Source organism: Frankia sp. AgB1.9 (genome assembly GCF_016786355.1).
Lineage (GTDB): Bacteria > Actinomycetota > Actinomycetes > Frankiales > Frankiaceae > Pseudofrankia.
The window spans coordinates 1-88,638 of the sequence record NZ_JADWYX010000035.1; the positions used below are offsets into that span (position 1 = coordinate 1).

Here is an 88,638-nt window from a genome sequence, read left to right on the forward strand (position 1 = left end):
ACGGCAGCCGCACCGCGCACGAGCACCTCCAGGAGCGGTATCTGCGCGAACGGGACCTGATCTGGCAGCTCGCCGCCCCCCCCCCCCCCCCCCCCCCCCCGGCCGCCGGGCGCGCGCGCGGCGCCCGGTAACGGCGGACGGCCTTGCCGGCGCTCTCGCGTCCACGTCCGGTCCACAACCAGCCGGAAATGTCCGCACACCCGACCAGCCGGCCGTCGACGGTAAACCCGTCCAGTCCGGCGGGCACGCGGGCCTTCGCTCCTATCTCCGCTTCATGTGGACGTTCCGCCGGTCGGTGCTCGCCGTCGTCGCCGTCTTCGTCGTCGCCGACATCGCGCTCGCCGTCATTCCGCTGTTCATCGGCCGGTTCGTCGCCGCGCTCGCGAGCACCCCGCACGGCCACGTGGTCGCCTTCACCACGGCGCTGATCGCCTGCAGCGTCTGTCACGACCTGTTCTGGCGGACCGCCGAGCTGATGTACATGAAGTGGCTCAACCCGCGGGGCTACGACTACCAGAACCTGTTGTTCCGCCGGGTGATCGACCAGGAGTACCCGTACTTCGCCGGCCGGGCCACGGGCAAGGTGAGCGGCTACGCGCGCACGTTGGGGCAGGAGTTCCGGGACTTCCTGGACAACGTCTGCTTCAACTACGTGGAACTGGCCGTCAAGCTGCCGTCCATCGTGCTGATCATGTTCACGGTGAACCTGCCGACCGGCCTGCTGTTCAGCGCGGCGATTCTGGTGATGCTTCTGGTCGGGCGTCGGACCGCGGCCCGTTCGGCCCGGGAGGAGAAGCGCTCGACCGACGTCAACGCCGAGATGGAAAGCTACATCATCGACGTCGTCGCGAACTTCGTGAGCGTGAAGTCGTTCCGGCGGGAGAACGACGAGCACGCGCTGGTCGTCGAACGCCGCCAGGACGTGGTCACCGCGTCCAACCGGTCGATGTTCTGGGCCATCATGTTCTGGGGCTCGATGAGCCTGGTGGTGCGTTACCTGGTCTGGCCCGGCGCGCTTCTACTGAACCTCTACCTCTATATGCACCACGAGCTGACGATCGGCCAGCTGACCACCTTCCTGTCGGCGCTGCTCATCTTCTCGGACTTCATCTGGGGCGCGATCTGGGAGACCTCCCAGCTCAACCTGCGGCTGGCCCGGGTAGAAGAGGCGTACGCCTACCTGTTCGGCGACCGGGACGTCCTGGACGACGACGCGTTCCCCGACCCGGACGCTCCGGGCCCGGACGAGATTCCGGCCCAGGGCACGGCGGACGTCCCCCGCCTGTCGGTCGCCCCAGTCCCAGCCCCAGTTCCAGCTCCGGCTCCGGCCGGTGACGGCTCGCGGCCGCTGGGCCGTCTCGAGCTGAGGAACGTCACGTTCGCCTATCCGGACAACCCGGCGATCCAGGTGCTGGACGGGGTGACGCTGACGATCGAGCCACGGGAGAAGGTCGGCGTCGTCGGGCGGTCGGGCAGCGGCAAGACGACGCTGCTCAAGCTGCTGCTCGGCTACTACCGGCTTCCGCTCGGGACGGTCGTGCTGGACGGCCGGACGATCCCGAACCGGCGGCTGGCCGCGGCGATCTCCTACGTGCCGCAGGACATCTCGCTGTTCCACCGGTCGATCCGCGACAACATCACGTACGGGGCGCCCGGGGACCTCGAGGACGCCGACGTGCACGAGGCGGCCCGCCGGGCGCACGCGCACGAGTTCATCGTCCGCGCCGCGCAGGGCTACGACACGCTGGTCGGCGAGCGGGGGATCAAGCTGTCCACCGGCCAGCGCCAGCGGATCGCGATCGCCCGCGCGCTGCTCGACCAGAAGCCGCTGCTGGTGCTGGACGAGGCGACGAGCGCCCTGGACAGCGAGAGCGAGCGGCTGGTCCAGCACGCCCTGGAAGGACTCTGGGCGGACCGGACCGTGATCGCCGTCGCGCACCGGCTGTCCACGCTGCTGCGGATGGACCGCATCGTCGTCGTCGACAACGGCCGCATCGTCGAGCAGGGCAGCCACCAGCAGCTGCTGGACGCCCGGGGCGACTACCACCGTCTCTGGCAGCAGCAGTCCGGCGAAATGCTGGTCAGCGACTGACCGAGCCGGCTCCGTTGCCCTGCCACGCACCGATAGAATGCGGTGTTCCACGGCCAGGGCAACGGGGGGCAGCGCTGACGCAGTCAGATGGTTCCGGAATACCGCCGTCGGGCCAGCCAGGTGGGCCGCCAGTACCGGGAGATGGCGCGCAGGCGCCTGACCTCAACGCGGACGGCGCGGTCTCGGCTATCGAGATAATGAGCAGCCGTATCGACAATGCCGACGGCAAGGTAGGGATCCTCGCCGCGGCGCTCGCGATCCTCGGCGGCACCGTGGCGAAGGACAAGCACACCATCTTCAGAATGTTCGGCGATCTCGCCGGGCCTGCGCACGGCGCCTTCGCGGTGCGCAACTACCTGGCCGTGGCATTCTTCTGCCTCGGCGTGATCGCGGTCGCCGCCGCCACCTACAACCTCTACAAGGCGGTGCGGCCGCGTACCGCGAATGACGGGCCGAGCCGGTTCTCCTTCCCGCACCTGGCGACGATCACCGTGCAGGACACGCTCGCGCTGTCCGCGGCGACCCAGCGGGAGGAGGCCTGGCGGCAGGCCCACACGCTCGCGGTCATCGCACTGGCGAAGTTCACCAACTTCCGGCGCGCCCTCAGCAGCGTCGGAATCGCCGCCCTCTGTTTCCTCGCCTGGACCTTCGTCCTGCCCAGCTGATTCGCGGTCGCGCGGGCATTCCCGGTGCGGGCCTGCCGTCAGTGGCCGCGGTCGAGCCAGCTCTGCCTCGCGGGAGCCTCCGCGCCGATGGTGGTCGCGCGGCCGTGGCCGGTGCGAACCGTCGTCGTGGCGGGCAGGCCCAGCAGCTGGCTCGTGATCGAGTCGATGATGGTCGGGAAGTCGGAGAACGACCGGCCCGTCGCGCCTGGGCCGCCCTGGAACAGGGTGTCGCCGGTGAACACCGTGTTCAGGTCCGGCGCGTGGAAGGACATGCTTCCCCAGGTATGGCCGGGGGTGTGCAGCGCGGTCAGGGCAACCGCGTCGGCGCCGGTGCCGACGGTGAACTCGTGGCCAGCCGCGATCTCGTGGTCGGGAGCGCGCCCCGGGTGGGTGCGGTCCCAGAGCTCGCGGTCGGCCGGGTGCAGCCAGATCTTCGCGCCGGTCGCGGCGGCGACCGCCAGGGCCGCGTCGACGTGGTCGTCGTGGGCGTGGGTGCACAGGATCGCCGCGAGGTGGCGGTCGCCGACCGCGGCCAGGATCGCCGTCGGGTCATGCGGGGCGTCGAGGACGACGCACTCCTCGTCGTCGCCGATCAGGTAGACGTTGTTGTCCACGTTCCACCGGCCGCCGTCGAGCGAGAAGACCCCCGAGGTGATCAGGTGGTCGATCCGGACCCGCCCACCCGGCTGTGCGCCGTCCGCCGCGCGCGCCCAGGCCACGGTGCGCGCCGAGTCGCCCGCCTCCGGCGCCGCCTCGGCCCCGGTCGAGGCGGAACCGTCGACGTCAGCGCTCCCGGCGGCCGACCCGCCGGCGCCATGTTCCCCCGGGGCGCACATCAGAGCATCACCACCGAACGCAGGACGTCGCCGCGCTTCATCGCGTCGAAGGCGGCCTCGACGTCGGTGAGGGCGATCTTCTCGGAGACGAACGTCTCCAGCGGCAGCCGGCCCTGCAGGTAGAGGTCGATGAGCATCGGGAAGTCGCGCTCGGGCAGGCAGTCGCCGTACCACGAGGACTTCAGCCGGCCGCCCCGGCCGAAGACGTCGAGCAGCGGCAGCTCCAGCGTCATGTCCGGCGTCGGGACGCCGACGAGGACGACCGTGCCGGCGAGGTCGCGGGCGTAGAACGCCTGCTTCCAGGTCTCCGGCCGTCCGACCGCGTCGATGACGACATCGGCGCCGAAGCCGCCGGTCAGCTCCTGGATGGCGGCCACCGGGTCGCCGCTGCGCGAGTTGACCGTGTGGGTCGCGCCCAGCGTCGTCGCGAGGGCCAGCTTCCGGTCGTCGACATCCACCGCGATGATCTTCGCGGCCCCGGCGAGGCGCGCGCCGGCGATCGCGGCACCGCCGACGCCGCCGCAGCCGATCACGGCCACGCTGTCGCCCCGGCCGACCTCACCCGTGTTCATCGCCGCGCCGAGGCCGGCCATGACCCCACAGCCGAGCAGGCCGGCGACCTCCGGCGGCGCGGCCGGGTCGACCTTGGTGCACTGCCCGGCCGCGACCAGCGTCGTCTCCAGGAACGCGCCGATCCCCAGCGCCGGCGACAGCGCGGTGCCGTCCTCCAGGGTCATCTTCTGGGTGGCGTTCGCGGTGTCGAAGCAGTACCAGGGCCGGCCTCGCCGGCAGGCGCGGCACTGCCCGCAGACGGCGCGCCAGTTCAGCACGACGTAGTCACCGGGCACGACGTTCGTGACGCCCGGGCCGACCTCGCTGACGACCCCGGCGGCCTCGTGGCCGAGCAGGAACGGGTAGTCGTCGGAGATCCCGCCCTCGCGGTAGTGGAAGTCGGTGTGGCAGACGCCGCAGGCCTTGACGTCGACGGTCACCTCACCGGGGCCGGGATCCGGCACGACGACGGTGCGCAGCTCGACCGGCGCGCCCTTCCGCATCGACACGACGCCCTTGACCTGACGGCTCACCGCTCGTCCTCCGCTCGCCTCGACCGCGTGATGGCGTTCACCCGGCCCTTGGTCATCGTCACGTGCTGGCCACGACGAAGCAACGTCCGCGTCTCCTGCCGCGTGAAGTCGGCCGTGTCCCGAGGGCCCCGGTACCGGGCGTGGACGGTGCTGGGCGCGGACGGGGTCCGGCGCGGCGGGTCCGCGCGCGGCCCGGCGCCGGCGGCCCGGCCGGCCGGCCCGGATAACGCAAGATCGGCCTGAAACAATAGAGCAGTATTCCCATCAAGTACGTTGACAAACAGCTGACTTAACTGCTTCAGTGGGCACGTCAAAGCGCCGGCCGATCCGTCGGGCGCATTCCTCCAGCCGCGCCGGGGCGCCGCGCGGTATTCCATCTCTCACGAGGAGTCCCGTGGTCACGCCTGCCCTCCGGGCCGGCCGAGGTCGGTTCACGCCGGCCGTTTTCCGGCCTCGGCACCCAGCAAGGCCGGCGGCGGCCGGGCCGCGCCGCACTGTCGTCCTGGCCGCCCTCGGCACCCTGCTCGCCGTCACCGCGCTGGCCGCCTGCGGCTCCGGTTCCGGCTCCGGCGGCTCGGCTGGTGCGCCCGCGGCGGCCGCGACCAGCTACCCGACGGCCATCCCGGCCGGGACCAAGCTGCGCGTCGGCGACCAGAACCAGCTGAAGCCGTCGCTCGACCTGTCCGGCGAGAGCTCCGCCACGCCGTACACGCTCAGCTGGTCCACGTTCGCGTCCGGCCCGCTGCTGCTGGAGGCGTTCCGCGCCGGCGCCGTCGACGTCGGCTACGTCGCGGACACCCCGCCGGTGCTCGCGGCGGCCTCCGGCCAGGACCTCGCGGTGATCGCCACCTGGCACAACCCGCCGGGCCAGCTGGTCCTCGCCACGAAGCCGGGCAGCGACATCCACTCGGTGGCGGACCTGAAAGGCAAGAAGGTCGCGATCACCACCGGGACCATCCTGCAGGCCTACCTGCTGCGGTCGCTGGACGCGGCGCACCTGGCCCAGAAGGACGTCAGCCCGGTCAACCTGGCGATCACCGACATCTCCAGCGCCCTCGCCCGCGGCGACGTCGACGCCGGGGTCGTGCCCGAGCCGCTCGCCAGCACGTACCTGAGCGCCAACCCAACCGCCCACAAGGTCACCGGCGCCGACCCGTCGCCGATCACCCAGTACCTGATCACGACCCACAAGGTGCTGGCCGACCCGGCGAAGGCGGCCGCGCTCGGCGACTTCGTAGCGCGCTGGGTGAAGGCCGCCGGCTGGCGGGACGGCCACACGGCCGAGTTCATCCAGAAGTACTACGTCGACCAGCAGAAGGTGCCCGCGGCCACCGCGAAGGTCCTCGTCGGCACCGGTGTCCCGTCGGCGTTCGTCCCGATCGACGCGACGAGCGTCGGCGCCGCCCAGAAACTCGCCGACCTTTTCTTCTCCAGCGGGGTTCTCCCCAAGAAGGTCGACATCTCCAAGGTTTTCGACGCCCGTTACAACGCCGCGGTCAAGGAGGCCCAGCAATGACGCTCACCCAGGAATCCGCCACGACGGTCAACCTCGACGTGCGGCCGTTGTCGGGGTACATCGGCGCCGAGATCCACGGCGTGGACCTCACCCGGCCGCTGGCGCCGGAGGTCGTCGCCGAGATCCGGGCGACTCTGCTGAAGTGGAAGGTCGTCTTCTTCCGCGACCAGCACGTCACCCCGGCCCAGCAGATCGCGTTCGGCGCGCAGTTCGGCGAGGTCACCCCCGGCCACCCGACGCTGCCGACGCTCGAGGGCCACCCGGAGATCTTCCCGCTGGACAGCAAGAGCTATGACGCCGCCGAAGGGATCAGCGTCAAGAGCCTCTGGCACACGGACGTGACGTTCGTGCACAACCCGCCGATGGGATCCATCCTGCGCGGCGTCGTCATCCCGCCGTACGGGGGCGACACTCAGTGGACGAACCTGGTCACCGCCTACGAGACGCTGTCCGAGCCGTTGCGCGCGTTCATCGACGGCCTGCACGCTGTGCACGTCAATCAGCTGCATCTGGAGCGCGGTGACGGCGCGAAGCTGCTCGCGATGTTCTCGAAGAAGTCCTTCGAAAGCATTCACCCGGTGGTGCGGGTGCACCCTGAGACCGGTGAGCGGGCGCTGTTCGTCAATCCGAACTTCACCCAGCGGATCGTCGAGCTGAGCAACACCGAGAGCGCGCAGATCCTGAACCTGCTGTACCAGCACCTGGCCACGCCGGCCTTCACGGTCCGGTTCCGCTGGGAGCCGGACAGCATCGCGTTCTGGGACAACCGGGCCACCGCCCACCTCGTCCCGACCGACTACGGCCACCTCGGCTCCGAGCGGGTCATGCACCGGATCACCCTGGCCGGCGACATCCCGGTCGGCGTGCACGGCGAGCAGTCCGAGACCCGCGAGGGCGGGTCGTTCGCGTGACGTCGCTCGCCCTCGACGGCTCCGGCCGCGCGGTGCCGGCCTCGCCGGCCGGCACCGCGGCGGGGGGTCCGGCGTCAGAGGGTCCGGCGGCGGGGCGGGTCGAGATCGCGCTGGCGGACCCGCTGCGACCGGCCCGCCGGCCGGTGCCGAAGGGGCTGCGCCGGCTGCTCGGGCCGGTGCTGCTGGTCGCGTTCTGGCAGATCGGGTCCTCGACCGGGCTGATCCAGCCGGACATCCTCGCCGGGCCGTGGACCGTCCTGCACACCGGCTACTCGCTGGCCGCCGACGGGACGCTGGGGCACAACCTGGCGATCTCGCTGCGGCGGGTCGCACTCGGCCTGCTGCTCGGGGTCGCCGTCGCGGTGGTGCTGGCGGTCGTGGCCGGGCTGTTCCAGCTCGGCGAGGACCTCGTCGACGCGCCGGTGCAGATCCTGCGGGCCGTGCCGATCCTCGGCCTGGTGCCGCTGGCGATCCTCTGGTTCGGCATCGGCGAGCACGTGAAGGTCTTCCTCGTCGCGCTCGGCACCGCGTTCCCCGTCTACATCAACACGTTCGCGGCGATCCGTGGCGTCGACGGGCGGTTCGTGGAGCTGGCCCGCACCGTGCGGCTCGGCCGGCTCGCGCTGATCCGGCGGGTCGTGCTGCCGGGCGCCCTGCCCGGGTTCCTGGTCGGCCTGCGGTTCGCGCTGACCATCTCGTGGCTGATCCTCGTGGTCAGCGAGCAGATCAACGCCTCCAGCGGCATCGGCTACCTGATGGACCAGGCCCGCACGTTCGGCCAGACCGACGTGATCGTCGTCGGCCTCGCCGTCTACGGCGTGCTCGGCCTGCTCTCCGACGCGCTCGTCCGCCTGCTCGAACGCCGCGCGCTGGCCTGGCGCCGAGGCCTGGAGGCAACATGACCACGCAGACGACGTCCCGCTCCCCCGCCCTCGCCGTCGCCCGGGTGCCCGCGACCGCGCCGGCCGCCGTGCCCGGCACGGTGGCCGGTGACCTCGAGGGGCCCGCGGTGCGGGTCCGCGACGTCCGCCGGGAGTTCGGCGGGCGGGTCGTGCTCGACGGGATCGACCTGGACATCGCGGCCGGCGAGTTCGTCGCGCTGCTCGGCCGGTCCGGCTCCGGCAAGAGCACCCTGCTGCGGATCCTCGCCGGCCTCGACGCCGCGGCGACCGGCCGCGCGACCGTGCCCGAGCGCAGCGCGGTCGTCTTCCAGGACCCGCGGCTGCTGCCGTGGGCGCGGGTGGTCGACAACGTGACTCTCGGCCTGAAGGGCCGCGAGGCCCGCGGCCAGGCCCGGGACGCGCTCGCCGAGGTCGGCCTCGCCGGCCGGGAGCGCGACTGGCCGGCGACGCTGTCCGGCGGCGAGGCGCAGCGCGCCGCGCTCGCCCGCGCGCTGGTCCGCTCCCCCGGCCTGCTGCTGCTCGACGAGCCGTTCGGCGCGCTGGACGCCCTGACCCGCATCCGGATGCACCGGCTGCTGCGTGACCTGTGCCGGCGGCACCGCCCGGCGGTGCTGCTCGTGACCCACGACGTCGACGAGGCGATCCTGCTCGCCGACCGGGTCGCCGTCCTCACCGACGGGCAGCTCTCCCACGACGAGCGGGTCAGGCTCTCACACGACGAGCAGGGGCGGCTCTCCGGGGCCCGCCACCGCTCCGACCCGCAGTTCGCCGCGCTGCGGGCCCGGCTGCTCGCCGAGCTCGGCGTCTCCGACGACGAGGCCGAGAGCCGCCCGGGTGCCGCACCCGACGCCACGACGGAGATCGGCGACGCCTAGGCTGCGGGACGGGTTAGCGACAGGCGCGCCCGCCGGCGATCCGGAGCGGACCGTGACCGACACGTCGAGGGCGACGCCGCACGCCGAGGGCCGCCCGAGCGCCGGGCGCCCACCGGCCGCCGCCGCCCCGGACGACCCGGCCGCCGGGCAGCGGTCGCGGGAGGCCCGGGAGCGGCTGCTGCTGACCGCGGAACAGCTCTACGCCGAGCAGGGCCTCGCGGCGGTGTCGCTGCGCCAGATCTGCCGGGCCGCCGGCAACGGCAACAACAACGCGGTGCAGTACCACTTCGGCGACGAGCGCGGGCTGTTCGAGGCGATCATCGCGCACCGGGTCCCACGCCTCGACCGGCGCCGAGCCGAGCTGCTCGCCGCCGCCCGCGCGGCCGGCCTCGACCAGTCCGTGCGCGGGCTGGTGGACGTGCTGTTCCGGCCGCTCGCCGAGGAGGCACGCCGACTGGACAGCAGCTACGTCGGGTTCCTCGGCCGGTTCGTCTCCGCGCCGCCCGACCGTCATCCGTGGTTCGGCGGCGGGGAGCCGGCCGGGCCGGTGGGCCACGAGGTGTCCCTGGCGATCCTGGACCGTCTCCACGAGGCCCCGGCGGCGCTGCGCGGCCTGCGGCTGCGGCACGTCGTCGAGCTGTGCCTCGCCGCCCTCGCCGGGTTCGACCAGTCTCCGGCGGCCCGCGGGGGCGGGGGCGGTTTCGGCGGGGGCGAGGCTGTCTCCTACGACCTTTTCGTCACCGACCTTTTCGACATGGCGGCGGCGGCCCTGACCGCCGTGCCGTCCGCCGCCGAGCCCGCGGGCCATCGGGCCTCCGAAAACAGTTGACTTAACAGTTGTCGGCGCCATGCTGGGATGACCAGGGAGGCGCAGCCGTGACAACTGTGAACCAGAATTCCGACGCGACCCAGGCCCGGCCGGGGCCGACGGGCACGTTGGATATCCGGCCGATGTCCGGGCATATCGGGGCCGAGATCTTCGGGGTGGACCTTTCCGAGCCGCTCGCACCGGCGGTCACCGCCGAGATCCGGGCCGCGCTGCTCGCCTGGAAGGTCATCTTCTTCCGCGACCAGCGGCTGACGCCGGACCAGCACATCGCATTCGGGAGGCTGTTCGGCACGGTCGGCCCAGGGCATCCGACGCTCCCCACCCTGGAGGGCCACCCGGAGATCCTGCCGCTGGACACCCGCGCGTACGCCGGCCTGGACTCCTCGGGCGACCGGCACGGCGGCGGCATCCGGATCAAGAGCCTCTGGCACACCGACGTGACGTTCCTGCGCAACCCGCCGATGGGCTCGATCCTGCGCGGCGTCCTCGTCCCGCCGTACGGCGGCGACACGAACTTCCTGAACCTCGTCACCGCCTACGAGACGCTCTCGGCGCCGCTGCGCGACCTCGTCGACGGGCTGCACGCCGTCCACGTCAACCAGCTCCACCTCGACCGGGGTGACAGCAGCAAGCTGTCCGCCCTGTTCGCCAGCTCGCCGCTCGAGGCGGTCCACCCCGTGGTCCGCGTCCACCCGGAGACCGGCGAGCGGGCGCTGTTCGTGAATCCCACCTTCACGACCCGGATCGTCGAGCTGACCAACACCGAGAGCGCCCAGGTGCTGAACCTGCTCTACCAGCACATGACGAACCTGGAGTTCACCTGCCGGTTCCGCTGGCAGCCCGGCGACCTGGCCTTCTGGGACAACCGGGCGACCGCCCACCTGGTGCCCACCGACCATGGGACCGCCGGGTTCGACCGGGTGATGCACCGCATCACGATCACCGGCGACGTCCCCGTCGGCGTCGACGGCGCCGAGTCGACCGTGCGGGACGCCAGCTCGCTGACCTGAGGTTCGGCTCCCTGATCTGACGCTCAGCCTTCTGGGCGGCCGATGCGCACGTCGACGCCCGGGGAGTAGTGGACCAGCGGCTCGCCGGCCGGGGCCGGGAGGCCGGCGGCGGTCAGCAGCGTGTCGTCGAGGTCGAGCAGCTCGGCGCTGTGCAGCGGCCACGGGAGGTGCCAGGCCCGGGCGGTGCGCGGGGCACCCGACCGGACCGGGCTGAACAGGCGGAACCGCGCGGTGAGGAAGTGGTCGCGCTCGTCGAGCTCCGCCGGGGCGATCGGCTCCCCCGGCCGGACCACCACCCGGCTCGTCGCGTCCGCGCGGCTGGCGGCGCCGCCAGGCCCAGGCCAGCGGCGGCGGCAGGTGTAGGTCGTCGTGCCCGCCACGGCGTCCCCGTCGGGACGGTCCTCGTCGAGACGCATCGCGGACCAGAAGTACGGCAGCCGGTACGTCGTCCTCGCGGTGGCGACCGCGCCGAACCGGGCCGCGTCCAGCGAGAAGAACCAGATCCCCGGCCGGCCCTGCTCGTCGCGCACGTAGGTCCGGACGTTGGTCTCCGGGAAGTACGACGCCCACGGCACCCCGAGGCCGCGCCGCCCGGTCGTCACCCGCATGAAGAAGGGCACCAGGCTCACCCAGGCCGCCCCGGCGGTGGTCTCGGCCTCCAGGCCGGCCGGCAGCAGCGCCTGGACGGCGTCCGGGTCGTAGGCCCAGTGCAGGAACGTCAGCCGCTCCCAGCGCTGGCGCATCACCGGCCGCTCGACCGTGAACGGGCACTCGCCAGGGCCGGCCCCCGCGGGCACGCTCTCGACCGTCATGCGGCCATCCTCCGCCGTGGCGGTCGGCCGGCCCGCGCCGGGACCGGGACCGCCTGCACCGACCGGGCGGTTGGTCGGTGCAGGACCACAGGGAGGGTCGCCCGGGCCTCCGGATATGCCGACAAGAACCGAGTGCTGCCGTTACGGTCGGTAAGGACACGCCGGGGCTGACGACCGGCGCGCCACCGCCGCGCGCACCCGGGGGGAACGTGACCGTCGCAGTCGTCCCCGAGGCGCGGGCCTGGTGGGCCATCGCGGCGGCGAGTGCCCGGTCCCACGTCGCCTACCGGGTGACCGTCGCCGCCTCGGTGCTGTCGAACGTCACGCTGACGGTGCTGCGCGGCTACATCGCGCAGGCCGTGTGGACGGCCCGGCCGGGGCTCGCCGGCTACGACGTGGCGCGGGCCGTGACCTTCGTCGTCCTCGGGCAGGCCCTGACCTCGACGTTCGCCGTCTTCGGCGGCATGATCGACGTGCCGTGGCGGGTCGAGAACGGCGCGATCGCCGTCGACCTGGCCCGCCCGTTCGGGTTCCTGCGCTGGTGGCTGGCCCGGGAGATCGGCCGGGCCGGCGTCTTCCTGGTCAGCCGGGCGGTGCCGGCGGGGCTCGTCGGGCTCGCGGTGTTCGGCGCCCGGCCGCCGGCGTCGACGGCCGCGGCCCTGGGGTTCACCGCGAGCCTGCCGCTAGCGCTGCTCGTCGCGTTCGCCATCCGCTACCTGGTGGCGCTGACAGCGTTCTGGATCACCGACGTGCGCGGCGCGCTCGTGGTCTCGTCGCTGGCGCTGATGTTCTTCTCGGGCGCGGTGCTGCCGTTGACCATCTTCCCTGGCACCTTCGGGGCCGTCGCCCGGTCGTTGCCGTTCGGCGCGGTCGTCCAGGTCCCGATGGACATCTACCTGCGCCCGACCGGCGGTCCCGGGATCGGCCAGGAGCTGGGGTTCCAGGCGGTGTGGGCCGTGGCCCTGCTGCTGGGGGCACGGCTGGCCACCGGCCGGGCGCTGCGCCGCCTCGTCGTGCAGGGCGGCTGAACGATGCCTCCCGCGAACTCCGACCCGCCGACGTCCGGTCTGGCTCCGCGCGGTGGCGCTGCCCGGGACGCGCGGACCGGCTGGCTGGTCGGGCGGGGTCGCCTCCTGCTGGATGAGGCCAGGGCCTACCTGCTGCTGGTCCGGGTCGCGTTCCGGGAGGCGGGGCAGTACCGGACGTCGCTCGCGCTGCGCTCGCTGACCGAGGCGGCCGCGACTGTCCTCGACCTGGCCACGATCGGGATCATCTTCGCCCAGCTGCCGAGGCTCGCTGGCTTCTCGCTCGCCGAGGTCGCGTTCCTGTACGGCACGTCGGCGCTGGCGTTCGCGCTGGCGGAGGCGTTCGTCGGCCCGCTCGACCGGCTGGGCTGGCACATCAGCGACGGCCGGTTCGACGTCGTGCTGATCCGGCCGGTCAGCGTGCTCGTCCAGACCGCGACCATGGCCTTCGCCCCGGCGCGGGTGGCCCGGGTCGTGCAGCCGCTCGTCATCGTCGTCGTCAGCTGCCTCGCCCTGCCGGTCCACTGGACCGCGGACCGCGTGCTGCTGGTGCCGGGGATGGTCGCCTGCGGGGCGGTCATCGCGACCGGCGCGTTCGTCGCCACGGCCGCGGTGCTGTTCGTCGCCCCGGACGCGACCGTCGCCGTGTCGGCCAGCACGCAGGGCTCGGCGCTGGCGGCCCGCTACCCGCTGACGATCTACGGCCATCACCTGGCGCTGCTGCTGACCGTCGTGCTGCCGATCGGCTTCGTCAGCTGGCTGCCGGCGCTGCACGTGCTGGGCCGACCCGACCCACTCGGCCTGCCCACCGCGCTGCGCTTCGCCTCCCCGCTGGTCGCCGTCGTGACCACCGCGGTGGCGGCGCTCGCCTGGCGGGCCGGGGTCCGCCGCTACCGCAGCACGGGGAGCTGAGCCATCGCATGACAGCCGACGAAGGCGGTGACCGGCTGGTCGTCATCGAGGTCGAGGGAGCGACGAAGACCTTCGTCCAGCGCCGTCGGGTCGTGGGGCGGGGGCTGCGCCGCCAACGGCTCGACGTCCACGCGGTCCGCGACGTGTCGTTCACCGTGCGAGCCGGCGAGATGGTCGGCTATCTCGGGCCGAACGGCGCCGGGAAGAGCACCACGATCAAGATGCTGATCGGCATCCTGACGCCGACGGCGGGCCGGCTGCGGGTCGCCGGCCTTGACCCCGCTCGCCAGCGGCTCGCGCTGGCCCGGCGGATCGGCGTCGTGTTCGGGCACCGGTCCACCCTGTGGTGGGACCTGCCGCTGCGGGACAGCTTCGAGCTGGTTCGCCACCTCTACGGGGTCCCGGTCGACCGGTACCGGGCCAACCTGGACCGGTTCGTCGACCTGCTGGACCTCGGCCCGTTCCTGGCGACCCCGGTCCGGCAGCTGTCCCTCGGGCAGCGGATGCGCGGCGACCTGACGGCGGCCTTCCTGCCCGACCCCACGATCGTCTACCTCGACGAGCCGACGATTGGCCTCGACGTCGTCTCGAAGGCGGCGGTGCGTTCGTTCCTGGCCGAGACGAACCGCGAGCACGGGACGACCATCATGCTCACTACCCACGACACCGCGGACATCGAGCAGCTGTGCCGCCGGGTGCTCGTGATCGACCACGGCCGGCTCGGCTTCGACGGCGACCTCGCGACGCTGCGCGACCGCCTCGGCGGCGACCGCACGCTGATCGTCGACCTGCCCGGCCCGGTGCCTGCGGTCTTCGTCACCACCCCGGGCGCGCGGGTGGTCCGCGTCGACGGCCCCCGTCAGTGGCTGTCGTTCCCGGCCACAGCGAGCGCCGCCCCGCTCATCGCCGAGCTCGCCGCCCGCTACCCGGTCGTCGACCTCTCGATCCGCGAGCCCGCCATCGAGGACGTCATCACCCGCCTCTACACCAGCGGCCCCATCCCAACGGCCCGCCAGCCCACGACCCCGACCGACCACTCCAGCGCCTCGGCGGCCGGGGAACCGTGACAGCGCGCCCTTTACGGGAACGATGCCGCGGCTCTCGCCGGACCGCGAAGGTCATCCCGGCAAGTGATCGCAGTTTTGGCCCTCAAGTGGTCGTGAATCGGGCCTTCCCGCAGCCATTTGAGGGCGCAAACGGCGATCATGTCTGGGGATCGGAGCGGGACCGCGCCGCCGACGATCGCGGCCTCGCCGGCCCGCGTCGCCGTCAGTTAGCACTCGGGCCCGTCCGGACCGGCTGGTGCCGGGCCCGCGACGCCACCCCCGCGCCGCACCCCAGACCATGATCGCGAGTTTGGCCCCGAGGTGGTTGCGACCGGCACCGATTCACGACCACCAGAGGGCCAAGACGGCGATCAAGTCGGCGCCGCGACGGGCCGAGGTCGTCGGATGCGGCATCAGCCGCGCCCGGTCGCGCGCTCCGCTGGAAACGGCGCGGTGGCCCGGTCGCCACCCGCTAGCCACTCGCGTGTCAACCGTGCGTCGCCGACCGGGGCGACAATGTGCCTTCTTCGACATCGCAGTGGTAATTCACTGCTACACGCCGGTGGAAATGACGCCGGTATCGCCAGGGTGGCGCGCGGATTTGTCGTCCGTCTGACATTCAGCGCGCGACCAGTCGCCACGGCACGGAGCCGACACCTAAAGTGCGATACCGGCTCACTGCGCATTGGCCGGCTTCCTGGAGGTTCGCTGTGAGATGGGTCGTGCCAAGAGCGGCCAGGCCGTGAACGACGCCTCCAAGCCGGCGAGGCCCGAGCCGACGGGCCCCAAGCCGACAGAGCCCGAGCCGGCGATGACCACGGGCGCAGGTCGCGTCGTCGTCATCACGGGCAGCGTCGGCGCGGGCCACGACGGTGCCGCCCGGGAATGGGCCCGGCTGCTGCGCGCCCGCGGCTACGAGGTCGAGGTCCACGACTTCCTGGACATCCTGGGCCGACTGCTCGGGACCGGGATGCGCAACGCCTACGAGACGATGCTGTTCCGCGCGCCCTGGCTGTACACCGTGCTCTTCTGGGTCGCGGCGGTCCCGCGCGGGGTCTCGCTGCTCAGCCGGACGGTGCTCGCGCCGTTCCGGCCCCGGCTGCTCGCCCTGCTGCCCGCCGACACCGTCGCGGTGCTGGCGACCTACCCCTTGGCCGGCCAGGTGATCGGCAGGCTGCGCCGCAAACGGCTGCTGCCCGTGCCCGCGTTCACCTTCCTGACCGACTTCTCGGTGCACCGGCTGCTGGTCGCGCCCGGCATCGACGCGCACTACGTGCTGCACGACGTCAGTGCCGCCCAGGCCCGGGCGCTCGGCGCCGCCGGGATCGTGGTGACCGGCCCGGTGGTCTCACCGAGGTTCGGCCCGGTCACCGCGGCGGGCCGCGCCGAGGCCCGGGAACGGTTCGGGCTGCCCGCGGGCGGGCGGCTCGCCCTGCTGGTCGCGGGCTCGTGGGGTGTCGGCGACGTGGAGCGCACGGCCGCCGAGATCGTCGCGACCGGCGCCGCCACACCGGTGATCGTCTGCGGGCGCAACGAGACCCTGCGTGCCAGGCTGGCGCAGGCGGGGCTCGGTCATCCGCTCGGCTGGGTGTCCGACATGCCGGGGCTGATGCGAGCCGTGGACGTGCTGGTGGAGAACGCCGGCGGGCTCACCTCGCTGGAGGCGATGGCCAGTGGGCTGCCGGTCGCCAGCTACCGGTCGATCCCCGGTCATGGCCGGGCCAACGCCGCCGCGCTGCACGCCGCCGGCGTCTCGTACTGGATCCGCCGCCCGGACGAGCTGGGACCGGCTCTCGCCGAGCTCGTCGACGGACCGCGGGGGCGCCGGCAACGGGCCGCCGGGCTCGCGCTGTTCCAGACCGACCCGTCCGAGGTGCTCGGGCGCGCGATCGAGGACGCCGCCGCGGACCGGCCGGCCTCGCTGGCCCGGGCCCGGGCGTCCCGGGCGCTCGCGGCCGAGGGACGGCGCCGCTGGCCCAGGCGAGCGGCGTTCGCCGCCGCCACGGCCGGCTTCCTCGGCTTCAACGCGACGTTCGGGACGTCGATCGCGGTCGCGCACGGCCTCGACTCGGCCCGCCCCGCGCGGCCGGAGGCGATCTACCTCGTCGTCCACCCGAACGAGCACACCGACGTCACTCCGGCGACACTGGCCTTGCTGCGCGACGCGCACGCCGCCGTCGCAATCGACGCCGACCTGATCCACCGCGACCCGGCCCTGGCCAGGCTGCTCGCCACCTCCGGTCTGCAGGTGGTGAACGCCGGCGGGGGGACGCCGTACCGGACCGGGCTCGTCGGCGGGCGCACGGCGATCGGGCACACCGCGTTCGCGATCCACCGGCTGGGCGGGCCCCGGCCGGTGTCGTTCCTGAGCAGCGGTGACCTGGACGCCGTCGACCTGGCGACCGTGTCGTACCTGGACGAGACCATCGTCGTGCCCAACGCGCGCGTCCGGGGCGGGGCACCGATACCGCCGCTGGGCCGAGGGGGAACCGTGCTCATCGAATGCCCGGCCGCGCCGGACTGCGGGCTGACCGTCACGCTGGCCCAGCGAGACGGCCTGATCGTCGGCCAGACGCTGCGGGCCGGCACGCTGAGCAGGCACACGTGACCGGCCGCAGGCCCGGCACCGGCACCGGCACCGTGATCGTCACCCGGAGCCGGGGCCGCCGGGCCGCGACGGCGGGCGGGATCGCCGCTGCGGCGGCGGTGGCCGCGGTCGCGGCGGGCTACGCGAGCCCGGCCGTGACGTCCTGGCCGCTGCTGCGGGCCCGGCTGCTGCCCGGACTTGCCGGCATCGGCCAGGCCGACCATGTGGCGCTGACGTTCGACGACGGGCCGGACCCGGCGTCGACCCCGGCCTTCATCACGGCCCTTGCCCAGTCGGGGACCAAGGCGACGTTCTTCCTGCTCGGCTCGATGCTCATGCACGCCCCGGAGGTCGGCCGCGAGCTGGTCGACGCCGGCCACGAGGTCGCGGTGCACGGCTGGGAGCACCGGTACACGACGTTCCGGACCCCGGCCGCGCTCTACGACGACATCGCGCGCGCCCGCGACCTGATCGCCGACGTGACCGGGCGGCAGCCGGTGTACTTCCGCCCGCCCTACGGCGTGCTGAGCGCGGGCTCGCTGTCGGCCGCGCGGCGCCTGGGGCTTCGGCCCGTGCTGTGGACCGCCTGGGGCCGGGACTGGGAGGCGCGGGCGACGCCGGAGTCGGTGCTGGCGACGATCCGCAAGGACCTGGTCGGCGGCGGCACCGTCCTGCTGCACGACTCGGACTGCACGTCGGCACCGCTGTCGTGGCACGCGGCGCTGGGCACCGTGCCGCTGCTGCTGGCGGAGTGCGCGGGCCGCGGGCTGCGGGTCGGGCCACTCGCCGAGCACTTCACGCCCGCCGGGGCCGGCGCGGGCCGCGGGTGAACTGGCCGGCGATCCTGCTGGCGCTGCTGGCGGCGGCCACCTTCGGCGCCACCTCGGCCCTGCAGCATCACGCCGCCAGCCAGGAGGAGCGGTACGGGGCGCTGGACCCCCGGCTGGTGGCCCGGCTGGCCCGCCGGCCGCTGTGGCTGGCCGGGGTGATCTGCGACGGCGGTGCCGTGGTGCTGCAGACGGCGGCGCTGGCCCTGGGCCCGCTGTCGCTGGTCGAGCCGCTGCTGACGGGTGGGCTGTTCCTCGCGGTCCCGTTCGAGGCGGCGCTGGACCGGCGCCGGCCCCACCCGCGGGATCTCGCGGCGGCGGCGGTCGCGACGGTCGGGCTGGTTGGGTTCCTGCTGGCGGCGGACCCGCGCGGTGGCGCCTTCACGCCGTCCGCGCGGACCTGGCTGCCGCCGGCGGCGGTCCTCGGCGTGCTCGTCGCCGCCGCGCTGGCCGCCGGCCGGGGCGCGCCGCCGACCCGGCGGGCGACCTGCCTCGGCCTGGCCAACGGCCTGATCTTCGGCCTGACCGCCGGGCTGCTCAAGGCCTGCACCGACCTGCTGGCGGGCGACCCGTGGCGGCTGCTGACCAGCTGGCCGCTCTACGCGCTGGCCGTGCTCGGCGCCGTCGGGTTCGTCCTGAGCCAGGCGTCGTTCCAGGACACGCTGACCGCCCCGCTGATCGCGATGACGCTCACGGAGCCGATAGTCGGCCTGGCGCTGGGCGTCGCGGTGTTCCATGAGCACCTCGCCGCCACCGGCCCGCGGGCCGTCGGGCTGGCGCTGGCCGGCGTGCTCATGGCTGTCGGGACGTGGCTCGCCGTCACCTCGCCCGACCGCGCCACCGAGCCTGGGCGGACCGTCCCCGGAGGGTCCGCCCAGGCCGCGGAGGTCTAGGTCAGGCGAAGATCCAGGTCAGGCCGCGGCGCGCTCCAGGATGTGGACGCCGCAGGCGTTGCCGAGGCCGATCACGTGGGCGAGACCGACCTTGGCGTTCGGCAGCTGGCGGTCGCCGGCCTCGCCACGCAGGTGGGTCGCGATCTCCCAGACGTTTGCGATCCCGGTGGCCGCGATCGGGTGGCCCTTCGACTCCAGCCCGCCGGAGACGTTGACCGGCGTCTTACCGTCGCGCCAGGTGGCGCCGGAGTTGAAGAAGTCGGCCGCGCCGCCCTCCTCGCACAGCCGCAGGTTGTCGTAGTGCACCAGCTCGGCGGTGGCGAAGCAGTCGTGCAGCTCGACGAGGTCCAGGTCCGCCGGGCCGATGCCGGCCTTCTCGTACGCCTGGTTCGCGGCCTGCCGGGTCAGCGTGTTGACGTTCGGCAGGACCTGGCAGGCCTCCTCGTACGGGTCGGTCGTCAGGATCGACGCGGAGATCTTCACCGCGCGCCGCTGCTGCTCCAGCGAGAGGGTCTTCAGCTTCGCGCCGGAGACGAGGACGGCGGCCGCCGCGCCGTCGCAGTTCGCCGAGCACATCGGCCGGGTGTTCGGGTAGGCGATCATGACGTCGTTCATGATCTGGTCGAGGGTGAACCGCTTCTGGTAGGAGGCCAGCGGGTTCAGCGTCGAGTGCGCGTGGTTCTTCTCGGAGATCTTCGCGAACAGCTCGAAGTCGACGCCGCCGTACTTGTGCCCGTACTCCAGGCCGATCTGGGCGAACACACCCGGCATCGTCTCGGTGCCGATCCGGCCGTCGAGCGGGCCGACGGCGCCGAACCGGCCCGAGGGCTGCCACGTGTTCGCGTCGCCGCCCCGGCTGCCGCCGGCGAGCAGGCCCGCCCCGGCCAGCTTCTCGACGCCGACCGCGATGCCGTAGTCGACCTCGCCTGCCTTGATAGCCATGTTGACGACCCGGATCGCGGTGGCGCCGGTCGCGCAGGCGTTGGAGACGTTGTAGACCGGGATCCCGGTCTGGCCGATCTGCTTCTGCAGGCTCTGGCCGGCGACCCGGCCCAGCAGCGAGCCGAACGCCATCACGCCCATCTCGCGCATGGTGACGCCCGCGTCGGCGAGCGCCCCCATCGTCGCCTCGGCCGCGAGGTCGATGACGTCCTTGTCGGGGTGCTTGCCGAACTTGGTCATGCTGATGCCGAGGATCCAGACGTCGTCGCTGGCCATCTCCGCCGCTCCGCTTCTCATGTCGAGGTGAAAGTCTTTGAGGGGGCGCAGCCCGGCCCCGGGCTGCCGCCGCGTCGTGGCCGCCGGACGGCCCGGGCTCAGCGCTGGGGCTCGAAGCCGAAGTTGACGGCCTCGGTGCCGGCCTCGTCGGTGCCGACGGACTGCAGCGCGAAGCGGACCTTCATGCCGACGTGCACCGCGTCGGGCGTCGGCTCGACGTTGATCAGGTTCGCGCGGACGCTGGTGCCACCGCAGTCGACGGTCGCGGAGACGAACGGGACCGGGATGCCGGGCGCGGCCAGCGACACGATCGTGAAGGCGCGGACCTCGCCCTCGGTGGCGACGTCGACCTTGCGGAACTCGGTGCCGAAACAGGCCGCGCAGGCGTTGCGGCGGTCGAAGAACCGGGCCCCACAGGCGGCGCACTCGTTCGCGACGAGGTGCGGGCTGTCGCCGAGAACCAGGTACTCGACGAACGGAATCGACTGCGACACTTCGCGCGCTCCTAGACGATGAGGGCCCCGGCGGTCCGGCTCCGGGCTCGGGGCCGGTCGGGACCCGGGGAGAACAGCAGGGTCAGCGGGACGGTGGATGCCGGCTCGACGGGGGTGGCCTCGCCGAAAGCCACCCGGTCGTCGGCCCAGCCGGGCCTCGGCGGAAACCTGCTTCTAGTCCCGCCCCTGACACGGTCCGCCCGGTTCCGGCGCCCCCTTGATCGCTGTTTCGACCCTGCGGAGGTCGTAATCAGGTCTGATTCGTAGCCACCAGAGGGCGAAAACAGCGATCAAGGCGACGGAGAGATTGACGGTTGCGGCTTCTAGTCCGGCGTATCACCTCGCTCAGCCCGAAGGCAACCGTTCGTGGCGCCGCCGGAGCGGGCCCGGGGTAGCCGCCGCCGGCCAGGCCTCCTGCTGGCGGCGACCCCGGCCGCCGGACCGACGCCTGGCTCAGCGACGACCAGGCGGCACGATCAACCCACATAAGTTCATATCTCGAACTCAGATCGCGACACAAGCGAGCCGGCCTGTGAGATCCGCCGCCGGCTCCCGGGCCGGGCCGACGGCGCGCGGCCGTACCGGCTCAGCGGTCGGCGCGGCAGGCGGCGATCAGCGTCGCGCGGGCGGCGGCGGACTCGGGGATGGGCGCCAGCGGGTAGCAGTGCGGCAGGCCGGGCGCCTCGTGGTAGTCGATCACCAGACCGGCCTCGGCGGCGCCGGCGACGAGGCGTCGGCTGTCGGGCAGCAGGACGTCGTGGGTCCCGCACAGCACGGTGAGCGGCGCGAGGCCGGCGAGCGAGCCGTTCAGCGGGCTGACGAGCGGATCGGCCGGATCGAGCGCGCCGGCGTAGCAGCGCCCCGCCTCGGCCAGGCCGTCGATCCGCAGCATGTGGTCCTGCCGGGCGATCGCCGGCTGATCGGGGTGCGTCATCGTGACGTCGAGCCACGGGGAGATCAACGCGATCCGGTCGGGCTGGGGGCGACCGCGGGCGCGGGCCGCCTGCGCTGCGGCGAGCGCCAGCCCGCCGCCGGCCGAGTCACCCATCACCACCAGCCGACCGCCGGCCGCGCGGGCCTCACCCAGGAGCTCGTCGAGAAGGTCGGCAACGCCGGAGACGACGTCCGCCGGGAGCCCCCGCCCCGCGAGCGGGTACAGCGGCACGACCACCCGGGCCGGAACGTCCCGGGTCAGCCGCGCGACCAGCAGCCAGTGCCACGACACCGGCTCGGCGATGTAGCCGCCACCGTGCAGGTACAGCACGGTGACCGGGCCTGAGGCCGCCTGGCCGCCGGTCGGCGCCGCGGGTGGGGTCAGTTCGTGGACCGGCCAGCCGGCGTGGTCCGTGACCGTGTGCCGGGCGAACCGGTCCAGCCACCGCGGCACCCGGACCACCGCCGGGCTCGCCGCCTGGGCCGCGACCCGCGCGCGGACGTCCCGGGCCGTCCACGAGCGCCCCCGCAGGATCGGGAGGGCGACCGTGTCGAGAAGCCGTGCCCGCAGGCTCGGCATGCGATCAGAACGCGATGAAGAGGATCTCGTCGCGGCCGTAGTCGAGATCGGGGTGCTTCTCGCGCAGGTGCGCCTGGGTCTTCTCGACGAGCTCGTCCTCGTCCTTGCCGACGACTCGGGTCCCGCACGGGCAGTCGAGGGTCGTCTTCATGCCGCCTCCTGTGCCAGCTGTGGCCATCCGCGGCCCGGGAGCCTCGGGGTGGGCCGTGTCCTCTCGGCCAGACGCGGGCGTTATTCCCACCGGCCAGATCGTTACTGGCAGGTACCCGCTGGCCGCCGAAGCCGACCGGGGACCCCGCCGCCCGGTGGGCCGCGCCTGTCACGGTCATCCTAGTGCGGGGCGATGTCGCCAGGCAGCAATCGTTTGCGGTAGAAAACGCGCTCAAGACCGTCTTCGGCCCCGCGCTCGGTCTCGACGTAGCCGCGCGCGGTGTAGATCGCCTGGTTTTCGGTCATCGATGCGTGGGTGAACAGCCAGACCGAGGTGGCGCCGAGGGCCACGGCCCGTTGTTCGGCCAGGTCCAGCAACAGCCGGCCGAGGCCGCGGCCCTGCTCGGACGGGTCCACGGCGATGTTCTCCAGCAGCAGCTCGCCGTCGCCCGGGACCAACACGACGAAGGCCAGCACCGTGCCGTCCGGGCCGGGGATCACCCAGGCCTCGTCGTGACCGACGGCGTGGGCGTAGTCGGCGTCCATCGGCGCTGGCCGCTTGCCCGCCATCCTGGCCAGGTACGGCCGGTAGGCCCGATCCGCGAGCCGGGCCAGGCCGGGGACGTCGTCGGCCCGCGCCCGGCGCGCCTCCTGCTCGGTCACCCCGCCAGTGTCACCCGATACGGGCCAGCGGGCTCAGGCCGAGGTGGTCGCGCAGGGTCGTGCCGGTGTACTCGGTGCGGAAGACACCACGTTCCTGCAGCAGGGGGACGACCGTGTCGGCGAACTCGTCGAGGCCGCCGGGGACGAGGTGCGGGACCAGGATGAAGCCGTCCGAGGCCTCGTCCTGGACGAACGTGTTGATGGTCTCGGCGACGGTCGCCGGGGAGCCCACGAACGACTGCCGGCCGCTGACCGCGATGACGAACTCGCGAATGGAGAGGTTCTCGGCCTCGGCCCGCTCCCGCCATTCCTTCGCGGTCTTCAGCCGGTCGCCGAACATCCGGGTCTGCGCGCGGCCCCTGACGACGGTGTTCTCGCCCTCGACCGGGTCGACGTCGGGCAGCGGGCCGTCGGGGTCGTAGCCGGACAGGTCGCGGTTCCAGACCTGTTCGAGGAACCGCAGCGCGGTCTGGCCGCTGGTCTGCTGGCGGCGCACGACGTGGGCCCGCTCCTGCGCGTCCGCGTCGGTGTCGCCGAGGACGTAGGTGGCGGCCGGGAGCACCTTGAGCGAGTCCCGCGAGCGGCCGTACTTCGCCAGCCGGCCCTTGACGTCGGCGTGGAAGGCGCGGCCGGCGTCGTAGGTGGCGTGCCTGCTGAAGATGGCGTCGGCGGTGGCGGCGGCGAACTCCCGGCCGGCCTCGGAGTCGCCGGCCTGGAAGATGACCGGTCGGCCCTGCGGGCTGCGCGGCACGTTGAACCGGCCGGAGATGTCGAAATGGTCGTCGCGATGCGCGAACGTACCAGCGGCCGGGTCCTTCAGGAAGGCACCGGCAGCCTTGTCGGCGACGATCTCGTCACCGTTCCATGAGTCGAACAGCTCCCAGGTGGTGCGCATGAACTGCTCGGCCCGGGAGTAGCGGTCGGCCTCGGCGAGGAAGCCGCCGCGGCGGAAGTTCTCCCCGGTGAACGCGTCCCAGGAGGTGACGACGTTCCAGGCCGCGCGGCCCGCCGACAGGTGGTCGAGGCTCGCGAACTGGCGGGCCACCTCGTAGGGCTCGTTGAACGTCGAGTTGATCGTGCCGGCGAGGCCGAGCCGGTCGGTGACGGCGGCGAGCGCGGCCAGCACGGCGAACGTGTCCGGGCGCCCGACGACGTCGAGGTCGTAGATCCGCCCGGCGGACTCGCGCAGCCGCAGGCCCTCGGCGAGGAAGAAGAAGTCGAACTTGGCTCGTTCGGCGGTGCGGGCGAGATGGGCGAACGAGGAGAACGCGATCTGGCTGCCGGACTCCGGCTCGCTCCAGACGGTGGTGCTGTTGACGCCGGGGAAGTGCACCGCCAGGTGCACCTGCCGCCGGCCGATCGGGTCGCTCATCGGGAACCTCCGAAGTTGGGACCACCGAAGTCGGCGTCAGACGGCTTGGGCCCAGGCCTTGGCGAGCAGCTCGTAGGACCGCACCCGGTCGGCGTGGTCGTGGGTGATCGTGGTGACCAGGAGCTCGTCCGCGCCGGTCGCGGCGACCAGGGCCCGCAGGCCCTGCACGACGGTCTCCGGGCCGCCGACGAACTGGCTGTCGACCCGGTCGGCGACCAGTGCGCGCTCGGCGTCGGTCAACACCTTGGCCGCCGCCTCGGCCGCCGAGGGATAGGGCATCGCGCCCTCGCCCGCGCGGATCGACAGCACCCAGGCGCCGTAGCCGCGGGCCAGCTCGGCGGCGTGCGCGTCGTCGTCGCCGACGACGACGTCCGCGGAGACCAGGACGTAGGGCCGGTCCAGCTCGGCGGACGGGCGGAAGGCGGCGCGGTAGGCGGCCACCGTGTCCAGGACGCCCCAGGGGGCGACGTGGTAGTTCGCGCCGAGCGGCAGGCCCAGCTCGCCCGCGGTCCTCGCGCTGTCGCCAGGGGACGAGGCCAGCACCCAGATCCGCGCGTCCGCGCCCTCGGTGGCCGGGGAACGCAGCGGCTGGCCGTCGGAGCCACGGGCGTCACCGCGGAACAGCGCCTGGATCGCGCCGATCCAGGCCGGGTAGTCCTCGCCCTCGTCCTCGCGGTGCCCGACGAGCTTCGCCTGCTCCAGGATCCGGGGCAGGCGTTCCGGGGTGAACATCCCCTTCGGCTGGTTCGGGATGAGCAGCCCGTCGACGATCCGGCCCTTCCCGTCGGGCGCCGGCACGCCCGGCGGCTCGGCGGCGGGGTCGGACGGGGCCGGGCCGGCGGTCGGTGAGCCCGCGGCCCAACGGCTCGCCAGCTCGGCGAGGCGGTTGAGGTTCGAGCGCCCGATGCCCAGGTCGATCCGGCCGGGATGCAGGTGGGCCAGCAGGCCGAACTGCTCGGCGACGCCGACCGGGGTGTGGTGCCCGGTGAGCACCGCGCCGGAGCCGACCCGGATCCGCTCGGTGGCGGTGGCGACCGCGCCGATCAGGACCGACGGCACGGCCGACGTCACGCCGGGCGTCAGATGGTGCTCGGCCAGCCAGAAGCGGGTGTAGCCGAGTCGCTCGGCCTCGCGGGCCAGATCCAGGCAGTTGCGCAGGGCCTCGGCCGGAGTCGAGCCGGAGACCAGCGGAGCCAGATCGAGGACGGACAGCGGGACAGCGGCGTCGGGAATGTCGGAGGCGTCGGAAGTGACAGAGGCGTCGGAAGTGGGCACGGTGGCGCCACCTTTCGCGGTGGTCACGGGCAGCGGCCGGTGTAGCACTGGCGAACCAGGCCGACGCTCACCGACAGCGGCTGGCCGCCAGATGCCCGAAGTCGAGGTAACGCCGACGCGTCAGCCACGAGTACGACCGCATGTCACCGACTCTGCGCAGGCGGCCTTCTCCAGTCAAGCAGTGAACAAAGGGCTTGGCTCACAAGTCCGCTCATTCGTCCCGCGGGCCGGGCGGCGCGACCCGCCGGGTCATCGGCCGAAAGCGCGCCAAGACCTCCGCCGACGGCGCGGCGGCTCCTGGCCGTCGGCCGAGAATGATGGCTGGTCCCAGCCCTGCCCCGGGGTCGGCCGGATGTCGCGCAGGCGACCGCGCGGGCCCGGAACCAGGGCGTCCGGCCGGCCGTTGGGCGAAGTGCGAGCTGCCCGACCCCCTGTCCCGGGCCGGTCCCCCCGGGTCCTCCCTCCCGGCGAAAGACCCTCGGCCCGCCGCCGCGACTCCCCCACCGTGGCGGCGGGCCGGGCTTTCGGGGCCGAACGCTCGCCGGGCTCGTCAGGTGGCGCGGTACCCGTCGTCGGCGGCGCCGACCCGGTCGCGCGGGAGCCGCGGGCTCAGCGTGCCTGGTCCGGCCGGGCCGCGCGGGTGATCGTCGCCACCGTGTACGGCTTGCCGGCCGGCCCGTGGGACGTGACCCGGTAGACGGACAGCGCGCGGCCGCGATGGACCACGCTCGCCGTGAAGATCACCGGGGCGGTCAGCACCGCCGGTCGCAGCAGGTTCATCCGCACCGACGTCGTGTAGTCCGACGCTGGCACCGACGTCAGCGCACCGGCGAGCCCGGCGGCCGCCAGATCCGAGCAGGTCAGCAGCAGGCCGCCGTGCATCGTGCCGCTCGCGTTGCCGAAGGCCTCGACCGGCGGCACCACCAGCCTGGCCACCGACGCCTGGAGCACGGCGACGGCGGCCCCCGCCGGGCCGTTGGGCCGGGCGGCCAGCGGCGGCGCCTCGGCGCTCGGCCGCGGCGCCGGGATCGGGGAGACGGCGTGCTGGCGAGCGATCTCGCCGTCGGTCGTCAGATCGGGGTCGAAGGTGAGCGCCCCCGCCAGGTCGGCGACGCCGAGGACCTCCAGCAGGTCGCGGTGGTCGGCTGGCGTCACCCGTGGCGGCGGGTCCTGCTCGAGGGCGGCTGCAGCGGCGTGCATGCCCTCGGCCGGGACGAACCGGCTACGCCCGGTGCCGATCGCGACCAGCTGCCCGTCGCCGGCCCGGATCTCGGCCCGGGACACCCCGTCGGCGGGGCCGACGCCGGCCACCTTAGAGGTGGCCAGCAACTCAGGACCCGACCACGGCGGCGGGACGACGATGTCGAGCGCCAGCTCGGTGGTGACCGAGTGGGTGCCAGGCGGGCGGTGGTTGTGCACCTCGACACCGACCGCGTCGTCGAGGATCACTCCGAGCGAGCCGCCGGTCGGCACGCCGTCCGGCCCGTTCATCCACGGGCCGACGAGCATCGACACCCGCAGGCCGTCCCCCCGGATCGTGGGGCCCACCCGCATCCTGGTCTCCGGGAACTCCCTGGCCGCCGCGCGCGCCACGCCGTGCCTCCCCGCCCACCCCGGCCCGCGCCGATCGCCCGGGACTCCCAGTCGATCATGCACCGAGTTCCGGCGAACCGGCCGGCCTTGTGCCCAACGACTCACCTGACCAGCCCGAACCTCCCCACGGCTGGCCTGGGCCGACGGGTGGCCGCGACGGCTCGCCCGGGTCGGGCGGCCGGTGCGGCTCAGCCGTGGTGCGCGGCGCAGTAGCGGTCCCGGGACGCGGCCAGCCCGACGTTCAGCAGCGGCGGGTAGCCGAAGCTCGCCTGGACGGAGCGGGCCAGGACCACCGACCCGGTCTCGATGCTCGCCGCGACGGCGGACCGGGCTGCCGGGGTCCGCGCGTCGACGAGGCGCTGCGCATTGAGCCAGGCGTTCTCCCGCCAACCGACGATGATGGCCATGAACGCGTCATAGGTGATGCCGAACGGGCTCTTCAGGTCGTTGACCGTGGGGTCGAACCTGGCCGCCTCCTCGTCGAGCAGCGAGGTGACGATCATGTTCAGGAAGACGTTGACCTTCTCGTGGTCGTCATGCCGGCTGCTGCCGTCCGGGGCGACAAGGCCGAGCGCGGCGAGGATGTACGGCAGGTCCCGGTTGATGTGGGCGTTCATCCCCAGCAGGATGTCGCCCAGGCCCGACATGGTCCTGTCCCGCGCGGCGCCGAACGCAATCTGCCAGGCCTGTGGCACGGCCGCCGTGTCGCCGGCATTCCAGTTGTCATACGCGCTGAAGAAGTACGCGGCGAAGAACGCGTCCTCGACGTTGACGAAACGCGGGTCCTGGAAGAAGCCCGGCTCGGCGGCGACCGTCTGGTACTCCTGGGTGGTCCGCAGGTAGGCCAGCGCGAACGGCGCCAGGTGGTCGCAGGCGGCGGCCCGCGCGTCGAAGATCGCGCTCATCCGGCCGATGGTGACCGGGACGCAGTCGTCGCTGCCCGCCAGGCAGTCATCGACCTGCTCGGGCGTGTACCAGGGTGCCAGGGACGGCTGGTAGGCCGCCAGGCCGGTGAGCGGCACCGGGCCGTCCGCCAGGGCTGGCGAGGCGGCGAACGTCACCGTCGCCGCCACGGTGACACCGAGAACGAAAGCCACTGACGTGGCGGCGGGCCGCCGCGCCGGTGCCCGGTGCCTGCCCACACTGCGTATTTGCCTGATCGAATCCCCCATTGCGCCACCCTAGGACCGCGCCGGGCCGATTCACGCCGGCGGCGCGGGAGGACAACGCGAGGCCACATCCGCGCAGGTCCGCCGGCTTTCCCGCGGCCAGGAGACGCCGCCTTCCCATTCCCCGCGGACCGTCCCTCGAATACCGTCAGCCGGTCCGTCGGCGTGAGGCCCTGGATGCGCGCGGCGAACCCGGGTGTGGCCGTGAACGTGTCACGTCACCCGCGCCGGCACGCCGGGAATGGCGCGGCGCGGAATTGTCCGCGTTACCCATGACCAACTGGCAGGTTTTCGGCGCGGGATATCGCGGGACCGGCACGCCAGGCCAGTTGGCGCCCAGGACAAGCCTTCCCAGACGCGGCCTCAAGGTGCGAACCGGGTACGCGCGGGCACGGATCCGTCCAGCGTCGTGACGACGCACACGGCGAGCGCGTACGGTGTCGAAACGGTATCGAGCCGCGCACCGTTCTGCGCAGGCGTTCCGGGCGGGCCCGCGCGCGGTGTCGCCGGCGCTGGTCGATGCCAGAGGAGGCGGGGACGGCGTGGGCATGACGGACGCGGTGGGACCCGGTTCCGGGCGGGCGGACAGAGTTCCCGCTCACCAGGGCGACGGGACGGACGCGAACGGCCACCCTGCCGCGCGCGACGCGGCCGGGCCCGACCACCCGACCGGCCCCGGTCCGGACCAGGACGGCACCGGTCCTCTCCCCACGGCCGGGTTCGGCGCCTGGCGCGCCGCGTTCGCCGAGCGCAGCGACGGGCCGGCCGGCTCCGACGACCACCCGGCCGCCGGCGCGCCCGCCGCGTCATCCGGCCCGGCCCCGCTCGGATACACCCCGCGCACCGCCATCCCGCCCGCCTACACGCCGCCCGCCGCCATCCCGCCAGCGCCACGGCCCGCGGCCACGCCGGCGGCCGGTCTCACCCCGCCCGGCCAGGGCGCGGCGGGCAACGGCCTGGCCGGCCAGCTGGTCGGCGGCCCGCTCACCAGGCCGCCGCAGAACGGCACAGGACCGACCGGCACCGGGCGGGCTCAGAGCCCGCTGGACGAGGACACGACCCGATCGGACTTCCCGCCGCCGCGCCAGCTTCCGGCCGCGCCGGCCAGCCCCGGCGGGCCGCCCGTGGCTTCGACCTCGCTGGCGACGGCGGCGCTGAGCCCGGTGCGCCTGGCACCCCCCGCCTCGCGCCCGCCGGCCACCCAACCGGACCCGCCCGCCGACCCCACCGGGCCGCTGTCCGTCGGGCTCGCCGCGCTCGACCTGCTCGACACGCTGGCCGAGGTCGTCTTCCGCACCGACGCCGAGGGCCGCTGGACGTACCTGAACCCGGCCTGGACCCGGCTCACCGGGTTCGACATCGACGCGAGCCTCGGGAACCGGTTCATCGACTACGTCCACCCCGAGGAGCTCGAGCACACCATCGCCCTGTTCATGGCGGTGGTCGTCGGCGGCGCGGACCACTGCCACCACGAGACCCGCTACCGCACCGCCGACGGCTACCGACGGGTCCAGATCCGGGCCAAGGTGCTGCGCGACGACTCCGGCGACGTCGTGGGCAACATCGGCACGATCATCGACGTCACCGAGTCCCGGTTCGGCGCCGAGATGGCCACCGAGCAGGGCGCGCTGCTGGAGCTGATCCCGACCGGCGGCCGGATCGACGACCTCCCGGTCGGGATCGTCATCTACGACCCCGACGACACGGTGCGCCGCGCCTCCCGCGTGGTCGACCGGCTCGCCGGCGCCCGCACGCAGGTCGGCGACGCGCTGGACGCGCTCACGGCCCACGTCCGCCCCGCGGTCGTCGGCGGCCCGGCGCTGGACGGCCCGTGGGGCCTGGTCGCCACCGCCCGGCGCACCCAGACCGCCCAGATCGGCGACTTCGACGTGCTGGCCGGCGCGGCCGCGGCCGTCGTCGCCGAGACCGGGGCCGCCGGCGGGCCCGAGGAGGCACGCGCCGCGCTCGGGCCGCGCCGCTCGCTGCGGGCCACCGTCATTCCGATCGAGGAGAACGGCGAGACCCGGGTCGCCGTCATGCTCTCCGACGTCACCGACCTGCGCCGTGCCGAGCGCCAGCAGGCGGCGCTCGCCTACCTCGGCCAGCGGGCGCTGACGACCCTGGACGTGCCGGCACTGCTGCGCGAGGCCGTCGAGCTGGTCGCGACCACGCTCGGGGTCGAGCGCTGCGACCTGATCGAGTGCGTCGAGATGGCGTCGGCCCGCGGCCAGACCCACAAGCTCACGTTCGACGGCGCGGGCGGTGTCGTGGTCGCCCGCCCCGGCCCGGACGGCGGCGACGTCGAGGAGGGCAAGTCCGGCGGCGGTGTCTACGCGCACGTGCGGACCTGCTACGGCCGCCACGGAGGCGCCTGGGCCGCCGGCGCGGTCTCGGCGGCGCCCGACTCCTTCGTGTCGCAGGTGCTGTCGTCCTGCCAGCCGCTCGTCATCGACGACCTGCCGGGCCGGGCCGACCTCAGGCTGGAGGGCTGGCTGCAGGGCGACGGCGCGGTGGCGACCGTGGGCGCGCCGATCGGCGTCGGCAGCCGGGCGTTCGGCGTCCTGACCGCGCACAGCCACACCCATCGCCGGTTCACCCGCGACGAGGCGCACTTCGTCCAGTCGGTCGCCAACGTCGTCGCCGCGGCCGTCGAGCTCGCCCAGATGCAGGAGGACCGGGCCCGCCTCGCCGTCTTCGAGGACCGCGACCGGATCGCCTGCGAGCTGCACGACCTGGTCATCCAGCGGCTGTTCTCCGTCGGCCTGCGCCTGCAGTCGCTGGTACGCCAGGTCCCCGAGCAGGGCGCGGTCCGGATGACGACCGCGATCTCCGACCTCGACCAGACCATCGACGAGGTCCGCCGCACCATCTTCGACCTCCGCCCGCCGCACGCGTAGCCGTCCGGGTGGCCCGGCCCGAGCCGGGCCGTACGGCGGTCAGCCGAGTCGAACGGACGCCCGGAACCAGGTGGTCGAGCATCGGATGTCCGTTGTGGCGCTAGCGGGGCCGGCCGAGGATGATGCACGCTGTGACAATCTGGGCGAGCCGGGAGCTGCGTGAGTCATCGCGGCGATTCGGGCGGACGACGCCCGGACGCGGCCATCGACCTGCGGCTGTCGGGCTGATCGCGGCGCTCGTCGCGCTCGTCGCGCTCGCCGTCGCTGGCTGCCAGCCCACGACGCTGGTCGGATTCAACGGCTCACGGGTGGCGCTGTACGAGGACCGGGACGTGGCGTATGCGTCGGTTTCGCCCGCGCAGCGGCTGGACCTCTACCGGCCGCTACACCCGGACGGCAAGCTGCCGGTCGTCGTCCTCATCCACGGCGGCGGCTTCATCGGCGGCGACAAGTCGGACCTCGACGACACGGCGGCGTCGCTCGTCGCGCACGGATATGCGGTCGCCAACGTGAACTACCGACTCGCGCCCGAGGGAGTCTTCCCGGCGCCCGTCGTCGACGTCAAGGCGGCGATCCGCTGGCTGCGCGCCAACGCTGCCGGCTACGACCTCGACCCGGCCAGGTTCGGCGCGCTCGGCGAGTCCGCCGGCGCCTACCTCGCCGAGATGGTCGGTACCTGGGGCCACGTGGCGTCGCCCGACGACGCGGCATTGGGCAACATCAACGTCCCGAGCACGGTCAGGGCCGTCGTCGACCTCTTTGGCCCGGTCGACTTCACGGCGATCGATGGTCAGCTGCGAGCGGACGGATGTCCGGCCAGCGCCCTGACCCACGACAGCCCGAGCGGCTACGAGTCGAGGCTGCTGGGCCACCAGATCACCACGGTTCCCGGTCTCGTGTGGCTGGCCAACCCGCTGACCTATGTCGGTTCCGGTCAGGTGCCTCCGCCGTTCGACATCGAACACGGCCAGGCCGACTGCACGGTCCCGTATCAGCAGTCCGAGGAGCTCGCGAACGGGCTGCGGGCCGCCGGCGGCCAGGTCGACCTGACCGTCGTGCCGGGCGCTGGGCACGGCGCGAGCTACCCGCGGGGTGACCGATTCCCGGCCATCGTGGCCTTCCTCGACAGGTACGTACGCTGACCGACCTGGCCCAAGGCCTCCACCGGTCCGGCTGTTCCGTCTCGTAGCCCAAGATCAATACTGACCCGCGCGGGATGTCCCATCGGGGAGTCTCACCGAATCTGGTCCGCGAGCCTCGATGGCGACAACCCGCCAGCCAGGTCGCCATGACGCAACCATGCGCACCGAGACGGGACACAGGCCACGGCCCCCGCTTCCGCCGGGGCCCAAAGTGGTTGACAACGATTAGTCAGGACTGGATAGTTGTCACTGACGGATCGTGGTGCGGGCGGCGACAAGGCAGGATGGAGGTGACAAGGGTGTCGGAGGGAGAACGGGTTGGCCGCGCGGCGCAAGGTCGGCAACCTGCTGGGACTGGCGGTCCTGGCCTACCTGAGCCGCGCCCCGATGCACCCGTACGAGCTCAGCCGGACCCTGCGCGACTACGGCGACGACCGCAGCATCAAGTTCAACCACGGCTCCCTCTACATGGTCGTCCAGCAGCTGGCGAAGGCCGGCTTCGTCACGGAGCTGGAGACGACCCGCGAGGGCCAGCGCCCGGAACGGACCGTCTACGCCATCACCGACGGCGGCCGCGCCGAGCTGCACGACTGGCTACGGGAGCTGGTCAGCGAGCCGGAGCACGAGTACCCGAACTTCGTCTCCGCACTGTCGCTGATCGCCGCGCTGCACCCGGACGACGCCGTCGAAAGGCTGCGCTCGCGGCTGACCGGCCTCGCCGCGCGGCGGGCCGAGGCCCAGAAGCTGATCGACGACTCGCTCGCCGAGGGAGTTCCCGAACTCTTCCTGATCGAGGAGGAGTTCCGGGTCGCCCAGCTCGACACCGAGGCCGCCTTCGTCGAGCGCCTGATCACCCGGATCACCGACCCGGTGGCCGGCTGGGGGCCGGGCTGGGCCCAGGTGCACGCGGCCATGACCGCACAGGCGCCGCCGGGACCAGCCGAGCCACAGGCCTGAGAACCATCCTCCGACGGGGGCTCGCTCCCCGGAACTAGAGGTACCGCCGCCGGCCTCGCCGGGCGGCGTGACCGCTGCACCTTCCTTCAGGCCGACCCCTCCCGGGCCACGCGGCCCTGCCCGCCTCCGGGCGCCGCCGCCACCCCCGCCGGGAGGCGTTCCGTCGGCCTGCCCTCATCCACGCCCCCCTGCTGTGAAAGGCGGATCCCCCATGTCCATCACCAGAAGCGCCATCGTCATCGGCGGTGGGATCGCCGGGCCGGTGGCCGCGCTCGCCCTCGGCCAGGCCGGCATCGAGGCCACCGTCTACGAGGCGTACGACACGACGGCGGACGGCGTCGGCGGCACGCTGAGCATCGCGCCGAACGGCCTGGACGCCCTGGCCGCGGTCGGCCTGGCCGGCGTCGTCGAGGAGCTCGGCTCGCCGATCACCTCGATGGTGATGCGCAACGGCAAGGGCCGCCGGCTGGCCACCCTCGGCTCGCCCGCCGGCCTGCCAGCCCAGCGGCTGTTGTGGCGCCCCGACCTCTACCGGGCGCTGCGTGACGCCACCGCCAGCCGCGGTGTCCGCGTCGAGTACGGCCGGCGGCTGACCGCCGTCGACCAGGACGCGGACGGTGTCACCGCCGTGTTCGCCGACGGCACCACGGCCCGCGCCGACGTCCTCCTCGGGGCCGTCCGCCTCCGGTCCCCGGGGCGGTGCAAGCTCGACCCCGCGGCGCCCGCCCCCCCCCCCCCCCCGCCCCCCCCCCCCGCCCGGGGGGGCGGGGACGGCATCCGGTCCCGGGTCCGGTCACTGCTCGACCCGGCGGCGCCCGCGCCCCGGTACGTCGGCCTGCTCGGCTTCGGCGCGCGGCTCGGTCCCGGCCCGGTCGACGCCAGCCGGATCGGGACGACCGGGTCCGAGATGCACTTCGTCTTCGGCCGGCGTGCCTTCTTCGGCTACGTGCTGGACGAGGACGGCTCGGGCGGCTGGTTCGCCAACCTGCCGCGGGCGGCGTCGACGACGGCGGCCGAGACCCGAGCCACCGACCCCGCCGGCTGGCTGAAGCTGCTGCGCGAGACGTTCGCCGGCGACGGGCTGCGGATGGACGACCTGATCGCCCGGACCGACCCGGCGGACCTGATCTCCGTCGGCGGCATGGAGGACCTGCCGACCGTCCCGGTCTGGCACCGCGGCCGGGCCGTCCTCATCGGCGACGCCGCGCACGCCACGTCGCCCAGCTCCGGGCAGGGCGCGTCGCTCGCCCTGGAGAGCGCCGTCGAGCTCGCCCGCTGCCTGCGTGACCTGCCGCATCAGGAGGCGTTCGCGGGCTACGAGAGCCTGCGCCGCGCCCGCGTCGAGAAGATCATCAAGATGGGCGAGCGCACCAACAGCGACAAGGCCGCGGGGCCGGTGGCCCGGGTGCTGCGCGACCTGATGATGCCGGTCGCGATGAGGCTCATGAACCCCGAGTCGTTCTCGTGGCCGATGCGCCATCACATCGACTGGGACGCCCCGGTCGCCGGCGCCGCGGTGAGCGTCCAGGCTCCGGCGCGGGCCGGGTGAAACTTCCGGCGCGGCTACGACAGCGTCGCGATCTCGAGGTGGCTCACCCCGCCGGTCAGGGCGAACTCGTAGCCGGCCGAGCCCTGGCCGATGGTCTGGGTCAGGGCGCCGATCGGGCCCTGCCGCTGGCCGTCGACGACGACGTCGCTCGCGCCGCCGCGAATCCGCAGGCTGACGGACACGCCGGCGGGACGTTCGAGGCGCAGCGACTTCGCGCCGCCGGTCAGCGAGACCCGGGCGCCGTGGGCGGGCGGGCCGAGGCGCAGTCTCAGGTCGTTGGCGCCGCCGGTCAGCGAGAACGACCGCGTGGTGGCGCCGGTGAGGTCGACGGCGAGGTGCTGGGCGCCGCCGCGGACGTCGACGGCCCAGGCGACCCGTGGGTTGAGGGTGAGCGTCGAGGACCCCGAGCCGGCCCGCCAGAGCGTCCGGCCGCGCCGGCCGAACTGGACGCGCACCTCGGTCTCGTCCGGGCGCACGATGACCTCGCTGGTCGGGGCCGCGCCGGCGAAGTCGCCCTGGTAGAGGCTGTCGGTGGGGAAGTCCTTACCGCCGGCCACGACTTGGAGCTGCTTCAGGCCGCCGGCGAGATGCAGCCGGGCCTGGGTGGCCGTGCCCAGCGGCGCCCCCAGGGTCACCGGGGTGGCCCCGACCCCCGGATCGTCGCGCAGGGTGTCGGTCTGGTCGCGCAGCATCTCGGTGGTCGCGACCAGGAACCGGGCGACGGTCGCCTGCTCGGCGGGGCTGAACTTCGCCTGGATGGCGGCCGCGGCCGCGGTCATCGGCCCGAACATGACGTCGAGCGCGGCGAGGCGCTCGGCGACGGCCGTCACGACGACCCGGCGCCGGTCGCCGGGATCGGGCAGCCGGGTGACGTAGCCACGTCGCTCCAGGCCGTCGAGCACCCTGGTGATCGCGCCGGTGGTCAGCTGGGTCGCCACGGCGAGCTGCCCCGCCACCCGCGGGTTGGAGCGCACGATCGCCAGCACCGCGAGCTCGGTCGGCGTGAGCCGGGCCCGCAGCCCGGCCGCCGACTGGAACAGCTGCGCGGCGGACACCAGCTCCCGCAGCAGCACCTCCAGGTCGACGTCGGCGTCCCGCGTCTGCCGCTCCATCACCGCTACCTCCCTGCCGGGCCGGGTGCCGACGCCGTCCGGTCCCACCCGGTCGGGCCAGTGCGATCCGGGCACGCCGCGCGGACGCGACGAAACCGGGCCTTGACACCGTGACCAACGCTATCTCACTATCGCATTGCCTTACTCACTCAGACAAGTTCCATGCAGGAAAACGATCCGAAACGGACGCCACATGATCACAACCCAGGCGCTGCGCCGGGAGTTCCGCCGGTCCCGGCGCGCCGACCCGGTCGTCGCCGTCGACGGCATCGACCTGGTCGTCGACCGTGGCGAGGTCTTCGGCCTGCTCGGCCCGAACGGCGCCGGCAAGTCGACCACCATGCGCATGCTGACCACCCTGCTGCCGCCGACCTCGGGCACGGCCCTCGTCGCCGGCCATGACGTGGCGAAGGAACGAGCCGCGGTGCGCCGCCGGATCGGGTTCGTCGCGCAGGGCGGCGGCACCGACTCGGCCGAGACGGCCCGCGCGGAGCTGGTCATGCAGGGCCGGGTGTTCGGCATGTCCAAGACCGACGCGCTCACCCGGGCCGACGACCTGCTCGCCCGGTTCAGCCTCACCGACGCGGCCGACCGGCGCCTCGGCACCTGGTCGGGCGGCATGCGCCGCCGCCTCGACATCGCGGTCGGCCTGGTCAACTCCCCCGAGCTGCTGCTGCTCGACGAGCCCACGACCGGGCTGGACCCGGCGAGCCGGGCCGAGGTGTGGGCCGAGCTGCGGGCCGTCCGCGACGCCGGGACGACGATCCTGCTCACGACCCACTACCTGGAGGAGGCCGACGAGCTCTGCGACCGGGTCGCGATCATCCACCAGGGCAAGGTCGCGCGGACCGGGCCGCCGGACGAGCTGAAGAGCCAGGTCGCCGGTGACGGCATCGTCGTCACGCTGCCCCCCGGCGGCCCTGAGGCGGTCAGCCCGACCGTCCGCGAGCAGCCCTGGTGCCGCGACGTCGAGGTCGTCGACGACAGGACGCTGCGGGTGTACGTCGAGGACGGCTCCCGCGCCGTCACCGACCTGCTGCGCCTGCTCGACGGCCTGTCGACCCCGGTTCTCACCCTCACGCTGACCCGGCCGAGCCTCGACGACGTCTTCCTGACCGCCACAGGCCACCCGCTCGCCGCCGCCGCCGGCGTCTGACCAGCGCCGTCAGGTCTGACCGCTCCCGCGGGGCCGCCGACGCGGCCGGCGCGGTCCGGTCTCACCGCCGGCGCGGTCCGCGCGTCCGCCCGCCCGGGTGGTCTCCCCGGCCCGCCCACGTTCGCTTGACCTTTCGACTTCTCGACTCCTCGACTGGGAGCCCTTCCATGCGTTTCTTCTCCGACGTCCGGCTCACCTACGCCCGCGCCGTGCGCGCGGTGCTGCGGGAACCGAGCTGGATCATCATCGGGCTCGCGCAGCCGCTGTTCTACCTCTACCTGTTCGGCCCGCTGCTGAAGAACGGCGGCGTCACCCGCGGCCTGCCGGCCGGAACCAGCAGCTGGGACGTGTTCGTGCCCGGCCTGCTGGTCCAGCTCGTCCTGTTCAACTGCGCGTTCAACGGGTTCGCCCTGCTGTCCGAGATGCGGGCCGGCGTGCTGGAGCGGCTGTCGGTGACGCCGATCAGCCGGCTGGCGCTGCTGCTCGGCCGCGCCCTGCGCGACGCCACCCTCGTCGTCATCCAGGGCGCGATCCTCGTCGGCCTGGCCGTTCCGCTCGGGCTGCACCTGCACGCGGGCCTGGTCGTCGCCGCCGTCGTGCTGATGGCCCTCGGTGTCGGCCTGTCCTGCCTGGGCTACGGGCTCGCGCTGGTGCTGCGCAGCGAGGACGCGCTGGCGCCGGTCATCCAGGGCTTCTCGCTGCCGCTGCTGCTGCTGTCCGGGATCTTCCTGCCGCTGTCGTTCGCCCCGACCTGGCTGAACGACACCGCCGACGCCAACCCGCTGCGCCACACCACCGACGCGGTCCGGGCCCTGATGCTCGGGCACGGCCGGTCCTGGGTCGGCATCGTGGTCACCTGCGCGTTCGCCGTGCTCCTCGTCATCTTCGGCACCCGCCGCTTCCACAACACCGAGGACCTGCGCATCACCTGATCTGGGCGGATTTCGCGGCCAGCCCGCCGGACCGGTCCCCCGACCGGCCCGGCGCCGGCAGAATGCCACCCATGAGCGAGGCGGCACCGGTCGGCCAGTTCCACTTCGACCCCGAGACCTACCTGGCGATGGTGCTCAGCGAGGTACCCGACTACGAACGGCTCCAGGACGAGGTCGCGGCGGCGAGCGCCGGCCGCGCCGTGGCCCGCGCGCTCGACCTGGGCGCGGGCACCGGCGAGACGAGCCGGCGGGTCCTCGCCGCCCACCCGGCCGCGGTCCTGGTCGCCCTCGACGAGAGCGACGGCATGCTGGCCGCCGCCCGCGAGCACCTGCCGGCCGACCGGGTCGAGTTCGTCGTCGGCCGGCTGGAGGACCCGCTGCCCGCCGGCCCCTTCGACCTGGTCGTGTCCGCGCTCGCCGTCCACCATCTCGACGGCCCCGGCAAGCTGGACCTGTTCGCCCGGGTCGCCGGCGTGCTCGCCCCCGGCGGCCGCTTCGTCCTCGCGGACATCGTCGTCCCCGAAGACCCGGCCGACATCGTCACTCCCGTCGAGGACGAGTTCGACCAGCCCAGCCGCCTCCCCGACCAGCTCACCTGGCTCCGCCAGGCCGGCCTCTCCCCCACCGTGACCTGGCACCACCTGGACCTCGCCGTCCTCACCGCCGACCGCCCCACCTGAGACGCCGACGGCCGCCTCCGAAGTGGCCTTGATCGCTGTTCTGGCCCTCTGGTGGTCGTCCGCGGGCCTGTTTCGCAGCCACCAGAGGGCTGAAACGGGAATCAACGCGACGGGCCGACCATGGCGGTCAGGGGTGATGGCGAGGTTGGGGGGTGTTCGACGGTGGGAGCGCGGCGCCGGGGTTGAGGATGTTCAGCGGGTCCAGGGCGTTCTTGATGCGCCAGCTCAGGTCCAGGACCTCTGGGCCGAGCTGGTCGGACAGCCAGGGCAGCTTGAGGCGCCCGACTCCGTGCTCGCCGGTGATGGTGCCGTCGAGGCGCAGCGCGAGGGCCATGACCTCGCCGAACGCCAGGTCGGCGCGCCGGGCCATCTCCGCGTCGGTCGGATCGACCACGATCAGCGGGTGGGTGTTGCCGTCACCCGCGTGCGCGACGATGGCGATCGTGACGTCGCGGGCGGCCGCGATCGCCTCGACACCGGCGACGAGCTCGGGCAGCCGGGGCAGCGCGACCCCGACGTCCTCGAGCAGGAGGGTGCCGAGGGGTTCCAGCGCGGTGATCACGCTGCGCCGGGCGACGACGAAGGCCTCGCCCTCGTCCGGGTCGTCCGTCGCGAGGACCTCGGTCGCTCCCGCCTTCTCACAGGCCTCGACCATGGAGCGCAGCTCGTCCGCGCCGGACTGGTGCTGGGCGTCGGTGCGGGCGACGACCAGCGCGGCCGCCGACCGGTCCAGTCCCATCCGGAACATGTCCTCGACCGCGTTGATCGAGGTCCGATCCATGAGCTCCAGCATCGCGGGGCGCATCTCCGCGGTGATCGCGAGGATCGCGGAGGTCGCGGCCGCCATCGTGGGGAAGGTCGCGACCAGGGTGCAGGTCGGCGGCTGCGCGGGAAGCAGGCGCAACGTCGCCTCGGTGACGATCCCGAGACTTCCCTCGCTGCCGACGAACAGCTTCGTCAGCGACAGTCCCGCGACATCCTTCAGCCGGGCGCCACCGAGGCGGACCGCCGCGCCATCAGCCAGCACGACCTCAAGGCCCAGGACGTAGTCCGTCGTCACCCCGTACTTCACGCAGCACAGACCGCCGGCGTTCGTCGCCACGTTGCCACCGATCGAGCAGATCTCGAACGACGACGGGTCCGGCGGGTACCACAGCCCGTGCGTCGCCGCCGCGGCCTTGACCTCGACGTTCAGCGCCCCCGGCTGGGCTACCGCGATCCTGCTCACCGGGTCGACGTGAACGGACCGCATCCGCTCCAGCGACAGCACGATCCCGCCGTCGACAGCGGTCGCCCCACCGGACAGGCCGGTGCCGGCGCCGCGCGCGACGACCGGCACCCGGTGCCGCGCGGCCCAGCGGACCGTTGTCTGGACCTGCTCGGTGGTCTCGGCGCGCACCGCCGCGAGCGGGGTTCCCGCGTTCGGGTCGGCCGCCCGGTCGCGCCGGTACTTCTCCAGCAGTTCCGGCTCGGTCGCGACGACCCCCGCCGGCAGCGCCCCGACCAGTTCCGCCAGCATCTCGTGCACGCCGCCTCCACCGCCCGCCTCGCCACAATTTCCGCCCGCCGACCCACCGTAGGCCGAGTTCCACAGCCGATGTCGACGGATTCACCCGCCCGACCGGCAAGCGCCCGACCAGCACGAGCACGGACGCCACCGCGGCCCCCGGTCGCGCGTCGCTAGGTCGTGTCCTCGGCGGCGACGCGGGCGTGACGAGCGGGTCGGGATGCCCGGGCTGCGGCCGCCGCGATCAGACGCGCACCCGGCCTCAGCCAGCCCTGACCAGCATTTATCCGGATCCAGCGGAAAGGGACCTTGCCATCCTTCGCCGCCGCGGGTCCAGGCACACTGGTTGCGCGGCTCTCGCAAAGATCTGACACTGTAAATTCCTACGACTCGGCGCGGGACTGCGCACTGGTTGTGACGATCCACGGCCGGGCCGGACGACTCACGACGGCGAGCCGGTCTGCTCTGCCGGCACGGAAAGGGAGGGATTGCGGGTGAACGGGTCTCCGCCCGAGATCACGACCAGCCTCGTCGACTTGACAAAGGATGATCTTGAGCAGGTGAGAGCGATGCTGACCGAGCAGGGCGGAGAATTCTCCTCGAATTCACCACTCGCCTGTTCTCTGCGGCGATTCTTTCGGGACGCCCAGAACCCGGCGGGCGCGATCGCCGGATTCCAGTCGTCCGTTTAGACCTGGCCGGGAAATCGTGGGAGAGGCCAGCGCGGGCATGACGAATTCCGCCGTCGGGGTGGCCGGGATGCGTACGTATCCCACCGACCTGAGCAGTCAGCTGTCACTTTCTGCCGGGCGACCAGGACCCGAACCGTTCCGCCAGTTCGTGCTCAAGGTGGTCAGCCGGTGCAACCTGGCCTGCGACTACTGCTACGTCTACGAGATGGCCGACCAGAGCTGGCGCGAGCGGCCCGTGGTGATGGCGGCCGACATCCTCGCCCGCGTCGCCCACCGCATCGGCGAGCACGCCGAGGCCCATCGGCTCTCGGCCGTCCGGATCGTCCTGCATGGTGGCGAGCCCCTGCTCGCCGGTGCTCGTTGGCTGGACGAGGCACTGACGGCGCTGCGGGCGGCGATCCCGGCGCGGGTCGACGTCCAGTTCGCGATCCAGACCAACGCCGTGCTCCTGGACGAGACAACCCTGGCTGTCCTGCACCGGCACGCCGTCCGTGTCGGCGTCAGTCTTGACGGCCCCGTGGTGGCCCACGACCGGCACCGACGGTTCGCTGACGGGCGAGGAAGCCACGCCCGGGTCGCGGCCGCCCTTGACCTGCTCGGCGCCCCGGCACACCGCGCTTTGTTTTCCGGTCTGTTATGCGTGGTGGACCTCGCGAACGATCCGCTTGCGGTCTATGACGAGCTTCTCGGCTATTCCCCGCCCACGATCGACTTTCTTCTCCCACATGGGACGTGGAGTGCCCCGCCTCCCGGCCGGCGGCCGGACGACCCGGGCACGCCCTACGCGGACTGGCTGATCGCCATTTTCGACCGCTGGTACGAGGAACCCCGCCGGCTGGTGGATGTCCGGTTGTTCTCCGAGATCATCCAACTGCTGCTCGGCGGCGCGAGCGAGACGGAATCGGTCGGCCTGACGCCGTCGACCGTGCTGGTGGTCGAGACGGACGGGATGCTCGAGCAGGTCGACGCCCTGAAGGCCGCCTATGACGGTGCGGCCGCCACCGGGCTGTCGGTGGCGGACGGACCGCTCGACCTCGCGCTGCGGGACCCGGCCATCCTCAGCCGTCAGGCGGGTGTCGCCGCGCTCGCGGCCGAATGCCGGAGTTGTGAGGTGCGTGATACCTGCGGCGGCGGCTTCTACCCGCACCGATACCGGACCGACACCGGTTTCGACAATCCTTCGGTCTACTGCCCGGATCTGTTGGCGCTAGTACGTCACATTCGCGGTCGGGTACGGGCCGACCTGGCCCGGGTGCTGCGGCGGCCGCGATGAACGCGCCGCACCCGGCCCGGGCGCACCGGCTGGCGAGAGCCCATTTCGACGTGTTGGCCGCGGGCGGCGGCGGCATCGCCACGATCACCGAACTGCGGTCCATGCAGCTGAGCAAGCGGATTCTACTCGTGTATGCCGTCGCCGAGGTGGCCAGGACGAAGGCTCCTGGCGTGTGCGCCGCCGCGGGGCTCGACGAGGCGCAGGCCGTGCTTGCCGCCTGCTATCGGGCGAGCCCCGAGCCGGTCGCCGAGGTGCTGCGTTATCCCTCGGTGGGAGCCTGGGCCATGCAGTGCCTCCGCCAGCTGGTGGCGCCCGACGACGGTTCCCCGGACCTGCCGCGGCTCGCCGCCGACCTCGGGCATTTCGGCGCGCTCGCCGCCGCGGCGGCGGTCCGCGCCGGCGTGTCGTTCGAGACGACGGTCCGCGTCCGGGAGTCCGCGGTGATGCTGCCCACGCTCGGGCTCGTGCGGGTCGAGGCTCCCGACGGCTGGGCGCGGGCACGCGGCTCGGGCGGCACCGGCCGGGTGGAGATTCTGCACGGCGGCGCCACGGCGACCGTGACGGCGCCGACGGCCGCCGAGCGACCGCCCGAACCCGTCGGCCAAGCCGAGGCCGACGGGCGTTGGCTGCCGCTTCGGCGGTTACGGAGCACGGCGAACGACCAGCGGATCGACCTGGCGCTCGACGACATCGATCCGTTCAGGGGGTTCGCCGGCCTGCCGCCGGCAGGTCGGGTGCCAACCGGCGCGGTCGCAGCCTGGCAGGACCGCCTGAACGAGGCTTGGGCGGTGCTGGTCGGGCACGACCGGGACCAGGCCGACGCGATCGCGGCGAGCGCGCGCTGCCTGGTGCCGTTGGAGGCGGGTCCCGAGCGTTGGAAGGTCAGCGCGACCTCTGCCGACTCGTCCGGCGCCTTCGGCCTCACCACTCCCGAGGACGGGCTCAGCCTCGCAGTGACGCTCGTCCACGAGTTCCAGCACACGAAGCTGCTCGCCCTGATCGATGTCGTCGAGCTGTGCGAGCCGGGCGACGAGGTGCACTATGCCCCGTGGCGACCCGATCCGCGGCCGGTCAGCGGTCTCCTCCACGGCGCATACGCGTATCTCGGGGTGACCGACTTCTGGCGGCGGTATCGGTCAGCGGCACGCGGCGCCCCGGCCCGACTGGCTCAGTTCGAGTTCGCCAGGTGGCAGGCCGCGCTGCGCCGCACCCTCCCCGTCCTGCGTACGTCCAGACTGCTGACCGCGCTGGGAGCCGAGTTCGTGGCCGGGATGGCGGCGAGCAGTGAGGCGTGGTCCGACGAGCAGGTGCCGCCGGCGGCGCTCGCGTTGGCGCAGGACATCGGCGCCGTCCACCGGATCCGGTGGCGGTTGCGCAACCTGCGGCCCGACGTCGCCAGGGTCACCGCGGCGGCCGAGGCCTGGCTGGCGGCGCGCTCCAACCCGGACACGGGGCCGATGCCGCTGACGGTGGTGGGCGCGCCGCGCGGCGAGCCACCCGAGCCGCACGTCGAACTGGCTCACCTGCGGCTACTCGACCCGGCGCGGTTCGACGCTCTCGTGGAGAACCCGGCCGAGCTCGCGACCGCCCTCCGGGAGGCCTCCCGGGCCGACCTTCTCCTCGTGGCGATGGACTACGCGGGGGCCGCTCGCGCCTATCAGTCGGACGTCGCCCGCGCTCCGGACCGGGTCGAACCCTGGACCGGCCTCGCGGTCGCGCACCGTCGCCTGGCGGTCCCCGAGCAGCGGGTTCTCGTGTCCAGCCCGGAGGTCGTACTGGCAGTGCACCGGCGAATTCGGGAGCTGGGCGGCGCCGACGCACGGCCGGAGGCGTTGTCCGCCTGGCTCACGGCAGCCGGCCGGCGACCTACCTGACCGTTCCCGAGCGGTGGGAAAGCAGGCAGGCTGTCTCAGCCGGTGGATCGAGGCTCAGAGCGCGGCGGGCTCGAAGTCGAAGTCAAGACGAGCGCCCTCGACCGAGGCGACCACATCCGGGTGACTGTCGCCCAGGACCTTCCGGTAGCGCTCGATGGTGTCGGTGTACAGTTCGTCCGCTTCTGGCTCGCGACCGACGACCCTCAGGTCGAGCGCGAGGTTGCTGGCGCAGACGAGGGTGTGCGGATGATTCCGGCCGAGGCGCTCCCGGAACTGACCCAGCATTTCCTCGCCCATCCGCGCGCCGACGTCGGCGTCCCCGCCCTCGGACAGCGCCGCGGCGAGGTTCGTCCGGCAGGTCAGCGTGTAGTGATGGCCAGGTCCCAGACTCGCGGTGAGGCCGGCCAGCGCCTTCTCCAGAAGCTCGCGCGCCTCGACTAGGTTACCCGCCTGACGTCGGACGAGGGCAAGATTGAGAATCGTCCCGTGAGTGAACGGGTGATTCTCGCCGAGTGTCTCGCCGTAGCGGCTGACCGTCCGCTCGATGCGCTCGATCGCCTCGTTCGTCCGGCTCATGGCCCGCCATGCATTGCCGAGGTTGAGGCCCGCTGTCAACCGGTCCGGATGGTTCGGCTCGAAGATCCTCGTGTATTTGTCGTAGATCTCCTGCGCCGTTTCCAGAGCGCCTGGAAAATCTCCAGCCTTACGGCGGTTCACGGACAGGACGCGGCCGATCCGAAGTACCCACGGAAGCAGCTCACTGATCGTGCCCCGCGCGGCCAGCTCGCGACACAGTCCGTACGCACGGACCGCCGTGTCGCGGCCTTGGAGGTAGTGCCCGGCCTGGCGCTGCTCCCGGGCCACCGCCGCCAGCGAGAGAACGACCTGGACGTCGTCGTCCCGACCGTAGAAGACCCGGCGGGCTTTGTAGTTCTGGTCGCTCAGCGCGAGCGCGCTCGCGTAGTCGCTGGTCAGGCCGTAGTCGACGGCCAGGTTGTTCAGCGCGTAGAACGTGAACGGGTGCTCGGCGAACACCTCCCGGTGCAGGCGAACCGACTCCTCGTCCAGTTCGCGGGCCGCCTGGAAGTCTCCGCGCGCTCGCAGATCCGCCCCGTGCCCGTTCAGCACGGCCAGCGTCTCCTCGTGGCCCGGCCCCAGCGTCGCCCGCATACGTTCGAGCGTCGGCGCGCGCAGCTCGTAGGCCTCGTTGAACCTCCCGGTAGTCCACAGCAGGTTCGCCTTGATCCCCCGCATGACGAGCACATGGCGGTCGTCCTCGCCGGAGTCCACGGTCCAGTGCTCGATCGCGTGCTCGGCCTCCGCCAGCCCCGCCGAGAAGGCGCCGGACGCGTACAGGTACCGCACCAGGTTCGTGAACAGCTGCCGGGAACCGGAATCGTGGCAGTGCACGACACCCGACGCGACGATATGCCCGTACAGGTCGGCGTAGAGCGGCCAGCGCGCGGGGTCGTCCGGGCTCCCGGGGTCGGCCACAGCGAGGATCTGGTGGACGTCGTGCTGCATCCGATCGACCTCGGCCTCGGCCAGCTCCTCCCGGATCAGCAGCTGGATCAGCCGATGGACCTGCAGGGTGTTCGTGTTGTTGTCGATGCGCGCCAGTGCGTAGCGACCGAGCTCACGGGTCGCCCGGGCGAGCAGGATTCCGTCGGCGAGGAAGTCCCGCATTGGCTTGTCCAGGGCGAACCGGCCGTTGCTGAAAATGTCCCTGCGAATCGGCTCGGGTCCGAAGAACGCGCAGCGCCGCAGCAGTTCCAGCGCCAGCGGATTCTGTCGCTCCACCTCGGCCCGGGAGACGCTCCATGCGGTGGCCACGGTCTGCGGGTAGTCCGACGGCAGGTTCTCGGCCAGCACCTTGCTCGCGTTGCGGGCGAACAGTTCCAGGTACTCGTCCACCGCCATGCCGCTTTCGGCCTGCAGGGCGCCGGCCTGTTCCAGGGCCAGCGGGAGGTCGCCGAGCTGTTCGGCGAGACGGTCGGCGCCGCGCGTGTTCATGCTGGGCACCCGGCGGCGGAGGAAGTCGAGGCTTTCCTCGCGGGTGAAGACGTCGACCTCGACCGTCTCGACCCGACCCTGCCACCGGTGGTTACGCGAGGTGATCAGCAGGTGACCAGGGCCTTGTGGCAACAGGTCCTTGAGGTCCTCGGGCTGGTCGGCATTGTCGAAGACGATCAGCCAGTTCCGATAGGGATCGCCCCGGCGCAGCGCGTCCAGTACGGCGGCGACCGCGTCCTCGGTCCGGTCCAGCGGGACCGTCAGACCGAGCCGAGGGGCGAGCGACGCGAGGCCGGCACGGATCAGACCCGGCTGATCCGCCGAAACCCACCAGACGGCATCATATTCATGCGCATACCGGTAGGCGTACTCCATAGCCAGCTGGGTCTTACCGACGCCACCCAGTCCGTACACTGCCTGTGGCAGAACCGCGGTGGTTTTCTCCATGAGCCTTTTGCGTAGCTCGGTGAGAAGAGTGGTCCGGCCGGTGAAGTTCTTGTTCCGCTGCGGGACGTGCCCCCACACCGCCGGTACTCGTCCGGTACCGTCGGGACCCTCTATCGGATCGCTGCTCACAGCCAAGCCCTCCACCCCGCTGTTCAGGCGACGCTACAATACTATGCCCGCGGCTCATGGCGGCCGGGTCGCCGACTACCAGCACATCTAACCGTGCCGTGTTTTCCCGCCCGACGCGGCCCGCCCGAGCCCGCCGCCGCGCCGAACCGGCTGTCCCCGGGCGGGTTCCTTTTGTGGTAAAGGCGGCAGTCGGGGTACGTGACCAGCAATGACGCGGCCAGGGCGTGACGACCAGGCCGGCTGGGCGTGGCAGCGGCCGCCGCTTCTCTTCTCAGGACCAGCTGACCCGGCCGTCCGTCGAGGTGCGGAGCTGATCTTCGCGCTCCGTAGGGAAGGCGGTCTCGGGCGTTCGGCCCCGCAGAACGGGCAGACTGGCAGGGACCCGCGCGCCACGTCGGCAGGCCCGACGACATGGCCGCACTTGGCGTGCGGAGTGGATCTCCGCGTTCCGCAGAACGCGGCACGGCGCCCGACGTCGCCGACGAGGCCACCCCACCATCCTTCTCCCGCGGTTCCGCACAGGTGGCCGGTGTTGCCATTGTTCTGCTCCGGTATGCGGGATTCTCACACGGGTGTTTCGCCGCGGGCGGCGACAGGCCCGCGATCGGGAGAAAGCCGCGATTCGGGCCGCGATCGCCGCCGTCCCCGCGGCGTGGCCGCGCATCGCGGCTCGGCGTGTGTCCTCGCAGAGTGACAGATATGCCACCTCCGAAGAGCTGGAGGACGCGCCCGGACGGCGGCTTCGTGGCAAACTGAGGGACGGCCCGCCGGCCACCCACGCCGACCTGCCCAGTATCCACTCCGACAGTCCGCCGGCTATAAGGTGTCGCGAGGCGCGTGGGGCGGACCGCTAGGAGCAGGCGTGGACGACCGAGCATGGGACCGGCTCGTGACCCAGCTTCGTAACGGTGAGTGCACCCCGTTCCTCGGCGCGGATGCCTGCCATCCGGCGCTGCCCACGGACGGTGATCTGTCCGCCGCCTGGGCGAATCGGTACGGTTACCCTTTTCGAGGCTCCGCGCAGGAGCTTCCCCGCGTCATGCAGTATGCCGCCGTAGCCGAGGGCGACGCGGTTTATGTCAAGGAACGGGTAAAGCGAGACCTCGTCGCGTGCGGGCTCCCCGACTTTGCCAGCGCGGTCCAGCCGCATGCGCTGCTGGCGCGGCTGCCGCTCGACGTCTACGTGACGACGACCTACGACGACTTCATGGCGAAGGCGCTGGAGCGGGCGGGCAGGCACCCCGAGGTCCTCGTGTGCCCGTGGGACGACCCGCGGTCGCGCGCCGGCGCGTTCGGCACCGCCGTCGCGCGGCCCAAGGCCGATCGGCCCGTCGTCTTCCATCTGCACGGAAGCTTCCAGGAAGCCCGGACGATGGTGCTCACCGAAGACGATCACGTGGAGTTCATGACGAGTCTTTCGGCCCATCGGACCATGATTGACCAGCTGATTCCAACGTCGGTGATCCCGGCGTTGAAGAACCGCCCGCTCCTGTTCGTCGGCTATCGGTTCGACGACTGGACGTTCCGCGTGCTCTTCCGTGGCCTGTTGAAGACACTCGCGCCCGTCCACAGCCGCCGGCACATCAGCGTCCAGCTCGATCCCAGCCCGAGCGGCGACCCGGCCCTCGACCTGCGAGCACGGGACTATCTGGAGAAATACTTCGACCGGTCGGATATAACGGTCTTCTGGGGCAGCACATCGGAGTTCTGCATCCGGCTCCTGACACTGCTGGGCCTGACGTGACCGGGGGTGCGGGCAGGTCGCCGTACGTCGGTCTCCGGTCCTACCAGCCTACCGACGCCGGTCGGTTCTTCGGCCGAGAGGCCGAGTCGTACCACATGGCCACCCTGTGGTCGACCCATCGGCTGGTGGTGCTCTACGGAGCCTCGGGCGCGGGGAAGACGTCGCTGGTCGCGGCGGGTGTCCGGGCGCAACTGACCGCGGACGACGCCGACATACTGCCGGTCGGCCGGGTGGCCCAGGCCTCGGCCGTGCCGACGGCGGCGTTGGCCCGACATAATCCCTATACCTTCGCGCTGCTGTCCTCCTGGTCACCGAACGACCCGCCCAACCATCTTTCGGGATTGTCCGTCGCCGAGTACCTCGCGCGGCGCCCCGCGCGAAACGACCGTTACGGCGACCCACTCCCGGTCTTTGCCGCGATCGACCGTTTCGAGGAGCTCTTCCATGATCTCCCACATCGGCGGGGGTATCGGGAGCAGTTCATCGAGCAGCTGGCGGGGTCGATCAACGAGGTGCCCCGGCTGCGTCTTCTCATTTCTATCCGAGAGGACAGCCTGGCGAGATTCCTGCCCTACGAACCGGTGATCTGCCGCGATTCGAGATCGAGCTTCCACCTGCTTCCGCTGGATGAGAGCGCGGCACTGCGGGCGGTGACCGGCCCGCTGGAGGGAACCGGCCGTGCTTTCGGCCCCGGAGTAGCCACTCGACTCGTCAACGACCTGCGGACGAGTGCGTTCACGGATCGGCTAGGAGTGACGACCAACGTGCGGGCGGACCGGGTGGAGCCAGTTCAGCTGCAGGTCGTCTGCTCGGCCCTGTGGGACGCGCTGCCCCCGGAAGCAGCTGTGATCACGGACGAGCACCTGCGCAGCTACGCCGACGTGAACCGGACGCTCGCGGACTTCAGTGCCCGGGCGGTCATCGAGGTCGCTCGTGAGCACGAACGGGACGAGGCCGGGCTGCGCTACTGGTTGGAACGCACCTTCGTCACCGAGCTGGGCACCCGCAACACCGTCTACGAGGGCGTCAGCCACACCGCCGGAATGCCCAACGCCATCGCGCACGCGCTGGTGGACCGGCACATCCTGAAGGCGGAATGGCGTTCGGGCTCACGCTGGTACGAACTGCAGCACGACCGGCTGATCGAGGCGGTCCGAGCGGGCAACCGGCAGTCGCCCGAGCCGGACCGGATCGACGGGCGCCCGATCGACTACCTGCGCACGGCGGAGGCGGCGCTCGCCGACGGCGAACTGGACCTCGCACGCAAACATGCCCAGGAAGCGGTCCGCCTGGCCGAGGGCGATCCGCGAATCCAGGCGGAGGCGGAGTCCTTTCTCGGTGATCTCGCGTTCCAGGACGAGCGGTATGCCGAGGCCGAGACACGCTATCGGCGGGCGGCCGAGCTTTTCGAGCTGATTCAGGATTCCACGGCCGTCGGCATGTTGCTGGCTGCCATCGGCCAGGTTCTGAAGAGAGAGGGCCGGTACGCCGCGGCCGTGGCCGACCTGCAGGGCGCGGTCGCCCGCCTGCCGGGTAACCGCTCCTTCCGGGTGGAACTGGCGCACGCGCTATGGCAGGCCGGTCAGTTGCGTGGCGCCGAGGGCGAGTACGGCGGGGTGTTGACCTACGCCCCGGACGAGGAGAACGCCCTCACCGGGCGAGGGGAGCTGCGCACCGAACTGGGTGAGTTCGCCGGCGCACTGGACGATCTGGACAACCTCGCCCGGCTGAAGCCGGCCGCCGCCGCGCAGCCGGCCGTGCGGGCCGCGCGCGCCCGCGCGTTCGCCGAACTCGGCCGTTTGGCCGAGGCCGTGGCAGAAGCGGACACGGCTCTCAGGGAGGCGCAGGCGCAGGCCACACGTACGCAGACGGCCATTGACCCGGTAGTCCAGTGGCGGGTCGCGATAGTGGCCGCCCGGGCCGGGGACCCAGCCCGAGCGACGGCCCTCCTGGAAAGCGCGCTGGGCCAGTCTGCGCCCGCTCTGATGCGCCATCAGCGCGCCGATGCCCGCCGCCTGCTCGAAAACCTGACCTCCCACGGCCCGGAATCCTGACTCCATCCGCCGGTCAGCGACCGGCTCCGACGATCTCGGCCGGGCGGCTGTCCGGGTGATGTCGGCGTCGGGACGCGCCCCGAACGACCGGGTGGCAATGCGAGGATCGGAGCCATGACGGCCACGGGGGACACCGTTGGGGCGGAGGACTGGGATTTCTTCGTCTCCTACACCAGCGAGGACCAGGCGTGGGCCGAATGGCTGGCCTGGCAGCTGGAGGCCGCGGGCTACCGGCTGCTGATTCAGGCCTGGGACTTCGTCGCGGGCTCCAACTGGACGGCGCGAATGGACCAGGGAATCCGGTGGGCACGGCGAACAATCGCGGTACTCTCCCGCGCCTATCTCGCGTCGGTCTACGACGCCCCGGAGTGGCAGGCGGCTCAGGCGGACGATCCGGCTGGTTTCGCCCGCAAGCTGATTCCGGTGCGCGTCGAGGACTGCCCGCCCAAGGGGCTCCTGAGCACCATCGTGTCGATCGACCTGTTCGACCACAGTGAGGACGACGCCCACCGACGGCTGCTCACCGAGATCCGCGGCGCGGTGGACGGCCGCGCCAAGCCCACCGCACCTCCTCGATTCCCGGCGGTGCCACCGGCCCAGCCGTCCCCGGTCCGTCCGCCGGACTTCCCCGTCGCTGGTCACGGCAACATCCGGAACAGCCCGGTCGGCTCACGGGCGGCTACGAACGATGATCGTGCCGCCCCGCTGTCGGAACCGCCTTCGCTCGGCCTGAGGCCGCTCGGCCGTCCGCTGGAGGGTGACGCCGACCTCGTGTTCTCGGTGGCGTTCGCCCCGGGCAGGCGCGTTCTGGCCGCCGGCAGCCGTGATACGGGGGTGTGGCTGTGGGATCTGGCTGACCCCGCCGATCCGAGGATCCTCGGCCGGACTCCGACCGGCCATACCGACTGGGTGCTGTCGGTGGCATTCGCGCCAGGCGGGCGAATCCTGGCCAGCGCGAGCGCGGATACGACGGTGCGGCTGTGGGATGTGGCGGACCCGGCACAGCCGAAAGCGCTTGGCCAGACATCGGCCGGAGACTCCCACTGGCCGCGCGCGGTGGCCTTCGCCCCGGACGCGCGGATTCTCGCCAGCGCTGGTCACGACACCACCGTGCGGTTGTGGGATGTGGCCGACCCAGGCCATCCCAGCGCGCTTGGCCGAACGTCGCCGGGTCATGACGACTGGGTGCTGTCGGTGGCGTTCGCGCCCGGCGGGCGAGTGCTCGCCAGCGGCGGTCGCGACAGGACCGTGCGACTGTGGGACGTGGCCGATCCCGCCCATCCGACAGCGCTGGGTCCATCGCCTGCCGGTCATGCCGACGCCGTCCTCTCGGTGGCGTTCTCGTCCACCGGCCAGATCCTGGCCAGCACCAGCGAGGACGGGACGACACGGCTGTGGGACGTGGCCGACCCGGCCCGTCCGCGCCAGCTCAGTCAGACCCCGGCCGGCCGTGCCCTGCCGATGAAGTCGGTGGCGTTCTCCCCGGACGACCGCATTCTGGCGACCGGTAGCAACGACGGGCTCGTCCGGCTGTGGAACGTGACCGACCCGGCCCATCCGAGGCCGCTGGGGTTACCGCCCACCGGGCACACCGACGTCGTCTCGTCGGTCGCCTTCGCCCCCGATGGCAGGACTGTCGCGAGCGCCGGCCACGACAGGACCGTCCGGCTGTGGACGCTTGACTGAAGGAGAACCGAACGCCAGACGCCCGGGACGGGGCGAAAGTCGCGGATCGCGCCGCCCACTCGCGTGTCTGGTAGCCCGAGGTTGGGCGGCGGAGCTGGCTGCAGGACACTTCCTGCTCGGGGCCTGATCGGCCTGGAGAGGGCGTGGGATGAGCGGCGAGACGAGGTCCGGGCCGGGAAGTCCGGTCGGCTATCTGTGGATTCCGGCGACCGACCTGGCCGCGGCGACCGCGTTCTACCGGGACGTGTTCGGCTGGAGCGTCGACGAGCCGGGGCCGGGCGCCGGCGCGGTCGGCTTCCAGGCACCGGGCCTGATTGGCCAGCTCACCACCGATCTGCCGGTCGGACCGGGCGGGCCGTTGCTGTGGCTGATGGCCGACGGCCTCTACCGGACGCTGGGCGCGGTCGAGGCGCGCGGCGGCCGGGTGCTCGGCCGGCCACGGCTGCAGGGTGGCGTCCGCTACCTCGTCCAGGTCACCGACCCGGCCGGCAACCGGCTAGGCATCGCCGTGCCGGCCGGTCCGGCGCGGCCGCAGCCGCTGGTCGTCGCGGGTGACGTCGAGGCGTCCAGTCGGTGGTACCAGGAGCTGCTCGGGCTGCTCTCCGACCACGGCGGACCGGACTACGAGCGGCTCGTCACGGCGGACGGCGCTCTCGTCCTGCAGTTGCACCGCCGGGAGGTCGAGCATGGCCACGGCCAGCTCGCCGATCCGGACGTGCCGGTCGGCAACGGCGCCGTGCTGTGGTTCGGCGACTACGCCGACTTCGACGGCGCGGTGGAACGGGCCGGCCGGCTCGGCGCGACCGTGGTCCACCCGCCGATGCGCAACCCACCCAGCGGCCAGGGCAACGGGCCCGGCCACCGGGAGATCTGGCTGAAGGACCCCGACGGGTACACCGTCGTGATCGCCAGCCCCGACGGCGAGGACTTCGAGCCGAGCTGAGGCGCTCAGGACCAAGATCGCTGTTTGGGCCCTCTCGTGGCTGTAGCCGCGGCGGTCTTGCGACCACGCGCGGGCCAAGACGACGATCAAGCCAGCGGGCCGACCAGGCCGGAGATCGAACCGAGCCAGGCCCGGACTCGAACCGGGCCAGGGCGGGAACGCCGAAGCCCCCGGCCTCTGGGCCGGGGGCTTCGGGACGCGGGGGCGGTCAGCGCGCGGCGACCGCGCCGAGGGCCTCTTCCATGCAGGCGTGCCGGTGGTGCAGGCCAGGCTCGTTGCGGCCGAACGTGAGGTTGGGCCGCGCGCCGGACTCCATGTTGGCCTGGACCTTGGCGGCCAGCGGGTAGTCCTCGTCGCGGACGCTGGAGTGCGCGTACTCGAAGATGTCGTCCGCGCCCTTGCGCCCGGCCTCGTCCGAGACGTCCAGCGTCGTCGCGTTCTGGTGGACGGTGATCGAGTGGCCGGCCTTCTCGCCCGGGTAGACGCGGAAGATCTCGCCGTTGATGAAGGTCACCGACATCACGATGTTCGGGAAGATCGCGTAGATCACCACGAAGTTGTGCAGCGGCTCCCACTCGCTCTCCGGCTTGTCCGCGAGCTCGGTGATGTTCTGCAGCGGGAAGATCAGCCGGTGGTGCGGGCCGTAGGTGTCGAACAGCGCGCAGTTGCTGCGAGCCAGCAGCGCGAACGTGTTCTGGTGCACCGAGGCGAAGTGGTAGTTCTCGCCGAACGTGTCGAGCGCGAGCTTCCAGTTGGCCGGCGCGTCGAGCACCTTCTCGCCGACCGAGTTCCAGTCGCCGATTCCCCAGGACGCGAGCTCGGGGCCCAGGTCGCCGAGGTGGGACGCGATGTCCAGCGGCCCGCCGTCCGGGTCGAGGCCGACCCAGAGGAAGCCCGCGTGCTCGGCGGCGGGCAGCTCGGTGAGCCCGGCCCCCTTCATGGCGGTCGGGAAGCCGTCGCGGCCCGGGGCGCTGACCAGCGCACCCACCTTGTTGTAGCTCCAGGCGTGGTACGGGCAGGTGAACCGCTCGGCGACGCCACAGCCCTCGGCGACCTTGGCCTGCCGGTGCGCGCAGACGTTCTGGAAGGCGCGGACAGCGCCGTCGTCGTCGCGGGTCAGCAGCACCGCGACGTCCATCACCTGCTTGGTGGTGTAGCTGCCGGGCTCGGGCAGCTCGGAGCGGTAGCCGACGAGCTGCGGGGCACGGCGGACGTACTCGCGCTCGCGCTCGAACAGCTCCTGGCTGGTGTAGATGGTGGCCGGCACGACGCGCTCGCTGGGCATCATGTCGGTCGTCTTGTCCATCGAGATCTTGAGCGCTCGCCGCGTGATGTCGATGAGCTCGTTGCGGTCGATCGGAGGCCTCCCTGGCGCGGCGGTGCTGGCGTTCTGTCAGCAAGCGAGCGGACAAGGCCGCCGACGCCGTCGGCGGGCCTGACTGGGCCTTAGCTGGCGTGTACCCGGTGTCAGCACGCTTGACTCGGCAACGCCCTTGTGTCGGCGGCGTTCCGCGGCGGCCTCTTTGCCCCCCTACGACCTACCTTAACGTGCTGCCAGAAGCCCCGATTGACCCCATTGGGGTCCGCTCGCCGACACCTTCGGCCATGTCCGATAGGTCCGATGGCCCAGCTCGGCGCGAACCTCCAGCGGCCGCAGGCATCAAGGCCCGGGGGCCGGGCACGGGCGGGCCGGTGAACGTGAAGCGGCGACCGTCGCCGTGACATGCGCCGCACCATCGCCGGCTGCCGCGACCCAGCGCGGCCGGGCGGGCTGTCAGCGCCCGGCGGGCAACGAAAAACCGGCTGTCCGGCGCGGTACGGGGGGAGCCGCGCCGGCGCAGCCGGCATTGGGTTCTATGATGGCCGATCGCCCGCGAAATGTCGATTGGTTGGCCAGTTTTTGTCCACTTGACCTACTCGCCGGTAGCACCCCAGGCCCTGGGCCGGCGTCGTGGCCGGGTCAGTCCGGGCCGGCGACGGGGGTGAGGTAGGTCCACGGCGTGACCGCCGGGTCCAGCGGCATCGGGACGTGGACGACCGTCGGGCGGCCGGTGGCCAGCGCCCCCGCGACCACGTCGCGCAGGCCGTCGGGGCTCTCGACGCGCAGGCCGTCGGCGCCGAACGCCTGGGCCAGCGCGACGAAGTCCGGGTTGCGCAGCACGGAGCCGACCTCCCGGCCGAACAGCCGGTCCTGGTCGGCCTTGACGTTGCCGTAGGCGCTGTTGTCGAAGACGACGGTGACGACGCCCAGGCCGTGCTGGACGGCGGTGGCGAGCTCCGCCGCCCCGAACAGGAACCCGCCGTCACCGGTCACCGAGACCACCGGCCGGTCCCGGTGCGCGGCCTTCACCCCGAGCGCGGTCGGGAAGCCGAAGCCCAGCGTGCCCTGATGGCCGGCCGTGACGAAGTGGCGCGGCGCGTAGACCGGGAAGGCGAACAGCGAGGCGAAGCCGACCTGGGAGATCTCCTCCACGAAATAGCCGTCCTCGGGCAGCGCGGCCCGGATCGCGGCCAGGTAGTCGGCATGGGGGCGCAGCCGGCTCGCGACGTCGGCACGGAACCTGGCCTTGACCGCCGCGAACTGGGCCGCCCGGGAGGCCCGCGGCCCGGCCGTCGCCGGGTTCTCGGCCTGCCGCTCCCCCGGGTCAGCCCCGCGCGGGGCCTGGTCCCCCGCGTCCCGCAGGAGGCGGACGAGAGCGGCCGCCGCGTCGCGGGCGTCGGCGGTGACGGCCACCGCCGGGGCGCGCCACACGTGCTGGCGCGGGTCGATGTCGATGCTCACCAGGCGTGGGCCCGGTGTCCGCTCGGGCCAGCGGAACCAGGTCAGCTCGCCACGGGTGCCGAGCATCAGCAGCACGTCGGTGTCGGCCCATCGCGCGAATCCGGCGGCGCCGGTGAAGGCGTACGGGTCGTCGTCGCGCAGCACCCCGCGGCCGCCGCGCTGCGCCACCACCGGAGCCCCGAGCAGCTCGGCCAGCGCGCGGATCTCCGCGCCGGCGTGCCGGGCGCCGCTCCCAATCATGATCATCGGGTTGCGCGCCTCGGCCAGCAGGTCCGCGGCGGCGCGCACGGCGGGCTCGTCGACGGGCGGGGGCGGCTCCGGCGGCTGGACCCGCGGCGCCGGAACCTCGGCCACCATGCCCAGGATGTCCCAGGGCGTCTGCAGTACGACCGGGCCGGGCCGTCCCGAGGCCGCCCGGGCGAACGCCTCGGCGAGCAGGGCGGGTGCCTGCGCCGGGTGGCGGACCGTCTCGGCCCATTTCACGAACGAGCGCACGGTCGCCAGCTGGTCGGGCATCTCGTGCAGATGGCCCATGCCCTTGCCGGCATAGGCGGTCGGCACGTCCGAGGTCAGGCAGACGACCGGGGTCCCGGTGCCGGCCGCGGTCAGCAGGCCGGCGGCGGCGTTGAGGATCCCCGGGCCCGGTACGACGGTGCAGACACCGGTCCGCCCGCTGGACTGCGCGTAGCCGAGGGCCATGTACGCGCAGGCCTGCTCGTGGCGGGCGCTGACCAGCGTGATCTCGGCGGACCGCTCGCCCAGCGCGTCGAACAGCGCGTAGGTCTGCACCCCGGGCAGCCCGAACACGGTGTCGACGCTGTGGGCGAGCAGCCCGTCGACCAGCGCCTGCCCGGTCGTGCGCCGCTCACCCATGCCGTCACCGTAACCGTCAGGTCACCGGAACCGCCTGGCGCGGAGCCACCTGGGCCCGGCACTCGCCGAGCCGGGGCGAGCCACGATCAGGCCGTCACTCGACCGCCGAAGCGACGGCGTCGCCGGTGCCGGGCTCCAGGCGCAGCGCACGGGCGGGCGGGGCGGCCGGGAACGGCCGGCGCGGCTCCCGGACACCGGCGGAACCGCCGCCAGGGCGGACCCACAGGCGGACGGTCGCCCCGGCGTCGACGCGGGCGCCGGCCTCGGGAGCCTGGCTGGAGACCACCGCGCCCGGCTCCGGGGTGATCGCGACCAGCGGGGCCCCGGGCCCGTCACCGAGGCCGACCGCGACGCCCACGAACCCGGACTCCGCGAGCTTGCGGCGGGCCTCGTCGATCGGCAGGGTGACGACGTCCGGCACGGTCGACGTCCGGTACCGCCGGCCTCGGCGCTTCGTCGCGGGCCCGGACGGGTCCTCGCCGGCAGCGCCGGACGGCAGCGGCCGCGGGCCGCCGAACGCCTCGGCTGCGTCGTCCCGCAGGGACTGCTCGGCGAGCTCTCGGGCCCGCCTGGCGATCTCGGCCCTGGCCGCGTCGTTCAGCAGTGCCGTCTCGACGTCGTCGTCCGGCGGCGGTGTCCACTCCGGCAGGTCCTCGTCCAGGTCACGCCATCTCTCCCAGGCGGACTGGCGGGTGACGCCGAGCCGGGTCGCGATCTCGGCCCAGGAGCGGCGCTGGCCGCGGGCCGTCCGCACGGCCGTCAGCTCGGCCTGGTCCAGCAGCCGGCGCAGCGTCCCGACGTCGCTGAGCGCGTCCAGCGCCGCGTTCCCGAGGTCGGCGTCCGCGGCGCGACCGCGGCGGTCGCGCCAGTGCTCCAGCCGCTCCCATACCCGCCGGCCCTCGGGCCACGGCCCGTCCTTGTCCCCTGCGGCCCAGTCCCTGGCCATCCAGACCACCCCTGTCCGAGCGCTCCGCGTTCCGGTCGATCCCGCCCGAACGCATCCATCTGTCAGGATAACCTGACGCCACCCGAACTGCGACATACGCGGATACCAGGGGCGCACGCGAGTGGCTGGTGCCTTCGCGTCGACGCACGCCCGCTGCCGATGACCTGCCGGACATCTGGGCGACATCTACCCGGAAATGGCCGTGGCGCGGTCACCGTTCCGCCGCGCAGTCAACGCCGCTGGTTCACCGAGCGTTCAGGCGTGCCCGCGATGGTCTTGGTTCGTGAACGAACGCCGGTCCTGGTGGGGGGCCGCCGCAGCGGATGACCGGGCAACACGGCCGGCGGGGCTTCTGCCGACGAACGCCGCCGTGAGGCCGCCGGGCCGCGTGCCGCCCGGCGCGAAGCGGGGGCCGAGACCGGGGTGACCAGCAGCGCCGCGGCCGGTCCGGTCCAGCACGGCCCCGACGAGCGGCCGGCCGCGACCGGCGGGACCGCCGCCCCGGTGGCCAAGCCCTAGCCCGCGGCCCACCGGGCCGCGTCGACACCGCCCGACTCCCTGCCCCGTACCGCGCCATCCCCGTACCGCCTGCCTCCATGCCCGGCCGAGCAGCTCGGCCACCTTGACCAGCTCGCCACCAGCGGGCCGGCGCCACCTGACCCAAAACCCACTAAACCGGTTCCTGAGGGGGAAATCGAAGTGATCAGAAGGCTCCGTACCTCGGCGATGATCGCCGGCGTTGCCGCGCTGTCGCTCGCGGCTGTCGCCGCCTGTGGCTCGTCGGACAACAAGAGCACCACGGCCGCCAGCTCCTCCAGCCCCGCCGAGACGGGCACCTTCGCCGACAGCCCGGGGACGATTGTCTTCGCGACCGTGCCCGACCAGGCCGGCTCGGACTCGAACTGGAAGCCGCTCGAGGAGTACATCGCCAAGCAGACCGGCTACAAGGTCAAGTTCTTCCCGACCAGCGACTACACCGCGCTGATCGCCGCGGCGGTCGCCGGCAAGGTCGACGTCGCCGCGTTCTCCGGCCTGACCTACGTCAACGCCACCAACAAGGGCGCGAAGCAGCAGGTCGTCTCGGCCGTCATCGCCTCTGCCGGCCTCACCGACCCGGGCTACTACTCGGAGGCCATCGTCCCCAAGGGCTCGGACATCACCTCGGTGGCCGGCTTCAAGGGCAAGACGGTCTGCTTCGTCTCGAAGAGCTCCACCTCAGGCTTCCTGTTCCCGATGCTCGCGCTCGACAAGGCCGGCATCAACATCTCCGCCTCGGGCACGGACGCCAGCGGCAACCCGACCTTCGCCGACTTCAAGGCGTCGTTCGCCGGCGCCCACGACAAGTCGGTCCAGGCCGTCGCGTCGAAGCAGTGTGACGCCGGCTTCGCCGAGGACTCCGAGGCCGAGGCGGCCGCGAAGGACGGTTCCGTCACCGTCCTCGACAAGCAGTACGTCCCCGGTGGCCCGATCACCATCTCGACCGCCCTGCCGAAGAGCGTCCAGGCCAAGCTCACCTCGGCCCTGAGCAGCGTCACGCTCGACCAGATCTCGGCTGCTGGCATCACCGTCACCGACGGCTTCAAGAGCAGCTTCCAGGCCGCGAAGCCCGAGACGGACGCCTACTACGACACGATCCGCAACATCTGCACCAAGGTCACCGCCGCGAAGTGCGCCAAGTAGTCAAGCCAGCCTGAGCGAAGTAGGTAGCAGGAAATGAACAGCGCGGCGGCCTCCCCGGTCATCTCCGTCAGTGGCGTCACCAAGAAGTTCGGCGCCAACCGAGCACTCCACGACGTCAACCTGACGGTGGAACCCGGGGAGGTCGTCGTGCTGCTCGGGCTTTCCGGCTCGGGCAAGTCGACCCTGCTCCGGCATCTCGACGGCCTGGAGTTCCCCACCTCGGGCACTGTCGAGGTCCTGGGCAGCAATGTTCCCAAGCTACGACCCAAGGCCCTGCGCGCGCTGCGCGGGCGGGTCGGCATGATCTTCCAACAGTTCGAGCTGGTGCCGTCCCTGACGGTGCTGGAGAACGTGCTGACCGGCGCGCTCTCCCGGCTCACCGGCCCGCGCCTCGGGATCTGGGCCTACCCCAAGAGCTTCCGGCTCGCGGCGCTGAACCATCTGGACCGCGTCGGTTTGCTGGAGAAGGCGTACCAGCGGGCCGACCAGCTCTCCGGCGGCCAGCAGCAGCGCGTCGCGATCGCCCGCGCCCTGATGCAGAACCCGGAGGTCCTGCTCGCCGACGAGCCTGTCGCGAGCCTCGACCCCGAGTCCAGCGGCCAGATCATGCGGCTCATCCGCGAGATCGCCGCCGACGACGGCCTGACCGTCGTGTGCAGCCTGCACCAGGTCGACCTCGCGCTCGACTGGGGCGACCGGATCGTCGGGCTGCGCCGGGGCGAGGTCGTCCTGGACACCCCGACCGAGGGCCTCGGCAAGGCCCAGGTCATGGAGATCTACGGCCGGGTGACCACGTCGACCGCCGAGCTGAACGCGATAGAGCGTGAGCTGACCGGGGTCCCGATCGAGGTGCCCACGCGGGACGACGGCACCACCGAGGCCGCGGACACCTCCGTGCCCGTTCAGGACGGCACCGTATGACCACGATCGAGGCGCCGCGGGCGGCGGGCCCAGGGCCGGGGCCGGGGTCCGACGTCACGGAGCGGGCGCCCCGCCGTCCGGTCCCGGTCGCCAAGATCGCCGGTGGCGTCCTCATCGTCGCGATGCTCGGCTTCTCGGTCTACTCCCTGACCACGCTCGACTTCTCGTGGCACAACATCGTGTCGAGCGCCCGGAACGCCACGAAGGTGTTCCACCAGATGGACCCGCTCAGCATTCCGGGTCCGAAGGACCTGTTCTACCTGATCGGGCTCACGCTGGGCATCGTTCTGCTCGGGACGCTGATCGCCGCCCTCATCTCCGTCCCGGTGGCGTGGATCGCGGCCGCGAACACCACTCCGGCGCCCTGGCTGCGCCCGGTCGGCCGGGCGATCGGCGTCGTGACCCGCGCGATTCCCGACGTCGTCATCGCGCTCGCGTTCTCGCTGATCTTCGTCCTCGGCAGCCCGCTGCCCGGCATCGTCGCGATCGGCATCCACTCGATCGGCATGATCTCCAAGCTGTTCGCCGACGCGATCGAGCAGAGCGACGACGGCCCGCGTCTCGCCATCCGCGCGGCCGGCGGGTCGCGGGCGCAGGAGTTCTGGTCCGGCGTATTCCCGCAGGTGCTGCCGTCGTGGATCGCGACCGTCCTGCATCGTTTCGACATCAACCTTCGCGGTTCGGCCATCCTCGGCTACGCCGGGGTGGGCGGCCTCGGCTACGCGATGAGCATCGCCTTCGAGGACTTTCCGCAGGGATACGGCCGCGGCCTCGGCATCGCGCTCGTCATCTTCGTGCTCTGCGTCGTCCTGGAGATCATCTCGTCGACGATCCGCCGCAGCCTGCTCGGCATCCAGCCCGTCGGCAACAGTCTCGGTGACCGCATCGGGCGGGCCCGGGCCAGGAACCGCCCCACGCCCGAGCCAACGGCCAGCAGCCAGGTCATCGCCGCCAGCGTCGAGTCGATGATGAAGCGCCCGTGGACCCGGGACCGGGTCCGCAACACGAGCTGGCTGCTCGCGGCGCTCGCGCTCGCGCTCGGCAGCTACTTCATGGCGCACGTCAACTTCGGCGACATCACCTGGAGCTACGTCCGCCCGACGCTCAAGAGCTTCTGGCCGCCGAACTTCGGCAACCACGACTTCAGCGAGTTCGCGAACGCGCTGCTCATCACCATCGAGGTGGCGTTCAGCGCGGCCGTCCTCTCGCTCGTCTTCGCGCTGGTCTTCGGTTCCCTCGCCGCCCGTAACGTCGCCCCGAACGGGCACGTGCGCAGCGCCTTCCGGGTGCTTCTCGTGATCTTCCGCGGGGTGCCCGAGCTGGTGCTCGCGATCTTCCTGATCATGGTCACCGGCCTCGGTAACCAGGCGGGGGTCGTCGCGCTCGCGTTCGGCGGGATCGGCCTGCTCGGCAAGCTGATCGCCGACTCGTTCGAGGAGGTGCCGGCCGGACCGGAGCGCGCACTCACGGCGGCGGGCGCGACCAGGGGCCAGCGCTACCTCGCGGCGACCTGGACGCAGGGACTGCCGTCGCTGATCAGCAACTCGCTGTACCTGGTCGACACGAACATCCGGGCGGCGACGATCCTCGGCATCGTCGGCGGCAGCGGCGTCGGCTTCTACCTGACGAACGCCTCGCCCGTGCTGAAGCTGCACGGCCAGGTGACGACCCTAGTGATCATGGTGTTCGTGACCGTGCTCGTCGTCGAGGGCATCGCGACCTGGCTGCGCCGGGTCTTCCGCTGACGGGCGGCGCGGCCGGGCCCAGCGCCCGGCCGCGCCACGCCCACACCCGCGCTTCGCCGCGCGCCCGCACCACGGCGTTGGCCGTCCCGGCCGCCGTCGACCAGCTCGCCAGCCCGGCCGCGCCGAGCTGACCGACCGCGCCCGAATCCGCCCGGCGGCTCGCCCCAGCCGCCGGGCACCGGCGCGTCCGGATGCACCGGGAATTTACGTACGCGCAGGTCTGGCGACTGGAAATTAACGCCGTCGATCCGGGAATGCGACACCTCCGCTCCATGATCCTTCTAATACCTGTCATCTGACAGGTATCCTTGATCATGGGAGGTGACGTGGTGAGCACGTCGGAGGTCGTCGCACCCGGCGACATCATCGGCCAGCTTGGTTACAAGCAGGAGCTCCATCGCGGTGTGGGGACCTTCGCGTCCTTCGCCGCCGGCTTCTCCTTCGTCTCGATCCTCACCACCGTCGTCCAGCTGTTCGGGCTGGGCTTCGGCATCGGCGGGGCATCGTTCTTCTGGACCTGGCCGATGGTGTTCGTCGGCCAGCTGCTCGTCGCCCTGTGCTTCTCCGAGCTCGCGGCCCGCTGGCCGATCTCGGGCGCCATCTTCCAGTGGTCGAGCCGCCTCGGTGGCACGACGGCCGGCTGGTTCATCGGCTGGACGATGATCATCGGCCAGGTCCTGGTCGTCGCCGCGGCCGCCATCGCCCTGCAGGCGGCGCTGCCGGAGATCTGGTCGGGCTTCCAGATCGTCGGCGGCTCGCACGCCGACCCGACGCTCGTCTCGACCACCGGCGCGCAGAACGCGGTCCTGCTCGGCTGCCTGCTGCTCGTGATCACCACCATCGTCAACATCCTGGGCATCCGGGAGACCGCGCGGGCCTCCAGCATCGGCGTCATCTGCGAGATCATCGGCGTCGCCGTCCTCGTCGTCGCGCTGTTCTGCCTGCCCAAGCGCGGCCCGGAGGTCGTCCTGCACAACACCGGCTGGCCGGGCGGCGGGCACTACCTGCCGGCGTTCCTCGCCTCGTCGCTGATGGCCGCCTACGTCATGGTCGGCTTCGACTCGGCCGGGGAGCTGGCCGAGGAGACCCTCAGCCCACGCAAGACCACCCCGAAGACGATCCTGCGGGCACTGACCACCTCCGGCTTCGGCGGCGCGCTACTGATCATCTCGGCGCTGATGGCGGCGGCCAGCGTCGACGACGGCAAGCTCGCCTCCGGCGGCCTGGCCTACGTACTGACCGACCGGCTGGGCAGCGTGCTCGGCCGGCTGCTGCTGTGCTTCATCGCCGTCGCCGTGTTCGCCTGCACGTTGGCCTGCCAGACCTCCGGGGCCCGGATGATGTACTCCATGGCCAGGGAGGGCGCGCTGCCGTTCCACAAGTACCTCGGCAAGGTCTCGCCGCGCACCGGGACGCCGATCATCACCTCGATCGTGGTCGGCGTGCTGGCCGCCGCCGCGCTGCTGGTCAACATCAACCAGTCGGCCATCTTCCTGGCCCTCTCCAGCCTCTGCATCGGGATGCTGTACCTGGCCTACCTGGGCGTGACCCTGCCGCTGCTCATCGTGCGGATCAGGCACCGCAAGACCGACGGCTTCCCGGGCGGCGTCGACGAGGACGGCAAGCCGCTGTTCTCGATGGGCCGCTGGGGCATCCCGCTGAACGCGATCGCGGTGCTCTACCAGGCCGGGATGGCGGTCAACCTGATCTGGCCGCGCGCGGAGATCTACGACCTCGCCGGCAAGGGCTGGTGGCTGCGCTGGAGCGCGCTGCTGTTCATCGGCATCGTGCTGGCGATCGGCGGCGCCTACTTCGCGGCCCGCCGCCTGCACACCAAGATCGATCTCCCGCACGTGCCGCACACCGCCGCGCCTGAGGCGCTGCCAGAGGCCGCCTGAGCCCGCGCCTGACCACGCGGGGGACGCGAGGAGGAGGAAACACCCATGACGATGGCCGGCGAGACCCGCGGCGCGCCGCCGCGAGACGAGCACCTGACCGACAGCGTCCGCAACGCCCGGGCCGACGCCCGGGCGCAGGGCGGGCAGACGAGCGCGTGGATGCCGTACCTACCGGCGTCCACGAGCCCGTTCTGCCCCGCAGAAGTCGATCCGGCCACGTTGGTCTGGGCGGAGACGGTCGCGCCCGGCGGCTACACCCACAAGGTGCTCGCCGCCGGCTCGCGGCTGCGCTTCGACGACCCGACCGGGGACGCCTGCGCCCACGTGATCGTCTACAACGCGGCCGAGCCGGTCGAGCGGCTCAACGTCGCCGACACCCAGAAGATCCCCTGGCAGGCCTACCTCGGCGCGGGCCACCCGCTGCTGTCCGGGGACGGCCGGGTACTCGCCACGATCGTGGCGGACAGCTCCGGCCACCATGACGCGTTCTGCGGCACCAGCACGGACGCGTTCAACGAGCGCAAGTACGGCGACGCCCGGCCGGAGGGCCCCGCGCCCTCGGGCCGGGCGCTGTTCGTGAAGGCCGCTGCGAAGCACGGCCTGGCCCGCCGCGACCTGCCGCCGAGCGTGTCGTTCTTCCAGGGGGTGCGGGTCGCCGCCGACGGCGCGCTGGACTGGCGGGGGTCGGCCGGCGCCGGGACCCACGTCGAGCTGGTCGCCGAGCTGCCGCTGCTGGTCCTCGTCGCGAACGTCGCCCATCCGCTGGACCCGCGCGCCGACTACGTCGTCGGCCCGCTGCGGGTACACGCCTGGCGCGGCGCGCCGACCGGGCCCGGCGACCAGAGGTTCGCCGCGACGCCCGAGCTGAACCGGGCCTACCTGAACACCGTCGACTACCGGGAAGCGCGAGGGCTGTGATGACGCCGAGCTCGGACGGGCGGGTCCTGGCCCAGCCGACCGCCGCCGGAGGCTCCGTCGGGTCGACCGTCCCCGTCGGCGCGACCTACGCGCCGGGGTCGGTCCTCGACTGGTCCGAGAGCCTCGTCGCCGGCACCGTCGTGCTCGACGAGCGGGTCGCGCCCAACGCGCCCTGGTCGGGCGTCGTGCGGACCGGCCAGGTGCTGACGATCGTCGACGTGGGCGGCAACCAGTCGGCCGACTGCCTGCTCTACAGCGCCGCCGACCCCGAGGAGCGCTACAGCGTCCCGGACACGCTGGCCTGGCAGGGCAACGCCTACGTCCGGACCGGCACCGTGCTGCGCAGCAGCGAAGGCCGGGCGATGGCCACCGTCGTCGCCAACGAGATCGACCGGCAGGACACGATCGGCGGGGCGTGCTCCAAGGAGTCGAACACGCTGCGCTACGGCCATCACGTGATGTTCCACCATGGCTGCCGGGAGAACTTCCTCGCCGAGGCGTCCCGGCGCGGCCTCGGGGTGCGCGACCTGGTCTCCAACCTCAACTGGTTCATGAACGTGCCGGTCGAGGCGGACGGGGCGCTCGGCATCGTCGACGGCCTGTCGGCGCCGGGCCGGCGCGTCGCGTTCCGCGCCGAGCTGGACGTGCTGGTCGTCGTCTCGAACTGCCCGCAGATGAACAACCCGTGCAACGACTTCAACCCGACCCCGCTGCGCATGATCGTGGTGGAGCCCGCGTGAGCGCAGGAGTGAGCGAGTGGAGTGGTCGTCCGAGGAACGAGGACGGCCGCGAGCAGGGGCCCCGTTCGGCGCGGATGCGACGAATGGGGGGGCGATGAGTGAAGCGACGGAGCGAACTCGAGGCGCAGTGACCGGGGCCGACTGTCCGGCGACGGTCCTGGTCGCGAACCGTGGCGAGATCGCGCGGCGGGTGATCCGGACGGCGCGGCGGATGGGGCTGGGCACGGTGGCGGTGTTCTCCGACGCCGACCGGGCCGCGCCGCACGTCCGGGAGGCCGACCACGCCGTGCGGCTGGGCCCGGCGCCCGCCCGCGAGTCCTACCTGCGCGCCGACGCCGTGCTGGAGGCGGCGCTGCGCCACGGTGCCGGGATCATCCACCCCGGCTACGGCTTCCTGTCGGAGAACGCGGCGTTCGCCCGCTCCGTCGAGGCCGCGGGCCTGCGGTTCGCCGGGCCGACCGCCGACCAGATCGTCGCGTTCGGCGAGAAGCACACGGCGAAGGCCCTGGCGAAGGCCGCCGGGGTCCCGCTCCTCGCCGGCACGGAGCTACTCGCCAGCGCCGCCGAGGCGGTCGCCGCCGCCGAGACGATCGGGCTGCCCGTGATGGTGAAGGCCACCGGCGGCGGGGGCGGCATCGGCATGCGGGCCTGCTTCACCGCCGGCGAGGTCCGAGACGCGTTCGCCGCCGTCGAGGCGCTGGCGGCGCAGAACTTCGGCTCGGCCGGCGTGTTCCTGGAGCGGCTGGTCCGCCCGGCGCGCCACGTCGAGGTGCAGGTGTTCGGCGACGGCGCGGGCCGGGTCGCGGTGCTGGCCGACCGGGACTGCTCGCTGCAGCGGCGCAACCAGAAGGTCATCGAGGAGGCCCCGGCGCCGGCGCTGCCCGGCCACGTCCGCCACCTGCTGCATCGGTCGTCCCAGGAGCTGCTGGCCTCGGTCGGTTATCGGGGGGCGGGCACGGTCGAGTTCGTCTACGACCCGGTGCGCGAGGAGGCCTCGTTCCTGGAGGTCAACACCAGGCTGCAGGTCGAGCACCCCGTCACCGAGGCGGTTCTCGGCGTCGACCTGGTCGAGCTCATGCTCACCCTGGCCAGGGACGGCCGGGTCGAGGACGACGTGTTCACCCGGGCCTGGGAGCCCGTCGGCCACGCCGTCGAGGCCCGCGTCTACGCCGAGGATCCAGCGAAGGACGCGCTGCCGTCCTCCGGGCTCGTCACGCGGGCGTTCTTCCCCGGCCAGGACGCCGCGGCGATCCCCGGGGTCCGGGTCGACGGGTTCGTCGAGACCGGGCTGGAGGTCTCCCCGTTCTACGACCCGCTGCTGGCCAAGGTCATCGCGGCCGGCCCGACCCGGGACGAGGCCCTCGACCTGCTCGGGGTGGCGCTGGACGCGAGCCGGGTCGACGGCATCGTCACCAACCTCGGGCTGCTGCGCGCGCTGACCGACTCCCCCGAGCTGCGCGCGGCTACGCACGCGACCACGACGCTGACCGAGCTGTCCGACCCGGCGCCCCGGATCGACGTGCTGGCGGCCGGCCCGCTGACGACCGTGCAGGACCTGCCCGGCCGGCTCGGCTACTGGCATGTCGGGGTGCCACCGAGCGGCCCGTTCGACCCGGTGTCGTTCGCCGAGGCGAACCTGGCGGTCGGCAACCCGCCCGGGGCGCCCGCTTTGGAGGTGACCGCCGGCGGGCTGCGCCTGCGGTTCTCGACCGCGTCGACGGTCTGCGTTACTGGCGCGCCCGCGCCGCTCGCCGTCGACGGCATCGATGTTCCGCTGTGGGAGCCGGTCGACGTCGCGGCGGGTGGGACGCTGACGCTCGGCGCGGCCACCGGGCCGGGCCTGCGCGGCTACCTGGCCGTGCGCGGCGGGCTCGACGTGCCCGCGTACCTGGGCAGCGCGTCGACGTTCACCCTCGGCGGGTTCGGCGGCCACGCGGGCCGGGCGCTGCTCGCCGGCGACGTGCTGCGCCCGGGCGGCACCCCGCCCGCCAGCAGCGCCAGGCCCACCCCGGCCGACCGCCGGCCGGCCCTGACGGGACGCTGGGAGATCGGCGTCACCGAGGGCCCGCACGCGGCGCCGGAGTTCTTCACCCGCGCCGACATCGACACCCTCTACGCCACCGACTACGAGGTGCACCACAACTCGGCCCGCACCGGCATCCGGCTGATCGGTCCGAAGCCGGCCTGGGCCAGGGCCGACGGCGGCGAGGCCGGACTGCACCCGTCGAACATCCATGACACCGCCTACGCCGTCGGCGCGCTCGACTTCACCGGCGACACGCCGATCATCCTCGGCCCGGACGGGCCGTCGCTGGGTGGCTTCGTCTGCCCGGCGGTCGTCGCGTCCGGCGAGCTGTGGAAGCTCGGCCAGCTGCGGCCCGGCGACACCGTCCGGTTCGTCGCGGTCCGGGAGTCCGAGGCCGCGGCGCTCGATGACCACCGGGCGTCCCGCACGGTGGCGAGCACCGGCGGGGACGGCGACGACGGCGTGCTCGGCCGGCTGGAGGCCACCGACACCCGCCCCAGTGTCACCTACCGGCGCGACGGCGACGACAACGTGCTCGTCGAGTACGGCCCGATGACGCTGGACATCGCGCTGCGGATGCGGGTCCACGCGCTGCGGGAGACGCTCGCCGCGCATGCCCCGGCCGGGATCGTCGACATCACCCCCGGCATCCGGTCGCTGCAGATCCACACCGACGCGACCGTGCTGCGGGCCCGCGACCTGACGGCCCTGCTGCGCGAGCTGGAGGACGAGGTGCCGGCGACCGAGGCGCTCGTCGTCCCGTCCCGGCGGGTCCGGCTGCCGCTGTCCTGGGACGACCCGGCGACGCGGCTGGCGATCGAGCGGTACATGGCGGGCGTGCGCGCCGACGCGCCCTGGTGCCCGTGGAACATCGAGTTCATCCGGCGGATCAACGGACTGGACTCCGTCGACGACGTGTACCGGACCGTGTTCGACGCCCGCTACCTGGTCCTCGGCCTCGGCGACGTCTACCTGGGCGCCCCGGTCGCCACCCCGCTGGACCCGCGCCACCGGCTCGTCACGACGAAGTACAACCCGGCCAGGACCTGGACCGCGGAGAACTCGGTCGGCATCGGCGGCGCCTACCTGTGCATCTACGGGATGGAGGGACCGGGCGGCTACCAGTTCGTCGGCCGTACCGTCCAGGTTTGGAACCGCTTCCGCCGTCGCGGAATGTTCGCCGAGCACCCGTGGTCGCTGCGGTTCTTCGACAGAATCGAGTGGTACCCGGTAAGCGCCGACGAGCTGCTGGAGCTGCGGGCCGAGACCGACGCGGGCCGCGGCGCCTGCGAGACCGAGGACGGCACCTTCTCGATCGCCGAGTACGACGCCTTCCTGGCCGCGAACGCGGACTCGATCGCCGCCTTCCGCGCCACCCAGGCGGCCGCGTTCGAGGCCGAGAAGGAACGCTGGCGGGCGTCCGGAGAGTTTGATCGCAGGGACGAGCCCGTCGTCGCCACGGGTGTTGAAGTTGAGGTGCCGGCGGGTGCCGTCGCGGTGACGGCCCCGTTCACCGCGACCGTCTGGCAGCTGGCCGCCGCGCCGGGCGCCGTCGTCGCGGCGGACGAGCCGGTGCTGTCCCTGGAGGCGATGAAGATGGAGACGAAGGTGACCGCGCCGGTGGGCGGAACGCTGTTGGAGATCTACGTCCGCCCGGGTGAGCAGGTCGCTCCCGGCCAGGTCCTCGCGGCGGTCAGGCCGTGAGCGCAGGAGTGAGCTCGCGGAGTGGACGTCCGAGGAACGAGGACGGCCGCGAGCAGGGGTCCCCGTTCGGCGCGGATGCGACGAGCGGGGGGGCGTTGAGTGAAGCGACGGAGCGAACCCGAGGCAGAGTGAGCGAGTCGGGGGTCAAGCCGGTCGAGCGGGTGGAGGCGGCGTTCGCGCGGCTCACCGAGGTCGACCGGCCGGAGGTGTGGATCACGCTGCGGGACCGGGACGAGGTGCTCGCGGAGGCGGCGGGGATCGACCCGGAGCTGCCGCTGGCCGGGATCGTCGTCGCGGTCAAGGACAACATCGACGTCGCCGGGCTGCCGACGACCGCGGCGGCAGCTTCCTACTCCTACGAGCCGGCCGCGGACGCGACCTCGGTCGCCCGCCTGCGGGCCGCCGGCGCGCTCGTGCTCGGCAAGACGAACCTGGACCAGTTCGCCACCGGCCTCGTCGGCACCCGCTCCCCGTACGGCGCGGTGCGCAACGCCTGGGACCCGGCGCGGATCTCCGGCGGCTCGTCGTCCGGGTCCGCGGTCGCGGTGGCGCTCGGGATCGTCGACGCCGCGCTCGGCACCGACACGGCCGGCTCGGGCCGGGTGCCGGCCGCGCTCAACGGCCTCGTCGGGGTGAAGCCGACGAAGGGCCTCGTGCCGGTGACCGGCCTCGTCCCGGCCTGCTACAGCCTGGACTGCGTCTCCGTCTTCGCCCGGGACCTGGGCCTCGCCCGGACCATCGCCGAGATCATGGAGGGACCGGACCCGGCGGACCCGTGGTCACGGACCGGGCCGCCCGCGCCGCCGGCACCGGCCCGGCCGCGGGTGGCCGTGCCGACGCCCGAGCATCTCGACGGCCTCGCCCCCGGCTGGGGCGAGGCGTTCGCCGCCGCGGTAGCCCGGTTCGCGGCGACCGGCGTCGAGATCATCGAGGTCGACATCGCCCGGCTGCTGGACGCCGCCACGCTGCTCTACGGCGGCGCGTTCGTCGCCGAGCGTTATGCCGCCGTCGGCGCCCACCTGGAGGCGCACCCCGAGCTCGTCGGCACCGACCTCGACCCGACCGTCGCCACGATCATCCTGAGCGGCAAGGCCCGGACCGCCGCGGACTGGGCCGCCGACAGCGCGCGGCTCGCGGCGCTCGGCGCGGCCGGCCGGGCCGCGCTCGACGGCTGCGCGGCGCTGCTCACCCCGACGACGACCTGGCACCCGACGTTCGCCCAGGTCGCGGCCGACCCGGTCGGCGCCAACTCGCGGATGGGCCGGTTCACGAACTTCGCGAACCTGCTCGACTACGCCTCGCTGGCGGTCCCGGCCGGGTTCGTCGACGGGCTGCCCTTCGGCGTGATGCTGACCGGCCCGGCCTTCTCCGACCGGACGCTCGCCGGTCTCGCCGAACGGTTCGCGAACCCCGGCCTGGAGCTGTTCGTCGTCGGGGCGCACCTGACCGGCCAGCCACTCAACGCCCAGCTCGTCGCCGCTGGCGGCACCCTGGTCGGCCCGGCCCGCACGGCGGCGGCCTACCGGCTGCACGCCCTGGAGACCGTGCCCGCGAAGCCCGGCCTGGTACGGGTCGCCCCGGGCACCGACGGCGCGAGCATCGAGGGCGAGCTGTGGAGACTGCCCGCGGCCGGGCTGGGGACGTTCCTCGCGGCCGTGCCCGGGCCGATGGCGCTGGGCAGGGTCGGCCTGGTCGACGGTCGCGAGGTCACCGGGTTCCTGGTCGAGCCGTTCGCCGTCGCGGGTGCGCCGGACATCAGCGCGCACGGCGGCTGGCGCGCCTACCTGGGGTCGCGGCCGGACCGGCACGGCGGCTGATGGGCGCAGGGGCGGTGGATCAGGCGTCGACGGTGTCGCGCGCGGGCCGGCCGCGGCACCGACCGCAGGCGGCGAGCGGCGTCCCGGCGCGGGCGCAGATCCTCGACGCGGCGGCCGCGCTGTTCACCGAGCACGGCTTCGCGGCGACGAGCACCCGGATGATCGCCGAGAAGGTCGGCATCCGCCAGGCGTCGCTCTACTACCACTTCGCCACCAAGGACGAGCTGCTCGTCGAGCTTCTCTCCACCTCCGTGCGGCCCAGCCTGGACGTGGTCGAGCAGGTCGGCGCGCGCGGCTCCCAGGTCGGCGCCGCGGCCGCGCTGTACGCGGTCGCGGTCGCCGACGTGCGGACGCTGGTCACGGCCCCGCACAACATCGGCACGCTCTACCTGCTGCCCGAGGCGCAGGGCGACGGGTTCGCCCCGTTCCGCGCGGAACGCCAGGAGCTGCAGGACGCCTACGGCCGCCTCGGCGCGGCGGCCGCGGCGCCGTCGGTCGCGGCCGACCTGGCACCGGGCCAGCTCGGCGAGCTGCTGATCCAGCTCGTCGAGGTCGTCATCCAGATCCGCCGGACCCGCCAGCCCACCGCCGGGGACGCCACCGCGATCGCGGCGTCCTGCCTGCGGCTGTGCGGCCTGGACGCGGGCGCCGTCGCCGCCGCCGCGACCGAGGCCCGCGCCCTGCTCACGAGCCTTGGCTGAGCGCCCGACGACCGTGACCGATCGACGACTGTGACCGACCGACGACTGTGACCGCCTGACGACTGTGACCGCCTGACGACAGGAAGGTTCCGCCGGCATGTCCCCCGACCCGATCGGTCCGCCCGAGGCCACCCAGGTGCCGCGCTATGCGGGACCAGCCACGTTCGCCCGGCTCCCCCGGATCGACCAGGTCACCCGCGCGGACGTCGCCGTCCTCGGAGTGCCGTTCGACGGCGGGGTCAGCTACCGGCCCGGCGCGCGGTTCGGCCCCGGGCACGTGCGGGAGAGTTCCCGGCTGCTGCGGCAGTACAACCCGGCGCAGGACGTGTCGCCGTTCGCGACGCAGCAGGTCGTCGACGCCGGCGACGTCACCTGCAACCCGTTCGACATCCCGGAGGCCCTCGACGCGGTCGAGCGCCAGGCCCGCGAACTGCTCGACGGGGGCGCACGGCTGCTGACGATCGGCGGCGACCACACGGTCGCGCTGCCGCTGCTGCGGGCGGTCACAGCCCGGCACGGCCCGGTCGCCGTGGTGCACTTCGACGCGCACCTGGACACCTGGGACACCTACTTCGGCGCCGCCTACACCCACGGCACCCCGTTCCGGCGGGCCGCCGAGGAGGGGCTGATCGACCCGGAGGCCAGCATGCACCTGGGCATCCGCGGCCCGGTGTACGCGCGGTCGGACTTCGACGACGACACCCGGCTGGGCTTCTCCGTGGTGACCGCGCCGTTCGTCGAGCTGGAGGGCGTCGCGGCGGCGGTCGAGCGGCTGCGGGCTCGGGTCGGCGACCGGCCGGTGTACGTCTCGGTCGACGTCGACGTGCTCGACCCGGCGTTCGCCCCCGGCACCGGCACCCCGGAGGCCGGCGGGCTGACCACCCGGGAGCTGCTGGTCATGCTGCGGGCGTTCGCCGACCTGAACCTGGTCTCCGCCGACGTCGTCGAGGTCGCCCCGGCCTACGACCACGCCCAGATCACTGGCATCGCCGCCGCCCACCTCGGCTACGAGCTGATCTGCGCGATGGCGCCACGCCCGCCGGCCGATCCGGCCTGACGGGCCGGCGTCGTGGTCGTAGCCTCACGACGGTGAGCAGCCCGCGGCCGGCGGCCGAGCCGCCGTTACTCGTCCCGTCGCTGGTCTTCATCGCGCTGGTCGTGGCGGCGGTCGGAAGCCTCGGGGCGCCGCTGGTGACCAGCGTCGCGGCCGCCTACGGGGTGTCGCTGGCCAGCGCGCAGTGGACGTTGACGATCACGCTGCTGGCCGGGGCCGTCGCGACGCCCGTGCTGGGACGGCTCGCGTCCGGGCCGCGGCGACGGCCGGCGGCGTTGGGGACCCTGGGGATCGTGACGGCGGGCAGCCTGTTGACGGTGCTGCCGGTGCCCGGGGCGTTTTGCTGGCTGCTGGCCGGGCGGGCCGCGCAGGGGGTCGGGCTGGCGCTGCCCGCGGTGATGATGGGCGTCGCCCGCGACCATCTCGCGCCGCCACGGGCCGCGTCGACGATCGCGCTGGTGTCGGTGGCGTCGACGATCGGGATCGGCGTCGGCTACCCGCTGGCCGCGCTGCTGACCGAGCTGGCCGGGGTGCGGGCGGCGTACGGGCTCGGGCTGCTCGTCACCGCGCTCGCGCTGGTGGCCGGGCTGCGCAGCCTGCCACCCGCGCCGGCCGGGCGCTCGGCGCGCCTCGACGTTGCGGGGGCGCTGCTGCTGGCCGGCGGCCTGGTACCGCTGCTGCTGGTCGTCAGCGAGACCGGGCTGTGGAGCCGCCGTCCGGGGCTCGCGGCCGGTCTCGCGGGCCTGGCCGTCCTCCTGCTCGCCGGCTGGGTGATCCTGGAACGCCGGACGGCCTTCCCCCTCGTCGACCTGCGGCTGGCCGGGCGCGGCCCGGTGCTGGCCGCGAACGGGACGATGCTGGCCGGCGGCCTCGGGATGTACCTGCTGCTTACCCTGATCACCCGGTATGCGCAGACGCCCCCGGCGGCCGGGTACGGCCTGGGCCTCTCGACGTTCGTGGCCGGGCTGATCCTGGTGCCGTTCTCGGCGCTGGGGTTCGTCGCCGGGCGGCTCAGCCCGCTCCTGGGACGCCGGCTAGGCGCGGCCGGGCTGCTGGCGGTCAACGCTCTCGTCGTGCTGGGGGCGGCGCTGCTCTTCGCGCTGGCCCGCGCGCACCTCGTCGAGCTGGTCACGGCAATGGGGGTTCTGGGCTTCGGGGTCGGCGGGTTCTCGGCGGCGATGCCGGCCGTGATCCTGGCCACGACGCCACCCGGCGAGACAGCGAGCGCGATGAGCCTCAACCACGTGGTCCGCAGCGTCGGCTTCTCGCTCGGCAGCGCGCTGGGCGGCCTCGTGCTCGCCGGCGCCACCCCGGCGGGCCGCCGCTTCCCGACGGACGCCGCCTACGCCACCGCCGCGTGCCTCGCGGCGACAGCCCTGGCCGCAGCCGCCGTGACCGGCCTGGCGGTGTCCCACCGCCGCCGGCCCGCGGCGTCCGAGATCCAGCCCGAGCGAGCCTAGAGCGCCTCGCCGCTCGCCGTCTGATTCTGATGATCGCTGCTTTCGCCCTCTGATGGCTGTGATCGGGGACTGTTCACGACCACCCGAGGGTCCGGACGGCGATCATGGCCGCCGGACCCGAGCGTCCGGGCGGGCGGCGGGCCGCGCAGGACGGTCCGCACGGCCAGGCCGGCGGCCAGCGCCCAGAAGGCGGCTCCGACGCTCAGCAGCGTCACCCCGCTGCCGGCGACGACGAAGGTGACGACGGCGGGTATCCGGTCGGCCGGGTCGGCGAGGGCGCCGGTCAGTGACGAGGCGAGGGTGGCCAGCAGCGCGAGCCCTGCGAACGCGGCGGTGACGCCCGCCGGCGCCGCGGCCACGACGGTGACCAGCACGGTGGAGCCCGCCGCGAGGACGAGGCCGGTGCACCCGGCGGCCTGGGCGACCAGCCAGCGCCGCCTCGGGTCCGGGTGGGCGTCGGGACTGGCCGCCATCGCCGCCGTGATCGCCGCCAGGTTGATCGCGTGGCCGCCGGCGCTCGCCCCGACGAGGGTGCCGAGGCCGGTCACCGTCATCGCCTCCCGCCACGGCGCGGCGTACCCGTAGGACGACAGCACCGCGACGCCGGGGACGTTCTGCGACGCCATCGTGACGACGAACAGGGGGATCGCCAGCGACAGCACCGACGCCCAGGTCCAGGCCGGTGTCGTCAGCTCGGCCCGGGGCAGCAGCGGGCCGTGCAGGCCGCCGTGCAGCCCGAGCCAGATCCCGATGGCGGCCACCGTGACGACGAACGCCCCGGGAACCGCCCAGCGCGGCGCGAACCGCAGCAGCAGGAGCCAGGCGACGACGACGGGCGCGACGAGCGCGGGCTGCGTGGCCAGGCCGTGCACCGGGGCGAGGCACAGCTCCAGCAGCACCCCGGCGAGCATCGCCTGGGCGATCGGCGTCGGGATCGCGGCGATGAGGTCGCCGAGCCGTGGCCAGGCCGCGGTGAGCAGGATGAGCCCGCCGACGACGAGGAAGGCACCCACCGCGGCCGGCCAGCCGCCGTGCACGGCGCCGGTCGAGGCGAGCAGCGCGGCGCCGGGCGTCGACCAGGCGAGCACCACCGGGATCCGGTGGCGGCGCGACAGCCAGATCGTGCCGAGCGACTGGGTGACGGTGAGGGCGAGCAGGCCCGACGCCGCCTGACCGGTGCTCGCGCCGACGCCGCGCAGCCCGGTCAGCACGACCACCGAGGCGCCGAGGAACCCCACCAGCGCGGTCACGACGCCGGCGCTGACGGTGTGCCGCATGCGCTGTTCCATATACAGAACCTACGCGACCGTTCCACGGACAGAACGCTGGTTAGGGTGTCGTTCATGGACTCCGAGGTCGCGGCCGCCGTCGGCGCCCGGCTGCGGGCGACCAGGCAGGCCCGCGACCTGTCCGTCGGCGCCCTCGCGGCCCGGGCCGGCGTCGGCAAGGGATCGCTCTCGGAGATCGAGAACGGCGTGCGCAACCCGACGCTGGGGACGCTGTACGCGCTCGCGGGGGCGCTGGACGTCCCGCTCGCGACGCTGCTCGCGGACCGCCCCGGCGTCGAGGTCGCCTCGCCGGGCATCGGCGCCCGGCTGCTCGACGCGACCCACCATGCGGACGGCACCACGGTCGAGGTGTACCTGCTGCATCTAGACGTGGGCGCCCGCCACCGCTCCCCCGCCCACGGCCTGGGCGTCGTCGAGCATCTGCTGGTCACGCACGGCCACGCGCTCGCCGGGCGCCCCGGCCAGGAGAGCGCCGTCGGCCCCGGCGAGACCGCCGTCTGGGAGAGCAGCGCCGAGCACGGCTACACGGTCCTCGGCGACGCCCCCGTCGAGGCCGTCCTCACCATCCGCTCCCCGGCTCACGTCACCTGAGCGACCCGGCCCACGGCCCGCCGGTCGGCCGGCCGCCGGGGGTCGGCAGGCCGCCGGGTGATCGCCGTTTCGGCCCTCGGCTGGTCGTGATCTGGGCGGATTCACGACCCGCGCAGGGCCGAAACAGCGATCTTGGACGTCAGGTCGGGCGGCGGCCGCCGCGGGGGCGGGCGTCAGCCGGTGTAGGGGCGTTCGGCGCGCAGCTCGCGGCGGGCGATGGTGCGGCGGTGGACGGCGTCGGGGCCGTCGACGATGCGCAGCGCGCGGGCCCAGGCGTAGAAGGCGGCCAGCGGGGTGTCGTCGCTGACGCCTGCGGCGCCGAAGACCTCGATGGCCCGGTCGATCACCGCGGTGGCGACGGCCGGCGCGGCGACCTTGATGCCGGCGATCTCCGTGGCGGCGCCCCGGGCACCGTGATTGTCGATCAGCCAGGCGGTCTTCAGGACGTAGAGGCGCGCCTGGTCGATCTCGATGCGGGACCGGGCGATCAGCTCCTGGACGACGCCCTGGTCGGCGAGCGGCGACCCGAACGCGGTCCTGCTCTTGGCCCGCTCGACCATCAACGCCAGCGCCCGCTCGGACATGCCGATCGCCCGCATCGCGTGGTGGATGCGCCCCGGGCCCAGCCGGGCCTGGGAGATGGTGAAGCCGTCACCCTCGCCGGCCAACAGGTTCGCGGCGGGCACCCGGACGTCCTCGAAGACGATCTCGGAGTGGCCGTGCTGGTCCTGGTAGCCGAACACGGGCAGGTGCCGCAGGATCGTCAGGCCCGGGGTGTCACGCGGGACGAGAATCATCGACTGCTGGCGGTGCGGGGCCGCCTCCGGGTTGGTCCGGCCCATCACGATGAAGATCTCGCAGCGCTCGTCGGCGACGCCGGTGATCCACCACTTGCGGCCGTTGATGACGTAGTCGTCACCGTCGCGGACGATCGAGGTCTGGATGTTCGTCGCGTCCGAGGAGGCCACGGCCGGCTCGGTCATGGCGAACGCGGACCGGATGCGGCCCTCCTTCAGCGGCTCCAGCCAGCGCAGCTTCTGCTCCGCGGTGCCGAACAGCTCGAAGGTCTCCATGTTGCCGGTGTCCGGGGCCTGGCAGTTGATCGCCTCGGGGGCGATGACCGGGGACCAGCCGGTGATCTCCGCCACCGACGCGTACTCGACGTTGGAGAGCCCGGACCAGGACTTCATGAAGAGGTTCCACAGTCCGCGCTTCTGCGCCGAGGCCTTCAGCTCCTCCATGACCGGCGGGTAGGCGTGGTCGCCGTGCTCGCGCAGGTAGTCGTGCCACACCGGCTCGGCGGGGAACACCTCCTCGCGCATGAAGTCCCACATCCGCGCACAGGTGTCCGCGGCCTGCGCCGACAGTTCGAAGTCCACGCTCATCCCTTCCAGTGGTCGAGGCCCTCGGCGGCGAGCCGCTCGGCCTCGCCGGACAGGTCACCGAAATCCTGCCCGGCCATCACCCCGGCGGTCGCCCGCGCGTAGACGCCCTGCACGATCGCGGCGAACTTGAAGTGTGCGTAGGCCACGTAGGCGGCCAGGTCGGCGAGGTCGGCGCCGCTGCGTTGCGCGTACCGCTCGGTGAGGTGCGCCCGGCCCGGGAAGCCGTCCTGCGCCGTCACGGCGGGAATCAGCAGCGGGGACCGCTCTCCGGCCTCGGTCCAGTAGAACAGCAGCGTTCCGACGTCGGCCAGCGGATCACCCAGCGTGGAGAGCTCCCAGTCGAGCACCGCGCCCACCCGGCTTGGGTCGGCCGGGTCCATGAGCACGTTGTCGAGCCGGTAGTCGCCGTGCACGATCGACGGCCGCGCCGGCTCGGCGAACGGGTACGCCGCGAGCCGACGGCCCAGCTCGTCCATCGCCGGCGCGGGCCTGGTCCTGGTCGCCTCGAACTGGCGGGTCCAGGTGCGGACCTGGCGGCCCATGAAACCGGTCGGGCGGCCGTAGCCGTCCAGACCGATCGCGTACGGGTCGACGGCGTGCAGGTCGGCCAGGGTGTCGATCAGCGCGTCCGTCAGCGCGGTCCGGCCGGCGGCGTCCTCGGCGTACCCGTCCGGCAGGACGTCACGGATCGCGTAGCCGTCGATCTTCGCCATGACGTAGAACGGCACGCCCAGCGGGCCCGTCTCGTCCGCGGCGTAGAGGACTCTGGCCACCGGGACGTCGGTCTCGGCGAGCGCCGCCTGCACGCGGGCCTCCCGGCCCATGTCGTGGGCGCCGCGCAGGATGTGCCCGGACGGCGGGCGGCGCAGCACGACCGACCCCGCGGCACAGGCCAGCTCGAAGGTCAGGTTCGACTTCCCGCCCGAGATCAGCCGGACCTCGGGATCCCGCCACGCCTCGTCGCCAAGAATGCCGGCCAGCAACGGGCCGACCAGGTCAGGCCGCGTCAGGTCGTCGAACTCGCCCACCATCCACCTCACTACCGCGCACTGGGCCGGACTGCCGCATGTCGGGCCGGCCCCACATCCACCGCGGGCCACGCAGCCGACCACCGCGGGCCACGCAACCGGCTCGGTCAGCAGGATCGTGCCCGCTTCCGCCGCGATCGGCCAGCGATGCGCCGGGAGGTCAGCGTCTCACCCGAGACCGGCCCACGTTCGAGGCCGGACGGGGTAGGAAATCCCGCGTGGCGGACGAGTCCGCCTCCGGCGCAGAGGTTCCACCGTGCCCACCGTCACCGAGTACCTCTACCGGCTAGACCTGCTCTCGGGGCAGATCAGCTCTGCGCCGCGGCGAAGGCGGCCAGCTCGCGCGGGACGTCCGGGCCGGTCGGGTTGTAGATCACTTCCTGGTAGCCGGCGGACGCCAGGTTCCCCAGGTTGCGCGCGATGCGGGCCGGATCGCCGACCATGGTCCGGGTGTCGATGTGGTCCAGCAGGAGCCGGTCGCGGTCGGTCAGGTACGTCACATGGCCCTCGAAGGTGGCCAGGTGGCGTTGGCCCTCCGGGGCCGCCGCCTCCAGGGCCTCGCGCCAGGCCCGCCCGCCGGGCAGCGCGTCGACCCACTCGGCCCCGCCGTGGGCGTAGGCGTTGTGCCAGTCGAGGACCCGCCACGGCCCGATCGCCTCGCGGACCCGGGCCGAGCCCGGCTCCTCCCCCGGGTCGAGCACCGTGCCCGAGATGATCGTCGCGGTCGGCAGGGCGGGGTGCGGCGCGCCGATGATGCCGTCCGCCAGCTTCTCGGCCAGCGCGACGCCGCGCGGGCCGAAGACGCTCAGCCACAGCCCGACGGCGATCGGCCGCGGGGCGGCCAGGTCCGGGCCGTGCAGCATGCGGACCGGCTTGCCGTCGACGACAGCCGTGTCGCCGGCCAGCAGCTGACGCAGCGCCGTGAGGTACGCGGCGAGCGCGTCGATCGTCATCGGCCGTTGCCCGATGGTGAGCCGCGCGGTGTAGCCCGTGCCGAAGGCGGCCCGGAACCGTCCGTCGGAGATCCGGGCGACGGTCGCGATCCCGCTCGCCATCGCCATCACCGAGCGCTGCTGCGGGATCAGCACCGCCGTCCCGAGCCCGATCCGGCTGGTCCGGGTCGCGGCGAGCGCGAGGTGGACGAACGGGTCCTCGTACAGCGCCGCCGAGTCGAAGACCCAGACGCGGGCGTAGCCGAGCTCCTCGGCGAGCACGGCGAGGTCGGCGAAGTCCGGCCCGGGGGCCAGGCCACAGGACAGTTCGAGCCCAGCGGACGCGTCACCCATGTCGGGGCTGCTCCTTCACGGCGGTTCGAGGGTCACGGGTGGATCATGGCGCCGGCCAGGCCGGCGACTGCCTGGACCGCCGGTCCGGCCCGGCGGTTACGGTACGGACCGGCCGTTGGACCAGCAAGATATCCACGCCCGCTGGCTGCCACCCTCGGGCGGCCCGACCGTCTGGAGGCAGTTCGTCGTGATCAAAGTCGTGGTACTGCTCAAGCGCAAGCCGGGGCTGAGCCTGGCCGAGTTCATCGACCACTACGAGACGGTCCACGTCCCGCTCGCGACGAAGCTGTCCACCCGGGCGCTGCGCTACGAGCGCCACTTCCTGCACCCGATCCCGAACATGGTCGAGGCCGGACCCTCCGTCGAGCCGGAGTACGACGTCGTCACCGAGATCTGGTACGACGACCTGGCCGCCTTCGACGCCGACCAGCGGGACGCCCGCGCCCGCCCTGAGCAGGTCGCCGTCGTGATCGCCGACGAGAAGGTCCTGTTCGACCGGGCGAAGACCCGGCTCGCCCTCGCCGAGGACCGCGTCTCCGACCTCACCGCGGGCTGATCCGGCCGGCTACGCTCGACGTGTGATCGAGATCGGGAGCCGGCGGCGCAGCCAGCCCGCTCCCCCACACGTCATCTTCGAGGCCCTGACCGAGCCCGACCGCGACCCGACGCGGCCCTGGCTGATCCTGCTGGCCGACGAGCAACGCCCCCGCGTGCTGGCCTCGACCTGGCCGCAGGAGCTGACCTGGTCGTCGCTGTGGCCGAAACACCCAGACGCGAGGATCCACTTCGACCTGCCGCGCTGCGCCACCGACAGCGGCACCGACCTGCGCTGGACCCTCTGGGTCGACGAGCCGCTCCCGGACGCCAGCGCGATCGGCCACCTGCGCAAACGCCTGAACCAGCTGATCAACGCCAACCTGCGCCACACCTTCGGCTAATAACGTCACAGGTCAGGCCTCGGATCGGGGTGCGCGACGGCCGTAGGCTGGCGCCCGTCATGGCGTGGGAGGCATATCGCCGGGTGCTCGCCCGGCCAGGAACGGGACGGGTACTGGCGGTCGGGGCGCTGGTCCGGGTTGCGACGACGTCGACCTGGATCGTGCTGACGCTGCGGGTCGTGCTGCCGGGCCGCTCCGGCGGGCTCGGGCTCGGCTACACCGAGGCCGGGCTGGTGGCCGGGCTCGTCGCGGTCGGGACGGCCATCGGGTCGCCGTTCGTCGGCCGCGGCGTCGACCGGTTCGGCGCGCGAGCGGTCCTGCTGGCGACGGCCGGCTTTCAGGCGGTCTTCTGGACGGTCGCGATCGTGCTGCCGTTCGCGGCGCTCGCGCCGTGCGCGTTCGCCGCCGGGCTGGTGTACCTGCCGATCGTGCCGGTCGGCAGGCAGGCGCTCGCGGCGCTCGTCCCCGAGGCCGAGCGGCAGGCCGCCTTCGCGATGGACATGATGTCGTTCGACGTGGCGTACGCGCTGGGGCCGCTGCTCGGGGTCACGGTCGCGACCCAGGCAGGCTGCCGAGTGGCGCTCGGCCTTGTGGCCGTCCTGCTGGCGGCAGGTGGGTTTGTGCTCGGCGCCGTCGTCGGGCCTTCGCTGCCGCCGGCCCGGTCCCGAGGCGCCGCCATCGACGAGGTCGAGACGCCGACCGGACCCGAGGCCGCCGGCGAGATCACCGGCGGCTCCGGCGGCTCCGGCGGCTCCGGCGGCTCCGGCGGCTCCGGCGAGATCATCAACGGCAGTAGGCGGCGGGCGACCGGCTGGCTGCGCGCGAGACCGGCCGCGATGCTGCTGGTCGGGGCCGGGTCGACCGCGACCCTGGCCGGCACCGACGTGACGATGACGGCCAGCATGCGGTCGTTCGGCGTGCTGCCGCTGCTCGGCGTCGTCGCCTTCCTGTGGACGGTCGGCTCGATCATCGGCGGGCTCGTCTACGGCGCGCTGCACCGGCCCGTGGCTCCCGTGCTCCTGCTGGCGGGCCTGGCCGTGCTCACGGGGCCGGTCGCGTTCGCGCCGTCCTGGGGCTGGTTGGCGGCAATGCTCGTCGTCGCCGGGCTGTTCTGCGCGCCGGTGCTGTCCGCGGCGGCGGACCGGCTGATCCAGGTCACCCCGCAGGACGTCCGCGGCACCGTCCTCGGCGCCCACGCCTCTGCGCTCTCGGTCGGCAACTTCCTCGGCGCGGACGCCGCCGGGCTCGTCATCGACCATACCGGTCCCAGCCGGGGCTTCCTGGCCGTCAGCCTGGTGGGCGCCGCCCTCGCCCTGGCCGCCGTCGCGACCGACCCCGCGGCCCTGTTCCCCGGCCGGCGCGACGCACCGCGTCCCGGCCTCATCCTCCAGCCACAGGCACAGCCCCAGGCACGTCCCCAGGCACAGGCCCTGCCACAGCCACCGCCACCGGACCTCGACCTGCCAGGCGCGGAACCCGCCGCCCGGCCCTGACCTCCGCCCGCTCCCAGTGATCGCCGTTTCGGCCCTCGCGTGGTTGCGGTCAGACCCTTTCTACGACCACCCGAGGGCCGAAACACCGATCATCGAGCCGCTCGGGCCGCCCCAGCCGGCCCAGCCGGCCCAGCGGCTCGGGCGGCTCGGGCGGCTCGGGCTGCCGGAGCGGCGGGAGCGGCTCCGCCGGCCGCGGCGGCTCCGGCGGCCGGTGGCGGGAAAGGTGGTGGGTGTGTCCGTTCCCGCCGTTGTGCCGGTGGGTGTCCGGCGGCGAGCATGGAGCCATGACGACGACGCCCGCGCCGGTGGCCGACCGGCCGCGCACGGTCGTGATCGTCATGTTCGACGAGGTGCAGAGCCTGGACGTGACCGGGCCACTGGAGGTCCTGACCGCCGCCGGACGGGCCGCCCGGCCCGACCCGGGGTACCGGGTGCTGACGGCGAGCCTCGACGGCCGGCCGGTCCGGACGTCGTCGGGGCTGGTCCTGACCCCGCACGCGGACCTGCGGGAGCTCCCTGGCCTGGACCGCGCCCAGCCGGACGTGACGGCGCTGGACCTGTTGCTGGTAGCCGGCGGCAGCGGTGGCCGGGCGCCGGGCACGGACCTGGTCGCCTGGGTGCGCAAGCTCGCGCCGCGGGCCCGGCGGGTCGCGTCGGTGTGCACGGGGGCCTTCGTGCTGGCCGAGGCGGGCCTGCTCACCGGCCGCGCCGCGACCACCCACTGGGCCAGCTGCGCCGAGTTCGCCCGGCGCTTCCCCGAGGTGGCGCTGCGGCCTGACGCGCTGTTCGTCCGGGACGGGAACGTGCTGACGTCCGGGGGCGTCACGGCCGGTGTCGACCTGACGCTGGCGCTGGTCGCGGAGGACCTCGGCCGGGAGGTCGCGCTCACGGTCGCCCGTCACCTGCTGGTCGATCTGCGCCGGCCGGGCGGGCAGGCGCCGTTCGGGACCGGCCCGGTTCCCGGCCGCTCCCAGCCGGCGACGCACGCCGGGCCGCTGGCCGAGCTTCGTCAGTGGATCGACGGGCATCCGGCCGAGGACCTGTCGGTCGCGGCGCTCGCGAAGCGGGTGAGCCTGTCCGAACGGCAGCTCACCCGTGCCTTCCAGACCGAGGCCGGAATGCCGCCCGGCCGGTACGTCGACGAGGCCCGGCTGCGGGCCGCCTGCCGGCTGCTGGAGGAGACCTCCGACGGCGTGGAGAGCGTCGCGCGGCGCAGCGGGTACGGCTCCGCGGAGGCGATGCGCCGCGCCTTCGCCCGTTCGGTCGGCATCCCACCGTCCGAGTACCGCCGCCGGTTCTGATCCGCCGGTTCTGGTTCCGGCCGTCTCGTCCGGGCGCGTGCCGCCCGGCTCATCCTGTCGCGCCGTCGGTCGACGGCTCCTGGGAAGGACGCACCATGCAGATAGCCATCCTGCTGTTCGAGGGGATCACCCCGCTCGACGCCGTCGGGCCGTACCAGGTGCTGCACAACCTGCCCGGCGCCGAGGTCGTCTTCGCCGGCACGCGGGTCGGCCCGGTCCGGTCCGCGGGTGGCCAGCTGGGATTGATCGTCGACGCGGAGCTGGCCGACGTCCCGCGGCCCGACATCGTGCTGGTGCCCGGCGGGCCGGGGCAGGTCGCGCTGATGGACGACGAACCGGTGCACGCCTGGCTGCGGGCCGTCGACGCGACCAGCATGTGGACGACCTCGGTGTGCACCGGGTCGCTGGTGCTGGGCGCCGCCGGGCTGCTCACCGGGCGGCGGGCGACGTCCCACTGGCTGGCCCTCGACCAGCTCGCCGGGCTCGGCGCGGTCCCCACGGCCGAGCGGGTCGTCGTCGACGGCAAGTACATGACGGCGGCCGGGGTCTCGGCCGGCATCGACATGGCGCTCAGCCTCGCCGCCCGGCTCGCCGGCGACGAGGTCGCCCAGGCGCTCCAGCTCGGCGTCGAGTACGACCCGCACCCGCCGTTCGACGCGGGCTCGCCGCGCACCGCGCCGGCCGAGATCGTCGCCGCGCTGCGCGCCCGGAGCCGTTTCATCCTGCAGGGAACGCCCTGACGGGCCCGCTCGACCGGAGCTTCAGAAGTGATCGGGCAGGTCGGAGCGGTAGACGACGAGCTTGCCGGCTCGCTCCCTTTTCGCCGCGTACATCGCGAGATCGGCCTGATGGAGCAGGGTGTCGGGATCCGGCGGACGGACGTCGCCGTCCAGGGTGACCAGCCCGAGGCTGGCCCGTGGGACATACGTCCGCCCGGCTAACTGGCACGGCGCCTGCACCTCGGTCGCGAGCCGCTCGGCGACATGGCGCGGGTTGTCGTCGCCGCGGCTGTCGAGGATCACGCCGAACTCGTCGCCCCCGAGGCGGGCGACGGTGTCGGCGGCACGGGTCCCGCCCCGCAGCCGCGCGGCGCTGATCCGCAGCAGCTCGTCGCCGGCGGCGTGCCCGAAGGCGTCGTTGACCCGCTTGAAATGGTCGAGATCCACGAACAGGACCGACACCGGCCCGTCCCGGCAGCCCGAAGCCCCGTCGCGGCCAGGCTCGACGCCGACCGCGCGCTGCAGCCGCCGGGTGAACAGGGCCCGGTTCGCCAGCCCGGTCAGTGGGTCGTGAAACGCCTGATAGTGCAGCTGGCTCTCGCGTTCGCGCAGCGCGGCGAGCAGGTGGGTGTTCTCCGCAATGGTGATCATCTGCCGGATCAGTGCCAGCACCAGCAGGCTCACCATGCCGTACGCCTCGACCCCGTCGAGCGGCGCGCCCGTCGCCAGCTTGCCGAGGGTCAGCAGGCCGGCGGCACAGAGCACCGCGTAGGGCAGCGTCGCGTGCAGCCACATCGCGCGCGGCCGCGGTGGCGCCAGGCTGTCGAGGTCGGCCGGGGCCGGCGACGGCACCAGCGCCGCGAGGGCCACCAGCAGCAGGGAGACCGTGTAGGCGATCAGACTCCAGGGCGGAAGATCGTGATGGCCGGCAGCGATCCGGTAGACGAAGAGGCTGTCCGTCAGTGCGTAGAGCATCAGGCCGCAGCCAAGCAGGGCCAGGGTCCCCGGCGACCGCGGCCGGCGGAAGCTGGCGATCAGCAGCACGGCCGTCGCGAGGGCCAGCGTGGCCATCTCCTGCAGCAGGGTGGAACCGAACTCGGCCGCGTTGGGCGCGCGCGCTCGCAGGATCTCGTCGAGCCCCGTCCGCCATTCCAGCAGCACGACCGAGCCGACGATGAGCAGGCAGTCCAGCACGATGACCGCGTGCCAGCGGCGCGGGCCCCGCCCGCCGCCGGCCCTCCCCTCCGCCGGGTAGGTCGGCACGGACAGCAGGCCCGCCAGGCCCAGCCCGTAGAAGAAGACCAGGCCCGCGAAGACCGACGGGGCGCGGGCGACCAGCGAACCGCCCTCGACCAGCGTCAGCAGGGCGATGACGTTGGCGCTGGCCAGCCCGCCCGCCAGCACGGCGATGAGCACCCGCCATCGCCGGTCGTCGGCGCTGGCGCGCCGAGCGCTCCACAGGCAGGCCGCAAGGGCGGCGAGCTCGGCGGCGAGGGTCGCGAACATCGCCGCGAACAGGCCGTCGCGCGGGCTCAGCAGCCCTGTGCACGCGGCCGCCAGCCCGACGAACAGCACGCAGGCGAGCACGGCGCGCTGGAGCAGCCGCGGCGGCGGCCCCGAACGGGCCGGCCGCGGAAGGCCTGGCGCGACGCCTCCGAACCCGCGCAGCCCAGCCATCACCCCTCCTTGGCCAGCTTACCGTAGCCATTCGAAGCCGGAACGTGACCTGACCCCGCAATACCCGGTCGAGGACGCCTCCACGCGGCGCCGCGCACCGGCGTCCGGGCGCGGCGGAGGGTTGACGGTGCCCGGGGCCGCCGTCAAGGCTGGCCGGCATGCCCAGCACCGAACCGACCCGGCTGCCCGACCTGATGTCCCGCGACCGCGCCGAGCTCGACGCCCTGCTCGCGTCGGCCGTGCTGGGACATGTCGGGCTGGTCGACGAGGACGGGCACCCGGTGGTGATCCCGACCGCGGTGGTGCGCTGGGAGGACCAGCTGGTCATCCACGGGTCGACCGGGTCGCGCTGGATGAGGCGGATCGGCGCGGGCGCACCCGTGTCGGTGTCGATCGCCGCGATCGACGGGGTGATCGTGGCGCGCTCCGCGTTCGAGTCCGCGGTGATCTACCGCAGCGCCGTGTTCTTCGGCCGGTTCACCCCGCTGGACGGCGCCCGCAAGGAGCAGGCGCTCGACGTCGTGACCGACCGGCTGCTGCCTGGGCGGGTAGCGGAGCTGCGCCGCTCGACCGCCCGGGAGCTTGCCGCGACCTCACTGCTGGCGATGCCGATCGTCGACTGGTCGCTGCGGATCCTCGACGAGTTCGCCGCGGACCCGGCCGACGACGTCGCCGGCCCCGCCTGGGCCGGCCAGCTCCGGTTCGGCCCGGCGGCGGCGACGGTCGTCCCCGCGCCGGACCTGCGCCCGGGTGTGCCGGTGCCGCTGTCGGTCACGTCGGTGGTCGGCCTGCGCTGACGGCGCGCGGGGCCGGTCGGGGCTCAGAGCGCGGCGGCAAACCGGTCCGTCCACGGCCTCGGCGAGCGGCGCCCGCGCCCGGGAAGGGCGCTTCGTCCACGCCACGACCGGCGGCGTAGTGTGCGTCAACCGGGCTCTGGTGTTCCTGTGCGAGTGGGGGTGACGCGTGGCCTTCCGTCCGAGCCAGCGGCCGCGCCGGCCGGCAGCCTTCCCCGCCGGCTACCAGTCGAGCAGGCGGCGCCCGTCGTGGTGGTCTCCGGTCGCCGCGTGGGCGGGCACCCACCGGGTACTCACCGGCGTCGGCCTGACCGGCCTCGTCTGCATCGCCGTGGCGCTGGTCGCCGGCGGGCTCATCGGCCACCCGTCGACGCCGTCAGCCTCGACGACGATCACCTCCGCGCCGCCGGCCGACATCCCGACGGTCGACAACAGCATCCTGCCCCCGATCGAGCCGCCCCTGGCGCTCGCCGCCACGGCGGACGACGCGCCGCCGGCCACGACCAGCCCGGCGCGCGTCTCGACGACCCCCACCCGGCCGCGGGTCGCGCCCACCACCGCCTCGCCGCGGCCCACCGTCCGGCCGGCGACGACCACGCCCGTTCCGGCGACCTCGCGGCCCGTGGTGCCGACGCTGACCGCGACCCCTTCGGCCACCGTGTTCGTCCACGCCGGTGACGCCTGCTCGCCGGTGGGAGCGACCGGAGTCACGGAGCTCGGCACGCAGCTGGTCTGCGGCACCACCGTCACCAGCCCGACCCGCCCCCGCTGGCACAGCGCCTGACGGGCAGGTACCCGTAGTAGGCGCCGGCCGCCGGCCGGGCCCAGATCACAGCTTGCCGGCGGCCTCCGTGGCGGCCTTGCTGATCGCGGCCAGGGCCGCGCTCGTGTAGGACTCGACCGTCTCCTTGACGACCCCGAGCCCGGTCAGGACCCCGGGACCGTTCTCGAGGCTTTCCTGCTCCAGCAGCGCGAGCAGGATGTGCTCGGTGCCGATGTAGTTGTGGCCCAGGCGCAGCGCCTCGCGGAAGGTCAGCGTCAGGGCCTTCTTCGCGCGGGCGTCGAACGGGAGCAGGGCGGCCGACGGCGCCGGCCCGGTCGCGGCCGGCAGCGCCGCTATGGCGGCGACGCGCGCCTCGTCGAGGGTCACCCCGGCCGCGACGATCGCCTTCGCCGCGATCGCGTCCGGGTCGACGAGCAGGCCGAGGACCAGGTGCTCGGAGGTGATCTGGGCGCTGCCGGCGGCGGTCGCCGCGTTCTGCGCGGCCACCACGGAGTTGCGGGCCCGCGCGGTGAACCGGTTGAAGCCCTGACTGGGGTCGAGGTCGCCCGGCTCGCCCGGGTCCTTGGGCACGAAGCGCTTCTGCGCCGCCTGCTTGCTGACCCCCATGCTGTGGCCGATGTCCGTCCAGGAGGCGCCCGAGCGGCGCGCCTGGTCGACGAAGTGGCCGATCAGGTGGTCGGCGACGTCGCCCAGGTGGTCGGCGGCGAGGACCGCGTCGGCGAGCTGGTCGAGGGGGTCCGGATGCACCTTCTTGATGGCGTCGATCAGGTCGTCGAGGCGCACCGGTGCCGTCATGGAAGTGGGTTCGCTCATGCGTCAACCTTAGGTTGACGCCACCGGATCGTCAACCTTGAGTTGACGCCGTCCGCGACACCGGGACGCGGATCCCAGGCGCCCCGGCGGGGGCGGCCGGCGCCCGGCCCCCGCCCGGTGGGGCCCGCGCCGGGCGAAGCCCCGCCGCCCCGCGACGCCGGCCTCGGCGAGCTCGTCGATGATCGCGTCGGACTGCTGACGGTCCGCCCGCCTGAGCG

70 protein-coding genes are annotated in these 88,638 nt (G+C 73.1%); 46 read left to right on the forward strand and 24 right to left on the reverse strand.

Going from position 1 to position 88,638, the window contains the following annotated elements; all coding sequences use genetic code 11:
* Positions 1-274: 274 nt before the first annotated feature.
* Positions 275-2,092, forward strand: a complete 1,818-nt coding sequence (locus tag I6A60_RS15890) for an ABC transporter ATP-binding protein (RefSeq protein WP_203024809.1) — start codon at positions 275-277, stop codon at positions 2,090-2,092.
* A 197-nt stretch (positions 2,093-2,289) separates the two neighbouring features.
* The gene (locus tag I6A60_RS15895; RefSeq protein ID WP_203024808.1) at positions 2,290-2,757 is read left to right on the forward strand and encodes a Pycsar system effector family protein; all 468 of its coding nucleotides are present in this window, start codon (positions 2,290-2,292) and stop codon (positions 2,755-2,757) included.
* A 38-nt stretch (positions 2,758-2,795) separates the two neighbouring features.
* Here the strand turns inward: I6A60_RS15895 and I6A60_RS15900 are convergent, their stop codons facing one another.
* Positions 2,796-3,593 carry an MBL fold metallo-hydrolase gene (locus I6A60_RS15900; RefSeq protein WP_203024807.1) on the reverse strand — a complete coding sequence of 266 codons (798 nt, stop codon included), beginning with the start codon at positions 3,591-3,593 and terminating at the stop codon, positions 2,796-2,798.
* Positions 3,593-4,678: an S-(hydroxymethyl)mycothiol dehydrogenase gene (locus tag I6A60_RS15905; RefSeq protein ID WP_203024806.1), complete on the reverse strand. Its 1,086-nt coding sequence runs from the start codon at positions 4,676-4,678 to the stop codon at positions 3,593-3,595. The genes I6A60_RS15900 and I6A60_RS15905 overlap by 1 nt, the downstream gene beginning before the upstream one ends.
* 394 nt (positions 4,679-5,072) lie before the next feature.
* On the opposite strand from I6A60_RS15905, the gene I6A60_RS15910 reads away from it, so the two are divergent.
* From I6A60_RS15910 to I6A60_RS15935, 6 genes are read left to right on the forward strand one after another with little or no spacing between them, the layout of a single operon-like run.
* Positions 5,073-6,194: an aliphatic sulfonate ABC transporter substrate-binding protein gene (locus I6A60_RS15910; RefSeq protein ID WP_203024805.1), complete on the forward strand. Its 1,122-nt coding sequence runs from the start codon at positions 5,073-5,075 to the stop codon at positions 6,192-6,194.
* Positions 6,191-7,105 (forward strand): TauD/TfdA family dioxygenase, encoded by a 915-nt coding sequence (locus I6A60_RS15915; protein WP_203024804.1) that lies wholly within the window; start codon positions 6,191-6,193, stop codon positions 7,103-7,105. The genes I6A60_RS15910 and I6A60_RS15915 overlap by 4 nt, the downstream gene beginning before the upstream one ends.
* Entirely contained in the window at positions 7,102-8,007 is a 906-nt protein-coding gene (locus I6A60_RS43550) for an ABC transporter permease (protein ID WP_203024803.1), read from the forward strand. Before I6A60_RS15915 ends, I6A60_RS43550 begins: the two co-directional genes overlap by 4 nt.
* A complete protein-coding gene (locus I6A60_RS15925; protein ID WP_203024802.1) occupies positions 8,004-8,882 on the forward strand; it encodes an ABC transporter ATP-binding protein in 879 nt (292 codons plus the stop codon). Before I6A60_RS43550 ends, I6A60_RS15925 begins: the two co-directional genes overlap by 4 nt.
* 52 nt (positions 8,883-8,934) lie before the next feature.
* On the forward strand, positions 8,935-9,711 hold the full coding sequence (locus tag I6A60_RS15930; protein ID WP_203024801.1) for a TetR/AcrR family transcriptional regulator: 777 nt from the start codon (positions 8,935-8,937) through the stop codon (positions 9,709-9,711).
* A gap of 47 nt (positions 9,712-9,758) precedes the next feature.
* Positions 9,759-10,721 carry a TauD/TfdA family dioxygenase gene (locus I6A60_RS15935; protein WP_203024800.1) on the forward strand — a complete coding sequence of 321 codons (963 nt, stop codon included), beginning with the start codon at positions 9,759-9,761 and terminating at the stop codon, positions 10,719-10,721.
* A 23-nt stretch (positions 10,722-10,744) separates the two neighbouring features.
* Here I6A60_RS15935 and I6A60_RS15940 read toward each other — a convergent pair whose 3' ends face one another.
* Positions 10,745-11,533: a YqjF family protein gene (locus I6A60_RS15940; protein ID WP_203024799.1), complete on the reverse strand. Its 789-nt coding sequence runs from the start codon at positions 11,531-11,533 to the stop codon at positions 10,745-10,747.
* A 209-nt stretch (positions 11,534-11,742) separates the two neighbouring features.
* On the opposite strand from I6A60_RS15940, the gene I6A60_RS15945 reads away from it, so the two are divergent.
* The 6 genes from I6A60_RS15945 to I6A60_RS15970 all read left to right on the forward strand — a co-directional run bounded on the left by I6A60_RS15945 (position 11,743) and on the right by I6A60_RS15970 (position 18,823).
* The gene (locus I6A60_RS15945; RefSeq protein WP_203022943.1) at positions 11,743-12,561 is read left to right on the forward strand and encodes an ABC-2 family transporter protein; all 819 of its coding nucleotides are present in this window, start codon (positions 11,743-11,745) and stop codon (positions 12,559-12,561) included.
* Positions 12,562-12,564: 3 nt separating this feature from the next.
* Complete coding sequence (locus I6A60_RS15950; protein WP_203022942.1) at positions 12,565-13,470, forward strand: ABC transporter permease; 906 nt, start codon at positions 12,565-12,567, stop codon at positions 13,468-13,470.
* 8 nt (positions 13,471-13,478) lie between these two features.
* Positions 13,479-14,537: an ATP-binding cassette domain-containing protein gene (locus tag I6A60_RS15955; protein WP_203022941.1), complete on the forward strand. Its 1,059-nt coding sequence runs from the start codon at positions 13,479-13,481 to the stop codon at positions 14,535-14,537.
* 694 nt (positions 14,538-15,231) lie between these two features.
* Entirely contained in the window at positions 15,232-17,124 is a 1,893-nt protein-coding gene (locus I6A60_RS15960; RefSeq protein WP_203022940.1) for a hypothetical protein, read from the forward strand.
* Positions 17,121-17,933, forward strand: coding sequence for a polysaccharide deacetylase family protein (locus I6A60_RS15965; RefSeq protein ID WP_203022939.1), 813 nt, complete (start codon positions 17,121-17,123; stop codon positions 17,931-17,933). Before I6A60_RS15960 ends, I6A60_RS15965 begins: the two co-directional genes overlap by 4 nt.
* Positions 17,930-18,823: a DMT family transporter gene (locus I6A60_RS15970; protein WP_203022938.1), complete on the forward strand. Its 894-nt coding sequence runs from the start codon at positions 17,930-17,932 to the stop codon at positions 18,821-18,823. Before I6A60_RS15965 ends, I6A60_RS15970 begins: the two co-directional genes overlap by 4 nt.
* 18 nt (positions 18,824-18,841) lie before the next feature.
* On the opposite strand, the gene I6A60_RS15975 is transcribed toward I6A60_RS15970, so the two are convergent.
* The 9 genes from I6A60_RS15975 to I6A60_RS16015 all read right to left on the reverse strand — a co-directional run bounded on the left by I6A60_RS15975 (position 18,842) and on the right by I6A60_RS16015 (position 28,174).
* Positions 18,842-20,041 (reverse strand): thiolase family protein, encoded by a 1,200-nt coding sequence (locus I6A60_RS15975; protein ID WP_203022937.1) that lies wholly within the window; start codon positions 20,039-20,041, stop codon positions 18,842-18,844.
* A 98-nt stretch (positions 20,042-20,139) separates the two neighbouring features.
* On the reverse strand, positions 20,140-20,535 hold the full coding sequence (locus tag I6A60_RS15980) for a Zn-ribbon domain-containing OB-fold protein (protein WP_203022936.1): 396 nt from the start codon (positions 20,533-20,535) through the stop codon (positions 20,140-20,142).
* Between the two features lie 586 nt (positions 20,536-21,121).
* Complete coding sequence (locus tag I6A60_RS15985; RefSeq protein WP_203022935.1) at positions 21,122-22,048, reverse strand: alpha/beta hydrolase fold domain-containing protein; 927 nt, start codon at positions 22,046-22,048, stop codon at positions 21,122-21,124.
* Positions 22,049-22,052: 4 nt separating this feature from the next.
* A complete protein-coding gene (locus I6A60_RS15990; RefSeq protein ID WP_013424930.1) occupies positions 22,053-22,199 on the reverse strand; it encodes a DUF1059 domain-containing protein in 147 nt (48 codons plus the stop codon).
* A 179-nt stretch (positions 22,200-22,378) separates the two neighbouring features.
* Positions 22,379-22,861 carry a GNAT family N-acetyltransferase gene (locus I6A60_RS15995; RefSeq protein WP_203022934.1) on the reverse strand — a complete coding sequence of 161 codons (483 nt, stop codon included), beginning with the start codon at positions 22,859-22,861 and terminating at the stop codon, positions 22,379-22,381.
* A gap of 10 nt (positions 22,862-22,871) precedes the next feature.
* Positions 22,872-24,233, reverse strand: a complete 1,362-nt coding sequence (locus I6A60_RS16000) for an NtaA/DmoA family FMN-dependent monooxygenase (protein WP_203022933.1) — start codon at positions 24,231-24,233, stop codon at positions 22,872-22,874.
* Positions 24,234-24,269: 36 nt separating this feature from the next.
* Entirely contained in the window at positions 24,270-25,508 is a 1,239-nt protein-coding gene (locus I6A60_RS16005; RefSeq protein WP_307873703.1) for an LLM class flavin-dependent oxidoreductase, read from the reverse strand.
* Positions 25,509-26,117: 609 nt separating this feature from the next.
* Positions 26,118-27,101 carry a PaaI family thioesterase gene (locus I6A60_RS16010; RefSeq protein WP_307873704.1) on the reverse strand — a complete coding sequence of 328 codons (984 nt, stop codon included), beginning with the start codon at positions 27,099-27,101 and terminating at the stop codon, positions 26,118-26,120.
* A gap of 188 nt (positions 27,102-27,289) precedes the next feature.
* Positions 27,290-28,174, reverse strand: coding sequence for a DUF5995 family protein (locus I6A60_RS16015; protein WP_307873705.1), 885 nt, complete (start codon positions 28,172-28,174; stop codon positions 27,290-27,292).
* 644 nt (positions 28,175-28,818) lie between these two features.
* Here I6A60_RS16015 and I6A60_RS16020 point away from each other — a divergent pair.
* The 4 genes from I6A60_RS16020 to I6A60_RS16035 all read left to right on the forward strand — a co-directional run bounded on the left by I6A60_RS16020 (position 28,819) and on the right by I6A60_RS16035 (position 34,815).
* Positions 28,819-31,167: a PAS domain S-box protein gene (locus I6A60_RS16020; protein ID WP_238435538.1), complete on the forward strand. Its 2,349-nt coding sequence runs from the start codon at positions 28,819-28,821 to the stop codon at positions 31,165-31,167.
* A gap of 122 nt (positions 31,168-31,289) precedes the next feature.
* Positions 31,290-32,309 (forward strand): alpha/beta hydrolase, encoded by a 1,020-nt coding sequence (locus I6A60_RS16025; RefSeq protein WP_203022930.1) that lies wholly within the window; start codon positions 31,290-31,292, stop codon positions 32,307-32,309.
* A 318-nt stretch (positions 32,310-32,627) separates the two neighbouring features.
* A complete protein-coding gene (locus I6A60_RS16030; protein ID WP_203022929.1) occupies positions 32,628-33,266 on the forward strand; it encodes a PadR family transcriptional regulator in 639 nt (212 codons plus the stop codon).
* 211 nt (positions 33,267-33,477) lie between these two features.
* Positions 33,478-34,815, forward strand: coding sequence for an FAD-dependent monooxygenase (locus I6A60_RS16035; protein ID WP_203055643.1), 1,338 nt, complete (start codon positions 33,478-33,480; stop codon positions 34,813-34,815).
* Between the two features lie 14 nt (positions 34,816-34,829).
* Here I6A60_RS16035 and I6A60_RS16040 read toward each other — a convergent pair whose 3' ends face one another.
* Positions 34,830-35,927, reverse strand: a complete 1,098-nt coding sequence (locus tag I6A60_RS16040; RefSeq protein ID WP_203022928.1) for a MarR family winged helix-turn-helix transcriptional regulator — start codon at positions 35,925-35,927, stop codon at positions 34,830-34,832.
* Between the two features lie 193 nt (positions 35,928-36,120).
* On the opposite strand from I6A60_RS16040, the gene I6A60_RS16045 reads away from it, so the two are divergent.
* From I6A60_RS16045 to I6A60_RS16055, 3 genes are all read left to right on the forward strand, one after another.
* The gene (locus I6A60_RS16045) at positions 36,121-37,083 is read left to right on the forward strand and encodes an ATP-binding cassette domain-containing protein (protein ID WP_203022927.1); all 963 of its coding nucleotides are present in this window, start codon (positions 36,121-36,123) and stop codon (positions 37,081-37,083) included.
* A gap of 167 nt (positions 37,084-37,250) precedes the next feature.
* Positions 37,251-38,015, forward strand: coding sequence for an ABC transporter permease (locus I6A60_RS16050; RefSeq protein WP_203022926.1), 765 nt, complete (start codon positions 37,251-37,253; stop codon positions 38,013-38,015).
* A gap of 71 nt (positions 38,016-38,086) precedes the next feature.
* Positions 38,087-38,695: a trans-aconitate 2-methyltransferase gene (locus I6A60_RS16055; protein WP_203022925.1), complete on the forward strand. Its 609-nt coding sequence runs from the start codon at positions 38,087-38,089 to the stop codon at positions 38,693-38,695.
* Positions 38,696-38,822: 127 nt separating this feature from the next.
* Here I6A60_RS16055 and I6A60_RS16060 read toward each other — a convergent pair whose 3' ends face one another.
* Positions 38,823-40,214 (reverse strand): FAD-binding oxidoreductase, encoded by a 1,392-nt coding sequence (locus I6A60_RS16060; protein ID WP_203022945.1) that lies wholly within the window; start codon positions 40,212-40,214, stop codon positions 38,823-38,825.
* Positions 40,215-40,931: 717 nt separating this feature from the next.
* On the opposite strand from I6A60_RS16060, the gene I6A60_RS16065 reads away from it, so the two are divergent.
* Together I6A60_RS16065 and I6A60_RS16070 are read left to right on the forward strand one after the other, a co-directional pair.
* Positions 40,932-42,167 carry an FxsB family cyclophane-forming radical SAM/SPASM peptide maturase gene (locus tag I6A60_RS16065; RefSeq protein ID WP_203022924.1) on the forward strand — a complete coding sequence of 412 codons (1,236 nt, stop codon included), beginning with the start codon at positions 40,932-40,934 and terminating at the stop codon, positions 42,165-42,167.
* Positions 42,164-44,041 carry an HEXXH motif domain-containing protein gene (locus I6A60_RS16070; protein ID WP_203055644.1) on the forward strand — a complete coding sequence of 626 codons (1,878 nt, stop codon included), beginning with the start codon at positions 42,164-42,166 and terminating at the stop codon, positions 44,039-44,041. The genes I6A60_RS16065 and I6A60_RS16070 overlap by 4 nt, the downstream gene beginning before the upstream one ends.
* Before the next feature lie 54 nt (positions 44,042-44,095).
* Here the strand turns inward: I6A60_RS16070 and fxsT are convergent, their stop codons facing one another.
* Positions 44,096-46,630, reverse strand: a complete 2,535-nt coding sequence (gene fxsT, locus I6A60_RS16075; protein WP_203022922.1) for an FxSxx-COOH system tetratricopeptide repeat protein — start codon at positions 46,628-46,630, stop codon at positions 44,096-44,098.
* 862 nt (positions 46,631-47,492) lie between these two features.
* Here fxsT and I6A60_RS41680 point away from each other — a divergent pair.
* The 4 genes from I6A60_RS41680 to I6A60_RS16095 all read left to right on the forward strand — a co-directional run bounded on the left by I6A60_RS41680 (position 47,493) and on the right by I6A60_RS16095 (position 53,057).
* Positions 47,493-48,374: an SIR2 family protein gene (locus I6A60_RS41680; RefSeq protein ID WP_203022921.1), complete on the forward strand. Its 882-nt coding sequence runs from the start codon at positions 47,493-47,495 to the stop codon at positions 48,372-48,374.
* Positions 48,371-50,428, forward strand: a complete 2,058-nt coding sequence (locus I6A60_RS43555; protein ID WP_203022920.1) for a tetratricopeptide repeat protein — start codon at positions 48,371-48,373, stop codon at positions 50,426-50,428. The genes I6A60_RS41680 and I6A60_RS43555 overlap by 4 nt, the downstream gene beginning before the upstream one ends.
* A gap of 114 nt (positions 50,429-50,542) precedes the next feature.
* The gene (locus I6A60_RS16090; RefSeq protein ID WP_203022919.1) at positions 50,543-52,114 is read left to right on the forward strand and encodes a TIR domain-containing protein; all 1,572 of its coding nucleotides are present in this window, start codon (positions 50,543-50,545) and stop codon (positions 52,112-52,114) included.
* 148 nt (positions 52,115-52,262) lie between these two features.
* Positions 52,263-53,057: a VOC family protein gene (locus I6A60_RS16095; RefSeq protein WP_203022918.1), complete on the forward strand. Its 795-nt coding sequence runs from the start codon at positions 52,263-52,265 to the stop codon at positions 53,055-53,057.
* A 208-nt stretch (positions 53,058-53,265) separates the two neighbouring features.
* On the opposite strand, the gene I6A60_RS16100 is transcribed toward I6A60_RS16095, so the two are convergent.
* From I6A60_RS16100 to I6A60_RS16110, 3 genes are all read right to left on the reverse strand, one after another.
* On the reverse strand, positions 53,266-54,414 hold the full coding sequence (locus tag I6A60_RS16100; RefSeq protein ID WP_374113496.1) for an aromatic ring-hydroxylating dioxygenase subunit alpha: 1,149 nt from the start codon (positions 54,412-54,414) through the stop codon (positions 53,266-53,268).
* 603 nt (positions 54,415-55,017) lie between these two features.
* Positions 55,018-56,712: a thiamine pyrophosphate-dependent enzyme gene (locus I6A60_RS16105; RefSeq protein ID WP_203055645.1), complete on the reverse strand. Its 1,695-nt coding sequence runs from the start codon at positions 56,710-56,712 to the stop codon at positions 55,018-55,020.
* A 94-nt stretch (positions 56,713-56,806) separates the two neighbouring features.
* Complete coding sequence (locus I6A60_RS16110; protein WP_203022916.1) at positions 56,807-57,658, reverse strand: PASTA domain-containing protein; 852 nt, start codon at positions 57,656-57,658, stop codon at positions 56,807-56,809.
* A 699-nt stretch (positions 57,659-58,357) separates the two neighbouring features.
* Between I6A60_RS16110 and phnD the strand changes: the two genes are divergently transcribed.
* The 11 genes from phnD (at position 58,358) to I6A60_RS16165 (ending at position 74,322) form a co-directional block, all read left to right on the forward strand.
* On the forward strand, positions 58,358-59,338 hold the full coding sequence (phnD, locus tag I6A60_RS16115) for a phosphate/phosphite/phosphonate ABC transporter substrate-binding protein (RefSeq protein ID WP_203022915.1): 981 nt from the start codon (positions 58,358-58,360) through the stop codon (positions 59,336-59,338).
* Between the two features lie 33 nt (positions 59,339-59,371).
* Complete coding sequence (gene phnC / locus I6A60_RS16120) at positions 59,372-60,259, forward strand: phosphonate ABC transporter ATP-binding protein (RefSeq protein ID WP_203022914.1); 888 nt, start codon at positions 59,372-59,374, stop codon at positions 60,257-60,259.
* Positions 60,256-62,004, forward strand: a complete 1,749-nt coding sequence (locus tag I6A60_RS16125; RefSeq protein ID WP_203022913.1) for an ABC transporter permease — start codon at positions 60,256-60,258, stop codon at positions 62,002-62,004. The genes phnC and I6A60_RS16125 overlap by 4 nt, the downstream gene beginning before the upstream one ends.
* A gap of 314 nt (positions 62,005-62,318) precedes the next feature.
* The gene (locus I6A60_RS16130) at positions 62,319-63,902 is read left to right on the forward strand and encodes an amino acid permease (RefSeq protein WP_238435541.1); all 1,584 of its coding nucleotides are present in this window, start codon (positions 62,319-62,321) and stop codon (positions 63,900-63,902) included.
* A gap of 45 nt (positions 63,903-63,947) precedes the next feature.
* Positions 63,948-64,820: an urea amidolyase associated protein UAAP1 gene (locus I6A60_RS16135; protein ID WP_203018729.1), complete on the forward strand. Its 873-nt coding sequence runs from the start codon at positions 63,948-63,950 to the stop codon at positions 64,818-64,820.
* Positions 64,820-65,560: an urea amidolyase associated protein UAAP2 gene (locus I6A60_RS16140; protein ID WP_203018727.1), complete on the forward strand. Its 741-nt coding sequence runs from the start codon at positions 64,820-64,822 to the stop codon at positions 65,558-65,560. Before I6A60_RS16135 ends, I6A60_RS16140 begins: the two co-directional genes overlap by 1 nt.
* 94 nt (positions 65,561-65,654) lie before the next feature.
* Entirely contained in the window at positions 65,655-69,290 is a 3,636-nt protein-coding gene (gene uca, locus I6A60_RS16145) for an urea carboxylase (RefSeq protein ID WP_203042564.1), read from the forward strand.
* 128 nt (positions 69,291-69,418) lie between these two features.
* Positions 69,419-71,107 carry an allophanate hydrolase gene (locus I6A60_RS16150; RefSeq protein ID WP_203017828.1) on the forward strand — a complete coding sequence of 563 codons (1,689 nt, stop codon included), beginning with the start codon at positions 69,419-69,421 and terminating at the stop codon, positions 71,105-71,107.
* Entirely contained in the window at positions 71,107-71,808 is a 702-nt protein-coding gene (locus I6A60_RS16155; RefSeq protein ID WP_238435543.1) for a TetR/AcrR family transcriptional regulator, read from the forward strand. The genes I6A60_RS16150 and I6A60_RS16155 overlap by 1 nt, the downstream gene beginning before the upstream one ends.
* A 97-nt stretch (positions 71,809-71,905) precedes the next feature.
* Positions 71,906-72,865, forward strand: a complete 960-nt coding sequence (gene speB, locus I6A60_RS16160; protein WP_203017826.1) for an agmatinase — start codon at positions 71,906-71,908, stop codon at positions 72,863-72,865.
* Positions 72,866-72,897: 32 nt separating this feature from the next.
* Positions 72,898-74,322: an MFS transporter gene (locus I6A60_RS16165; protein WP_203017823.1), complete on the forward strand. Its 1,425-nt coding sequence runs from the start codon at positions 72,898-72,900 to the stop codon at positions 74,320-74,322.
* On the opposite strand, the gene I6A60_RS16170 is transcribed toward I6A60_RS16165, so the two are convergent.
* Entirely contained in the window at positions 74,319-75,599 is a 1,281-nt protein-coding gene (locus I6A60_RS16170) for a benzoate/H(+) symporter BenE family transporter (protein WP_238435544.1), read from the reverse strand. The two genes, I6A60_RS16165 and I6A60_RS16170, sit on opposite strands and share 4 nt — an antisense overlap.
* Positions 75,600-75,665: 66 nt before the next feature.
* Between I6A60_RS16170 and I6A60_RS16175 the strand changes: the two genes are divergently transcribed.
* A complete protein-coding gene (locus tag I6A60_RS16175; protein WP_203017821.1) occupies positions 75,666-76,202 on the forward strand; it encodes a helix-turn-helix transcriptional regulator in 537 nt (178 codons plus the stop codon).
* A gap of 173 nt (positions 76,203-76,375) precedes the next feature.
* Here the strand turns inward: I6A60_RS16175 and I6A60_RS16180 are convergent, their stop codons facing one another.
* The 3 genes from I6A60_RS16180 to I6A60_RS16190 form a co-directional block, all read right to left on the reverse strand.
* A complete protein-coding gene (locus I6A60_RS16180; protein ID WP_374113444.1) occupies positions 76,376-77,581 on the reverse strand; it encodes an acyl-CoA dehydrogenase family protein in 1,206 nt (401 codons plus the stop codon).
* A 2-nt stretch (positions 77,582-77,583) separates the two neighbouring features.
* Entirely contained in the window at positions 77,584-78,615 is a 1,032-nt protein-coding gene (locus I6A60_RS16185) for a phosphotransferase family protein (RefSeq protein ID WP_203017800.1), read from the reverse strand.
* A 308-nt stretch (positions 78,616-78,923) separates the two neighbouring features.
* A complete protein-coding gene (locus I6A60_RS16190; protein ID WP_203017798.1) occupies positions 78,924-79,901 on the reverse strand; it encodes an LLM class flavin-dependent oxidoreductase in 978 nt (325 codons plus the stop codon).
* A gap of 115 nt (positions 79,902-80,016) precedes the next feature.
* Here I6A60_RS16190 and I6A60_RS16195 point away from each other — a divergent pair, with 115 nt between their 5' ends.
* From I6A60_RS16195 to I6A60_RS16215, 5 genes are all read left to right on the forward strand, one after another.
* Complete coding sequence (locus tag I6A60_RS16195) at positions 80,017-80,457, forward strand: EthD domain-containing protein (protein WP_238435545.1); 441 nt, start codon at positions 80,017-80,019, stop codon at positions 80,455-80,457.
* Between the two features lie 22 nt (positions 80,458-80,479).
* Positions 80,480-80,839, forward strand: a complete 360-nt coding sequence (locus I6A60_RS16200) for a hypothetical protein (protein ID WP_203017796.1) — start codon at positions 80,480-80,482, stop codon at positions 80,837-80,839.
* 59 nt (positions 80,840-80,898) lie between these two features.
* Complete coding sequence (locus I6A60_RS16205; RefSeq protein WP_203017794.1) at positions 80,899-82,332, forward strand: MFS transporter; 1,434 nt, start codon at positions 80,899-80,901, stop codon at positions 82,330-82,332.
* 284 nt (positions 82,333-82,616) lie between these two features.
* Complete coding sequence (locus I6A60_RS16210; protein WP_203017792.1) at positions 82,617-83,633, forward strand: GlxA family transcriptional regulator; 1,017 nt, start codon at positions 82,617-82,619, stop codon at positions 83,631-83,633.
* A gap of 95 nt (positions 83,634-83,728) precedes the next feature.
* Positions 83,729-84,373 carry a DJ-1/PfpI family protein gene (locus tag I6A60_RS16215; protein WP_203017791.1) on the forward strand — a complete coding sequence of 215 codons (645 nt, stop codon included), beginning with the start codon at positions 83,729-83,731 and terminating at the stop codon, positions 84,371-84,373.
* A gap of 21 nt (positions 84,374-84,394) precedes the next feature.
* Here I6A60_RS16215 and I6A60_RS16220 read toward each other — a convergent pair whose 3' ends face one another.
* A complete protein-coding gene (locus I6A60_RS16220; RefSeq protein WP_203017789.1) occupies positions 84,395-86,029 on the reverse strand; it encodes a GGDEF domain-containing protein in 1,635 nt (544 codons plus the stop codon).
* A gap of 158 nt (positions 86,030-86,187) precedes the next feature.
* On the opposite strand from I6A60_RS16220, the gene I6A60_RS16225 reads away from it, so the two are divergent.
* The gene (locus I6A60_RS16225; RefSeq protein WP_203017787.1) at positions 86,188-86,826 is read left to right on the forward strand and encodes a pyridoxamine 5'-phosphate oxidase family protein; all 639 of its coding nucleotides are present in this window, start codon (positions 86,188-86,190) and stop codon (positions 86,824-86,826) included.
* Positions 86,827-86,992: 166 nt separating this feature from the next.
* The gene (locus tag I6A60_RS16230; protein ID WP_203017785.1) at positions 86,993-87,607 is read left to right on the forward strand and encodes a hypothetical protein; all 615 of its coding nucleotides are present in this window, start codon (positions 86,993-86,995) and stop codon (positions 87,605-87,607) included.
* Between the two features lie 45 nt (positions 87,608-87,652).
* On the opposite strand, the gene I6A60_RS16235 is transcribed toward I6A60_RS16230, so the two are convergent.
* Entirely contained in the window at positions 87,653-88,420 is a 768-nt protein-coding gene (locus tag I6A60_RS16235; protein ID WP_203017783.1) for a Clp protease N-terminal domain-containing protein, read from the reverse strand.
* Positions 88,421-88,638 lie beyond the last annotated feature (218 nt).

What these genes read in the sequence shown, in the direction of transcription:
- I6A60_RS15940 (WP_203024799.1), bottom strand. Translation starts at nt 11,533, where the DNA reads ATGACGGTCGAGAGCGTGCCCGCGGGGGCCGGCCCTGGCGAGTGCCCG.
- I6A60_RS16125 (WP_203022913.1), top strand. Translation starts at nt 60,256, where the DNA reads ATGACCACGATCGAGGCGCCGCGGGCGGCGGGCCCAGGGCCGGGGCCG.
- I6A60_RS16060 (WP_203022945.1), bottom strand. Translation starts at nt 40,214, where the DNA reads ATGCTGGCGGAACTGGTCGGGGCGCTGCCGGCGGGGGTCGTCGCGACC.
- speB (WP_203017826.1), top strand. Translation starts at nt 71,906, where the DNA reads ATGTCCCCCGACCCGATCGGTCCGCCCGAGGCCACCCAGGTGCCGCGC.
- I6A60_RS16215 (WP_203017791.1), top strand. Translation starts at nt 83,729, where the DNA reads ATGCAGATAGCCATCCTGCTGTTCGAGGGGATCACCCCGCTCGACGCC.
- I6A60_RS16035 (WP_203055643.1), top strand. Translation starts at nt 33,478, where the DNA reads ATGTCCATCACCAGAAGCGCCATCGTCATCGGCGGTGGGATCGCCGGG.
- I6A60_RS15890 (WP_203024809.1), top strand. Translation starts at nt 275, where the DNA reads ATGTGGACGTTCCGCCGGTCGGTGCTCGCCGTCGTCGCCGTCTTCGTC.
- I6A60_RS15895 (WP_203024808.1), top strand. Translation starts at nt 2,290, where the DNA reads ATGAGCAGCCGTATCGACAATGCCGACGGCAAGGTAGGGATCCTCGCC.
- I6A60_RS16190 (WP_203017798.1), bottom strand. Translation starts at nt 79,901, where the DNA reads ATGGGTGACGCGTCCGCTGGGCTCGAACTGTCCTGTGGCCTGGCCCCC.
- I6A60_RS16175 (WP_203017821.1), top strand. Translation starts at nt 75,666, where the DNA reads ATGGACTCCGAGGTCGCGGCCGCCGTCGGCGCCCGGCTGCGGGCGACC.
- I6A60_RS16095 (WP_203022918.1), top strand. Translation starts at nt 52,263, where the DNA reads ATGAGCGGCGAGACGAGGTCCGGGCCGGGAAGTCCGGTCGGCTATCTG.
- I6A60_RS16055 (WP_203022925.1), top strand. Translation starts at nt 38,087, where the DNA reads ATGAGCGAGGCGGCACCGGTCGGCCAGTTCCACTTCGACCCCGAGACC.
- I6A60_RS16020 (WP_238435538.1), top strand. Translation starts at nt 28,819, where the DNA reads ATGACGGACGCGGTGGGACCCGGTTCCGGGCGGGCGGACAGAGTTCCC.
- I6A60_RS15990 (WP_013424930.1), bottom strand. Translation starts at nt 22,199, where the DNA reads ATGAAGACGACCCTCGACTGCCCGTGCGGGACCCGAGTCGTCGGCAAG.
- I6A60_RS16040 (WP_203022928.1), bottom strand. Translation starts at nt 35,927, where the DNA reads ATGGAGCGGCAGACGCGGGACGCCGACGTCGACCTGGAGGTGCTGCTG.
- phnC (WP_203022914.1), top strand. Translation starts at nt 59,372, where the DNA reads ATGAACAGCGCGGCGGCCTCCCCGGTCATCTCCGTCAGTGGCGTCACC.
- I6A60_RS16220 (WP_203017789.1), bottom strand. Translation starts at nt 86,029, where the DNA reads ATGGCTGGGCTGCGCGGGTTCGGAGGCGTCGCGCCAGGCCTTCCGCGG.
- I6A60_RS16225 (WP_203017787.1), top strand. Translation starts at nt 86,188, where the DNA reads ATGCCCAGCACCGAACCGACCCGGCTGCCCGACCTGATGTCCCGCGAC.
- I6A60_RS16045 (WP_203022927.1), top strand. Translation starts at nt 36,121, where the DNA reads ATGATCACAACCCAGGCGCTGCGCCGGGAGTTCCGCCGGTCCCGGCGC.
- I6A60_RS16070 (WP_203055644.1), top strand. Translation starts at nt 42,164, where the DNA reads ATGAACGCGCCGCACCCGGCCCGGGCGCACCGGCTGGCGAGAGCCCAT.
- I6A60_RS16130 (WP_238435541.1), top strand. Translation starts at nt 62,319, where the DNA reads ATGGGAGGTGACGTGGTGAGCACGTCGGAGGTCGTCGCACCCGGCGAC.
- I6A60_RS15955 (WP_203022941.1), top strand. Translation starts at nt 13,479, where the DNA reads ATGACAGCCGACGAAGGCGGTGACCGGCTGGTCGTCATCGAGGTCGAG.
- I6A60_RS15915 (WP_203024804.1), top strand. Translation starts at nt 6,191, where the DNA reads ATGACGCTCACCCAGGAATCCGCCACGACGGTCAACCTCGACGTGCGG.
- I6A60_RS16050 (WP_203022926.1), top strand. Translation starts at nt 37,251, where the DNA reads ATGCGTTTCTTCTCCGACGTCCGGCTCACCTACGCCCGCGCCGTGCGC.
- I6A60_RS16105 (WP_203055645.1), bottom strand. Translation starts at nt 56,712, where the DNA reads ATGGGTGAGCGGCGCACGACCGGGCAGGCGCTGGTCGACGGGCTGCTC.
- I6A60_RS16155 (WP_238435543.1), top strand. Translation starts at nt 71,107, where the DNA reads ATGGGCGCAGGGGCGGTGGATCAGGCGTCGACGGTGTCGCGCGCGGGC.
- I6A60_RS16110 (WP_203022916.1), bottom strand. Translation starts at nt 57,658, where the DNA reads ATGGCCAGGGACTGGGCCGCAGGGGACAAGGACGGGCCGTGGCCCGAG.
- I6A60_RS15950 (WP_203022942.1), top strand. Translation starts at nt 12,565, where the DNA reads ATGCCTCCCGCGAACTCCGACCCGCCGACGTCCGGTCTGGCTCCGCGC.
- I6A60_RS16210 (WP_203017792.1), top strand. Translation starts at nt 82,617, where the DNA reads ATGACGACGACGCCCGCGCCGGTGGCCGACCGGCCGCGCACGGTCGTG.
- I6A60_RS15985 (WP_203022935.1), bottom strand. Translation starts at nt 22,048, where the DNA reads ATGCCGAGCCTGCGGGCACGGCTTCTCGACACGGTCGCCCTCCCGATC.
- I6A60_RS16000 (WP_203022933.1), bottom strand. Translation starts at nt 24,233, where the DNA reads ATGAGCGACCCGATCGGCCGGCGGCAGGTGCACCTGGCGGTGCACTTC.
- I6A60_RS16140 (WP_203018727.1), top strand. Translation starts at nt 64,820, where the DNA reads ATGACGCCGAGCTCGGACGGGCGGGTCCTGGCCCAGCCGACCGCCGCC.
- I6A60_RS15975 (WP_203022937.1), bottom strand. Translation starts at nt 20,041, where the DNA reads ATGGCCAGCGACGACGTCTGGATCCTCGGCATCAGCATGACCAAGTTC.
- I6A60_RS15900 (WP_203024807.1), bottom strand. Translation starts at nt 3,593, where the DNA reads ATGTGCGCCCCGGGGGAACATGGCGCCGGCGGGTCGGCCGCCGGGAGC.
- I6A60_RS15960 (WP_203022940.1), top strand. Translation starts at nt 15,232, where the DNA reads ATGGGTCGTGCCAAGAGCGGCCAGGCCGTGAACGACGCCTCCAAGCCG.
- I6A60_RS16170 (WP_238435544.1), bottom strand. Translation starts at nt 75,599, where the DNA reads ATGCGGCACACCGTCAGCGCCGGCGTCGTGACCGCGCTGGTGGGGTTC.
- I6A60_RS16135 (WP_203018729.1), top strand. Translation starts at nt 63,948, where the DNA reads ATGACGATGGCCGGCGAGACCCGCGGCGCGCCGCCGCGAGACGAGCAC.
- uca (WP_203042564.1), top strand. Translation starts at nt 65,655, where the DNA reads ATGAGTGAAGCGACGGAGCGAACTCGAGGCGCAGTGACCGGGGCCGAC.
- I6A60_RS16235 (WP_203017783.1), bottom strand. Translation starts at nt 88,420, where the DNA reads ATGAGCGAACCCACTTCCATGACGGCACCGGTGCGCCTCGACGACCTG.
- I6A60_RS15925 (WP_203024802.1), top strand. Translation starts at nt 8,004, where the DNA reads ATGACCACGCAGACGACGTCCCGCTCCCCCGCCCTCGCCGTCGCCCGG.
- I6A60_RS16205 (WP_203017794.1), top strand. Translation starts at nt 80,899, where the DNA reads ATGGCGTGGGAGGCATATCGCCGGGTGCTCGCCCGGCCAGGAACGGGA.
- I6A60_RS16025 (WP_203022930.1), top strand. Translation starts at nt 31,290, where the DNA reads ATGCACGCTGTGACAATCTGGGCGAGCCGGGAGCTGCGTGAGTCATCG.
- I6A60_RS16065 (WP_203022924.1), top strand. Translation starts at nt 40,932, where the DNA reads ATGACGAATTCCGCCGTCGGGGTGGCCGGGATGCGTACGTATCCCACC.
- I6A60_RS16090 (WP_203022919.1), top strand. Translation starts at nt 50,543, where the DNA reads ATGACGGCCACGGGGGACACCGTTGGGGCGGAGGACTGGGATTTCTTC.